The organism is Streptomyces sp. NBC_00028, from assembly GCF_045041065.1.
Classification (GTDB): domain Bacteria; phylum Actinomycetota; class Actinomycetes; order Streptomycetales; family Streptomycetaceae; genus Streptomyces.
Genome location: NZ_CP108293.1, coordinates 3673404 through 3785613 on the forward strand (window position 1 = coordinate 3673404; position 112210 = coordinate 3785613).

The 112210-nt window shown below is 70.5% G+C and carries 109 protein-coding genes (2 of these 109 only partly in view); 43 read left to right on the forward strand and 66 right to left on the reverse strand.

All coding sequences use genetic code 11. The features are described from left to right. Together OG885_RS16075 and OG885_RS16080 are read right to left on the reverse strand one after the other, a co-directional pair. Window positions 1-185: the 5' end (the start) of a DUF3152 domain-containing protein gene (locus OG885_RS16075; protein ID WP_405731510.1), read on the reverse strand. 1507 nt of this gene lie to the left of the window's left edge; the window shows 185 of its 1692 coding nt (coding positions 1-185); its start codon is at window positions 183-185; its stop codon lies off the left edge, out of view. Window positions 186-193: 8 nt separating this feature from the next. Next, window positions 194-1297, reverse strand: a complete 1104-nt coding sequence (locus OG885_RS16080; protein ID WP_405731513.1) for an alpha/beta fold hydrolase — start codon at window positions 1295-1297, stop codon at window positions 194-196. Between the two features lie 223 nt (window positions 1298-1520). Here OG885_RS16080 and OG885_RS16085 point away from each other — a divergent pair, with 223 nt between their 5' ends. The 4 genes from OG885_RS16085 to OG885_RS16100 all read left to right on the forward strand — a co-directional run bounded on the left by OG885_RS16085 (window position 1521) and on the right by OG885_RS16100 (window position 3421). Beyond that, window positions 1521-1736, forward strand: coding sequence for a hypothetical protein (locus OG885_RS16085; RefSeq protein WP_399948566.1), 216 nt, complete (start codon window positions 1521-1523; stop codon window positions 1734-1736). 201 nt (window positions 1737-1937) lie between these two features. Next, entirely contained in the window at window positions 1938-2579 is a 642-nt protein-coding gene (locus OG885_RS16090) for a TetR/AcrR family transcriptional regulator (protein WP_329334999.1), read from the forward strand. Window positions 2580-2726: 147 nt separating this feature from the next. After that, window positions 2727-2954, forward strand: coding sequence for a DUF3107 domain-containing protein (locus tag OG885_RS16095; protein ID WP_059192479.1), 228 nt, complete (start codon window positions 2727-2729; stop codon window positions 2952-2954). 197 nt (window positions 2955-3151) lie between these two features. Then, on the forward strand, window positions 3152-3421 hold the full coding sequence (locus tag OG885_RS16100; protein WP_405742751.1) for a hypothetical protein: 270 nt from the start codon (window positions 3152-3154) through the stop codon (window positions 3419-3421). Between the two features lie 135 nt (window positions 3422-3556). Here the strand turns inward: OG885_RS16100 and OG885_RS16105 are convergent, their stop codons facing one another. Beyond that, window positions 3557-4294: a ferritin-like fold-containing protein gene (locus OG885_RS16105; protein ID WP_399948568.1), complete on the reverse strand. Its 738-nt coding sequence runs from the start codon at window positions 4292-4294 to the stop codon at window positions 3557-3559. Window positions 4295-4764: 470 nt separating this feature from the next. Between OG885_RS16105 and OG885_RS16110 the strand changes: the two genes are divergently transcribed. Both OG885_RS16110 and OG885_RS16115 read left to right on the forward strand, forming a co-directional pair. After that, window positions 4765-7263 carry a DEAD/DEAH box helicase gene (locus OG885_RS16110; protein ID WP_405731518.1) on the forward strand — a complete coding sequence of 833 codons (2499 nt, stop codon included), beginning with the start codon at window positions 4765-4767 and terminating at the stop codon, window positions 7261-7263. A gap of 217 nt (window positions 7264-7480) precedes the next feature. After that, window positions 7481-8359 carry an alpha/beta fold hydrolase gene (locus OG885_RS16115; protein ID WP_405731521.1) on the forward strand — a complete coding sequence of 293 codons (879 nt, stop codon included), beginning with the start codon at window positions 7481-7483 and terminating at the stop codon, window positions 8357-8359. Between the two features lie 93 nt (window positions 8360-8452). On the opposite strand, the gene OG885_RS16120 is transcribed toward OG885_RS16115, so the two are convergent. Continuing rightward, window positions 8453-9346: an NYN domain-containing protein gene (locus OG885_RS16120; protein WP_405731524.1), complete on the reverse strand. Its 894-nt coding sequence runs from the start codon at window positions 9344-9346 to the stop codon at window positions 8453-8455. Between the two features lie 195 nt (window positions 9347-9541). On the opposite strand from OG885_RS16120, the gene OG885_RS16125 reads away from it, so the two are divergent. After that, window positions 9542-9694, forward strand: coding sequence for a hypothetical protein (locus OG885_RS16125; RefSeq protein ID WP_020136747.1), 153 nt, complete (start codon window positions 9542-9544; stop codon window positions 9692-9694). Window positions 9695-9753: 59 nt separating this feature from the next. Here the strand turns inward: OG885_RS16125 and OG885_RS16130 are convergent, their stop codons facing one another. From OG885_RS16130 to OG885_RS16140, 3 genes are all read right to left on the reverse strand, one after another. Beyond that, on the reverse strand, window positions 9754-10359 hold the full coding sequence (locus OG885_RS16130) for a MarC family protein (RefSeq protein WP_405731528.1): 606 nt from the start codon (window positions 10357-10359) through the stop codon (window positions 9754-9756). Between the two features lie 53 nt (window positions 10360-10412). After that, the gene (locus tag OG885_RS16135) at window positions 10413-11270 is read right to left on the reverse strand and encodes a PHP domain-containing protein (RefSeq protein ID WP_405731531.1); all 858 of its coding nucleotides are present in this window, start codon (window positions 11268-11270) and stop codon (window positions 10413-10415) included. A 218-nt stretch (window positions 11271-11488) separates the two neighbouring features. After that, entirely contained in the window at window positions 11489-12130 is a 642-nt protein-coding gene (locus OG885_RS16140) for a DUF6758 family protein (RefSeq protein WP_405731534.1), read from the reverse strand. 173 nt (window positions 12131-12303) lie between these two features. Between OG885_RS16140 and OG885_RS16145 the strand changes: the two genes are divergently transcribed. Beyond that, a complete protein-coding gene (locus tag OG885_RS16145) occupies window positions 12304-13527 on the forward strand; it encodes an MFS transporter (protein WP_405731536.1) in 1224 nt (407 codons plus the stop codon). A gap of 41 nt (window positions 13528-13568) precedes the next feature. On the opposite strand, the gene OG885_RS16150 is transcribed toward OG885_RS16145, so the two are convergent. Then, a complete protein-coding gene (locus tag OG885_RS16150; RefSeq protein WP_405731539.1) occupies window positions 13569-14153 on the reverse strand; it encodes a suppressor of fused domain protein in 585 nt (194 codons plus the stop codon). 508 nt (window positions 14154-14661) lie between these two features. Here OG885_RS16150 and OG885_RS16155 point away from each other — a divergent pair. Next, complete coding sequence (locus tag OG885_RS16155) at window positions 14662-15789, forward strand: magnesium and cobalt transport protein CorA (protein WP_405731542.1); 1128 nt, start codon at window positions 14662-14664, stop codon at window positions 15787-15789. Window positions 15790-15811: 22 nt separating this feature from the next. Continuing rightward, window positions 15812-16324: a hypothetical protein gene (locus OG885_RS16160; protein WP_405731545.1), complete on the forward strand. Its 513-nt coding sequence runs from the start codon at window positions 15812-15814 to the stop codon at window positions 16322-16324. 1 nt (window position 16325) lies between these two features. On the opposite strand, the gene OG885_RS16165 is transcribed toward OG885_RS16160, so the two are convergent. Then, the gene (locus OG885_RS16165) at window positions 16326-17084 is read right to left on the reverse strand and encodes a hypothetical protein (RefSeq protein WP_405731547.1); all 759 of its coding nucleotides are present in this window, start codon (window positions 17082-17084) and stop codon (window positions 16326-16328) included. 181 nt (window positions 17085-17265) lie between these two features. Between OG885_RS16165 and OG885_RS16170 the strand changes: the two genes are divergently transcribed. Genes OG885_RS16170 through OG885_RS16180 form a run of 3 tightly spaced genes read left to right on the forward strand, consistent with a single transcriptional unit; the run spans window position 17266 to window position 20351 of the window. After that, window positions 17266-18561 carry a magnesium transporter MgtE N-terminal domain-containing protein gene (locus OG885_RS16170; RefSeq protein WP_405731550.1) on the forward strand — a complete coding sequence of 432 codons (1296 nt, stop codon included), beginning with the start codon at window positions 17266-17268 and terminating at the stop codon, window positions 18559-18561. Continuing rightward, the gene (locus tag OG885_RS16175) at window positions 18551-19174 is read left to right on the forward strand and encodes a DUF1003 domain-containing protein (protein WP_405731553.1); all 624 of its coding nucleotides are present in this window, start codon (window positions 18551-18553) and stop codon (window positions 19172-19174) included. The genes OG885_RS16170 and OG885_RS16175 overlap by 11 nt, the downstream gene beginning before the upstream one ends. Before the next feature lie 43 nt (window positions 19175-19217). Next, entirely contained in the window at window positions 19218-20351 is a 1134-nt protein-coding gene (locus tag OG885_RS16180) for an Mrp/NBP35 family ATP-binding protein (protein WP_405731556.1), read from the forward strand. A 67-nt stretch (window positions 20352-20418) separates the two neighbouring features. On the opposite strand, the gene OG885_RS16185 is transcribed toward OG885_RS16180, so the two are convergent. The 5 genes from OG885_RS16185 to sigE all read right to left on the reverse strand — a co-directional run bounded on the left by OG885_RS16185 (window position 20419) and on the right by sigE (window position 25756). Next, entirely contained in the window at window positions 20419-21075 is a 657-nt protein-coding gene (locus OG885_RS16185) for a hypothetical protein (RefSeq protein ID WP_399948597.1), read from the reverse strand. Window positions 21076-21308: 233 nt separating this feature from the next. Further along, the gene (locus OG885_RS16190; protein WP_405731559.1) at window positions 21309-21755 is read right to left on the reverse strand and encodes a sec-independent translocase; all 447 of its coding nucleotides are present in this window, start codon (window positions 21753-21755) and stop codon (window positions 21309-21311) included. A 182-nt stretch (window positions 21756-21937) separates the two neighbouring features. Further along, complete coding sequence (locus tag OG885_RS16195) at window positions 21938-23833, reverse strand: trypsin-like peptidase domain-containing protein (protein WP_405731562.1); 1896 nt, start codon at window positions 23831-23833, stop codon at window positions 21938-21940. A 163-nt stretch (window positions 23834-23996) separates the two neighbouring features. Next, window positions 23997-24989: a zf-HC2 domain-containing protein gene (locus OG885_RS16200; protein WP_405731565.1), complete on the reverse strand. Its 993-nt coding sequence runs from the start codon at window positions 24987-24989 to the stop codon at window positions 23997-23999. Beyond that, on the reverse strand, window positions 24986-25756 hold the full coding sequence (sigE, locus tag OG885_RS16205) for an RNA polymerase sigma factor SigE (RefSeq protein WP_399948605.1): 771 nt from the start codon (window positions 25754-25756) through the stop codon (window positions 24986-24988). The genes OG885_RS16200 and sigE overlap by 4 nt, the downstream gene beginning before the upstream one ends. Window positions 25757-25985: 229 nt before the next feature. Here sigE and OG885_RS16210 point away from each other — a divergent pair, with 229 nt between their 5' ends. Then, complete coding sequence (locus tag OG885_RS16210; protein ID WP_405742753.1) at window positions 25986-26618, forward strand: O-methyltransferase; 633 nt, start codon at window positions 25986-25988, stop codon at window positions 26616-26618. A 149-nt stretch (window positions 26619-26767) separates the two neighbouring features. On the opposite strand, the gene OG885_RS16215 is transcribed toward OG885_RS16210, so the two are convergent. Then, window positions 26768-26935: a DUF3117 domain-containing protein gene (locus OG885_RS16215; RefSeq protein WP_003966491.1), complete on the reverse strand. Its 168-nt coding sequence runs from the start codon at window positions 26933-26935 to the stop codon at window positions 26768-26770. Window positions 26936-27298: 363 nt separating this feature from the next. Here OG885_RS16215 and OG885_RS16220 point away from each other — a divergent pair, with 363 nt between their 5' ends. After that, the gene (locus OG885_RS16220) at window positions 27299-28090 is read left to right on the forward strand and encodes an enoyl-CoA hydratase/isomerase family protein (RefSeq protein WP_405731569.1); all 792 of its coding nucleotides are present in this window, start codon (window positions 27299-27301) and stop codon (window positions 28088-28090) included. 86 nt (window positions 28091-28176) lie between these two features. On the opposite strand, the gene OG885_RS16225 is transcribed toward OG885_RS16220, so the two are convergent. Then, entirely contained in the window at window positions 28177-28758 is a 582-nt protein-coding gene (locus OG885_RS16225) for a DNA-3-methyladenine glycosylase I (RefSeq protein ID WP_405731572.1), read from the reverse strand. After that, entirely contained in the window at window positions 28755-29129 is a 375-nt protein-coding gene (locus tag OG885_RS16230) for a DivIVA domain-containing protein (RefSeq protein WP_405731575.1), read from the reverse strand. Before OG885_RS16230 ends, OG885_RS16225 begins: the two co-directional genes overlap by 4 nt. A 141-nt stretch (window positions 29130-29270) precedes the next feature. Between OG885_RS16230 and folP the strand changes: the two genes are divergently transcribed. After that, complete coding sequence (gene folP, locus OG885_RS16235) at window positions 29271-30131, forward strand: dihydropteroate synthase (protein ID WP_405731578.1); 861 nt, start codon at window positions 29271-29273, stop codon at window positions 30129-30131. Between the two features lie 4 nt (window positions 30132-30135). Here folP and OG885_RS16240 read toward each other — a convergent pair whose 3' ends face one another. After that, on the reverse strand, window positions 30136-30894 hold the full coding sequence (locus OG885_RS16240; RefSeq protein ID WP_399948614.1) for a TIGR00730 family Rossman fold protein: 759 nt from the start codon (window positions 30892-30894) through the stop codon (window positions 30136-30138). A gap of 98 nt (window positions 30895-30992) precedes the next feature. Next, entirely contained in the window at window positions 30993-32072 is a 1080-nt protein-coding gene (gene dapE, locus OG885_RS16245) for a succinyl-diaminopimelate desuccinylase (RefSeq protein ID WP_405731581.1), read from the reverse strand. 141 nt (window positions 32073-32213) lie between these two features. Here dapE and OG885_RS16250 point away from each other — a divergent pair, with 141 nt between their 5' ends. Further along, complete coding sequence (locus tag OG885_RS16250; protein WP_405731584.1) at window positions 32214-33131, forward strand: heavy metal transporter; 918 nt, start codon at window positions 32214-32216, stop codon at window positions 33129-33131. Window positions 33132-33441: 310 nt separating this feature from the next. Then, window positions 33442-33894 (forward strand): ATP-binding protein, encoded by a 453-nt coding sequence (locus OG885_RS16255; protein ID WP_399948620.1) that lies wholly within the window; start codon window positions 33442-33444, stop codon window positions 33892-33894. Window positions 33895-33954: 60 nt separating this feature from the next. On the opposite strand, the gene OG885_RS16260 is transcribed toward OG885_RS16255, so the two are convergent. Further along, window positions 33955-35046, reverse strand: coding sequence for a bifunctional succinyldiaminopimelate transaminase/glutamate-prephenate aminotransferase (locus tag OG885_RS16260; protein ID WP_405731587.1), 1092 nt, complete (start codon window positions 35044-35046; stop codon window positions 33955-33957). A gap of 116 nt (window positions 35047-35162) precedes the next feature. Further along, the gene (gene fdxA, locus OG885_RS16265; protein WP_010047804.1) at window positions 35163-35480 is read right to left on the reverse strand and encodes a ferredoxin; all 318 of its coding nucleotides are present in this window, start codon (window positions 35478-35480) and stop codon (window positions 35163-35165) included. Window positions 35481-35620: 140 nt separating this feature from the next. Between fdxA and OG885_RS16270 the strand changes: the two genes are divergently transcribed. Continuing rightward, window positions 35621-36643: a GNAT family N-acetyltransferase gene (locus OG885_RS16270; RefSeq protein ID WP_405731590.1), complete on the forward strand. Its 1023-nt coding sequence runs from the start codon at window positions 35621-35623 to the stop codon at window positions 36641-36643. A gap of 29 nt (window positions 36644-36672) precedes the next feature. After that, a complete protein-coding gene (locus OG885_RS16275; RefSeq protein WP_405731593.1) occupies window positions 36673-37524 on the forward strand; it encodes a transglutaminase-like domain-containing protein in 852 nt (283 codons plus the stop codon). A 104-nt stretch (window positions 37525-37628) separates the two neighbouring features. On the opposite strand, the gene OG885_RS16280 is transcribed toward OG885_RS16275, so the two are convergent. The 8 genes from OG885_RS16280 to OG885_RS16315 form a co-directional block, all read right to left on the reverse strand. Next, entirely contained in the window at window positions 37629-38243 is a 615-nt protein-coding gene (locus OG885_RS16280) for a response regulator (RefSeq protein WP_405731596.1), read from the reverse strand. Next, window positions 38240-39448: a sensor histidine kinase gene (locus OG885_RS16285; protein ID WP_405731599.1), complete on the reverse strand. Its 1209-nt coding sequence runs from the start codon at window positions 39446-39448 to the stop codon at window positions 38240-38242. Before OG885_RS16285 ends, OG885_RS16280 begins: the two co-directional genes overlap by 4 nt. Beyond that, window positions 39445-40203 carry an ABC transporter permease gene (locus tag OG885_RS16290; RefSeq protein ID WP_405731601.1) on the reverse strand — a complete coding sequence of 253 codons (759 nt, stop codon included), beginning with the start codon at window positions 40201-40203 and terminating at the stop codon, window positions 39445-39447. Before OG885_RS16290 ends, OG885_RS16285 begins: the two co-directional genes overlap by 4 nt. Further along, window positions 40197-41105, reverse strand: a complete 909-nt coding sequence (locus OG885_RS16295) for an ABC transporter ATP-binding protein (RefSeq protein WP_405731604.1) — start codon at window positions 41103-41105, stop codon at window positions 40197-40199. Before OG885_RS16295 ends, OG885_RS16290 begins: the two co-directional genes overlap by 7 nt. A 131-nt stretch (window positions 41106-41236) precedes the next feature. Beyond that, window positions 41237-43639 (reverse strand): peptidoglycan binding domain-containing protein, encoded by a 2403-nt coding sequence (locus OG885_RS16300; RefSeq protein WP_405731607.1) that lies wholly within the window; start codon window positions 43637-43639, stop codon window positions 41237-41239. A 160-nt stretch (window positions 43640-43799) separates the two neighbouring features. Beyond that, window positions 43800-44210: a DUF6113 family protein gene (locus OG885_RS16305; RefSeq protein WP_399948638.1), complete on the reverse strand. Its 411-nt coding sequence runs from the start codon at window positions 44208-44210 to the stop codon at window positions 43800-43802. Next, entirely contained in the window at window positions 44207-45067 is an 861-nt protein-coding gene (gene mshB, locus OG885_RS16310; RefSeq protein WP_405731611.1) for an N-acetyl-1-D-myo-inositol-2-amino-2-deoxy-alpha-D-glucopyranoside deacetylase, read from the reverse strand. Before mshB ends, OG885_RS16305 begins: the two co-directional genes overlap by 4 nt. Before the next feature lie 31 nt (window positions 45068-45098). Further along, the gene (locus OG885_RS16315; RefSeq protein ID WP_171142976.1) at window positions 45099-45293 is read right to left on the reverse strand and encodes a hypothetical protein; all 195 of its coding nucleotides are present in this window, start codon (window positions 45291-45293) and stop codon (window positions 45099-45101) included. 177 nt (window positions 45294-45470) lie between these two features. Between OG885_RS16315 and OG885_RS16320 the strand changes: the two genes are divergently transcribed. Then, window positions 45471-47588 (forward strand): prolyl oligopeptidase family serine peptidase, encoded by a 2118-nt coding sequence (locus tag OG885_RS16320; RefSeq protein ID WP_405731614.1) that lies wholly within the window; start codon window positions 45471-45473, stop codon window positions 47586-47588. A gap of 217 nt (window positions 47589-47805) precedes the next feature. Here OG885_RS16320 and OG885_RS16325 read toward each other — a convergent pair whose 3' ends face one another. The 6 genes from OG885_RS16325 to OG885_RS16350 all read right to left on the reverse strand — a co-directional run bounded on the left by OG885_RS16325 (window position 47806) and on the right by OG885_RS16350 (window position 53942). Then, the gene (locus OG885_RS16325; protein ID WP_405731617.1) at window positions 47806-48843 is read right to left on the reverse strand and encodes an ABC transporter ATP-binding protein; all 1038 of its coding nucleotides are present in this window, start codon (window positions 48841-48843) and stop codon (window positions 47806-47808) included. Continuing rightward, window positions 48836-49810, reverse strand: coding sequence for an ABC transporter ATP-binding protein (locus OG885_RS16330; RefSeq protein ID WP_405731620.1), 975 nt, complete (start codon window positions 49808-49810; stop codon window positions 48836-48838). The genes OG885_RS16325 and OG885_RS16330 overlap by 8 nt, the downstream gene beginning before the upstream one ends. After that, entirely contained in the window at window positions 49791-50249 is a 459-nt protein-coding gene (locus OG885_RS16335) for a hypothetical protein (RefSeq protein WP_405731623.1), read from the reverse strand. Before OG885_RS16335 ends, OG885_RS16330 begins: the two co-directional genes overlap by 20 nt. Window positions 50250-50407: 158 nt before the next feature. After that, window positions 50408-51379: an ABC transporter permease gene (locus tag OG885_RS16340; protein WP_399948648.1), complete on the reverse strand. Its 972-nt coding sequence runs from the start codon at window positions 51377-51379 to the stop codon at window positions 50408-50410. Continuing rightward, window positions 51372-52295, reverse strand: a complete 924-nt coding sequence (locus tag OG885_RS16345) for an ABC transporter permease (RefSeq protein WP_405731626.1) — start codon at window positions 52293-52295, stop codon at window positions 51372-51374. The genes OG885_RS16340 and OG885_RS16345 overlap by 8 nt, the downstream gene beginning before the upstream one ends. A gap of 6 nt (window positions 52296-52301) precedes the next feature. Continuing rightward, window positions 52302-53942: an ABC transporter substrate-binding protein gene (locus OG885_RS16350; protein ID WP_405731629.1), complete on the reverse strand. Its 1641-nt coding sequence runs from the start codon at window positions 53940-53942 to the stop codon at window positions 52302-52304. Between the two features lie 503 nt (window positions 53943-54445). Between OG885_RS16350 and OG885_RS16355 the strand changes: the two genes are divergently transcribed. From OG885_RS16355 to OG885_RS16375, 5 genes are all read left to right on the forward strand, one after another. Beyond that, the gene (locus OG885_RS16355; protein WP_399948654.1) at window positions 54446-55441 is read left to right on the forward strand and encodes an ABC transporter permease; all 996 of its coding nucleotides are present in this window, start codon (window positions 54446-54448) and stop codon (window positions 55439-55441) included. A gap of 81 nt (window positions 55442-55522) precedes the next feature. After that, window positions 55523-57280 carry an ABC transporter substrate-binding protein gene (locus OG885_RS16360; protein WP_405731632.1) on the forward strand — a complete coding sequence of 586 codons (1758 nt, stop codon included), beginning with the start codon at window positions 55523-55525 and terminating at the stop codon, window positions 57278-57280. 101 nt (window positions 57281-57381) lie between these two features. Continuing rightward, entirely contained in the window at window positions 57382-58362 is a 981-nt protein-coding gene (locus OG885_RS16365; RefSeq protein ID WP_405731635.1) for an ABC transporter permease, read from the forward strand. A gap of 49 nt (window positions 58363-58411) precedes the next feature. Beyond that, window positions 58412-59446 carry an ABC transporter ATP-binding protein gene (locus tag OG885_RS16370; protein WP_405731638.1) on the forward strand — a complete coding sequence of 345 codons (1035 nt, stop codon included), beginning with the start codon at window positions 58412-58414 and terminating at the stop codon, window positions 59444-59446. A gap of 26 nt (window positions 59447-59472) precedes the next feature. After that, window positions 59473-60519 carry an ABC transporter ATP-binding protein gene (locus tag OG885_RS16375; RefSeq protein WP_405731641.1) on the forward strand — a complete coding sequence of 349 codons (1047 nt, stop codon included), beginning with the start codon at window positions 59473-59475 and terminating at the stop codon, window positions 60517-60519. Window positions 60520-60694: 175 nt separating this feature from the next. Here the strand turns inward: OG885_RS16375 and OG885_RS16380 are convergent, their stop codons facing one another. Together OG885_RS16380 and OG885_RS16385 are read right to left on the reverse strand one after the other, a co-directional pair. Beyond that, on the reverse strand, window positions 60695-61198 hold the full coding sequence (locus OG885_RS16380; RefSeq protein WP_405731644.1) for a DinB family protein: 504 nt from the start codon (window positions 61196-61198) through the stop codon (window positions 60695-60697). A gap of 42 nt (window positions 61199-61240) precedes the next feature. Then, the gene (locus tag OG885_RS16385) at window positions 61241-61630 is read right to left on the reverse strand and encodes a VOC family protein (RefSeq protein WP_405731647.1); all 390 of its coding nucleotides are present in this window, start codon (window positions 61628-61630) and stop codon (window positions 61241-61243) included. Window positions 61631-61702: 72 nt separating this feature from the next. On the opposite strand from OG885_RS16385, the gene OG885_RS16390 reads away from it, so the two are divergent. After that, window positions 61703-62440 (forward strand): class I SAM-dependent methyltransferase, encoded by a 738-nt coding sequence (locus OG885_RS16390; protein ID WP_405731650.1) that lies wholly within the window; start codon window positions 61703-61705, stop codon window positions 62438-62440. 108 nt (window positions 62441-62548) lie between these two features. After that, window positions 62549-63337 (forward strand): BTAD domain-containing putative transcriptional regulator, encoded by a 789-nt coding sequence (locus OG885_RS16395; protein ID WP_405731653.1) that lies wholly within the window; start codon window positions 62549-62551, stop codon window positions 63335-63337. A gap of 47 nt (window positions 63338-63384) precedes the next feature. Here OG885_RS16395 and OG885_RS16400 read toward each other — a convergent pair whose 3' ends face one another. The 12 genes from OG885_RS16400 to OG885_RS16455 form a co-directional block, all read right to left on the reverse strand. Then, window positions 63385-66765, reverse strand: a complete 3381-nt coding sequence (locus OG885_RS16400) for an AfsR/SARP family transcriptional regulator (RefSeq protein ID WP_405731656.1) — start codon at window positions 66763-66765, stop codon at window positions 63385-63387. A gap of 47 nt (window positions 66766-66812) precedes the next feature. Next, window positions 66813-68033, reverse strand: coding sequence for a hypothetical protein (locus OG885_RS16405; RefSeq protein ID WP_405731659.1), 1221 nt, complete (start codon window positions 68031-68033; stop codon window positions 66813-66815). Continuing rightward, on the reverse strand, window positions 68021-69094 hold the full coding sequence (locus OG885_RS16410) for a HesA/MoeB/ThiF family protein (RefSeq protein WP_405731662.1): 1074 nt from the start codon (window positions 69092-69094) through the stop codon (window positions 68021-68023). Before OG885_RS16410 ends, OG885_RS16405 begins: the two co-directional genes overlap by 13 nt. 63 nt (window positions 69095-69157) lie before the next feature. Then, the gene (locus OG885_RS16415; RefSeq protein ID WP_405731665.1) at window positions 69158-69298 is read right to left on the reverse strand and encodes a hypothetical protein; all 141 of its coding nucleotides are present in this window, start codon (window positions 69296-69298) and stop codon (window positions 69158-69160) included. A gap of 125 nt (window positions 69299-69423) precedes the next feature. Then, complete coding sequence (locus OG885_RS16420; protein WP_405731668.1) at window positions 69424-70554, reverse strand: ABC transporter ATP-binding protein; 1131 nt, start codon at window positions 70552-70554, stop codon at window positions 69424-69426. Window positions 70555-70595: 41 nt separating this feature from the next. Then, window positions 70596-71657, reverse strand: coding sequence for an ABC transporter ATP-binding protein (locus tag OG885_RS16425; protein WP_405731671.1), 1062 nt, complete (start codon window positions 71655-71657; stop codon window positions 70596-70598). A 10-nt stretch (window positions 71658-71667) separates the two neighbouring features. Continuing rightward, window positions 71668-72648, reverse strand: coding sequence for an ABC transporter permease (locus tag OG885_RS16430; protein ID WP_405731674.1), 981 nt, complete (start codon window positions 72646-72648; stop codon window positions 71668-71670). A gap of 90 nt (window positions 72649-72738) precedes the next feature. Further along, on the reverse strand, window positions 72739-74547 hold the full coding sequence (locus OG885_RS16435; RefSeq protein ID WP_405731677.1) for an ABC transporter substrate-binding protein: 1809 nt from the start codon (window positions 74545-74547) through the stop codon (window positions 72739-72741). A 117-nt stretch (window positions 74548-74664) separates the two neighbouring features. Then, window positions 74665-75702, reverse strand: coding sequence for an ABC transporter permease (locus OG885_RS16440; protein ID WP_399948688.1), 1038 nt, complete (start codon window positions 75700-75702; stop codon window positions 74665-74667). 652 nt (window positions 75703-76354) lie between these two features. Beyond that, window positions 76355-78262 (reverse strand): translational GTPase TypA, encoded by a 1908-nt coding sequence (typA, locus tag OG885_RS16445; RefSeq protein ID WP_405731682.1) that lies wholly within the window; start codon window positions 78260-78262, stop codon window positions 76355-76357. Window positions 78263-78398: 136 nt separating this feature from the next. Further along, on the reverse strand, window positions 78399-79001 hold the full coding sequence (locus OG885_RS16450) for a hypothetical protein (RefSeq protein WP_405731685.1): 603 nt from the start codon (window positions 78999-79001) through the stop codon (window positions 78399-78401). A gap of 28 nt (window positions 79002-79029) precedes the next feature. Then, window positions 79030-81282, reverse strand: a complete 2253-nt coding sequence (locus OG885_RS16455) for an ABC transporter family substrate-binding protein (protein WP_405731688.1) — start codon at window positions 81280-81282, stop codon at window positions 79030-79032. A 284-nt stretch (window positions 81283-81566) separates the two neighbouring features. Between OG885_RS16455 and OG885_RS16460 the strand changes: the two genes are divergently transcribed. Genes OG885_RS16460 through OG885_RS16475 form a run of 4 tightly spaced genes read left to right on the forward strand, consistent with a single transcriptional unit; the run spans window position 81567 to window position 85408 of the window. Continuing rightward, the gene (locus OG885_RS16460; protein WP_329335119.1) at window positions 81567-81857 is read left to right on the forward strand and encodes a hypothetical protein; all 291 of its coding nucleotides are present in this window, start codon (window positions 81567-81569) and stop codon (window positions 81855-81857) included. A 19-nt stretch (window positions 81858-81876) separates the two neighbouring features. Beyond that, window positions 81877-82698 (forward strand): hypothetical protein, encoded by an 822-nt coding sequence (locus OG885_RS16465; RefSeq protein ID WP_405731691.1) that lies wholly within the window; start codon window positions 81877-81879, stop codon window positions 82696-82698. Further along, window positions 82698-84641 (forward strand): fumarate reductase/succinate dehydrogenase flavoprotein subunit, encoded by a 1944-nt coding sequence (locus tag OG885_RS16470; RefSeq protein WP_405731694.1) that lies wholly within the window; start codon window positions 82698-82700, stop codon window positions 84639-84641. Before OG885_RS16465 ends, OG885_RS16470 begins: the two co-directional genes overlap by 1 nt. Beyond that, window positions 84638-85408: a succinate dehydrogenase/fumarate reductase iron-sulfur subunit gene (locus tag OG885_RS16475; protein ID WP_405731697.1), complete on the forward strand. Its 771-nt coding sequence runs from the start codon at window positions 84638-84640 to the stop codon at window positions 85406-85408. Before OG885_RS16470 ends, OG885_RS16475 begins: the two co-directional genes overlap by 4 nt. Here OG885_RS16475 and OG885_RS16480 read toward each other — a convergent pair. The 3 genes from OG885_RS16480 to OG885_RS16490 all read right to left on the reverse strand — a co-directional run bounded on the left by OG885_RS16480 (window position 85389) and on the right by OG885_RS16490 (window position 87836). Then, window positions 85389-85682, reverse strand: a complete 294-nt coding sequence (locus OG885_RS16480) for a hypothetical protein (RefSeq protein WP_405731700.1) — start codon at window positions 85680-85682, stop codon at window positions 85389-85391. The two genes, OG885_RS16475 and OG885_RS16480, sit on opposite strands and share 20 nt — an antisense overlap. A gap of 5 nt (window positions 85683-85687) precedes the next feature. Further along, a complete protein-coding gene (locus tag OG885_RS16485) occupies window positions 85688-86650 on the reverse strand; it encodes a phosphotransferase family protein (protein WP_405731703.1) in 963 nt (320 codons plus the stop codon). A 79-nt stretch (window positions 86651-86729) separates the two neighbouring features. Further along, on the reverse strand, window positions 86730-87836 hold the full coding sequence (locus OG885_RS16490) for a hypothetical protein (RefSeq protein ID WP_405731706.1): 1107 nt from the start codon (window positions 87834-87836) through the stop codon (window positions 86730-86732). 59 nt (window positions 87837-87895) lie between these two features. On the opposite strand from OG885_RS16490, the gene OG885_RS16495 reads away from it, so the two are divergent. Further along, on the forward strand, window positions 87896-89440 hold the full coding sequence (locus OG885_RS16495; protein WP_405731709.1) for a hypothetical protein: 1545 nt from the start codon (window positions 87896-87898) through the stop codon (window positions 89438-89440). A gap of 56 nt (window positions 89441-89496) precedes the next feature. Here the strand turns inward: OG885_RS16495 and OG885_RS16500 are convergent, their stop codons facing one another. From OG885_RS16500 to OG885_RS16525, 6 genes are all read right to left on the reverse strand, one after another. Continuing rightward, entirely contained in the window at window positions 89497-92100 is a 2604-nt protein-coding gene (locus tag OG885_RS16500) for a SpoIIE family protein phosphatase (RefSeq protein ID WP_405731712.1), read from the reverse strand. Between the two features lie 273 nt (window positions 92101-92373). After that, the gene (locus OG885_RS16505; protein WP_405731714.1) at window positions 92374-92799 is read right to left on the reverse strand and encodes an ATP-binding protein; all 426 of its coding nucleotides are present in this window, start codon (window positions 92797-92799) and stop codon (window positions 92374-92376) included. Between the two features lie 198 nt (window positions 92800-92997). Continuing rightward, window positions 92998-93399 carry a (deoxy)nucleoside triphosphate pyrophosphohydrolase gene (locus OG885_RS16510; protein ID WP_405731717.1) on the reverse strand — a complete coding sequence of 134 codons (402 nt, stop codon included), beginning with the start codon at window positions 93397-93399 and terminating at the stop codon, window positions 92998-93000. A 9-nt stretch (window positions 93400-93408) separates the two neighbouring features. Next, window positions 93409-93603, reverse strand: coding sequence for an SPOR domain-containing protein (locus OG885_RS16515; RefSeq protein ID WP_059192548.1), 195 nt, complete (start codon window positions 93601-93603; stop codon window positions 93409-93411). 297 nt (window positions 93604-93900) lie between these two features. After that, window positions 93901-94653 carry a GntR family transcriptional regulator gene (locus tag OG885_RS16520; RefSeq protein WP_399948710.1) on the reverse strand — a complete coding sequence of 251 codons (753 nt, stop codon included), beginning with the start codon at window positions 94651-94653 and terminating at the stop codon, window positions 93901-93903. A gap of 147 nt (window positions 94654-94800) precedes the next feature. Then, entirely contained in the window at window positions 94801-95955 is a 1155-nt protein-coding gene (locus tag OG885_RS16525; RefSeq protein ID WP_405731721.1) for a DUF4190 domain-containing protein, read from the reverse strand. Window positions 95956-96042: 87 nt separating this feature from the next. Between OG885_RS16525 and OG885_RS16530 the strand changes: the two genes are divergently transcribed. Next, window positions 96043-97266: a serpin family protein gene (locus OG885_RS16530; RefSeq protein ID WP_405731724.1), complete on the forward strand. Its 1224-nt coding sequence runs from the start codon at window positions 96043-96045 to the stop codon at window positions 97264-97266. 448 nt (window positions 97267-97714) lie between these two features. Here OG885_RS16530 and OG885_RS16535 read toward each other — a convergent pair whose 3' ends face one another. Continuing rightward, window positions 97715-98545: an oxidoreductase gene (locus tag OG885_RS16535; RefSeq protein WP_405731727.1), complete on the reverse strand. Its 831-nt coding sequence runs from the start codon at window positions 98543-98545 to the stop codon at window positions 97715-97717. Window positions 98546-98637: 92 nt separating this feature from the next. Between OG885_RS16535 and OG885_RS16540 the strand changes: the two genes are divergently transcribed. Beyond that, entirely contained in the window at window positions 98638-99549 is a 912-nt protein-coding gene (locus tag OG885_RS16540; protein WP_405731730.1) for a LysR family transcriptional regulator, read from the forward strand. Between the two features lie 34 nt (window positions 99550-99583). Here OG885_RS16540 and OG885_RS16545 read toward each other — a convergent pair whose 3' ends face one another. Further along, window positions 99584-100474 carry a helix-turn-helix domain-containing protein gene (locus OG885_RS16545; RefSeq protein ID WP_405731733.1) on the reverse strand — a complete coding sequence of 297 codons (891 nt, stop codon included), beginning with the start codon at window positions 100472-100474 and terminating at the stop codon, window positions 99584-99586. A gap of 155 nt (window positions 100475-100629) precedes the next feature. On the opposite strand from OG885_RS16545, the gene OG885_RS16550 reads away from it, so the two are divergent. Further along, window positions 100630-101391, forward strand: a complete 762-nt coding sequence (locus OG885_RS16550; RefSeq protein WP_405731736.1) for a nuclear transport factor 2 family protein — start codon at window positions 100630-100632, stop codon at window positions 101389-101391. 31 nt (window positions 101392-101422) lie between these two features. Beyond that, window positions 101423-101803, forward strand: a complete 381-nt coding sequence (locus tag OG885_RS16555) for a nuclear transport factor 2 family protein (protein ID WP_405731739.1) — start codon at window positions 101423-101425, stop codon at window positions 101801-101803. A gap of 81 nt (window positions 101804-101884) precedes the next feature. Here the strand turns inward: OG885_RS16555 and ychF are convergent, their stop codons facing one another. Continuing rightward, the gene (gene ychF / locus OG885_RS16560) at window positions 101885-102973 is read right to left on the reverse strand and encodes a redox-regulated ATPase YchF (RefSeq protein WP_405731742.1); all 1089 of its coding nucleotides are present in this window, start codon (window positions 102971-102973) and stop codon (window positions 101885-101887) included. A 165-nt stretch (window positions 102974-103138) separates the two neighbouring features. On the opposite strand from ychF, the gene OG885_RS16565 reads away from it, so the two are divergent. Then, entirely contained in the window at window positions 103139-103678 is a 540-nt protein-coding gene (locus OG885_RS16565; RefSeq protein WP_405731745.1) for a DUF6542 domain-containing protein, read from the forward strand. A gap of 1 nt (window position 103679) precedes the next feature. On the opposite strand, the gene ppgK is transcribed toward OG885_RS16565, so the two are convergent. Together ppgK and OG885_RS16575 are read right to left on the reverse strand one after the other, a co-directional pair. Further along, on the reverse strand, window positions 103680-104423 hold the full coding sequence (ppgK, locus tag OG885_RS16570) for a polyphosphate--glucose phosphotransferase (protein WP_405731748.1): 744 nt from the start codon (window positions 104421-104423) through the stop codon (window positions 103680-103682). Between the two features lie 29 nt (window positions 104424-104452). Continuing rightward, a complete protein-coding gene (locus tag OG885_RS16575; protein WP_405731751.1) occupies window positions 104453-105463 on the reverse strand; it encodes a 4-hydroxy-3-methylbut-2-enyl diphosphate reductase in 1011 nt (336 codons plus the stop codon). Between the two features lie 105 nt (window positions 105464-105568). On the opposite strand from OG885_RS16575, the gene OG885_RS16580 reads away from it, so the two are divergent. From OG885_RS16580 to OG885_RS16595, 4 genes are all read left to right on the forward strand, one after another. Beyond that, complete coding sequence (locus OG885_RS16580) at window positions 105569-106927, forward strand: APC family permease (protein WP_405731754.1); 1359 nt, start codon at window positions 105569-105571, stop codon at window positions 106925-106927. An 80-nt stretch (window positions 106928-107007) separates the two neighbouring features. Continuing rightward, the gene (gene xseA, locus OG885_RS16585) at window positions 107008-108216 is read left to right on the forward strand and encodes an exodeoxyribonuclease VII large subunit (RefSeq protein WP_405731757.1); all 1209 of its coding nucleotides are present in this window, start codon (window positions 107008-107010) and stop codon (window positions 108214-108216) included. A gap of 9 nt (window positions 108217-108225) precedes the next feature. Beyond that, window positions 108226-108468, forward strand: coding sequence for an exodeoxyribonuclease VII small subunit (locus tag OG885_RS16590; protein WP_399948738.1), 243 nt, complete (start codon window positions 108226-108228; stop codon window positions 108466-108468). Window positions 108469-108679: 211 nt separating this feature from the next. Beyond that, entirely contained in the window at window positions 108680-109270 is a 591-nt protein-coding gene (locus OG885_RS16595; RefSeq protein ID WP_405731761.1) for a malonic semialdehyde reductase, read from the forward strand. Between the two features lie 58 nt (window positions 109271-109328). Here OG885_RS16595 and OG885_RS16600 read toward each other — a convergent pair whose 3' ends face one another. Next, window positions 109329-109862: a DUF4245 domain-containing protein gene (locus tag OG885_RS16600; protein ID WP_405731764.1), complete on the reverse strand. Its 534-nt coding sequence runs from the start codon at window positions 109860-109862 to the stop codon at window positions 109329-109331. A 126-nt stretch (window positions 109863-109988) separates the two neighbouring features. Between OG885_RS16600 and glpX the strand changes: the two genes are divergently transcribed. Next, window positions 109989-111023, forward strand: a complete 1035-nt coding sequence (gene glpX / locus OG885_RS16605; protein WP_329335160.1) for a class II fructose-bisphosphatase — start codon at window positions 109989-109991, stop codon at window positions 111021-111023. A gap of 170 nt (window positions 111024-111193) precedes the next feature. Here the strand turns inward: glpX and OG885_RS16610 are convergent, their stop codons facing one another. After that, complete coding sequence (locus OG885_RS16610; RefSeq protein WP_405731767.1) at window positions 111194-111571, reverse strand: WhiB family transcriptional regulator; 378 nt, start codon at window positions 111569-111571, stop codon at window positions 111194-111196. Window positions 111572-111745: 174 nt separating this feature from the next. Continuing rightward, on the reverse strand, window positions 111746-112210 hold the 3' portion of the coding sequence (locus OG885_RS16615) for a DUF1707 domain-containing protein (protein WP_405731769.1). The gene runs 225 nt beyond the window's last position; 465 of the gene's 690 nt are visible here — the last part of the coding sequence; its start codon lies beyond the right edge, outside the window; its stop codon occupies window positions 111746-111748.

Sequence of the window (112210 nt, forward strand, 5' to 3'; positions counted from 1 at the left end):
CGACCCGCACCCGCACCTTGCTGTCGCCCGGCGCCCGGCTGCCCCGCAGCCCCGCTCTGCGGCGACGAGACCTGCCCCTGTCCTCGCGGCCCCGGAGAACCCTCGTCCCCCCGGCCGCCTCCCCTTGCGGATATGTCCGCGGAGTCGCCCTTGGGGGCGGGTCCGCGGCGGCTGTGGCGTCCCACGTCGCCCCTCAGCCCCCCGCACCAGAAGACTCGACCACGTCATCGATGCCGTCACCCGCGCGCGCGGAGCCGACGTCACCGCCGGACACCGCCTCCGAGGCCAACGCTCCCTCGGCGCCACCCCTGTTGACTCCACCAGCACCCACGCCCGCCTCCAAGTCACCCTGGCTCGCGAGGAGTTCGGTGAACGCCCGGGCCACTGTCTCCGGGTATTCCATCATCGCCACATGCCCCGCGTCCGGCAGGGTGAGGAGTCGGGAGTCGCGGAACGCGCGGGCCGCCTTGCGGGCCATGCGGTAGCCGACCAGCTGGTCGCGGCCGCCGTAGACGAGGAGTGTGGGCGCGAGGACGCGCTCGGCCTGACGCCACAGCGCGTGCTGCCCGCCCAGCGTGTACGCGTTCACGATGCCGCGCGCGGAACGCGTCATCGCGTCCCAGAAGTACGGCAGTTGCTGCCGCCGCTCCATCTCCTCGACGGCATGCCGGAACCCTTCCGGCGTCACGCGCTCGGGATCGCCGTAGCAGAGCGCCATGACTCCGCGGACACGCTGCTCGGCCGTCCAGTCGCGGCTGAGCCGGGTGAAGAGCGCGGTCACCCCGGGCACCGCCAGCAGCGCCGTGGGCACCGCGCTGCGCTGCACGCGGATCTCCGGCAGCGCCGGCGAGACAAGGGTGAGCGTGCGGACGAGGTCGGGGCGCACCGCGGCTACCCGCGTGGATACCGCGCCGCCGAGGGAGTTGCCGAACAGGTGCACCGGCCCGCGCCCGGAGGCGTCGAGATAGCGGATCACCGCACGCGCGTGTGCGCTGATCGAGTAGTCGCCGTCGTCCGGTGGCGGCGAGTCCCCGAAGCCGGGCAGATCGACGGCCTCGCCGTCGACCACCGCGTCGAGCTCCTGCATCAGCGCCGACCAGTTCTGCGAGGAACCGCCGAGGCCATGGACGTAGAGCGCGGCCGGCAGCCCCTCACGCGCGGGCGGCCTCGACCGCACCGTCAGCGTGATCCCCGGCAGCCCGACCGAGCGCAGCCGCTCACCTTCCGCGACCCTGACGGCCGCCACCTTCGGGAGCACATTGGTGGCCGGCACGAACGGCACCTCGGTCGAAGACATGCGGCAATGTTACGAGACGATCACGCACTGGTTCATGTGTTCGCCGTCACAGGCTGCACCCAGATCCCAGCTCACGCCCCGCCTCATCTCCCGACCGGCCTCCCACCCCCTCCCCCGCCCCGGATCGCATAGCGCCGGAATCGTGTGTCTCCTAGGCTCGTACGCAGGGCACCCGCATGTGGCCCCCTGCTTCCCCAGGGACGTTCTAGGAAGGGAGCCCGCCATGGCCTACGACCCCAGCGACCCCGACACCTTCGAGGACGGCGACCGCGCCGAGCTCGATGTCGAGGCCCCCGAGAACGACGCCGCCGAACAGCGGACGGACGTCACCACGGACCGCGACGACCCGCTGACCGGCGTCGATCCCGGTCGGGCGAACGAGGCGGACCTCATCGAACAGGCCCGCGTCGTCCGGACCGACGAGGACGACTACCGCTGACCGCACCCACCGCGACGGTGAGCGGGCGAGGTCCGGAGAGGTCCGGCCATTGCCCGGTCGATCCCTCTTTGAAACCTTTGGGAGGCTTTCGTCATCGTCCGGTACGTGAAATTCTGCGCTCGCACCGCGCACACCACGGTTACCGAAAAGTACGATGGCGGCGCGGCGCACACCGCAAGTGGACGAGTTATGGGAGGCGGCGTGACAGCCATCGAGCAGACAGAGGCGGCGCGCCCGCGAGGCACGCGCCTGCCGCGCCGTGCCCGACGGAACCAGCTGCTGGGCGCCGCCCAGGAAGTCTTCGTGGCGCAGGGCTACCACTCGGCCGCGATGGACGACATCGCCGAGCGCGCCGGCGTCAGCAAGCCGGTGCTCTACCAGCACTTCCCGGGCAAGCTCGACCTCTATCTCGCGCTGCTGGACCAGCACTGCGAGTCGCTGATCGGCTCCGTACGGCAGGCGCTCGCCTCGACGACCGACAACAAGCAGCGCGTGCGGGCGACCATGGACGCCTACTTCGCGTACGTCGAGGACGACGGCGGTGCCTTCCGGCTGGTGTTCGAGTCGGACCTGACGAACGAGCCCGCGGTGCGCGAGCGCGTCGACAAGGTCACGAACGAGTGCGCCGAGGCGATCTGCGACGTCATCGCGGAGGACACCGGTCTGTCGCGGGCCGAGTCCATGCTGCTGGCCTCCGGGCTCGGCGGCCTCGCCCAGGTCGTGGCCCGTTCCTGGCTGCACAGCGACCGCAGCGTCCCGCGCGACCAGGCGGTCCAGCTGCTGACGTCGCTCGCCTGGCGAGGCATCGCCGGTTTCCCGCTGCACGGCATCGACCACCACTGACCGCGCGCGTGCGGGGACATTTGTTCCCGTCCGCTGTTCGCTCCTGGCGTTCTTGCGCGGAGCGTGTACGTCCCCTCACCGGGCTAATGTGTGCGGGGTACGGCGCGGAAGGACGCGCACTTCACTGACCGTCGGAGGGACATAGCCGTGGAGGTCAAGATCGGCGTGCAGCACGCGCCCCGCGAGATCGTTCTGGAGAGCGGTCAGAGTGCCGAGGAGGTCGAGCGCGTGGTGGCCGAGGCGCTCGCCGGAAAGTCGCAGCTGCTGAGCCTCACGGACGAGCACGGCCGCAAGGTCCTGGTCCCGGCCGACCGTCTCGCGTACGTCGAGCTCGGTGAGCCGGCGCCGCGCAAGGTGGGCTTCGGCGCGCTGTAGGCAGACGCATACGGAAGGGCCCGGCGACTTCACGGTCGCCGGGCCCTTCTCGTCGTACGAGCAGCGCTCCTCAAGATTCTTTTCTCCACATATGGAGCACAAGTCGCGCACAGAGGAGGATTGCATTCCGCAGGTCACGGGTATGACGGGCTACGACCGACATACGCAGCGTGGCCGTGTGGGAGGGACTCTCAATGATGTTGCTGGAAGCGCTCGGCTCCGCTCTGCTCGGTCTCGTCCTGGCGGCCGTCGCCGCCCACCGCCTGGCCCACCGTCTGCCCGCCCGATCCCTGGTCTTCGCAACGGGCGTGGCCGGTGCCCTCTTCGGCGCCTTCATCACCCACAGCGCCCTGGGGACGGGCAGCGTCCTGCTCACCCTGATCGGCGCGACAGTGGTCTCGATCGCGTCCCTGTCGCTCCTGCTCCGCCCGGCGGGCAGACTCCGCCGCCGATCAGTCGCGGCCTGACCTTTCCAACGCCCTTCAGGGGAGCGCCCCTCAGGGGCGCGGGGCTGTATTGACTTGCGACTACCGCCGCGTGGGCGCGATCAGCCACACGAAACCCGCAGCCGCCCTCACACAGAAGCCCCCGCCCCTTGGGCGCTACGCCGCCAACCCCAGCGCAGCCATCCGCTTCGTGTGCGCCTCGGTGATCCGCGAGAACATCCGCCCCACCTCGGCGAGATCGAACCCGTCGGCCACCCCACCGACGAGCATCGTCGACAGCGCGTCCCTGTCAGCGACAACCCGCTGCGACTGCGACAGCGCCTCACCCATGAGACGCCGAGCCCACAGAGCGAGACGCCCACCCACGCGCGGATCTGCGTCGATCGCGGCCCGCACCTTCTCGACGGCGAACCCGGCATGCCCGGTGTCATCGAGAACGGCGAGCACCAGCTCCCGCGTGTCCGCGTCCAGCCGAGCCGCGACCTCGCGGTAGAAGTCACTCGCGATCGAGTCCCCGACGTAGGCCTTGACGAGCCCCTCCAGCCAGTCCGAGGGCGCCGTCTGCCGGTGGAAGCCGTCCAGCGCGGCGACGAACGGCTCCATGGCCTGCGTCGGCTCCGCGCCGATCTCGGTCAGCCGGTCGCGCAGCTTCTCGTAGTGGTGGAACTCCGCCGACGCCATCTTCGCCAGCTCCGCCTTGTCCGCCAGCGTCGGCGCCAGCTTGGCGTCCTCCGCGAGCCGCTCGAACGCCGCGAGTTCGCCGTAGGCGAGTGCGCCGAGGAGGTCGACGACCGCGGCCCTGTACTGCGGCTCCGTGGAGGCCGTGGCCCAGTCCTGGGCCGCCACTCCGGTGGGCTCGGCGGGTGCGTCAGAGGTGTTGTCAGGCGTCGTCATGAAGCGCACAATAGTCCGCTCGCCGAGCCTTGGAAGGCCCTGGTCAATCAGTGTGACGACGACTACGTGACCAAATCGGCCATCGCATGTGCGTGATTCCGAGGTATGGTGGTAATGCGCCTGCCGAGTATTCGACGGGCTGCACGTATGAGGATGCCCGGTCGGTGGCCCGATCGGCTCCGACCTGACAGCTCTCCTCGCCCGTACGGCACTGTGCGTACGGCACCCGGAGGGACCCTCAGCGGTTCGAGCGCTAGAGCGTCGGCAGAGGTCCCGTGTCATTACGGACTGGTCCGTAAGGCAGTCGACGTCCCCAGCACGGTCTTCAAGAGACCCCCGAGCTCGCCTCGCACCGCGCACACAGAAGAGGCAGCACCCTGACTACGACGTTCAGAGATCTCGGAATCCTTCCCGAGACCGCCGAGGCCCTTGAGGCCGTCGGCATCATCACCCCCTTCCCCATCCAGGAGATGACCCTCCCCGTCGCCCTCTCCGGCACGGATGTCATCGGCCAGGCCAAGACCGGCACCGGCAAGACGCTGGGCTTCGGCCTCCCGCTCCTTGAGCGCGTCACCGTCCCCGCTGACGTCGAGGCCGGCCGCGCCGCCCCCGAGGCGCTCACCGACGCCCCGCAGGCCCTCGTCGTCGTCCCCACGCGCGAGCTGTGCCAGCAGGTCACCAACGACCTGCTGACCGCGGGCAAGGTCCGCAACGTACGCGTCCTCGCCATCTACGGCGGCCGGGCCTACGAGCCCCAGGTCGAAGCCCTCAAGAAGGGCGTCGACGTCATCGTCGGCACCCCGGGCCGCCTCCTGGACCTCGCGGGCCAGAAGAAGCTCAGCCTCAAGCACATCAAGGCACTCGTCCTCGACGAGGCCGACGAGATGCTCGACCTGGGCTTCCTGCCCGACGTCGAGAAGATCATCAACCTGCTGCCGGCCCGCCGTCAGACGATGCTGTTCTCGGCGACCATGCCGGGCGCGGTCATCGGTCTCGCGCGCCGCTACATGTCGCAGCCCACGCACATCCGCGCCACCGCGCCGGACGACGAGGGCAAGACGGTCGCGAACACCGCGCAGTTCGTCTACCGCGCGCACAACATGGACAAGCCCGAGATGGTCGCGCGCATCCTTCAGTCCGACGGCCGGGGACTGGCCATGGTCTTCTGCCGCACCAAGCGCACCGCGGCCGACCTCGCCGACCAGCTCAAGCAGCGTGGCTTCGCAGCCGGCGCGGTCCACGGCGACCTCGGCCAGGGGGCCCGCGAGCAGGCGCTGCGCGCCTTCCGTAACGGCAAGGTGGACGTCCTCGTCTGCACCGACGTCGCCGCCCGCGGTATCGACGTCGAGGGCGTCACCCACGTCATCAACTACCAGTCTCCCGAAGAGGAGAAGACGTACCTGCACCGCATCGGCCGTACCGGCCGCGCGGGCGCCAAGGGCATCGCGATCACCCTCGTCGACTGGGACGACATCCCGCGCTGGCAGCTGATCAACAAGGCGCTGGAGCTCAACTTCAACGACCCGCCGGAGACGTACTCCACCTCCCCGCACTTCTACGAGGAGCTGAACATCCCCGCGGGCACCAAGGGTGTCCTGCCACGTGCCGAGCGCACCCGCGCGGGCCTCGACGCGGAGGAGCTCGAGGACCTGGGCGAGACCGGCGGCCGTGGTGGCCGCGGTCGCGGCGACCGGAACGACCGGGGTGGTCGTGGCGGCCGGGACGAGTCCCGTTCCGCCGACCGCGAGCGCCCGTCCCGTACGCCGCGCCGTCGCCGTCGTACCCGCGGCGGAGCCAATCCGGACGGGGCCCCGGCGCCCACCGCCGAGGCGACCGCGCCGTCCGCGGACACCGCGCTGACCGAGGACGCCCCCGCGTCCCGCACCCCGCGCCGTCGTCGCCGCACCCGTAACGGTGCCGCGCCGGAGCAGGCGCAGGCCGTGGCCGTGACGCCCGAGGCCACTCCGTCGGAGGCCGCGGAGGCCGCCGTGGAGACGGCCGAGGTCACGGAGACGAAGCCGCGTCGACGCCGTACCCGCAAGACCGCGGAGCCGGTGGCCGCCGAGGTGACCGAGGTCGTCGAGGCCGCACCCGTCGCCGCGCCTGTGGCCGTCGCCGAGCCCGAGGCTCCCGTCGCCGCGCCGCGTCGTCGCACCCGCAAGGCCACGGCACCCGCCGAGACCGCGGTCGACACCGCCGAGGCGACCGAGGCCACGCCGCGCCGCCGCACCCGTAAGACGGCGGAGCCGGTCGCCACCGAGGTCGTCGAGGCCGCTCCTGTGGTCGCCGCCGAGCCCGAGGCTCCGGCCGCCGCGCCGCGTCGTCGTACGCGCAAGACGGCTGCCGCCGCCGAGGCCGTGGTCGACACGGCTGAGGCCGTCGAGGCGAAGCCGAAGGCACGGCGTACCCGCAAGGTCGCCGTCGCCTCGGAGGCCCCCGCCGAGGCCGCCCCGGAGGTCGCCGAGGCCAAGCCGCGCCGGACGCGGAAGACCGCCGCCGTTGCCACCACGGCTGCCGAGGCCGCCGTCGACACCGCCGAGGCCGTCGAGGCCAAGCCGCGTCGTACGCGGAAGAAGGCCGCTGCCGCCCCCGAGATCCCGGCCCAGGCCGCGGAGGCTCCCGCCGAGGCGGAGGCGAAGCCGCGCCGGACGCGCAAGACCGCGGCCACCCCGGCCGCCGAGGCCGCCGTCGACACGGCGGAGGGTGCGGAGGCCAAGCCGAAGGTACGGCGTACGCGCAAGGTCGCTGCCGCCGCGGAGGCTCCCGCCGAGGTTGCCGAAGCCGTCGAGGCGAAGCCGCGTCGTACGCGCAAGACGGCTGCCGCCGCGCCGGAGACGACCGAGGCGAAGCCTCGTCGGACCCGTAAGGCCGCTGCGTCCGCCGAGATCCCGGCGCAGGCCGCGGAAGAGGCGGAGGCCAAGCCGAAGGTACGGCGTACCCGTAAGGCTGCGGCCGCTTCGGAAGGCTGAGCGTTCGTTTGTCGCTGACGGCCCGGTCCACCGCGTGTGGGCCGGGCCGTCGGCGTTAGGGGCGCCTATGAGAGGGGGTGCAACGGTTCTTGTGCGACTGCGGGTCGTGGGGGTTGGTCGCGCCCACGCGGCGGAGCCGCAAATCGATACAGCCCCGCGCCCCTGAACGGCGCCACCCAACCCGGCACTCTCCCCTCCCGCCCTATAGCCTCACCCCATGAGCCGTCCCCCCACCTTCGCCCCACCCCCCGGCGCCCGCGCCTACTCCCTGCGCACCTCGCGTGGTGAGTTCGCCGTCGTGGACGCTCCGGTGGCGGACGGTGTCGCGGTTCGTGGGACGGCGCTGCTGCTGCCCGGGTTCACCGGCAGCAAGGAGGACTTCAACCCGCTGCACGAGCCGCTCGCCGCGCGCGGGTACCGGACCGTCGCCGTGGACGGGCGCGGGCAGTACGAGTCGGACGGGCCCGAGGCCGATGAATCCGCTTACGCCCAGGACGAGTTGGCGAAGGACGTGCTCGCGCAGGCCACGGCTGTCGGGACGCCCGTTCACCTTGTCGGGCACTCGCTCGGTGGGCAGATCGCCCGGGCCGCCGTACTCCTCGATCCCGGGCCGTTCCTCTCCCTGACCCTGATGGCCTCGGGCCCCGCCCAGATCTCCGGCTCCCAGCAGCAGCGCGTCAAGCTGCTGCGGGACGCCCTCGCGGTGATGAGCATGGCGGAGGTGTGGGCGGCGATCCAGGCCATGGAGCCGCCCGAGGAGACCGAGACCGGCGACCTGGACGAGGGGCTCGACGACCGGGACGATCTGCGGCGACGCTGGCTGGGCAACAAACCCGCCCAACTCATCGCCACCGGACGCCAGTTGTGCACCGAGCCGGACCGGGTCGGTGAACTGGCCGCCGTACCGCTGCCGTTCCATGTGCTGTCCGGGGCGCACGACGACACCTGGCCCGTCCCGCTCCTCGACGAGATGGCCGTACGGCTCGACGCGCACCGGACCGTCGTCGCCGGCGCCGAGCACTCCCCCAACACCGACCGCCCCCTGGAGACGGCCCGCGCCTTCGCCGACTTCTGGGACGGCATTCCCACGGGCTAGGGCCTGTCCGGCGGATCATGCCGCAGACGCGGGGGCTCACCGCACCACATGAGGCACCGCGGCTTTCCTGCGACCTGATCCGCCGGACAGGCCCTAGTACTGCGTCCGCAAGTGCTCCCAGAAGCCGTCCCGCAGCGCCCGCCGCAGGTCCGCCTGGCCGCGCAGGGAGTACTGGAGCAGCCCCTCCGCCTCCACCAGCAGGTCCTGGTCGACCGAGCCGGGCAGATACGGGTGGCCCGGCAGCAGCTCCACCAGGGCCTCGCGCCCCCGCGCCGCCAGCCACTTCGCCGCGATCTGGGCACCCACGAAACGAACGTCCTCGCGGGTGGGCCGGTTCACGGAGGCCTCGTACCCGGCGGCCGTGCGGCGGGCGACGTACGGCTTGAAGAACTCGAGGTCGAAGACGCGCTGGCTGTCCACCTCCCAGAGCAGGGGCTCGGCCTGGTTGCGACCCTCGGGCGCCTCGATGCCCCAGAGGTGGACACGGGCGCCGTAGCCCTGGGCGGCCTCCACCGCCGAGACCAGGTCCTCGTCGCCGCCGAGCAGGGCCGCGTCACTGATCGCGCGGTGCCGGGCGAGGGACTCCAGGTCGGAGCGGATCAGTGAGTCGACGCCCTTCTGCTGGTTGTTGGCGTTGAGATTGCCCAACCGCACCTTCACGTCCGGGAGTTCGGCGATCGACTGCTGCTCGGCGGTGTGGATACGGCGGCGGGCGCCGTCGTACCAGTAGACCCTGAGGAGTCTGCTGTCCGCGAAGATCGTGCGAGCCCGGTCGATGAGCGCCTCGATGAGTCCCTCGGCGTCGAGGTCGAAGGCGCGGCGGTCCTCCGTGCCGGCGACCAGACGTCCCGCGGCCGCGTACAGATACCCCGCGTCCACGAAGATCGCGTGGGTCGAGGGCGTCTTCGCCACCTCGGCGAGCATGCGCTGCAACAGCTCGTTGGTGTGGTCGATGCGGGCGCCCAGCGCCTCGTGGTCGTCGTTCATCGCCACCATTGTCCCGGCGGTCACGCTGCGAACACAACCGGTCCCGGTCAGTCTCGTACCGACCGCTTACCGGTCAGTAGTTAGTCGTTCGAAAAATTTCTTTAGCGTAGGGAATGTTTGTAACACGCAGCCCGTTAGATACAGACGTACGCAGATGTTCTCCTCAGGAGGATGACCAGACGAAGGGAGAAGCCCATGCGCTTCGAAATCATGCGACTCGACGATGTCGACGGTACCCCCGTGGACAGCACCGTCGTGGACGCCGCCTCCGTCAACCGGATCGTTCAGCAGGCCGCCGCCATCGGACAGCGTCTCTGGATTCGCCCGGCCGACACCACGGCCTCATAACCAACACAGCTTCAGAGCCCCCGTACGGCAACGATGTCGTACGGGGGCTCTGCGCTTTCTCAGCTGCCCCGGATCACCTGGGTGATCCCGTTGATGATCTGCTGCACGGCGATCGCGGAGAGCATCATGCCCGCGAGCCGGGTCACCAGGACGACGCCGCCGTCCTTGATGACCCGGATGATCAGCAGCGAGTACCGCATGACCAGCCACAGCACGACATGGATGGCGAGGATCGCCGTCCACACCGACACCTGCGTGGCGACGCTGTCGGCCTTCTGCACGGCGAGGATCACGGACACGATCGCGCCCGGCCCGGCCAGCAGCGGCATGCCCAGCGGCACCAGGGCGACGTTGACGTCCTTGGTCTGCTTGGGCTCGTCGGTCTTGCCGGTGAGCAGGTCCAGGGCGATCAGCAGAAGCAGCAGTCCGCCCGCGATCATCAGCGCGGGAACGGAGACATGCAGGTAGTCGAGGATCTGGTGGCCGAGGAGCCCGAAGACCGCGATCACTCCACCGGCCACGCAGACGGCCTGGAAGGCCATCCGCTTCTGCACCTTGCCGGGCCGGCCGGCGGTCAGGGCGAGGAAGATCGGGGTGATCCCGGGGGGATCCATGATGACGAACAGGGTCAGGAAGAGAGAGCCGAAAACGGCAGCGTCGAACACGAAAGAGCCTTGCGGAGAGAAAAGAGCAGATCAGATGGGCCGAGGACGATCCCTCAGGCCCCGCCGGTCCCCGGCACCGGGAACGCGCCCGTCGCCCGCCGGATGATCTCCCCGTACACCTCGGGGTCGGTCCGGTACTCGCCGAGCGTCACCGTCTTGCGGCTGCCGTGGTAGTCCGAGGAGCCCGTGACGAGCAGCCCCAGATCGGCGGCGAGGCCGCGCAGCCGGTCGCGCGTCTCGGCGTCGTGGTCCATGTGGTCGACCTCGATGCCGTCGAGCCCGGCCGCCGCCATCTTCGCGATCGCGTCCTCAGGGACCGTACGGCCACGCTTGCTGGCGCCCGGGTGCGCGAAGACGGTGACCCCGCCCGCGGCCTTGACCAGCCGGATCGCCTCGAAGGGGTCCGTCTCGTGCTTCTCCACATAGGCCCGGCCGCCGTCCGCCAGCCAGTCCTCGGTGAAGGCGTCGCTCACGGTCGGTACGACACCCAGTTCGACCAGCGCGGTCGCGACATGCGGGCGGCCGACCGAGCCGTCGCCCGCGATCCGCGCCACCTGCTCCCAGGTGACGGGCACGCCCAGCCCCTGGAGCTTGGCGACCATGCCCCGGGCCCGCGGCACCCGGTCGTCCCGCACGAGCTCACGCTCGGCGAACAGCGCCGGCTCCTCGGGGTCGAAGAGGTAGGCCAGCAGGTGCATGGAGACGCCGTCGATACGGCAGGACAGCTCGGCGCCGGTGACGAGGGTGAGCCCCTCCGGGAGCGCGGCGACGGCCTCGGCGTGACCGCGGGTGGTGTCGTGATCGGTCAGCGCGACGACGTCCAGCCCGGCAGCGGCGGCGTTGCGCACCAGCTCGGCCGGGGTGTCCGTGCCGTCGGACGCGGTGGAGTGGGTGTGCAGATCGATACGCACGACGCGAACTCCAGGCGGTGACGGTACGGGTGGGGACGCTCAAGGATAACCGGATTTTCGAGCACCACTGTCACACCCGAAACCTGTGAGCGACCTTTACACACACCCACCTAAGGGGCGCGGGGCCCCGCTGAATTTGCGGCTACCGCCGCGCGGGCGCGACCAGCCGGCCCGAACCCACAGCCGCCCACCGGGCAAACCCGGCACCCCAGTGGGCGCTACGGCTTGAGCAAGCGCGGCGACAACGCCCCGCAGGGCACCAACTCCAACTCCGCCCCCGCGTCCCGCAGATCCGTCAGCACCAGCTCGTCGTACATCAGCAGCCCCGACTGCTCGGGCCACACGACCGCCCACAGCCACAGCCCGAGCGCCTCGCCCGCGAACACGGCCCGGTCCTCGGGGGTGCCGGAGACATGCCACAGCGGTGTCGGCCGGCCGGCGGCCAGCACCTTGGCCTGGGGTGGCTTCTCGACGCTCATGTACGGTCCCGGGTCCGGCCCGTCGATACCCGCGTACCGCGCGCCGAGGCCGACGCCGAGCTCCTCGGCGACGAGGATCAGCTCGCCGAAACCGCCGAGCGGTCCGGGCCCCGAGCACGCCACAGCCGTCGCACGCCCGCCGCTGCGGTCGTCACCGGCACTGCCGACGCCCGTGAAGAGCCAGCCGACCGGCAGCGGCCACGGCATCCACACCGGCACCTGCGTGCGATGCACCACGACGCCGAGGGCCTCGACGCTGGGCGGGATCACGGGCTGCAGCGGGTGCACGGTCCCGTGCACATCGCACTGCCAGGAATCGGCGAAGAGTCCGGGAGCCCTGACCCGGCCACCACACTTCGGGCAACTGGGTTCGCCCCTCATAGGGCCCCACGGTCCTACCCCTGCCCCGCCACGTCAAGGACGATCACCCGTCCGGACGGAACCGCTCACCGTACGGAACTAGATGTAGCTTGCATTAATTAGCGTCCCTAACTTACTATGTGCATATACCAACCATCTCCGAACCTGACCTGAACATCGGAAAGGGAGAAACCATGGACGCCCTCGACGCGGGAGCGAACAGCCTCCTGCGACAGCCCAAGGCGGTCTGGGCCACGGCCGGCGCCTCCGTCGTCGCCTTCATGGGCATCGGACTGGTCGACCCGATCCTGCCGTCCATCGCCCAGGGCCTCGACGCCACCGCAGGGCAGGTCTCCCTGCTCTTCACCTCGTACTTCCTGATCACCGCGTTCGCGATGCTGGTCACCGGCTGGGTCTCCAGCCGGATCGGCGGCCGCAAGACCCTGCTGCTCGGCCTCGCCTTCGTGATCGTCTTCGCCGCCCTCGCCGGCACCTCGGGCTCGGTCGCCGAACTCGTCGGCTTCCGGGCGGGCTGGGGCCTCGGCAACGCCCTGTTCGTCTCGACAGCCCTCGCGGTCATCGTCGGCGCGGCGGCGGGCGGCAGTGCCGCGGCGATCCTGCTGTACGAGTCCGCGCTCGGCCTCGGCATGGCGTGCGGCCCGCTCCTCGGCGCGCTGCTCGGCGACGCCAGCTGGCGCTACCCGTTCTTCGGCACGGCCTTCCTGATGGCGGTCGGCTTCCTGTGCATCACGGTGTTCCTGAAGGAGCAGCCGAGGCCCGCCACGAAGACCTCGCTGCTCGACCCGCTGAAGGCGCTCGGCCACGGGGGTCTCGCCTCCGCCGCCGCCTCGGCGTTCTTCTACAACTACACGTTCTTCACCGTGCTGGCCTTCACCCCGTTCGTGCTGGACATGACCCCGTACAAGTCGGGTGCCGTGTTCTTCGCCTGGGGTGTGCTGCTCGCGGTGTTCTCGGTGATCGTGGCGCCGCGGCTCCAGGCGCGGTTCGGTTCGCTGAAGGTGCTCGGCGGCTCGCTGGTACTGCTCGCGGCGGACGTGCTGGTGCTCGGATACGGCAGTCACACCACGGCGATCGTCTGCACGATCCTGTCCGGCGCGTTCATCGGCGTGAACAACACCGTCTACACGGAGTTGGCCCTCGGTGTCTCCGACGCTCCGCGTCCGGTCGCCAGTGCCGGCTACAACTTCGTACGGTGGTTCGCGGCCGCGGCGGCGCCCTACTTCGCGCCGAAGATCGAGGAGTGGACCGACGTCCAAGTCCCGTTCGTGGTGGCGGCGGTGACCGCGCTCGTGGGCGCGCTCGTGGTCGTCGTACGGCGGACCGCGCTCACTCGACAGGCGGCGGAGCTGGAGTCGAGGCACGCCACCGAGGACGGTGTGGCCGTCTTCGCCAACTGACGGCTTCCGGACACCACTTGGTGACCTTGCTCACGCGGGGATCACTCCAGCGGGACGGACTTCCGGGACGGGTCCCTGAGGTCCGTCCCGTTCGTCAGCCACCGCTCCTGGAGGGCCTGGGCGCCGTGCACCCGCTTCCAGGCGGCCTCGTTCGGGGTCATGGGGAGCAGGGGGAGGAACTGGACCGGGTCCATGGGCTCGTCGAGCTCCAGGTCCTCGACCAGGCCGCCCGGTTCGGCGACCAGGACCGAGGTGAAGGGGGCGCCGGGCCACAGCGGCTCGCCCACGTCGAGGGAGGCGCCGGGGGCCACGATCACACCTTCGACCTGCGGGGACGCGCCGAGGACGGCGAGCGGGCGCAGCGCCTTGTCGGTGTCGGCGAGGCCCGCGCGGACCGAGAGGACGAGCTCGGCACGGGGCCCCTTGACCGGGTCGGCGAGCATCGCCGTGGGGTCGCCCATCGGGGCCGCCGACATGCCGAGGGTGGCGTAGCGGACGATGTCGCCCTCGTGGAAGCGGAGCACCTCGATGCGGTCCGTGCCCAGGAAGGTGACCGCCGCGCGGGCGTCCGGCTCGCCCAGCGCGGAACGCAACCGGGCCTCGACCAGAGGAAGAACATCAGCCATGTCGCGAGCATAGAACTCGTCAGTACCGGGCAAAGCAGCGCCTTGACACTTCAGTCGGCTGATACTCTTGCCCGGTCGTTCGGGGCAGCACGCAGAAGCGTCGCGATCGAGTCCCGACGCCATGAAAATCCCCTACGGGGGAACTCCCCTACGGGGAATGGACGTCCCTTACGAGGGACCGGCCGGAGGAGGTGGGGCTGTCATGGATCGAAGTCACCCGTGCAGTACCACTCGTTCTTCCGCCCGCTGATGTAGCTGATCCGGATTCCGGCTGACCGCCGCCTCTCTTCACGCTCGCGTCTTCATCGGAAGAGCACTTCGTCTCGTTTTGCCTGATCTGTCTGATTCGAATCAGCATCTGTATCAGCAGCGAAGCAGCCCGCTACCGCAATGGTGCGGTGCTCCCCGCTTTGTGGACGTGCCAAACATCCGCAGTCAGGACGTCCTCATTCCGGGCAGTTCCACCCGTTGAAGCGGCCTTTCGTTGCCTGTCGCGAAGGAGCCTGCCATGTCGATGATCCGCGACCTGCGAGCCGTCGTCCGCCCGTCCCGCCCCTCGCTCCGCAAGGGCGTGCGCATGGACAGCGGGGCGTACGACACCACCCGCGACCCCGGCACCCCCTCGGCCGTCGTCGACTGCGCCGTCTACCGCGACGGCGCCCGCGTCGAGACCCCGACGCCCCTGACGCCGCACGAGGCGATGCGTCAGGTGCGCCGCGACGGCGGCTTCGTCTGGATCGGCCTGCACGAGCCGACCGAGGCCGAATTCTCCGGTATCGCGGGCGAGTTCGGGCTGCACCCGCTGGCCGTCGAGGACGCCGTACAGGCCCATCAGCGGCCCAAGCTGGAGCGCTACGACGACTCCCTGTTCACCGTCTTCAAGACCATCCACTACGTCGAGCACGACCGCCTCACCGCCAACAGCGAGGTCGTCGAGACCGGCGAGGTCATGTGCTTCACCGGACGGGACTTCTTCATCACCGTCCGGCACGGCGGCCAGGGTTCGCTCCGCGCGCTGCGCCACCGCCTCCAGGACGACCCCGAGCTGCTCGCCAAGGGCCCCTCGGCGGTGCTGCACGCGATCGCCGACCACGTCGTCGACGGCTACATCGCGGTCGCCGACGCGGTGCAGGACGACATCGACGAGGTGGAGACGGACGTGTTCTCGCCGGGGCGCAAGGGCTCCCCGCGCGGTTCGGACGCGGGCCGGATCTACCAGCTCAAGCGTGAGGTACTGGAGTTCAAGCGCGCGGTGTCGCCGCTGCTGCGGCCCATGCAGCTGCTGAGCGAGCGGCCGATGCGGCTGATCGACCCGGACATCCAGAAGTACTTCCGGGACGTCGCCGACCACCTCGCGCGCGTGCAGGAGCAGGTCATCGGCTTCGACGAGCTGCTCAACTCGATCCTCCAGGCCAACCTCGCGCAGGCGTCCGTCGCGCAGAACGAGGACATGCGCAAGATCACCTCATGGGCCGCGATCATCGCCGTACCGACGATGGTGTGTGGCGTGTACGGCATGAACTTCGACTACATGCCCGAGACGCACTGGAAGTACGGCTACCCCGTGATCATGATGATCACCGGTGTCATCTGCCTCGGCATCCACCGCACCCTGAAGCGCAACGGCTGGCTGTAGACCGCCTGGATAGGCTGCCCCCATGACAAGCGAGCTGCTCGACCAGGCCCTCGTCGAGGAGGCCACGAAGAAGTCCGGTCTCATCTGGGTCAGGGGTCCCGAGGGTCCCGCCCGGGCGCTGTGGCACGTGTGGCACGAGGGTGCCGCGTGTCTGGTCGGGGACGGGCCGGGCGAGCAGCCGCTGCCAGGGCTGACGGACGGCGGTTCGGCCGAGGTCACGGTCCGCAGCAAGGACAAGGGCGGGCGGCTGGTCTCCTGGACGGCGAAGGTCGTGGAGCTGCCGTCGGGTTCGCAGGCCTGGGAGGCGGCCGTCGCCGAGCTCAAGGGCAAGCGCCTGAACGCGCCCGACGGAGAGGCGATGCCGGAGCGCTGGGGGCGTGAGTGCCGGGTGCTGCGGCTTGAGCCGACGGGGGCGATGGCGCCGCTGCCCGACGGTGACCTGGCCACGGCGCCGGTGCCGACGTCCGCCACGACCCGGCAGCCGATCCCGGCGGGGCTGCCGAAGCTGCTGTTGAAGCGGCGCCGCCGGAAGTAGGTCAGGACGTCGGCAGCTGCTTGCCGTAGTCCACCGTCTCGCCCTTGGCCGGTGCCGTCAGCTCGAAGGACTTGCCCCAGCCGGAGAAGGTCAGCGTGCCCGCGCCGCCGGCGCGTTCCAGGCGGAGCGGGTAGGGCGTGCCCTCCAGGGAGACGTCCAGGGTGCCGCCGGAGCCGTCGTCGCCGGTGATGCGGATGGTGCGGGTGCCGGACTGCTCGTGGTGGCCGTCGGTGGCGAGGTCGCCGTGCAGGGTGAGCAGCCCGGCGAGCAGGACGTCCTTGTCGGTGAAGCCGCTGAACTTCTTGTACGAGGGGTCGCCCTGAGGCACCTTCACGAACTTGCCGTCGAGCTTGTCGGCGGCGGCCGTGTCCGTGCCCTGGTCGTCGGCCTTGCCGTCCTCGTGGGTCCAGAACTCCGCGTCGGCCTTGAGGAACAGCTTCTTCCCGACCCGCAGCAGCCGGAACGTGGCCCCCTCCGCGGTGACCGAGCCGGTGCCGCCGTCGGCCTTGAGACGCATGTCGAGTTTGTAAGTGCGCCCACTGGTCACCACGGTTCCGGAGAGACGCACCGCGTCCGCGGCGTCCGCGGCCGCCCGGGTCTTCGTCTGGATCTGGTCGGCCGGCAGCTTGCCGACACCGTTGGTGCCCGCGTCGGGGTCGTCGCTACTGCACCCCGTCAGGCCCGTTCCCGTCACGACCAGGGCGCACATCGCGCCCAGCAGTCCCATCCGGCGGGTACGGCCCTGGGGAATCGCAGTCACAGGTGGGGCGCCTTTCCGACGAGGGTTCATCAAGCGGCGTACCGCAGAGTACCGGGGCTCCGCGGGCCGAGCGGAGCCAGACCGTCCGGACCCCTCACCAGGGCGTACCGGATCGGGACGGGCTAGCCTGAAGCCCACCTGGACGGACAATTCAAGCGGAGAGCGGAAAGGAGTCGTGGCGATGGCAGGGGGCGCCCCCAGGATTTTCGTCTCGCACCTTTCCGGTGTCGCCGTGTTCGACCCGAACGGCGACCAGGTGGGCCGGGTGCGCGACCTGGTCGTCATGCTGCGCGTGGGCCGCAAGCCGCCGCGCGTGCTCGGGCTGGTCGTCGAACTGTCCACGCGGCGCCGCATCTTCCTGCCCATGACCCGGGTGACCAGCATCGAGTCCGGCCAGGTCATCACCACCGGTGTGCTCAACGTCCGCCGCTTCGAGCAACGGCCCACCGAGCGCCTCGTCTTCGGCGAACTGCTCGACCGACGCGTCACCCTCGTCGAGACGAGCGAGGAGGTGACCGTCCTGGACGTGTCCGTGCAGCAGCTGCCGGCCCGCCGGGACTGGGAGATCGACAAGGTCTTCGTCCGTAAGGGCGGCAAGGGCGGCGCGTTCCGGCGCAAGGGCGAGTCCCTGACCGTGGAGTGGTCGGCGGTCACCGGCTTCTCCCTGGAGGAGCACGGACAGGGCGCCGAGAGCCTGCTGGCCACCTTCGAGCAGCTGCGCCCCGCCGACCTCGCCAACGTCCTGCACCACCTCTCCCCCAAGCGGCGCGCAGAGGTCGCCGCCGCCCTCGACGACGACCGCCTGGCCGACGTACTCGAAGAGCTGCCGGAGGACGACCAGATCGAGATCCTCGGCAAGCTGAAGGAGGAGCGGGCGGCCGACGTGCTGGAGGCCATGGACCCGGACGACGCGGCCGACCTGCTGGGTGAGCTGCCCGAGGAGGACCAGGAGCGGCTGCTGAGCCTGATGCAGCCGTCCGACGCGGCCGACATGCGGCGCCTGATGTCGTACGAGGAGCACACGGCCGGCGGTCTGATGACGACCGAGCCCATCGTCCTGCGGCCCGACGCGACCGTCGCCGACGCCCTCGCGCGCGTGCGCAACGCCGACCTCTCCCCCGCGCTCGCCGCCCAGGTCTACGTCTGCCGTCCGCCCGACGAGACGCCGACCGGCAAGTACCTGGGAACCGTCCACTTCCAGCGGCTGCTGCGGGACCCGCCGTACACGCTGGTCAGCGCGATCATCGACGACGACCTGCAGCCGCTGGACCCGGACGCGGCGCTGCCGGTCGTCGCCGGGTTCTTCGCGACGTACGACATGGTCGCGGCGCCGGTCGTGGACGACTCCGGGTCGCTGCTGGGCGCGGTCACCGTGGACGACGTGCTGGACCACATGCTGCCGGAGGACTGGCGGGAGACGGAGTTCCACCTCGACGAGGAGCTCGGCGAGGGCGAGGTGGCCCCTCATGGTTCCTGAGCGCGAGACGACCACCCGCGAACGCGCCCCGAGCGGTGCCACCGCCACCACCCGCCCGCGCACCCGCCTGGACCAGCCCCGCCCGCCGCGGCGCCGGCTGCTGCCCGAGTGGGACCCGGAGGCCTTCGGACGGCTCTCGGAGCGCATCGCGCGGTTCCTCGGCACGGGACGCTTCATCGTCTGGATGACGGTCGTCATCATCGCGTGGGTGCTGTGGAACGTCTTCGCGCCGGGCGCCCTGCGCTTCGACAACTACCCCTTCATCTTCCTGACCCTGATGCTGTCCCTCCAGGCCTCCTACGCGGCTCCCCTCATCCTGCTCGCGCAGAACCGGCAGGACGACCGCGACCGGGTCAACCTCGAACAGGACCGCAAGCAGAACGAGCGGTCGATCGCGGACACCGAGTACCTGACCCGCGAGATCGCCTCCCTGCGCATCGGCCTGGGTGAGGTCGCCACCCGGGACTGGATCCGCTCCGAGCTTCAGGACCTGGTGAAGGAGCTGGAGGAGCGCCAGAACGGCCACGGGAGCGGCCACGGGAACGGCCAGGGCAACGAGCACGGAGTATTCCCGGCAGAACGGTCGCCCGGACGTGACGTAGAAGACCGCTGACGGGCATCCCTGGCGCAGGCTACCGAGCCGTACCATCGTCCTTATGGCTAGCGAAGACGCGGTGCGCGAGGCACTGGCGACGGTGAACGACCCCGAGATCAACCGACCCATCACCGAACTGGGGATGGTCAAGTCGGTGGACATCGGCGCGGACGGAGCGGTCGCGGTCACCGTCTATCTGACGGTCTCCGGCTGCCCGATGCGCGAGACGATCACGCAGCGCGTGACGGACGCGGTCGCGGCCGTGGAGGGCGTCACCCGTGTCGACGTCACGCTCGACGTGATGAGCGACGAGCAGCGCAAGGAGCTGGCGACGGCCCTGCGCGGCGGCCAGACCGAGCGCGAGGTCCCCTTCGCCAAGCCCGGCTCCCTCACCCGCGTCTACGCGGTCGCCTCCGGCAAGGGCGGCGTCGGCAAGTCCTCGGTGACGGTGAACCTGGCGGCGGCGATGGCGGCCGACGGCCTGAAGGTCGGTGTCGTCGACGCCGACATCTACGGCCACTCCGTACCGCGCATGCTGGGCGCCGACGGCAGTCCCACCCAGGTCGAGAACATGATCATGCCGCCGACGGCGAACGGCGTGAAGGTCATCTCCATCGGCATGTTCACCCCGGGCAACGCCCCGGTGGTGTGGCGCGGCCCGATGCTGCACCGCGCGCTCCAGCAGTTCCTCGCGGACGTGTACTGGGGCGACCTCGACGTCCTCCTCCTCGACCTGCCGCCGGGCACCGGTGACATCGCGATCTCGGTGGCCCAGCTGGTGCCGAACGCCGAGATCCTGGTCGTGACGACCCCGCAGCAGGCGGCGGCCGAGGTGGCCGAGCGGGCCGGCTCCATCGCCGTCCAGACCCACCAGAAGATCGTCGGCGTGGTCGAGAACATGTCGGGCCTGCCGTGCCCGCACTGCGACGAGATGGTCGACGTCTTCGGCACGGGCGGCGGCCAAATGGTCGCCGACGGTCTGACCCGCACCACGGGTGCCACGGTCCCCGTCCTCGGCGCCATCCCGATCGACGTCCGCCTGCGCGAGGGCGGCGACGAGGGCAAGCCGGTCGTGCTGAGCGACCCGGACTCCCCGGCGGGCAAGGCCCTGCGCGACATCGCGGGCAAGCTCGGCGGCCGCCAGCGCGGCCTCTCGGGCCTGTCCCTGGGGATCACCCCGAGGAACAAGTTCTAGCTCATCTCTTACGACGAGGGGGGCGCCGTCCGCTGCGGACGGCGCCCCCCTCGTCGTATCGCACCGTCTACGCGTAGACGCTGATGTCCTTGATCATGGCGAAGCCGAGGCCGTAGGCGCTCATGCCTCTGCCGTACGCCCCGACGTGCACGCCCTCCTGGGTCGAACCGGCGAGCACCCAGCCGAACTCGGACTCGCGGTAGTGGAAGGACGTCGGCACCCCGTCCACGGGGAGCGAAAGGGTCGACCAGTCCGGGCCGTCCAGGTCGTCGGCCAGCGCCCACGCCGTCTCGGTCTGCTGGTCCAGCCAGTCGTCGCGCAGCGAGTGGTCCATCGAGCCGGGCCAGGTGAAGGAGAGCAGCCCCACGCCCGCGAGCCAGGCGGCGGAGGAGACGGACGTGGCCTCAAGGAGCCCCGTGCCGTCCGCGCTCCTGCGGGACGGATTCGCCGCGACGGTGACCACCACCGCGAACTTCTCCTTGTCCTCCGAGGCCTCGTTGCGTACGGAGGGCTCGTCACCGTGCCCGATCGAACCGTGCTCGACGGCACCGTCGGCCGCCGTTCCGACCTGCATCAGCCACCGCGGCCCCGTGAAGGCCTCGTCGAGGCCGTACCACGGGAAGGGCGCCTGCAGGTAGCCGTCGACCGTACGCCGGGCGGAGGGGACCTGCTGTCCGCCCTCCGCGGCCGGCGCCTGCGCGACTGCCTGACTCGTCGTCTCCATGTGCCCGGACGCCTCCTCGTTCCTCGTCGGACCGGAACGGCCCGCCCCCCTTCGGGCGACTCGTCCGGTCCGCACAACAACTCGGCAGCATAGCCACCTCACTGGGACGGGAACGGAAACCGCCCGCCGCGTGGGTCGCGCGACGGGCGGGTTCAGGCCGTACGGGGCTCGGGTGGCGTATGAAACGCGTCACGTACGAGGGTCGTACTCGGTCGTTCTCGTTCGTGCGAGGGTCAGGTGGCGTCCGCGTCGAAGACCGGGCGGTCGTCCTTGCCGTCGTCGTCGGGCTTCTTGGTCATGTCGATCCGGCCGCCGGACGAGGAGGGGGAAGAAGAAGACGAGGCGGACGAGTCCGAGTCGCGGCCGTGGACCGCGTCCGTGACCTCCGCCATCTCCTTCTTGATGTCGAAGCCGTTGCGGATCTCCTTGAGCCCCAGCTCGTCGTTGTCCAGCTGCTTGCGGATGAACGTCTTGGGGTTCAGGTCCTCGAACTCGAAGTCCTTGAACTCGGGGCCGAGCTCGGAGCGGATGTCCTGCTTGGCGGTCTCCGAGAACTCGCGGATCTTCTTCACGGTCCGCATGACGTCCTGGATGACCTTCGGGAGCTTGTCCGGACCGAAGACGAGCACGGCGAGGACAACGAGCGTCACCAGCTCGAGCGGTCCTATGTCATTGAACACCTGAAGCTCCTTGCCATGTCCGGGCCGGGTCCACGGTACCCGGCGATCCGGTACGACCGGTACTGTCCCGAGCCCCCGGAGTGCGCGCGCATGGGCGGTTTTGAGGGTTGTTTGCCATGTGGGACGGGGTTTCGGGGCGCGGCTATGAGGTTTCTGTCAATCGGTCCGCTGTGTCCGTTCCCTCAGTCACCGTCCGAGGATCCGAGCACCAGGGAGATGGTCATCTCCTTGCCGTCCCGCTCCACGGTGAGTTCGAGGCGGTCGCCCGGGCGGTGGGCGCGGGTCTTGACGATCAGCTCCTCGCCGGAGTGGACGCGCTGGCCGTCGACCTCGGTGATGACGTCGCCCGCCTTGATGCCGGCCTTGTCGCCGGGGCCGCCCGCGTTGACCGCGGCGCCGCCGTCGTTGCCCTTGGTGCCCACGCGGGCGCCGTCGCCCAGGTAGTCCATGTCGAGCGTGACACCGATGACCGGGTGGGTGGCCTTGCCGGTGTTGATCAGCTCCTCGGCGACGCGCTTGGCCTGGTTGACGGGGATCGCGAAGCCGAGGCCTATGGAGCCGGCCTGGCCACCGCTCTCCTCCGAGCCGCTGTCGGCGGAGCGGATGGCGGAGTTGATGCCGATCACCCGGGCCTGGGAGTCGAGCAGCGGTCCGCCGGAGTTGCCGGGGTTGATGGGCGCGTCGGTCTGGAGCGCGTCCACGTACGACACATCGCTTCCGTCGCCGCTCTCGCCGCCGGCCGTGATGGGCCGCTCCTTGGCGCTGATGATGCCGGAGGTGACGGTGCCCTCCAGGTCGTAGGGGGCGCCGATGGCGACCACCGGATCACCGACCTGGACGCTGTCGGAGTTGCCGAGGGTCATGGGCTTGAGCCCGCTGACTCCGCTGACCTTGACCACGGCGAGGTCATAGCCGCTGTCCCGGCCGACGACCGTGGCCTTGGCGGTGTCCCCGCTGTGGAACGTCACCGATATCTCGCCGTCCGCGCCGGCGGGTTCGACGACGTGGTTGTTGGTGAGGATGTGGCCCCGGTCGTCGAGCACGAAGCCGGTTCCGGTGCCGGATTCCTCGGAGCCGGTGACATGCAGCGTCACGACACTGGGCAGCGCCCGCGCCGCGATCCCGGCCACGCTGTCCGGAGCCCGCCCCGCGGGCTCCGCGGCGGCCTGCGGCAGCTCGATGTCCCCCACCCCTCCGTTGCGCTCCAGATAAGCCCCTACGACCCCGCCGACGCCCCCTGACACGAGCGCGAGCAGCAGCGCGGCCACGACGAGCGCCTTCTTGGCCCGCTTACGCCGCTGGTCCTGGGTGGCTACTGCGGCACCGTTCTGCTGGAACGGGGTGTGGGGGTGCGGGTAGAGGGGCGTCTGGAGGGAGGTGGGGGTGGCGGAGGCGGCCGGGGCGGCGGCCCAGGGGTCGTAGTTCTGCCAGGGGTTGGCGGGGGGTGGGGTTGTGGCGTCGGGTACCTGGGGTGTGGTGGCAGGGGGCTGGGTGGCGCCGGGCGGTACGGGGTTCTGGGGCGGGGTGGCGCCGTGATGCGGGGCCGGTGTGGCGGTCGCGTGCGGCGGGGCCGGCGCGGGGGCAGGGAGCGGCGCCGGGAGGGTGTCGTGCGGCGGGGCCGACGCGGCGGCGCCGGCCGGCGGGGTCGCCGCGGGCGTCCCGTGGGCCGGGGTCGTCACCGGGTGCTGGACCGGCGGGGCGGGGGCCCAGGGACCGGGCTCACCGTACGGCGGGGTGCTGTAGGGGTCGGGGTCGTGCAGGGGCTTGGGGCGCTCTGCCACGGCCGTGGGTGCCTCCGCCGGGTGGTCCAGCTCGAAGTCGCCGGAGCTGCCGGAGTCGCGGGAGTCGCGGGAGTTGCCGGAGTCGCCGGGCCCGTTCTCGCTCGGTGAGTCACTCCGGGTCGGCACGTCCTGGGGTGAGCGCAGCTCGAAATCGCCCTCGGGCAGGGCCGGTTCGGGGCCGTCGACGGCTGAGGCGTCCTGGGGGCGCCTCAGCTCGTAGTCTCCCCCGGGCGGGGCCGCGTCACCTCCGCCCGCACGGCTCCACCACTTCGCCTTCGTGGGCTTCCCCTCGTTCATGCTCTCCCCACAGCCAGGGCCTGCCTGTCCGGCACCTCAGACCCCGCTCACCTACACCTATCAGGCGCGTCACCTTCGATGACACGGCCTGAGCTGCCGGACAGGCCACGGCATGGCTCTCCCTGGATTCAACCAGGTTCACCGGCCGGTGCGCAGACGCCGGTCAGCCGGTGGGGCCGGAGAAGGTGGAAGGAGAAGAGGTCGCGTCGGGGACGGGTGCGGCGAGAAGGGCGGGCGGGGTGAGGTCCGGGGGCGTGGACCACGAGGTGAGCGTCAGCTGCGGGGTGGTGCTGAGCGGGCGTATCAGAGGGGACATGGCAGCCGCGCCGGCCACGACGGGCGTGGTCAGCGTGTGCGCGTCCGCCTGGACCGGCACTCCGGGCAGGAGCGGGGCGGACACCTCGGTCGGGGCGACCGGGGTGTCGCCGACCCGGGACTGACCGGCGGCGAGCAGCGGGCCCACGGCACGGCGGCGCTGGCTGTCGGGCGTGGCCGCGGCCCCGGCACCCTGGGAGCGGGCCGGGGTCACATTGCTGCCGCCCGAGCCACCACGCGCGTCGGTGTCGGCCGGGACTCCGGAGGTGACACCGCCCAGCGCGATCGCGGCCAGCGACACGGCACCGGCGGCGACGAACGCGAAGCGCATGCCCCGCGACGCCGTCCGCTCGGCCTCATGCCGGCTGACGTCGTGGATACGGAAGCCACCGCGGTCCATGCCGGGCGGCAGGACGGAGCCGTGCGCACGGGCGGGGACGTAGTCGAACTCGAAGCGTTCGCCGCGCTTCAGTCCGAAGACCCCCGAGACCCCCGAGATTCCGGTGGTTCGGTCGGCTCCTGATCGGTCGGAGAAGGCGTCGGGGAAGCCTCCCCCGAACGGCGAGCCACCGCCGTCGTCCGTGCCACCTCCTCCGGGCAGCCCCTGCAGGCGCGCGAGGAAGCTCTCGGACGGGGGCGGCGGTGCCGCCTCCGCGAAGACGTTCTTCAGTCGGCGCTGGGCGTCGGCCTCGGCCTTGCACCGGGTGCAGGTGGCAAGGTGAGCGAGGACGCGCTCGCGCGTCTCATGACCGAGCTCGCCGTCCACCAGCGCGGCGAGTCGGTCTCCCAGATGCTGCTCCGCGAGATGCCCTTTGGCGGGATTGGGCCGGGATCCACTCACGCGGTCGCGCCCCCTCCTCCCAGTGCGGCGACGCGGGGCACGAAGGAGCGGCGCTCCTTGCGGGCCTCCGGCGAACGGTGCGCGAGGGCCTTGCGCAGCTGGGAACGGCCGCGGTGGATACGGGAGCGGACGGTGCCGAGCTTGACGCCGAGGGTCGCGGCGATCTCCTCGTACGACAGTCCTTCGATGTCGCACAGGACGACCGCGGCGCGGAACTCGGGCGCGAGGGTGTCGAGGGCCTGCTGGACGTCCGCGTCGAAGTGGGCGTCGTTGAAGGCCTGTTGCGGGTTCGGCTCACGGCTGGGCAGGCGCTCGGCCGCGTCCTCGCCGAGGGCGTCGAAGCGGATGCGCTGCTTGCGGCGCACCATGTCCAGGAAGAGGTTGGTGGTGATGCGGTGCAGCCAGCCCTCGAAGGTGCCGGGCGTGTAGGTCGACAAGGAGCGGAAGACGCGGACGAAGACCTCCTGAGTGAGGTCCTCCGCGTCGTGCTGGTTGCCCGTCAGACGGTAGGCGAGCCGGTAGACCCGGCCGCTGTGCGTGCTGACGATGTCCTCCCAGGTCGGAGGAGTCCACGCCTGCCCGTCCGCGTCGGTGGAGAAGGTCGCGGTCTGGCTGTACTCGTCGTGGCGGTGGTCAGCAGCGGTGTCGTTCACGGATTTCGGCTTGCCCGCCGATCCGAGGAAGCGCCGCAGCGCCCCTCCGCGATCCACAGGCGCGGCCGCACCTCCCCTGTCGGCTCTGGTGGTGTCCAGTGGAGCCCCTACCATAGCCACCTCGCCCGTTAGCTCCGGATAAGCGGTTTTACGAGAATTTGATCTGGGCTGATACCGCTCGTGCGGCTGCGTCACCGCCCGCCCGAGTGCCTGCCCGTCGTCGTGATCCAACTGTGTCCCCCCGTGTGCGTCTCCACCCCTCTAAACGCCCGGTCCCATCAGCAGGTTCCCGCCCCCAACGGATACAGTCACGCCCAGGCAACCACGGGGACAGGAGAGGGTCATTACCGGCAACCGGCAGACGAGCTGGGCGTTCGCCGACGCCTACGTCGCCGAGGACGAAGTGCTGCTCTGGGCCCGTGACCGGGCCCGCGAGGCGGGGCTGCGCTCGGTGTCGCCCGGCGCGGGCGCGGCGCTGCGGTTGCTGGCGGCCTCGGTGGACGCCAAGGCCGTCGCCGAGATCGGTACCGGTACGGGAGTCTCCGGCATCCATCTGCTGCACGGCATGCGCCCGGACGGCGTGCTCACCACGGTCGACCCCGAGCCGGAGCACCAGCAGTTCGCCCGGCAGGCGTTCCGCGCCTCCGGCTTCGCCAGCAACCGGGCCCGCTTCATCCCCGGCCGCGCCCTGGACGTCCTCCCCCGCCTCGCCGACGCCGGCTACGACCTCGTCTTCTGCGACGGCGACCGGCAGGAGGTCATGGACTACCTCGCTGAATCGTTGCGCCTGCTGCGACCGGGTGGCCTGGTGGTCTTCGAGGGCGTCTTCGCGCACGGCCGGACGGTGGACTCCGGCCCGCAGCCGACCGAGGTGCTGCGACTGCGCGAGCTGCTGCGCGCGGTACGGGAGAGTCCGGACCTGGTGCCGTCGTTGCTGCCGGTGGGTGACGGGCTGCTCTGCGCGGTCAAGCGTTAGGACGGGTCCGGCGGTCAGGCGTCAGGGCGGGTCCGCGGTCGGCGGACGGCCACTTCTGTGGACACCTCTGCGGACACCTCTGCGGACAACGACAACCCCGGCACCGCGTGCGATGCCGGGGTTGTCGAAAAGGTATGGTCGCTTCCGCGTCAGCCGACGACCTTCTTGAGGGCGTCACCGAGCGCGTCGGCCTCGTCAGGGGTCAGCTCGACGACGAGCCGACCGCCGCCTTCGAGCGGAACGCGCATGACAATGCCCCGCCCCTCCTTGGTCACCTCGAGCGGGCCATCGCCCGTCCGCGGCTTCATGGCCGCCATGCTCGTTCCCCTTCCTGAAACCAGCTCATCGTCTAAGCCGACGGCCCCTGGGAGGGCACGCGTGTCGTGCGTGAGCACGCGACACCGGCATCGAACACATTGCTTCCAGGCCATTATCCCGCATCTCAGGACCCGATGACCAACATCAGTCGGCATCGCTTGGGCAACGCGCGCGAGCAAAACCACTCAATTCGGCGATGTGACTGCGATACTGCGCGGCCGCGCACACGTTCGGCGACGGATTTCGGCCGCGGATTCTTTGACGCAGGTCACACGTCCGTTCCGGTCTCCCGGCGGTGATCTCCGCCATGCTGTCCCTGGTAACCCGCAAGTAACCCGCAAGGACGCAGGAGGGGACGCACCATGGCCGACACCGTGCTCTACGAGGTGAGCGACGGACTCGCGACGATCACGATCAACCGGCCCGAGGCGATGAACGCGCTGAACATCGCGACGAAGGTCGCGCTGCGCGAGGCGGTGGAGTCCGCGGCCGGTGACGACGCCGTGCGGGCGGTGCTGCTGACCGCCGCCGGGGAGCGGGCGTTCTGCGTGGGGCAGGACCTCAAGGAGCACATCGGGCTGCTCGCCGAGGGCTCCACACAGGTGATGAGCACGGTCGCGGAGCACTACAACCCTGTCGTACGGGCGCTGACCCAGATGCCGAAGCCGGTGGTGGCCGGGGTGAACGGTGTCGCGGCCGGGGCCGGCTTCGGGCTCGCGCTCGCTGCGGACTACCGAGTGGTGGCGGACACGGCTGGCTTCAACACGTCGTTCGCGGGGGTCGCGCTGACGGCGGACTCCGGCATCTCCTGGACGCTGCCGCGGGTGGTGGGCCCGGGGCGGGCCGCCGATCTGCTGCTCTTCCCTCGGACGATCAAGGCCCAGGAAGCCTACGAGCTGGGGATCGTGAACCGGCTGGTGCCATCGACCGAGCTGCCGGGTGAGGCGGAGAAGGTGGCGCGTGCTCTGGCCGAGGGCCCGACCGTGGCATACGCGGCGATCAAGGAAGCCGTGGCTTACGGGTTCTCGCACTCTCTGGCGGAGACGTTGGAGAAGGAGGACGAGCTGCAGACGCGGGCGGGGGCGTCGGAGGACCATGCGATCGCTGTGCGGGCGTTTGTGAACAAGGAAGTGCCCAAGTATTTGGGGCGCTGAGGCTCGTTGGCGGGTGCGGGTGCGGGTGCGTCCTGGCTGGTCGCGCCCGCGCGGCGGAGCCGCAAGTCGATACAGCCCCGCGCCCCTCAGGTGCGTCTGGTCACGCATGTTTCCAAGTGATCGTTCACCAATCCGCACGCCTGCATCAGGGCGTACGCCGTCGTCGGGCCTACGAAGCGCAGGCCCTTCTTCTTCAGGGCCTTTGACAGGGCCGTCGACTCGGGCGTGATCGCCGGGACGTCGCTCACCGCCTTCGGAGCCGGGCCCGGCGTTTCCGGGGCGTGGGACCAGATCAAGGTGTCCAAGTCACCCGGCGCCCAATCCGCCAGTACGCGCGCGTTGGCGAGCGTCGCCTCGATCTTGGACCTGTTGCGGATGATGCCCTCGTCGAGCAGCAGGCGGTCGCGGTCGGCGTCCGTGAACGTCGCCACCTTGGCGATCTCGAAGCCGGCGAAGGCCGCGCGGAAGCCCTCTCGGCGGCGGAGGATCGTGATCCAGGAGAGGCCGGACTGGAAGGCCTCCAGGCTGAGACGTTCGTAAAGGGCGTCGTCGCCGTGGACCGGGCGGCCCCACTCCTCGTCGTGGTAGGCGAGGTAGTCCTCGGTGGAGACGCCCCAGGGGCAGCGCAGGCGGCCGTCCGGGCCGGCGAGAGCCGTGCCGTCGCTCACTGGTCCTCCTGCGCGGGCTTCTCCATGGAGACATGGGGAGCGTGCGAGGCGTGCGCGCCATGGGCGGCGGCCTGGGCGCCGGCCAGCGCGGACTCCAGGTCGGTGATGCGGGCGTCGCGCTCGGCGAGCTCGGCGCCGAGGCGGCCGAGGGCGTCGTCCACGTCAGCCATGCGGTAGCCGCGCGCGGCGAGCGGGAAGCGGAGGGACTCGACGTCGGCGCGGTTGACCGGGCGGTCGTACGGCAGGGGGTCCTGGAGGCGCTCCGGGGCGGCCTCCGGCAGCGGGCCCGTCTCACCGCCGCCCACGACGGCGAGCGTCACCGCGGCGATCACGACGGCGAGCGCGACGACGAGGAACAAGAACATAACCATCGCTGTGGGCCCCCACGCTCGGTGAATGTGTCGGAGTCGAATGTGTCAGAGTCCGATCGTGCCATGCGAGTCTGACAGTTAGGGTCGCAGGCGGCCGTAGGCCGACGACTTGCCAGGACGTACTAGGAGAGGTCACAGGGGATGCTCAGGCTGGGCAGGCGGGAATTCGGGCCGCACGAGCCGGTGATCATGGCGATCGTGAACCGGACCCCGGACTCCTTCTACGACCAGGGCGCGACGTTCCGCGACGAGCCCGCCCTCGCGCGCGTGGAGCAGGCGGTGGCCGAGGGTGCCGCGATCATCGACATCGGCGGGGTCAAGGCCGGGCCGGGCGAGGAGGTGTCCGCCGAGGAGGAGGCGCGGCGGACGGTCGGGTTCGTGGCGGAGGTGCGGCGGCGGTTTCCGGATGTCGTCATCAGCGTGGACACCTGGCGGGCCTCGGTCGGCGAGGCCGTGTGCGAGGCCGGGGCGGACCTGCTGAACGACGCGTGGGGCGGCGTCGATCCAGGGCTCGCGGAGGTGGCCGCGCGGTACGGGGTCGGGCTGGTGTGCACGCACGCGGGGGGTGCCGAGCCCCGTACGCGGCCGCATCGGGTGACGTACGACGATGTCGTGGCCGATGTGCTGCGGGTGACGCTGGGGCTGGCCGAGCGGGCCGTGGCGCTGGGGGTGCCCCGGGAGTCGGTGATGATCGATCCCGGGCACGACTTCGGGAAGAACACACGGCACAGCCTTGAGGCGACGCGGCGGCTCGGCGAGATGGTCGAGACCGGGTGGCCGGTGCTGGTGTCGTTGTCCAACAAGGACTTCGTGGGCGAGACCCTGGACAAGCCGGTGAAGGAGCGCGTGATCGGGACGCTGGCGACGACCGCTGTGTCGGCGTGGCTGGGGGCGCAGGTGTACCGGGTGCACGAGGTCGCCGAGACCCGGCAGGTGCTGGACATGGTGGCGTCGATCGCGGGCCACCGGCCCCCGGCGGTCGCCCGCCGGGGACTCGCCTGACGGCCTAGCGGCCCGCCTCCTTCGACACCAGGGCCACCGCCTCGTCCACGTCGTCCGTGACGTGGAAGAGGAGGAGGTCCTTCTCGGAGGCCTTGCCCTGGGCGATCAGGGTGTTCTTGATCCAGTCCACCAGGCCGCCCCAGTAGGCGCTGCCGAAGAGGACGATCGGGAAGCGGGTGACCTTCTGGGTCTGGACGAGGGTCAGGGCCTCGAAGAGCTCGTCCAGGGTGCCGAGGCCGCCGGGGAGGACGACGAAGCCCTGCGCGTACTTCACGAACATCATCTTGCGGACGAAGAAGTACCGGAAGTTCAGGCCGATGTCGACGTAGGGGTTGAGGCCCTGCTCGAAGGGGAGCTCGATGCCGAGGCCCACCGAGATGCCCTTGGCCTCGCAGGCGCCCTTGTTGGCCGCCTCCATCGCCCCTGGACCGCCGCCCGTGATCACCGCGAAGCCGGCCTCGACCAGGCCTCGACCGAGCTGCACGCCCGCCTCGTACTCCGGGGAGTCCGCCGGTGTCCGCGCCGAGCCGAACACGCTGATCGCGGGCGGCAGTTCGGCGAGCGTGCCGAAGCCCTCGATGAACTCCGACTGGATGCGCAGGACCCGCCAGGGGTCGGTGTGGACCCAGTCGGAGGGGCCGCCCGCGTCGAGGAGCCGCTGGTCGGTCGTGCTGGCCGTCACCTGCTCACGCCTTCGGAGGACCGGTCCCAGGCGCTGCTCCGACGGTGGCTGCTTCTTCCCCTCGGGGTTGCCGGTAGCCATGTGCGCTCCCTCCACTAGCGGGTAGTTCCGCTTCAGCGTAGATCCACGCCGGTTACGGAGGGGGGACATGTGCGTGTCCGCCGTGAAGCCTTACGGCCTCAGGCCGTCAGCCACGCCCTCAGCCGCTCCTCCGCCACCGGGATCAGGGACGCCTTCACGCGCTCGTCGACCTTGTGGGCCAGCAGCGGGTTGCCGGGGCTGTAGTTGACGGCCGGGACGCCGAGGCGGCTGAAGCGGGCCACGTCCGTCCAGCCGTACTTGGGGTGCACCTCGCCGCCCACGGCCTTCACGAACGCCGCCGCCGACGGGTCGTTCAGGCCCGGCCGCGCACCGCCCGTGTGGTCGTCGACGACGAACTCGTCCACGCCGCAGTCCGCGAAGTAGTCGCGGACGAAGGCCTCGGCCTCCTCCTCGCTGCGGTCGGGCGCGTAGCGGAAGTTGACGGTGACCGTGCAGGCGTCGGGGATGACGTTCGTGGCGACGCCGCCTTCGATGCGGACCGCGTTGAGGCTCTCGTGGTACTTCAGCCCGTCCACCACCGGCTGCCGCGGCTCGTACTCCGCCAGCTTGGCCAGCACGCGCGCGGAGGCGTGGATCGCGTTGGAGCCCATCCACGCGCGCGCGGAGTGCGCCCGCTCCCCTGTGAACCGGAGCAGCATCCTGAGCGTGCCCTGGCAGCCACCCTCCACCTGGCCGTCGGTGGGTTCGAGGAGCACCGCGAAGTCGCCCGCCAGCCAGTCGGGGTGGGCCTCGGCGACATGACCCAGTCCGTTCAGGTGGGCGGCGACCTCTTCGTTGTCGTAGAAGACGAAGGTGAGGTCGCGGTTGGGGGCCGGGACGGTCGCCGCGATGCGCAGCTGGACGGCGACGCCGGACTTCATGTCGCAGGTGCCGCAGCCCCAGAGGTAGCCGTCCTCGTCGAGGCGGGAGGGGACGTTGTCGGCGATCGGGACGGTGTCGATGTGGCCGGCGAGGATGACCCGCTCCGCGCGGCCCAGGTTCGTGCGGGCCACCACGTTGTTGCCGAACCGGTCGACCGTCAGGTGCGGCAGGGCGCGCAGCGCGGTCTCGATGGCGTCCGCGAGGGGCTTCTCGGTACCGCTCACCGAGGGGAAGTCGACGAGCCGCGCGGTCAGCTCCGCGGCGTCCAGCGTGAGGTCAAGCGGGGTATCGGCCATGGCCCCGACCCTAACGCCCGGGCGCTCGCGGTCGCTGTCCACACCCGGCTCGGGGGCCACAGAGGCCTCCAGTACCTTGTACGGATGCCAGAGCCGTCACCCTCTTCACGACGCCGTCGTCGTGGCCGCTTCCTCCGTTTCATGGGGGCCCTCGTGGTCCTGTGTGCCGTCGCGGGCTATCTCGTGGTGCAGTACGTCACCGGGGGCGCGGGGAAGCCGGGCTGCACGGTGGTCTCGGGCAAGGACGACGGGACGGCGTACGACTTCACGCCGGAGCAGGCGGTGAACGCGGCGACCATCACGGCCGTCGGCACCGGGCGCGGGCTGCCCGACCGGGCGGTGGCGATCGCGCTGGCGACCTCGATCCAGGAGTCGGGGCTGCGCAACATCACCCACGGCGACCGGGACTCGCTCGGCCTGTTCCAGCAGCGGCCCTCGCAGGGCTGGGGCACGGAGAAGCAGATCATGGACCCGGCGTACGCGGCGGGGAAGTTCTACGAGCATCTGGTCAAGGTCTCCGGCTATACGAAGATGCCGCTCACCGAGGCCGCCCAGCGCGTGCAGCGCAGCGGCTACCCGGAGGCGTACGCCAAGCACGAGCCGGACGCGACGCTGCTCGCCGCCGCGCTCACCGGATCCTCACCGGCCACGCTGACCTGCGACGGCCGGCCGGCGGCCACCCTGGCCGCCGGACCGGCCGGGGTGCGGGACGCGCTGGTGAAGGACTTCGGGCGGGACGCGCTGGACACGGCCGCCGAGGACGTGGCCGAGGACGCGTCCTCGTCCCCCGCCGCCGAGGCGACGGCCGCGGAGCGGACGCTGACCGTGCCCGTCACCGCCGACGACTCGGCGGCCAAGCGCTCGGCGCGGCAGCGGGGCTGGCAGCTCGCGCACTGGGCCGTGGCCAACGCCGCCACGCTGCACATCGAGAGCGTCCGCTACGCCGGGCGGCAGTGGACCGCAGGGAACACCCAGAGCGAGTGGCGGGCCGTGGCGGCCGAGGGCGCGGGCGGGGCGGAGCAGGGCACCGGGTCCGTGCGGATCGTGACTGGTCAGTAGTACGGGCCGTCACCCGCAGGGGTTACGCGGGCCCGCCGCGGACGCGGGTGTGCGCAGGTTTTCGTGGTCTCACCCTCGTATCCGCCGAATCCCTTGCGAACACAGGGCTGTAAGGATTCGGCGGACTTTCGGATCGGGCGCCTTTTGCCCGTTTTTATCCGCAGCCGATAATGCGACGCATTGCCAACTCTTTACGTTGGGCGTCCGCAACCTTCGCGGGCTTCGAGCGGTAGTCACTGCGTCCGAGCCCGGTGATCAACTGCCGGGATCGGCTGGACACTTCCTCGTTCTCTCCCGTCAAAGGAGCATCATGTCCCTCCCCCTGACCCGCAGGATCGCCCGTGCCGCGCTGCTCGTCGCTGCGGGAGCGGCAGCCGGGGTCGGTGCGGCCGGCTCCGCCAGTGCGGCCCCCGCCGAGCTCCCCGCCACTCCGAACCTGAGCGGTCTGACCGCTCTGGACGCGGCGAGCGTCGGCAACAACGTCGACGGTGCCACGCAGAACGTCACCAAGCTCGCGGGCAACACCGGTGGCAACGCGGTCAAGAAGGCCGTGCCGACGGCGGGCAAGACCAGCGGCAAGGTCGCGAAGAAGGCGGCGCCCGCCGCCCAGCAGACGGCCGGTGACGCGGCGGGCTCCGCCGGCGACATCCTGGGCGACACCACGTCCACCGCGACGAAGGGCGGCCTGCCGACGGACGCCCTCACCAAGGGCGGCCTGCCCGCGGCCGACTCGCTGCCGGTGAAGTCGCTGCCGCTCGGCTGAACAGCCTGAACGCCGATGGGGCCCGGGGTTCTCCCCGGGCCCCATCGCTGTGCCTTGGCGCTACAGGCGCTCCACGGCCGCCCGCACCCGCTCGTCCGTCGCCGTGAACGCCACGCGGACGTACGTCTCGCCCGCCTCGCCGTAGAAGTCGCCCGGCGCCACCAGGATGCCCAGCTCGGCCAGGTGGGCGACGGTGTCCCAGCAGGACTCGTCGCGGGTGGCCCAGAGGTAGAGGCTGGCCTCGCTGTGCTCGATGCGGAAGCCGTGCCTCACCAGCGCCTCGCGCAGCGCCTCGCGGCGAGCGGCGTACCGCTCGCGCTGTTCCTGTACGTGGGTGTCGTCGCCCAGTGCCGCGACGACCGCCGCCTGCGTCGGCGCCGACGTCATCATGCCGCCGTGCTTGCGGATCTCCAGCAGGGGGCCGAGGACGGCCGGGTCGCCGGCCAGGAAGGCCGCCCGGTACCCGGCGAGGTTGGAGCGCTTGGAGAGGGAGTGGACGGCCACGATGCCCTCGTACGAGCCGCCGTTGACGTCCGGGTGCAGGACCGAGACCGGGTCGGCCTCCCAGCCGAGCTCCAGGTAGCACTCGTCGGAGAACAGCAGCACCCCGTGCTCGCGGGCCCAGGCGACGATCCGGGTCAGTTCCGCCTTCGACAGGACCTTGCCGGTCGGGTTCGACGGGGAGTTGAGCCACAGGAGCTTCAGGCCGGCCGGGTCGAGCGTCGTCGGGTCGTCGTAGACCTCGTACTCGGCGCGGGCCAGACGGGCGCCGACCTCGTACGTCGGGTAGGCGAGGCGCGGGTAGGCGACGCGGTCGCCGGGGCCCAGGCCCAGCTGGGTGGGGAGCCAGGCGACGAGCTCCTTGGAGCCGACGATCGGCAGCACGTGCCGGTGGGTGACCTCGCGGGCGCCGAGGCGGCGCTCCAGCCAGCCCGTGATCGCGTCGCGCAGCGCCGGGGTGCCCCAGACCGTCGGGTAGCCCGGGGAGTCCGCCGCGTCGATCAGGGCCTTCTGGATCAGGTCGGGAACCGGGTCGACCGGGGTGCCGACGGAGAGGTCGACGATGCCACCGGGGTGGGCCGCGGCCGTCTTCTTGTACGGCTCCAGCTTGTCCCAGGGGAAGGTGGGGAGGCGGTCGGAGACTGCGGACACGGGGACTGGCTCACTTTCTGGTACGTACGGCAAACGCCTCGGTCCCGTACGGCGATCAGAGCTGATCCGGCCGTACGGGACCGAGGCGGCACGAAGACTGCGGGCCGCTTACGCGCTTACGCCTGGGGCGGCAGCGCGGCGATGAAGGGGTGGTCCCGCTCGATCAGACCCAGCTTGCTGGCGCCGCCGGGGGAGCCGAGCTCGTCGAAGAACTCGACGTTCGCCTTGTAGTAGTCCTTCCACTCCTCCGGAGTGTCGTCCTCGTAGAAGATCGCCTCGACCGGGCAGACCGGCTCACAGGCACCACAGTCGACGCATTCGTCCGGGTGGATGTACAAGGACCGGGAGCCCTCGTAGATGCAGTCGACCGGGCACTCCTCGATGCACGCCTTGTCCTTCACGTCGACACAAGGCTGCGCGATGACGTAGGTCACGCTGTCGTTCCTCCTCGATAGGGCGCTGGCGGGCCTCCTCAGGCCCTGCCGCCTGGCGCGCGGGAGCGCGGCGTCGTCGATGCCCGCCCCTAGTATCTCCGTTCTTGGGCATGATCCGAACAGGAGGGGTGAACTGACCTGTGGAAATCTCTGCGACAGGGCGCCTTGAGGTCCGCATCACCGCTGCTGACGTGGGTAAACGGGTCTCTGTACGCCGCATGAACGATCCTGCGGTTCCGGGTGAGAAGTTCACCGACACGGTGGGTGTTCTCGCATCATGGGACAACGGTGTGCTGCTGATCACACGGAAGGGCGGCGAGACCGTCCACATCGCGGAATCCTCGCTGGTCGCGGGCAAGGTGGTGCCGAGCGCCCCGGCCCGCCGCCGGGGGCCCTCCGCCTCGTACGCCGAACTCGCCCATGTCTCCACACGCGCGTGGCGGCCGGTGGAGAGCGAGCGGCTCGGCGAGTGGGAGCTGCGGGCCGCGTCGGGGTTCACCCGGCGGGCCAACTCGGTGCTGCCGGTCGGCGACCCGGGCCTGCCGCTGGACGACGCCCTGGACGCCGTACGGCGCTGGTACGGCGCTCGCGGGCTGCCCGCCTACGTCCAGACCGCGACCGGCGCCGAGGGCACGCAGGAGCTGCTGTGCGCGGAGCTGGAGCGGCGCGGGTGGGTGCGCGAGGTGACGGCCGAGCTGTGGATCGGGGCGCTGGCGCCGATCGCCGACCGGGCCGAGGGCACCGGGGTGGAGCTCTCCCGGGACGTGGACGAGGCGTGGCTCGCGCGGTACCAGCGCAAGGGGGTGAGCGAGGTGGCGCTGAAGGTGCTGTCGAGCGGGCCCTCGGTGTGGTTCGCGCAGGTGCCGGGAAACGGTGGCGTGCCTGCCGCCATCGGGCGGTGTGTCGTGGACGGGCGGTGGGCGTCCTTCGCCGCGGTCGAGGTCGGTCCTGAGCATCGGCGGCGGGGCCTCGCCACCGAGGTGATGGCCGCGCTGGCCCGGCGGGCGCTCGACGAGGGCGCGTCGGCGGCCTGGCTCCAGGTCGAGACGGAGAACGCGGGGGCGCGGGCGCTCTACGCCGGGATGGGCTTCGCGGCGCATCACGCGTACCACCACTACCGCGAACCGGCGGCCGGACCGGCGGGCGCCGGAATCAGCCGGTAGCGATCGCTGTGAGAGGGCACGAGCCAGCTATGCGTCTGCCGCATCCACCGTCCCCCGAACGCTCCGCCGAGCTGCGCGAGCGGTTCGCCGAAGAGGCCCGCTCCGAGCGGCCCGACCTGGCCGCGCTCTGTCTGCTGCTGGGCGCGCAGGCGGACGCGGGCCTGGACGAGGCGGGCATCGACGCGGCGCAGATCGAACTGGACGAGCTGGCCGGACGCTTGCCGTTCCGGCCGGGCGGGCCGCGGTCATGGGCGGTGGCGCTGCGCGAGCTGCTCGGCGAGCGGTGCGGGTTCCGCGGCTCCGCCGCGGACTATCAGCGGCTGGAGTCGTCGTTGCTGCACGAGGTGCTCCGACGGCGGCGCGGGCTGCCGATCCTGCTGTCCGTGGTGTGGATGGAGGTGGCGCGGCGGGCGGGGGCGCATGTGTACGGGGTCGCGCTGCCGGGGCACTTCGTGGTCGGGTTCGGCGCCGCGGAGGAGCAGGTGCTGGCCGATCCCTTCGAGGGGGGCCGGGTGCTGACCGGGTCCGACGCGGAGTTGCTGGTCGTGGGGGCCACGGGGGCGCCGTTGCAGCCGTCCATGCTGGCGCCGGCCGATCCGTTGGAGGTGGTGGTGCGGATTCTCAACAACGTGCGGGCGTGGGCGGCGGCTCGGCCGGAGCGGTCGGATGTGGCGCTGTGGGGTGTGGAGCTGTCGCTGCTGTTGCCCTCTCATCCGGCTCGGTTGCGGTACGAGCGGGCTCAGTTGCTGGTCAAGCGGGGGGATTTTCTGGCGGGGGCCTCGGAGTTGGAGGCTTATGCGGAGGTGGTGGGGGCGGTGGACGAGGGGGCGGCTGAGCGGGTGCGGGGGCAGGCTCGGTCGGCTCGGGCGATGTTGAACTGAGTTCGCCGTAGGGGCCTGTGATGGTGGGCGGGTGCGGGCTTCGCTGTGGCTGGTCGCGCAGTTCCCCGCGCCCCTAAAAGACAAAAGACAAAAGACAAAAGCCCCTACAGCCAGCCCTTCTCCCTTGCCAGGCGGGCTGCCTCTGCCCTGTTGCGTACCGCCAACTTCTGGATCGCCGTCGACAGGTAGTTGCGGACTGTGCCCTGTGACAGGTGCAGCTTCGTTGCCAACTCCGCGTTGGTCGAGCCGTCCTCCGCTGCCCTCAGGACCTCGCGCTCCCGGTCCGTCAGGGGGTTCGCGCCCTCTGCCAGTGCCGCTGCCGCCAGCGTCGGGTCGATGACGCGCTCGCCCGCGAGCACCTTGCGTACCGCCGCCGCCAGTTGGGCCGCCGGGGCGTCCTTGACCAGGAACGCGTCGGCGCCCGCCTCCATGGCGCTGCGGAGGTAGCCGGGGCGGCCGAAGGTCGTCAGGACGACCAGCTTCACGCCGGGCAGGGTTTTGTGGACCTGGGCCGCCGCCTGGATGCCGGTCATGCCGGGCATCTCGATGTCGAGGAGGGCCACGTCCACCGCGTGGGTCTGAGCGGCGGCCAACACCTCGTCGCCCCGAGCCACTTGGGCGACCACCTCGATGTCGTCCTCCAGGCCGAGGAGAGCGGCGAGGGCCTCGCGGACCATCGACTGGTCCTCGGCGAGGAGGACCTTGATCGTAGGGCTCATGCCCCGGATCCTACGGGCGCCGGGGTGCCCGCGGGGACGCGGGCGACCAGCCGGAAGCCTTGCTTGGTGCGGTCCGCCTCCAGGGTGCCGCCCGCCTTCTCCAGGCGCTCGGTGAGGCCCGTGAGACCGTTGCCTGGGCCCTTGCCGGAGCCGCCCGAGCCGTTGTCCTCGACGGAGAGTTCCAGCACCGGTCCGTCGAGGGTCTGGCGGTGCAGCACCTCGACCGTGCAGCGGGTCGCGCCGCTGTGCCGTACGACGTTGGTGACCGCCTCGCGCAGCGCCCAGGCGAGGGCGCTCTCGCTCTCCTCGGGGATGTCCCTGAGGTCTGGTTCGGCGGGTACGTCGGCGGTGACCGAGGCGGCCGTCAACGCGACCTGGGCGCCCGCGAGTTCCTCGGACAGCCGGGGTCGGCGATAGCCCGTGACGGCCTCGCGGACGTCCACCAGGGCCTGGCGGCTGACCTGTTCGATGTCGGCGACCTGCTGGGCGGCCTTGTCGGGGTGGTCGGGGAGCATCCGGCCGGCGAGTTCGCTCTTCAGCGTGATCAGGGACAGGGAGTGGCCGAGGAGGTCGTGCAGGTCACGGGCGAGGCGCAGCCGCTCCTCGTTGGCGGCGAGCTGGGCGACGGTGGCGCGGGCCTTGCGCAACTCGACGGTGGTGGCGACGAGTTGCCGGATGCCGGTCATGGAGTAGCCGACCAGGAGCACCACCAGGAACAGGCCCCAGGCCTCGTCCAGGTTGTGGGCGTGCCAGCCCGCCAGCATCATCGCGGCGGTGGTGAGCGGGATCGTCCAGTAGGCGGTCCGCAGTGGGAAGGCGACCCCGCAGGTGACCGAGACGTACACGAACAGACCGAGCCATTCGCTGCCGAAGCCGAAGGCCAGGGCGAGTCCGAGCGCCCAGAAGGTGGCAGCCAGGACGGTGATGATCCCGCCGCGGAAGGGCCGGCCCATGGTGCGGAAGACCAGGGTCAGATAGAGCGCGACGAAGGCCACGAGACCCGTCCAGCCGGCCGCCGTGGCCGCGGTGGTGTGGTCACCGGAGTTCAGGTCCCGCACCGGGGAGGCGAGGAAGACCAGCCAGGGCAGGACCCACACCAGTTTCCGGATCGCCTCGCCGCGGTTGCGGGGTGGCCGGCCGATCCGGATCAGCCGTTCCGCCCGCGCTTCGTCGTCGGGCCGCAGATCATCCGTCATCGCGCTCACGCCTTCAGCGTGTCCTTCCGGTAGAGCCAGGCCGCGCCGCCGGTGAACAGGGCGAAGAAGACGGCGAGGACGGCGATGTCCTTGGCATGCGGGGCCTGGCTCTGTTCGATCGCCTGTCCCAGGGCAGCGTACGCGTGCGTCGGCACCCACTTGGCGATGTCCTGGAGCCAGTCCGGGAAGGTCGTCGTCGGCATCCACAGACCGCCGAGGATGGACAGCCCGAAGTAGGTGATCATCGTGATCGGCCGGACCGCGTCCCCGCTCGCCAGATAGCCGATGGCCACGCCGAGCGCGGCGAAGACGAGGCTGCCGGCCCAGATCACGCCGGTGAGCGCGAGCCACTGCCAGGCGTCAAGGCGTACGTCCTTCACGGCCGCGGCGACGACGAAGACGACGACTATGGAGGGCAGGCTCACCACGGCCGCGCTCGCCGTCTTCGCGAGGACATAGCCGTGCCCGGGCAGGGTCGTCAGCCGCAACTGCCGTACCCAGCCGCTCTCCCGTTCCTTGGCGATGCGCTCGCTGTTGCCCATCAGGACGGCCGTGAGGGCGCCGAAGGAGGCCATGGAGACCATCATGTAGGTCGGCAGGGTCAGGCCCGTGCCGTCGATCCGGTCCGTGCCGTCGGCGCTGCCCGCGATGAGCAGGAAGAGCAGGGACGGGTAGAGGACGGAGAAGAACAGGAACTTGCGGTTGCGCAGGGCGCGGCTGAGTTCCAGCTTGACGAGGCTTCGCGAGGCAAGGGTGTTCAGCATGACGAACGGGCCTCCTCGGCCTCGGTGATGGCGACGAAGGCCTGCTCCAGGCCGAGCCCGGCGACCTCCAGGTTGCGGGGGTAGAGGCCGAGGCCGTAGACGGCGTGCACGGTGGCGTCGGCGTCGGCGGACTGGATGCAGACGGTGCTGCCGGAGACGGACAGGTGGGCGAGGAAGGGCAGATCGCGCAGCGTGTCCGGGTCGATCGGGCCCTCCAGGTCGAAGGAGATCCTCCGCGCCCCCGCCTTCGCCTTGATCTCGGCGGCCGTGCCGTCGGCCAGCAGCCGGCCGCGGTGCAGGACGAGCACCCGGTCGGCGATGACGTCGGCCTCTTCGAGGTAGTGGGTGGCGAACAGCACCGTCCGTCCCTGGTCGGCCTGTTCGCGCATGGTGGCCCAGAAGGCCTGGCGGGTGGTGACGTCCATGCCGGTGGTCGGCTCGTCCAGGACGATCAGATCGCTGTCGCCCGAGGTGGCGAGCGCGAAGCGGACCCGCTGGGCCTGGCCGCCGGAGAGCTTGTTGACCTTCCGGTCGGCGATCTGGGTGATACCGGCCCGGGCGAGGACGTCCTTCGCCTTGTACGGCTTCGGATGCAGGTCGCAGGCGAGTCGCACCAGCTCGGCGACGGTCACCTCGTCCATCAGCCCGCCGCTCTGCAGCATCGCGCCCACCCGCCCGGCGACGATCGCCTCACGCGGGCTGGTGCCGAACAGGCGGACGCTTCCGCTGTCCGCCTGCTTGAGTCCGAGCAGCAGGTCGAGCGTGGTCGACTTGCCGGCGCCGTTGGGTCCCAGCAGGGCCACGGTCTCCCCGGGATGAAGGCTCAGTGTCAGACCGTCGACGGCCCGCACCTCGCCGTACGCCTTGCTCACCTGGTCGAACGCGACCACTGTCGTTGTCATGTGATCCAGAGTGGCCGCCGAGGCCCCCTGCCCGGCAGTGTCGGCGGTCCTGACTGCCGGATGACAGATGTCATACGACGACCAGGGGCACCCGGCGAGTGCCGGGTGCCCCTGGTCAGAGCCTGGTGCGGCTAGCTCGGGTCGGTGTCGATGGTGACGACGCGTTCCGCCGTCGTCTTGCCGCGCAGGGCCTTGCGGAGGGCCGAGGCGACGTCCTCGGGCAGGACATCCCGCTTGCCGCTCGCGCCGTTGATCTGCACGCCGTCGAAGGTGGTGCCGTACGCCGCCTTGAGCGCCTTGAGGTCGTAGTAGTCGACGAGCTTTCCGTCGACGGCCTTGAAGCTCAGGATGTCCGGCAGCGACAGCTGGCCGAACTTGATGAAGTGCGCCGCGTCGGTCTGCACCTGGACGGTCTGGGCCATCGCGGGCTCCGCGATGGACTTCATCATCGCGTCGACCTCGGCGTTCGAGATCGTCGGCTGCTTGGTCGTCGTCGGGAGCGTGACCGCGCCGGCCGAGCCGGTCTCCACCTGGGTGCGGTACGCCTGCTGGACCGCCGTCGTCGACTTGGCGACGTCGATGCCCTTGCCGGTCTTGCCGTAGACGGCGACGGCCTTGCCGTTCTTGAACTTGATCGTGCCGTCGGTCGCCGAACCGGAGCTGCCGGAGGCGTCCTCCAGGGCCGCGGTGAGCTTCTCCTCGTCGACCGGCATCTCCGGCTCGATCACGCGCTGGCCGCCGAAGAGCGAGCCGATCACGGAGACCGGGTTGTAGTCGCTGGTCGCGGCCTTGCTGACGGTGGCCTGCATATCGAACTGGAGGCCGGCCTGGTCGGGCTGGAGCTGGACGGTCTTGCCGTCCACCGACAGCTTCAGCGGCTCGTTGACCTTCTTGTCGAAGGCCGCGTCGAGCTTCTTGACCGCGTCGTCGCGAGTGCCGCCGCCGATGTCGACGCCGAGGACCGTGGTGCCCTTGGGCACGTCGGAGTGGTTCATCAGCAGACCGGCGCCGTACGCGCCGCCGGCGACGACGACCACACCCACGCCGACCAGGGTCAGCTTGCTGCGGCCCTTCTTCTTCGGCTTCTTCTTCGAGGACGCCGGCACGTTCTGCGCGACGGGCTCGGGCAGCTTCGGGGGCGTGTGCGGCAGCGGTCCGTCGGTGCCGGGGCCCGGCCCGAACGGGGAGTTCTGGCCGGTGGACGGCACGACCGGGATGCCGCTGGTGACGGTGTGTCCGGAGACGTTGTCCGGCGGGGTGCCGTAGCCGGGGGTGCCCGGTTCGGGGGCCGGCTTCTGCGGGGTGAGGATCGCGGTGTCGTCGCTCAGACCACCACCGGGACCGCGGCCGGGGCCACCCTGCGGACCGGCGCCGGGGGCGCCGGGCGGGGCGGTGACGCCGGGTCCGGCGAAACCGGTGGAGGCGGAGGCCGCGCCGGGAAGACCGGGGCCGCCCTGGCGGCGCTGACCGCCGGGGGCGCCGGGTCCGCCCGGTCCGCCCCGCGGGCCGCCGACCGGCGGTACGACGGGACCGTCGCCGGTGACCGGGCCGCCGGTCGGGCCTGCGGGGCCCTGCGGGCCGCCGTAGCCGGCCGGGCCGCCGAAGTCGTTCGGCCCGTTGAAGTCGTTGGCGGGCGGGAAGCGGTGCGAGCCGGTCGAGCTGTTGAAGTCGTCCGCACCACCGGGGAGGCCGCCCTGGGCGCCGTAACCGTTCTGCCCCATAGGGCCATTCTGACCGCTGTGGGCGTTCTGGGCGTTCTGGGCGCCCTCGTTCTCCGAGAAGTACGGCAGGTCGTCGCGCCGCGGCTCGCCGCCGGGGCGTGAGCCGCCGCCCAGCGGGCCCGCCGCCAGCGCCTCGGTCACATCGAAGGAGCCCGTGCCGCCGCCGTGCCCCGGGGCCACGGGACCGCCGGTCGCGCCGGGCAGGCCCGCGCCGTTGGTGGAGCCCGAGCGGGAAGCGCCCGGCACGCTCATGGAGCCGACCACCCCACCGGGGCGCCCGGCACCGGGCCGCGCACCGCCGGGAGCGGCACCGGCCGGGGCGCCCGGCGCGGCGCCGGAAGCGGCCGGTGCGGGCGCCGAACCCCCGGGCAGACCCGCCCCGTTGGTGGCGCCTCCGCCCTGACCGCCCTTGGCGGGGCCGGACTTGCGCGGGGCGAACCAGTCGCTCGTCTTCTCCTCGGCGGACGGAGCCGGCTCGGCGGGAGCTTCGACGGTGCCGTGGGCCGCGCTGTCGGCGACGGGGGCGCTCGGCGCCGGCGTCTCGGCCGTGGTGTCCCCCGCGGTGCCCTCGGCGTCCGCGACGGGCGTCCGGACGACGACCGGCGGGATGGGCCGCGACCCGGGGATGTTGATCCGGATCCGGGTCGTCAGCGTGGTCTCGGTCTTGCGCTCCTCGGACTGCGAGGCCGAACGGCCCGCGTCCGCACCGTCGTCGGAAGCCATGGGGGTCCCGTAGGGCGGCGTGCCCGAAGGGTATGCGGCTCCGCCGCGCCCGTTGGGCCCGGAGGACGGACTGTCAGTTTCACGACTCAAGGCAGGTTCTCCCGGTTGGCTCCACCGACCGTGTCGGCCCCAGTGCTTCGGGCGGCTCGGCGGCGCGCACCACCATACTGGCCACTTCTGGCCCGTATCCCACGACCGCTGGGGAAACCCACACGGGACTCGCACGTCCCTGTCGCGGCGAAGTGGTACGTCACTTGCCAAGTCGGACGGCGTCGCCGTCCGGTTGCCGCCCCGCCCCGAGCGTGGCGCAGATCACAGCCGTAGCCATGCCACCGAGCAGGAAGAGGTAGGAGCCCGCTCCCGCGCCGAAGAGGAAGTCGCCTTCGGGGCGGGTGGCGGTGAGCAGGATGACGGCGAGCATCCAGCCGGCCGCCGGTGCGACGGCCCCGCCCCGGCCGCCGACGGCACGCGCACCGCCGAGGCAGAGCCCGGCCTCGCCGGCGAGCGCGAGCAGCAGGCCGCCCGGGAACCAGCCGGACTGCACGAGGGACCCGGCGGCGCCGACGAGCGCGCCGAGCACGAAGAGGCCCAGGTAGAGGAGGGCTCGTGCGGCGGAGGGGGCCTTGAGGGGCTGGGCGAGCAGGGATCCGTGGTCGTTCATGAGAGGCCCCCGGTGCCGGCGAAGAGGTCGGTCTCCCGATTCCCGGGTGCCCGGTCCCCTCGTACCAACTCGTAGTACTCGGTGGTGAAGAGGGGCTGCGCGAGGTCGTTGGAGAGGACGAAGTACGGTGCGGCGACCGTGATCTGGGTGGCGTGCGCGGCCATCGCGGCGGCCTTGGCGGCGGCAAAGGCGGTTCCGTCGATCTCCGTCGTGACCCGCTTGTCGTCTACGACACCCGGTACGTCGTCGAGGACGCCCGGCTTGTCGAAGGGCAGCCCCGGCAGCGCCTCGGCCAGCCGCTCGAAGGCCTGTTCGCCGACCGTGCGCGGGACGCGGTTCCAGTAGACCTTGGGGATCGTCCAGCCCGCTTCGGCCGCCAGGTCCGCGGCGCGCATGGCGACGCGGTGGGCCTGGATGTGGTCGGGGTGGCCGTAGCCGCCGTTCTCGTCGTACGTCACGAGGACATGCGGCCGTACCTCCAGGATCACCCGGACGAGAGCGGCGGCGGCCTCGTCGACGTCCGCCTGCCAGAAGCAGGCGGGGTCGCCGTTGTCGGCGAGGCCCATCATCCCGGAGTCCCGGTAGCGGCCCGGGCCGCCGAGGAGACGGAAGTCCTCGACGCCGAGTGCGCGCATCGCGGCGGTGAGCTCGCCCAGGCGGTACTCGCCCAGGGCGGTGCCCGACAGGTGCCGGAGCTCCGGCGGAATGACCTCGCCGCGTTCACCGAGCGTGCAGGTGACCAGGGTCACCCGGGCACCCTCGGCCGCATAGCGAGCCATCGTCGCGCCGTTGTTGATCGACTCGTCGTCCGGGTGCGCGTGCACCAGGAGGAGGCGTCGGGCCGGTGGTTCCGTCATGGGACCACCCTAAAGGCGACCTCGGGACGGGTCAGAACTTGATACTGCCGATCATCCCCGCGATGTTCGTCGTCAGCTCACTGATGGTGGGCGCGACGGTCGAAGAGGCCAGGTAGAACCCGAGCAGCATGCAGACCACCGCATGCCCGGCCTTCAGTCCTGACTTCTTGACCAGAAGGAAGACGATGATCGCCAGCAGCACTACCGCCGAAATCGAGAGCGCCACGGCGGCTCACCTCCAAAGATCCCAAGAGCGCGGGGGTTCGGACCAGGGGGGCAGATAAATCCATACGACAGCCAGCAGGTTCATACCCACTATGCGCTAGTGATCATAACTATCCGTACTCGCGCATCGGTCGGCGCACGGACGCACAAGGGGGCGTATGGCCAATATGGTCGGGGCATGACGACGACGTCCGACTCCTTTCCTCGCCGGCACGCCCGCACCCAGCGCTTCACGCTCGGCGCGCCGCGTGCGTTCACCGTGGCTCCCGACGGTTCCCGTGTCGTGTTCCTGCGCTCGTCCTCCGGTACGGACCGGGCCAGTTCGCTGTGGGTGCTCGACCCCGCGGACGGCGGGGAGCGCGTGGCGGCCGACCCGCGCGCCCTCCTCGGCGGCTCCACGGAGAACCTCTCGCCGCAGGAGCGGGCGCGACGCGAACGCAGCCGGGAGGGCGGCGCCGGGATCGTCGGCTACGCCACCGACGCGGCCGTGGAGTTGGCGTCTTTCGCCTTGTCAGGGCGGCTTTTCACGGCCGAGCTGCGGGCCGGTACGGCACGTGAACTCCGGGTCCCGGGACCGGTGATCGACCCTCGCCCCTCCCCCGACGGCCGCTTCGTCGCGTACGTCGCCCAGGGCGCCCTGCGGGTGGTCGGCGCCGAGGGCGAGGGGGACCGGGCCCTGGCGGAGCCGGAGTCGGATCACGTCACCTATGGTCTCGCCGAGTTCATCGCGGCCGAGGAGATGGGCCGGTCACGGGGGTTCTGGTGGTCCCCGGAGGCGGACCGGCTGCTGGTGGCGCGCGCGGACGACACGCCGGTGGGGCGCTGGTGGATCTCCGACCCGGCCCATCCGGAACGTGATCCACAGCACGTCGCGTATCCGAGGGCCGGGACGGCCAACGCGGAGGTACGGCTGTTCGTGGTCGGCCTCGACGGGGGCCGCACGGAGGTCTCCTGGGACCGGGCCCGCTACCCGTATCTGGCGCATGTGCACTGGTCAGCGGCGGGTGCCCCGCTCCTCCTCGTACAGGCGCGCGACCAGCGCAGTCAGCTGTTCCTGGCCGTGGATCCGGCCTCGGGGACGACCCGGATGGTGCATGCCGACGAAGATCCAACTTGGCTTGATCTTTTCCCAGGGGTGCCCTGCTGGAGCCCGTCCGGGCGGCTGGTGCGGATCGCGGACGAGGGCGGCGCGCGGGTCCTCGCGGTGGGCGACCGCCCGCTGACGGGGCCGCAGTTGCACGTCCGCGCGGTGCTGGACGTGTCCGACGACGACGTGCTGGTCTCGGCGTCGGCCGGGGAGCGGGCGGCGGCGCCCGAGACCGGCGAGGTGCATGTGTACCGGGTCAACGAGCTCGGGGTGGAGCGGGTCTCGCAGGAGCCGGGGGTGCACTCGGCGGTGCGGGCCGGGAGCGTGGGCGTGCTGGTCTCGGCGGTGCCGGGGCGGGCCGGGTCCGTGGCGCAGGTGCTGCGGGACGGGAAGCCGACGGCGACGATCACCTCGTACGCCGAAGATCCTGGTATGTCCCCGCGCGTGACCCTGACCGAGGGGGGCGCACGGCGGATCCCGTGCGCCGTGCTGTTGCCTCGGGACCACCAAGGGGATGAGCGTCTTCCGGTTTTGCTGGATCCGTACGGGGGACCGCACGGTCCGCGCGTCCTCGCGGCCCACAACGCGCACCTCACCAGTCAGTGGTTCGCGGACCAGGGTTTCGCGGTCGTGGTCGCGGACGGGCGGGGCACCCCGGGCCGCTCGCCGGCCTGGGAGAAGGCGATCCGCGACGACTTCACGGTGTCCCTGGACGACCAGGTGGAGGCGTTGCACGAGCTGGCGGAGCGCTACCCGCTGGACCTGGACCGGGTGGCGATCCGGGGCTGGTCGTACGGCGGCTGGCTGGCGGGGCTCGCGGTCCTGCGCCGCCCCGACGTCTTCCACGCCGGGATCGCGGGCGCCCCGGTGACGGACTGGCGGCTCTACGACACCCACTACACGGAGCGGTACCTGGGCGATCCCGGTACGGCGCCGGAGGTGTACGCGAAGAGCTCCCTGGTGACGGACGAGGGCCTGTCCGCCCCCGCCGAGCCGCACCGCCCGCTGATGATCGTGCACGGCACCGCCGACGACAACGTGGTCTTCGCCCACGCCCTGCGGCTGTCCTCGGCCCTCCTCGCCGCGGGCCGCCCGCACGAGGTGCTGCCGCTGTCCGGGGTGACCCACATGACCCCGCAGGAGGAGGTCGCGGAGAACCTGCTGCTGCTCCAGGTGGACTTCCTACGGCGCGCTCTCAGGCTGGGCTGAGCCGGGACCCTCCACAGAGCACCGCAACCAATAATTGAGGAACCACGACGAAACACCGGCCAGGTCCGCGAGAGCGGCGCCGGCTTAGGCGCAAAAAGGGGCAACGGGCCGGGACGACATGGCGCGTCCCGGCCCGTTTACGGCACCCGCACGGCCGTACGTTGTTCAGCCTGACGCGTCCGTATATCGGAACCGGGTCAGCCAAGTTGCCTCCGTGTTACTCCGGCGCCTCGGGTGGCACCACCTGCATCTCCTCCGCGAAATGGCAGGCCGAGTCATGGGCCGCGGGGCCCGGCAGGAGGCGGAACTCGCTCGGGACCGCCAGGGCCGGGACCTCCATGGCACAGCGTTCCCGGGCCTTCCAGCAGCGGGTGCGGAAGCGGCAGCCGGAGGGGATGTTCGTCGGGGAGGGGACGTCGCCGGACAGGATGATGCGTTCGCGGTGCTCGCGGGCCTCGGGGTCGGGCACGGGGACGGCGGAGAGCAGCGCCTGGGTGTAGGGGTGCGTGGGGTGGTCGTAGATCTCCGCGTCCCTGCCGATCTCCACGATCCGCCCGAGGTACATCACGCCGACGCGGTCGGAGATGTGGCGGACGATGGAGAGGTCGTGGGCGATGAAGACGTAGGAGAGGTCGAACTCGTTCTGGAGGCGGTCCATCAGGTTGATGACCTGCGCCTGGACGGAGACGTCGAGCGCGGAGACGGGTTCGTCGGCGACGATGACCTCCGGGCGCAGCGCCAAGCCCCGTGCGATGCCGATGCGTTGGCGCTGGCCGCCGGAGAACTGGTGCGGATAGCGGTTGATGTACTCGGGGTTGAGGCCGACCACGTCCAGGAGGTCCTGGACCTTCCGGCGGCGGTCGCCCTTGGGTGCGACCTCGGGATGGATGTCGTAGGGCTCGCCGATGATGTCGCCCACCGTCATACGGGGGTTGAGGGAGGTGTACGGGTCCTGGAACACCATCTGGATGTTGCGGCGCACCGACTTGAGCGCCTTGCCGGACAGCTTGGTGATGTCCTCGCCCTTGTACCTGATCGAACCGGCGGTCGGCTGCTCGAGGTTGACCAGCATCTTGGCGACGGTCGACTTGCCGCAGCCCGATTCCCCGACGATCCCGAGCGTCTCTCCACTGCCCAGCGTGAAGTCCACACCGTCGACCGCCTTGACGGCACCGACCTGCTTCTTGAACAGCACGCCCTGGGTCAACGGGTAGTGCTTGACCAGTCCGCTCACCTCGATGATCGGCTCAGCCATTGAGGCACTCCCTCCAGAAGTGACAGGCGCTCGTGCGGTCCTGCGACACCTCGTACAGCGGGGGTTCGTCCGTCCTGCACACGTCCTGGGCCATCGGACACCGCGGGTGGAACGCGCAACCCGGTGGGATGTCCATCAGGTTGGGCGGCAGCCCCTTGATCGCGTACAGCTCCTGGCCCTTCTGGTCCAGGCGCGGGATGGAGTCCAGCAGGCCGCGCGTGTACGGGTGTGCCGGGGCCTTGTAGATGTCGTGGACCGGCGCCTGCTCGACGATGCGGCCCGCGTACATCACCGCGATCCGGTCGGCGACGTCGGCGACCACGCCGAGGTCGTGGGTGATGAGGATGAGCCCCATGTTGTACTCGCGCTGCAACTCCGCGAGCAGGTCCATCACCTGCGCCTGGACGGTGACGTCGAGGGCCGTGGTCGGTTCGTCGGCGATGATCAGGGCCGGTTCCAGGGCCATCGCCATGGCGATCATGATGCGTTGGCGCATGCCGCCGGAGAACTGGTGCGGGTACTGCTTGACCCGCTCCTTCGCCGCCGGGATGCGCACCCGGTCCATCAGCTCGATCGCCTTGGCCCGCGCGTCCTTCTTCGACATGCCCCGGTGCACCACGAACATCTCACCGAGCTGATCGCCCACGGACAGCACCGGGTTCAGCGACGACAGCGCGTCCTGGAAGATCATCGCCATCTCGGCGCCACGGACCTTGCGCCGCTCCTCCTCCTTGAGCTTCAGCAGGTCCTTGCCCTGGAAGAGGATCTCGCCGCCCGCGATCCGCCCCGGCGGCATGTCGAGGATGCCCATGATCGCCTGCGCGGTCACGGACTTCCCGGACCCGGACTCCCCCAGCACGGCCAGGGTCTCCCCCGAGTCCACGGCGTAGTCGACCCCGTTGACCGCCTTGGCGACCCCGTCCCGGGTCTTGAACTCCACGTGCAGATCACGCACTTCCAGGAGCACGACTCACCTCAGCTTCGGGTCGGGGGGCGTCACGGACGAGGTCCACGCGGACAACGAACGCCGATACGGCAACCGACCGGGCGGCGGCATCGCCACCGGGTCGGTCGAGGAGAGCAGGCAGACCATGCCCCTCCGGCACCCTCACGGCTTCCCACACCCGCACGCCCCTCACCTCCGGGTCGAGGGCGTCACGGGCGAGGCCCATGCGGACAACGAACGCCGATACGGCGACCGACCGGGCGGCGGCATCGCCACCGGGTCGGTCGAGGAGAGCAGGCAGACCATGCCCCTCCTGCACCCTCACGGCTTCCAACACCCGCACGCCCCTCACCTCCGGGTCGAGGGCGTCGCGGACGAGGCCCATGCGGACAACGAACGCCGATACGGCAACCGACCGGGCGACGACATCGCCACTGGGTCGGTCGAGGGGAGCCGGCACGCCACGACGCCCTTCAGGCGCGCCCGTGACGCCGGACGGCCTCAGGGCGCGGGGCGCCGTAACGACGCCCGGCACCCTCACGACTCGCGGCGCCCTCACGACGCCCCGTGCCCCAACGGCTCGCGGCAGCCTCGCGGCTTCCAGTACGCGCACGGCCCTCACCTCAGCTTCGGGTCGAGGGCGTCGCGGACCGCGTCGCCGAGCATGATGAACGCGAGGACGGTGAGGGCGAGGGCGCCGGCGGGCCAGAGGAGCATGTGGGGGGCCTGGCGGATGTAGGCGGAGGCCGCGGAGATGTCGATGCCCCAGCTGACGGTCGGCGGCTTCAGGCCCACGCCGAGGTAGGAGAGCGTCGCCTCCAGCGCGATGTACGTGCCGAGCGCGATGGTCGCGACCACGATCACCGGGGCCACCGCGTTCGGCGCGATGTGGCGGAGCAGCTGGCGGGAGTGGGACGCGCCCAGCGCCTTCGCGGCCTGGACGTAGTCGTTCTGCTTCGCCGTGATGACCGAGCCCCTCGCGATGCGGGAGATCTGCGGCCAGCCCAGCAGCACCATGAAGCCGATCACCGGCCAGACCGTGTTGCTGGTGACCACGGACAGCAGGACCAGGCCGCCCAGGACCACGGGGATCGCGAAGAACACGTCGGTGATGCGGGACAGGATCGAGTCCCAGAAGCCGCCGAAGAAGCCGGCCAGGCCGCCGAGGACCGAGCCCAGGATCGCGACCCCGAGCGTGGCGCAGACGCCGACCGTGACGGACGTACGGGCGCCGTAGACGGTACGGGTGTAGACGTCGCAGCCCTGGCCGTCGAAGCCGAAGGGATGGCCTGGCTGGGAGCCTTCCTGGGCCTTGGCCAGGTCGCACTTGAGCGGGTTGCCGGAGGCGATCAGCGACGGCCAGAGGGAGATGACGACCAGGAAGAGGATGACCAGGCCCGAGATGATGAAGACCGGGTTGCGGCGCAGGTCCCGCCAGGCGTCCGACCAGAGCGAGCGGGGCTTGCCCTGGGGGCCGCCCGACGGGCCGGGCCCCTTCTCCAGCGTGGTCGCCTCGCTGACCGCGAGGTCCATGGCCCCGCCCATGCCGGTCCCGGCGATCGCGCCCTCGGGCTCCTGGGGTTCAGGCATAGCGGATCCTCGGGTCGAGTACGGCGTACAGGAGGTCGACGAGCAGGTTGGCGACCAGGAAGACCAGCACGAGGACGGTGACGAAGCCGACCACCGTCTGGGTGTTCTGGCGCAGGATGCCCTGGTAGAGCTGGTAGCCGACGCCGTGGATGTTGAAGATGCGCTCGGTGACGATCGCGCCGCCCATCAGGGCGCCGATGTCGGTGCCGATGAAGGTGATGACCGGGATGAGGGAGTTGCGCAGGAGGTGGCGGATGACGACCCGCCGTCTCGGCAGCCCCTTCGCCACCGCCGTACGGACGTAGTCGCTGCGGCGGTTCTCCGCGATCGACGTACGGGTCAGCCGGGTCACGTAGGCCAGCGACACCGACGCCAGCACCAGGCCCGGCACGATCAGTTCGCTGAACGTGGCGTCCGTGGACACCGACGGTTTGATCCAGCCCCACTCGACGCCGAGGAGGAGCTGGAGCAGCAGGCCGGTGACGAAGGTCGGGACCGAGATCACGACGAGCGTCAGCATCAGGACCGAGGTGTCGACGGGCTTGCCGCGGCGCAGGCCCGTGACGACACCCAGGGTGATGCCGATGACGATCTCGAAGAGGATCGCGACGATCGTCAGGCGGATCGTGACGGGGAACGCCGTCGCCATCAGCTCGGTGACCTTCTGCCCGTTGAACGCGGTGCCGAAGTCGCCGGTGAAGACGTTCCCCATGTAGGTCAGGTACTGCTGCCAGACCGGCTTGTCGAGGCCGAACTCCTTCTTCAGCTGGGCGGCGGTGGCGGCGTCGCACTGCCGGTCGCCGCACAGGCCCGCGATGGGGTCGCCCATCACGTTGACCATGAGGAAGATGAGGAGCGTGGCGCCGATGAACACCGGGATCATCTGGAGCAGACGCCGGACGACGTAGCGTCCCATGGCGGGTCAGCTGACCTTGATCTCGTTGTAGACCGGGACGCTGAACGGGTTGAGCTTGACGTTGGAGAGCCGCTCCGAGTAGCCGGCGCTGCCGTTCTGGTACCAGAGCGGGATCGCGCCCATGTTGTCCCGCAGCACCTTCTCGGCGTCCTGGAACTTCGAGACGGCCTTGGCGGTGTCGGTCTCGGCGTTGGCCTCGTCGACGAGCTTGTCGAAGTCCTTGTTGGACCACTTGCCGTCGTTGGAGGAGGCGTTGGTGTAGTAGAGCGGCTGGAGGAAGTTCTGGATGAGCGGGTAGTCCATCTGCCAGCCGGCCCGGAAGGGACCGCTCATCTTCTTCGCGGTGATCTGGTTGCGGTAGTCGGCGAAGGTGCCGACCGGGTTGCCGACGCAGGCCTTGTCGTTGTCGAGCGCGTTGTTGATCGAGTTGCAGACCGCGTCGACCCACTGCTTGTGCGAGCCCGTGTCCGCGTTGTACGTGATCTTGACCTGGCCGCCGGGGAGGCCGCCGCCCTCCTCGATCAGCTTCTTCGCCGCGGCGGCGTCGTATTCACAGGCGTCCCCGCACAGACCTTCCTTGAAGCCGCCGGCCTCGCCGAGGACCGGGGAGGTCCAGTCGCTGGCCGGGGTGCGGGTGTCGTTGAAGATGGTCTTGGTGATCTGGTCCCGGTTGATCGCCCGGGACAGTCCGGTGCGGACCTTCTCCATGCCCGCCTTGTTCCACTTCTTGTCGTAGAACGGGAAGGCGAGGGTCTGGATGATGCCGGCCGGGGTGTTGAGGTAGCGGTCGCCCAGGTCGGCCTGGACGTTCTTGAGCTGGGCGGCGGGGACGTCGTCGACGAGGTCGAGGTTGCCGGCCATGAGGTCGGTGTAGGCGGTGTTGTTGTCGGTGTAGACCTTGAGGGTCACGCCGCCGTTCTGCGCCTTGTCCTCGCCGGGGTAGCCGTCCCACTTCTTCAGGCTCATCTGCGAGCCCTTGGTGTACGACGCGATGGTGTACGGGCCGTTGCCGACCGGCTTCTTCAGCCAGCCGTCGTGGTCGGTGAAGAAGGCCTGCGGGAGCGGGGCGTAGGCCGGGTAGCCGAGCGTGTCGGGGAAGGTCGAGAACTTCTGGTTGAGCTTGACCGTGAAGGTCAGGTCGCCGGTGACCTTCAGACCGGAGAGCGTCTGCGCGGTCTGCTTGCTGCCGTCCTCGGGGTGGACCTTGTCGTAGCCGTCGATGTACCCGAAGAAGTACGCGTTCTTCTGGTTGTTCTTGAGGCTGGCCCCGTAGTTCCAGGCGTCGACGAAGGACTTGGCGGTGACCTTCTCGCCGTTGGAGAAGGTCCAGCCGTTCTTGACGGTGACGGTGAAGTTCTGCGAGTCGCTCGTGTCGATCTTGTCGGCGAGCATGTCCTCGGCCTTGCCGGTCTCCGGGTTGTACCTCTTCAGGGACCGGAAGATCATGTCGAGCACCTTGCCGCCCTGCACCTCGTTGGTGTTGGCCGGCTCCAACGGGTTCTGCGGGTCGCCCCAGGAGGCGCTGAGCGTCGCGCTGCTGTCGCCACTGCCGCCGCCGCTGTCGCTGTCCCCACCTCCGCAGGCCGTCGCCGCGAGGGCTACCGCCGCCGCGCATGCGGCCCACTTGGCGTGCGTGGCTCCACGCATGGAGTGCCTCCTGATTGACTGCGCTGATCCGTTACCGGCAAATATCGACGTAAATCAGGCAAACCGCACACGTATTGAGCCCTTTAGGGGAACGGGTGGAGACCTCCCGGGAAGGTCCGACCTCTCCGTCAGTGGATCTTGCGTGTAGGACGCAATGGATCTTCACGTTCCGATACAGAACCGTTGGATTGCGACCCGCCTATGTACGGATTTCGACACGCCACAGTCCGCATATCGAACTCATTGCCCGATTAGGGCAGTTGGCCCGATGTAAAACACGGATCGATCACGAGGCGCTACACGCGTAGCTACAGATTGGTCAAGTCCAGGCAAAGAAAGTAAAGAGAAACCCAAGTCGACCGAGAATTTATTGACCTTGAATGAATTGCGTTGAAAAAGTCCGGCGTAGCCCGTAGGGGAGTGCCCTGCGGAGTCATCAGACCCTCCCTTGGGCCAGGAGCACCATGACCCCCCCAACTCCATCGGCGGCTGCCCCGCTTGAGGTGACCGAAGAGAGCGCCGAGAAGTCGATCACTTCTCCCTCTCCGAAGGCCAACGAAAGCCGCTCACCCGGGCAGCTCGCCTGGCGCCGGTTCAAGCGTGACCGTACGGGCGTCATATCGGCGTACATCGTGATCTTCTTCTTCACGATCGCCGTCGCCGCTCCGCTCATAGCCAAGCTGTACGGGAAGAACCCGTACGACCAGTACGGCCAGGACGCGCCGATCGGCACGCTGCTGAACGACGCCGGCTACCCCATCAAACCCAACGGCGGTATCGACGCGAACTTCTGGTTCGGCATCGAGCCGGCCATGGGACGCGACGTGTTCACGTTCCTGCTCTACGGCATCCGGACCTCGCTGATGATCGCCACGATCACCACGGTCCTGGTCACGGTCCTCGGTGTGATCGTCGGCGTCTCCGCCGGCTACCTGGGCGGAAAGACGGACTATCTCGTCAGCCGGGTCATCGACATCGTGCTGTCGTTCCCCTCCACCCTGTTCTTCATCGCCTTCACGCCCGTCGTGTACGGCCTCTTCTGGGCCGCCGACGAGGAGATCCCCGCCTGGGGACGCGGCGTCTGCCTGGTCGTGCTGCTCACGGCCTTCGGCTGGGCCTCCATCGCCCGCCTGCTGCGCGGTCAGGTGCTGGCCCTGCGTGAGCGCGAGTTCGTCGAGGCCGCCAAGGTGACCGGAGCCTCCCCCGGCCGGATCATCTTCAAGGAACTGCTGCCCAACCTGTGGACTCCGATCCTCATCCAGTCCACCCTCGCCCTCCCGGCGTTCGTGACCGCGGAGGCGGGCCTCGCCTTCCTCGGCGTCGGCATCCAGGACCCGACCCCGGACTGGGGCGTGATGATCCAGCGTGGAGCGCAGTACTACACGGACGACATCACCTTCATGATCTTCCCGGGCGTCTCGATGATCATCTTCGTCCTGGCGTTCAACCTTCTCGGCGACTCGGTCCGCGACGCACTCGACCCGAAGTCCAAGCGCTGAGTTCCCCGGCCCGGACACAGTCGTCCACCGGCCGTCAGCGGCAGCACGTCTCTCTCATCCATCACGTCTAGGCAGGTAGCCATGTCCTTTTCCCGCAGAAACTTCCTGATCGCCACCGGTGTGGCGGCGGGTGCCAGCACCGTCCTGAGCGCCTGCAGCAGCGGCGACGCCGGTGGTTCGAGCAGCAAGACCCCGTCGGTCGAGAAGGGCAAGGCCGCCGAGATCGCCGTCGGCACCGCCACCGACTCCAAGGGCCCCGCCCCGGAGATGCCGGGCGCGCGCAAGGGCGGCACGATCTACACGCTCGACCAGATCGACTTCGACCACCTGGACCCGGCGCAGATCTACTCCTCGTACACGGGCGCCGGTTCGGTCCTGTTCCTGCGTGGTCTGACCGGCTACCGCGTCGACTCCAAGGGCAACACCACCCTGGTCGGCGACCTCGCCACCGACGCCGGCACCGTCAAGGACGGCGGCAAGACCTGGTCCTTCACGCTGAAGGACGGCATCAAGTGGGAGGACGGCAAGGCCGTCACCATCGACGACGTCCGTCACACCTTCGAGCGCCTCTTCGCCGACTTCGTCACCGAGGGCCCCCGCTACCCGCAGAACTGGCTCGAGGGCGCCGACAAGTACAAGGGCCCCTACGACGGCAAGCACCTCTCCTCCATCGAGACGGACGGCAACACCGTCACCTTCCGTCTGAAGGAGGCGCACGCCGACTTCCCGTTCATGCTCGCCATGCGCGGCTACTCGATCGTGCCCAAGGCCAAGGACACGAAGAAGAAGTACGACCAGCGTCCGTTCTCCTGCGGTCCGTACAAGATCGAGTCCCGCAGCATCGACAAGTCCCTGACCCTGGTGCGCAACGAGAACTGGGACGCCAGCCTCGACCCGTGCCGCAACGGTTACCCGGACAAGATCGTCATGCAGTTCGGCTTCCAGGGCCTGGCCTCCACGGACCGCTACATCGCCGACTCGGGCAACGACCAGTACGCGCTGTCCCTGCTGAACGAGGTCGCCTCCGAGCGCATCACCAAGGTGCTCGGCGACGCCACGCTCAAGCAGCGGGTGCTGACCCAGGTCGACACGACCTGCTACTACTTCCCGATCAACATGACGCGCATCAAGGACGTCAAGGTCCGTCAGGCGATCAACTGGGCGTGGCCGGCGCAGCAGCTGAAGCAGCAGCGTGGTGGCTCGCAGGTCACCGCGACCGCGACCACGATCATCTCCCCGCTGACCCCGGGTCACGAGGACTTCGACCTGTACGGCAAGAAGACCAAGCCGACCGGTGACCCGGAGAAGGCCAAGGCGCTGCTGAAGGAAGCCGGCAAGGAGGGCCAGAAGCTGGTCATCGCCTTCCAGCAGTCCGACAAGGCCGTCAAGGAAGCCGTCACCATCAAGAACGCCCTCACCAAGGCGGGCTTCGACGTGGTGACCAAGCAGGTCGACAAGACCACCTTCTACTCCGAGATCGGTCAGCTGGACAACGGCTTCGACCTGTTCGCCGCGGGCTGGGGCCCGGACTGGCCGGCCGGTTACGCCGTCATCCAGCCCTGCTGGGACGGCAGCCAGATCGCCGACGGTGGCGTCAACTGGTCGCAGCTGAACGACACCAGCGTCAACAAGGCGATCGCCGCCGCCACCACGATCACCGACGCGGACAAGGCCAACGCGGCCTGGGGCGCGATCGACAAGCAGATCATGACGCTCGCCGCCTGCGTCCCCGACTACAACCCGATCCGTAACTACTTCTACGGTTCGAAGGTCGGCGGCGTGGTCTACAACGCCGGTGACACCTGCGTCGCCATCGGCAAGGTCTTCGCGAAGGCCTGACGCTTTCCCGGGGCGGCGGTCCGACCGACCGCCGCCCCGGCCCCGTCCAAGCCCGCTCCCCACACCCCGGCGACGGCGCCCCGTCCGGAAAGTCTCACCCCATGTTCCGTTTCCTGGTCCGCCGAGTGCTCGGCGCACTCGTGATTCTGCTGATCATCAGCGCCGTCACCTTCTTCCTCTTCTACGCCATCCCGCGTGACCCGGCACGGATGGCCTGCGGCAAGGTCTGTGACGACCAACTGCTCGCACAGGTACGGCAGAACCTCGGGATCGCCGACCCGATGCCGGTGCAGTACTGGCACTGGCTCCAGGCCATCTTCGTGGGCCGGGACTACGTGGGCGTCGGGCACTGCGACGCGCCCTGCTTCGGCTACTCGTTCAGCAACAACGTGAACGTGTTCGACACGATCATGGAGCGGCTGCCCACCACCATCTCGCTCGCCATCGGCGGCGCCTTCTTCTTCCTGATCATCGGTGTGGGCACCGGCATGCTGGCCGCACTCAAGCAGGGCAAGTTCCTCGACAAGGCCGCGAGCTCGTTCTCGCTCATCGGCTCGTCGATGCAGATCTACTTCGTCGGCTACATCGCGATGTTCCTCCTGGTGACCCAGCTCCACCTGCTGGACCAGCCCTCGTACACGCCGTTCACCGACAACCCCGGCGCCTGGGCCTCCGGCCTGCTGCTGCCGTGGCTGGTGCTGTCGATCATCTTCACGGCCAACTACACGCGTATGACCCGCTCGCAGCTCGTGGAACAGCTCAGCGAGGACTACGTGCGCACGGCCCGGGCGAAGGGCCTGTCCCGCAGCTCCGTCTTCTTCCGCTTCGCCTGGCGCGGTGCGATGGGCCCGATCGTGACGATCTTCGGCATCGACATGGGCACCCTGGTCGGCGGCGCGATCATCACCGAGTCGGTCTTCAGCATCCAGGGCCTCGGCACCCTGGCCGTCCGCTCGGTCGACGACAGCGACCTGCCCATGCTGCTCGGCGTCACCATGATCGCGGCGGCCGGCATCGTCTTCGCCAACATCATCGTGGACGCCGTCTACGCCCTCATCGACCCGCGCATCCGGCTCGCCTGATCCGGTCCCCCTCCAGCTACCCCCCGGCATGACCCCCAGGAGCGTCCCCGTGACGAGCACCGATCAGCAGGCCTTCCTCTCCGTCAGGGACCTGAAAGTCCACTTCTCCACCGAGGACGGCGTCGTCAAGGCCGTCGACGGTCTCTCGTTCGACCTCGAAAAGGGCAAGACCCTCGGCATCGTGGGCGAGTCCGGCTCAGGCAAGTCCGTCACCAACCTGACGATCCTCGGCCTGCACGACCGGCACCGCACCGCCGTCGACGGCGAGATCCTGCTCGACGGCAAGGAGCTGACCACGGCTCGCGAGTCCGAGCTGGAGAAGCTGCGCGGCAACAAGATGGCGATGATCTTCCAGGACGCCCTGGCCTCGCTGTCGCCGTACCACACCATCGGCAAGCAGATCGGTGAGACGTACCGCAAGCACACCGGTGCCTCCAGGGCGGAGGCCCGCAAGCGGGCGATCGAGATGCTGCGGCGTGTCGGCATCCCCCAGCCGGACATGCGGGTGGACGACTATCCGCACCAGTTCTCCGGCGGTATGCGCCAGCGCGCGATGATCGCCATGGCCCTGGTCTGCGACCCCGAGCTGCTGATCGCCGACGAGCCGACCACCGCGCTCGACGTGACGGTCCAGGCCCAGATCATGGACCTGCTCAAGGACCTCCAGCAGGAGTTCGGCACCGCGATCATCTTCATCACCCACGACCTCGGTGTCATCGCCGACATCGCGGACGACGTGCTGGTGATGTACGGCGGCCGGTGTGTGGAGCGGGGTACGAAGGAGGAGGTGCTGCGCACGCCGCAGCACCCCTACACGGTCGGCCTGCTGAGCTCCATGCCGAGCCTGGACGGTCCGGTGGACGTGCCGCTGTCGCCGATCCCCGGTTCGCCGCCCTCGCTGCTGAACCCCCCGTCCGGCTGCCGCTTCCACCCGCGCTGCTCCTTCGCCGAGAAGGTCCCGGGCGGGCGATGCTCCACCGAGCGCCCGCTGCTGAAGGTCGAGGACGGCCGGGGTTCCGCCTGCCACCTCACGCTGGACCAGCGCCAGGAATTCTTCGCCGACCTCGCCGCGACCCGGCACTGACGTAACCGAGACGGGACTTGACCATCATGAGCAACACCAAACCCCTCCTGGACGTCACCGGTCTGACGAAGCACTTCCCGGTCAAGGGCGGCTTCCCGATCCGCCGTACGGTCGGCGCGGTGCAGGCCGTCGACGGCCTCGACTTCCAGGTCAACGAGGGCGAGGCCCTCGGCCTGGTGGGCGAGTCGGGCTGCGGCAAGTCCACGACGGGCCGCCTCATCACGCGCCTCCTGGAACCCACCGGCGGCAAGATCTCCTACCGCGGGCAGGACATCACGCACGCGGGCCGCAAGGCGCTGGCGCCGATCCGCTCCGAGATCCAGATGATTTTCCAGGACCCGTACGCCTCGCTGAACCCGCGGCAGACGGTCGGCAAGATCATCGCGGGCCCGATGGAGATCAACGACATCAACCCGGCGGGCGGTCGCGAGAAGCGCGTCCGTGAGCTGCTGGAGATCGTCGGCCTCAACCCCGAGCACTACAACCGCTTCCCGCACGAGTTCTCCGGCGGTCAGCGTCAGCGCATCGGTGTGGCCCGCGCGCTGGCCCTGGAGCCGAAGCTGATCGTGGCGGACGAGCCGGTCTCGGCCCTCGACGTCTCCATCCAGGCGCAGGTGGTGAACCTGCTCCAGAAGGTCCAGCAGGAGCTGGGCATCGCGTTCGTCTTCATCGCCCACGACCTCGCCGTCGTACGCCACTTCTCGCAGCGCGTGGCCGTGATGTACCTCGGCAAGATCGTCGAGATCGCCGACCGCGACGACCTGTACGACAACCCGCGCCACCCCTACACCCGGGCCCTGCTGTCCGCGGTGCCGGAGGCGACGGTGGACGAGACGCCGGCCCGCGAGCGCATCCGCCTCCAGGGCGACGTCCCCTCCCCGCTGAACCCGCCGTCGGGCTGCCGCTTCCGCACCCGCTGCTGGAAGGCGACGGAGAAGTGCGCGACCGAGGCGCCCCCGCTGGTCCAGGTCGAGGGCAACAAGCCGGGCCACCTGACGGCGTGCCACTACCCGGAGACGGAGGGAACCATTCCGGCCCCGCGTCTCTCCAAGGACCCCCAGGCGGCGAGCTGACACACCCCTTTCCGTCAGCCGTCTCCTTCAGGGAACGGACTCTCAAGGCCCATTGACCCGAGCCCGAGATCGTCCGCTTCCAGGGGAAAACAAAGGCCCGCACCCACCCAGGCGCGGGCCTTTGTGCTGCCGAGAGTGAGGTCGACGTCGTCCGCCGTCCGCACTCCCCCGAAGCTCACACCCCGGTCGTCCCGTCCACCAGTTCGCGGACGATGTCCAGGTGGCCGTTGTGGCGGGACGTTTCCTCGATGAGGTGGAGGAGGACCCAGCGGAGGTCGGGGTGACGGCCGTCGCGGATGGGGCGCTTCGACGGGGTGTCGAGGTCGTGGGAGGTGACCAGCTCGCGGTAGCGGGCGGACTGTTCCTCGTAGTCGCGCAGGACGTCCGCGAGGGGCATGTCGACGGCGATGCGCATCTCGCGGTCGGGGTCCTCGTCGGTCCAGGGGCCGTTCTCCTCCTCGCCGAGGAAGACGACCTGGAACCACCAGTACTCCACCCAGCGGAGGTGGTTGACCAGGCCGGCCAGGGTCATGAGCGGCGAGTCCGGGAGCGGCGCCTTCACCGCGTTCTCCGCGGAGACGTCCTCGCACTTGGCCACGGCGGTGGCCCGGGCGTAGTCGAGGAAGGTGGTGAGCTGGGTGCGTTCGTCCCAGGCGGCGGGGGTGTCAGTTCTTGTCATCGGGTGGGATCATGCCCGCCCGGCACCACCGTGTCGAACCTTTTAGCGAGCGTCCGCGGCGACCAGCTCCACCTCGAACCCGTCCGCGTTCTCCAGATACGCCGCGTAGTGTCCCGGCCCGCCGGCGAACGGGTGCCGGTCGGGGAAGAGCAGGGTCCAGCCGTGGGCGGGGGCCGACGTCACCAGCTCGTCGAGCGTCGCGCGATCCCGTACGTGGAACGCGAGGTGGTTCAGGCCGGGGCGCAGCCGGTCGTGGCGGTCGCCCGTCAGCGCCGGGGACTGTTCCAGGACGACGTACGTCTCCCCCGTGTGCCAGCTGCGGCCCGCCGGCCAGTCCTGGTACGGCTCCCAGCCCAGCCGCTCGAACAGCCAGCCCCAGGACGTCACCGCCCGCTCCAGATCCGGTACCCACAGCTCGACGTGGTGCAGCAACTCCCGCTCCCTCCAGGGTCGTGGAGGCCTGATCCTGTCACGCCGTTCAGTAGGGTGTGGCACACTGCCGCGATGGTCGATCGCTCGTTCGCGGATCTCTCGCTCGCCGCGCTGTACGACTCCCTCAACCCCTGGGGCCCGTGCGACGACTTCTACGTCGGTCTCATGCGGGGCGCCGCCACCGTCCTCGACGTCGGCTGCGGCACCGGACGGCTGCTCGCCCGGGCCCGGGCCACGGGGCATCACGGGCGGCTGGTGGGGGTCGATCCGGCCGCCGCCATGCTGGTCCAGGCGCGGCGCCGGGAACCGGGCGTGGAGTGGGTGCTCGGCGATCTGCGATCGCGGGTCTGGCACGGGGAGTTCGACCTCGTCGTGATGACCGGGCACGCCTTCCAGACGCTCGTCGCCGACGAGGACGTACGGCAGACCCTGCGCGCCGTCCGGGACGCGCTGCGCGCCGGAGGGCGGTTCGTGTTCGAGACCCGCAACCCGGCCGCCCGGGCGTGGGAGGGCTGGGGCCCCGAGCACATCCGCGAGTGCGCCGACGCCGAGGGATCGGTCGCCTGGATGTGGCAGCAGGTCACCCGCCCCGTCCTCGGCGACCGGGTCACCTTCACCGAGACCTACGAGGGCGCCCACTGGGACCGTCCCCGGATCAGCACGACCACGCTCCGCTTCCTCGACGGGCACGGCATCGAGCGGTTCCTGGCCGAGGCGGGCCTGACGGTGACGGAGCAGTACGGGGACTGGGGGCGGGGGCCGCTGACCGCCGCGAGCCCCGAGATCATCACCGTCGCCGGACACCGCTGACGCCCCTGCGCCGGCCCACCGCCCGGGCGGCCGTGCGGGATCCGTGCGGAAGCCGAACAGCGGCCCGGCACAGTGGTGGTCTCAGTGGTTCCGGATACGGGGGACGCCATGGACGTACAGCTGCTCGGATGCGTGGAGGCACGCGTCCGCACCGGCGAAAGGGTGCCGCTCCCGCACGGCACAAAGCTCCTGCTGGCTGCCCTGGCCTGGACTCCGGGCACCTTCGTGGCCGACGAGGTACTGGCGGAGCGTGTGTGGTCCGAGCGGCTGCCCCAGCATCCGCGCGAGGCGCTCTACATCCAGGCCACGCGGCTGCGCAAGGCGCTGGGTGGCGCCGGCCGGGCGGGCGAGGCCTTCGAACTGTCCCGCAGACGCGGCGGATACGTCCTCGTCATCGACGAACGGAGCGTGGACACCGTGCGGTTCCGCACGCTGGTACGGCAGGCCCGGCTCAGCGCCCGGGACGGCGGCACCGAGCGCGCGCTCGACCTGTACGCCCAGGCCCTGGAACTGTGGCGCGGCGAACCGCTGTCCGATGTGCCCACTCCCTGGGCGGAGACGGCACGGGTGGCGCTGCGGCGCGAGCACCGGGAGGCTCTGGTCGGCAGCGCCGAACTCGGTCTGCGGTCCGGGCGGGTCGAGGAGAGCCTGCGGCGGCTGAGCCGGCTGGCGGACATGCATCCCTTCGACGAGAAGGTCACCGGTCTGCTCATGCTCGCTCTCCACCAGGCCGGCCGGCAGGCGGACGCGCTGGACTGCTTCCACCTGCTGCGCCTGCGGATGACCGACCTGCTGGGCTGCGAGCCGGGTCCCGAACTGCGTGCCCTGCACGGGCGGATCCTGGCCCGGGACCCGGATCTGCTCCCGGCCGCCGTCCACACGGCGGCACCGCGCTGACCTCCCCCTCGCCCCGGACAGCCCCCGGTCCACGCCACACTCCGCTCTCATCCGTCGTCGCCGGGCTCGGTGAAGTGCTCGGTCAGATACAGGTCGAGCCGGGACTCCGCGTCCATCGGCAGCTCACGGTGCGGGGCCGCCGGCCGGGGCCGTACCTGGCCGGGGGGTGGTCCGTGCAGCGCCGTGCGGGCGTGTTGCGGGGTGCCGGTCGCGTCGAACAGGGCGGCGGCCCGCGCCCGCGCCGCCGTGGCCGACTCCGGGTCGCCCTGTGCCTCCTGAGCGGCGGCCAGGGCCAGCACGGCGCGGGCGTGGATCAGTCGCTGGCCTGAGTCCCGGGCCAGCGCGACCGCCTCCTCGGCCGCGTCCAGCGCTCCGGCCGGGTCGCCGTTCTCCCGCCGGATCACGGCGGCGGCCACCTGGACCCGGGGAAGCGTGAGCGGGCTGCCGTCGGCGGCCAGGCGTGCGGCGCGCTCCAGGTGGTCAAGGGCCACGCCGGGGAGGCCGGCCGCGCGGGCGACGGCCGCGCGTTCCACGAGGATCTCGACGTGGCCCGCGCGATGCCCGGTGCGTTCGGCGATCTCGAAGGCGGCATCCAGGTGGCCGGCCGCCTCGTCCGCCCACCCGGCCCGTAGGTTCAGTGCCGCCAGCCCCACCAGGGAGTCGACCTGGCAGTTGCGGTTCTCCGCCCGCAGCGAGACGGCGAGCGCGTCCTCGTAGACCGGCAGCGCGCGTTCGTCCTGGCCCGCGTCGGCCCGTACCCGGCCCAGGGTCTCCAGGGCGACCGCCTCGGCGTAGGTGGACCCGGAGTCACGGCAGACCAGGAACGAGGTGCGCAGCGCGGCCTCCGCCTCGGCGAACCGGGCCTGTTTCTGCCGGGTCAGGGCGAGGTTGACCAGGGCCATCGCCCGGTGGTGGTGTGCGGTGCCGCCGATCAGGGCGAGCGCGGCGGTGGCCGCCTCCTCGGCCGCGTCGGTCCGGCCCAGGGCCAGGTTCAGCGAGGCCGTGTTGATCAGCATGATCTCCTCGCTCTTGACGTCTCCCAGGGCGCGGTACAGGGCGAGGGCGCGCCGGTAGCAGGGCAGGGCCCGCAGCGGTTCGCCCAGCAGCTTCAGGGTGACGGCCCGGCCCTGGAGGGCCACGGCCTCGCCGTGGGTCCAGTCGGCCCTGCGCGCCCGTTCCTCCGCCTGCTCGTACTCGGTGAGGGCGCCGCGCAGGTCCCCGTTGCGCCAGCGGGCGTGGCCCACCGACACATACATCGCGACCTGGCCGCGCAGGTCTCCGTCGCGTTCGGCGGCGGCCCGGGCCAGCAGGGCCAGCCGCATCCAGTCGGCGAGCGGGCGCCGGTGGTGGAAGAGGTCCTGAAGGGCGTCGACCAGTCCCCACGCGAACCGGGCGGGGCCGTGCTCGGCGGCATGGCCGATGGCCGCCGCGATGTCGTCCCACTCGGCGTCGAACCAGTCGTACGCCTCCTCCGTCGTGCGGAACTCCCGCGGCAGCGAGCCGTCGACGGCGTCGGGGCGGTCCCGCATGAGGTACAGCCCCGCCGTCCTGGCCGCGTTGACGACGCTCTGCACATAGTGGTCGAGGACCCGCTCGACGCCCGCGGCGCGTTCGGCGGCCGTGTCCTCGGCGGCCGTGCGGTCGCGGGCGTACTCGTGTACGAGGTCGTGCCAGGAGGTGCGGCCGTGCCCGGCGTCGTGCAGCAGGTGCACGCGCTGGGCCAGTCGCAGCAGGTCGCTCGCCGCGGCCTCGTCGGTGTGCGCGGCCGCGGCGGCCGCACGGAGCGAGCGGCCGGTGCCGGGGACCAGGCCCAGCTGCCGGAAGACGCGTCGGGCGCCGTCCGGGAGGGCGCCGTACGACAGGTCGAGGGCGGCGCGTACGGCGATGCTCTCCTCGCCCTCGACATGCAGCCGGGCGAGCCGGCCGCGGTCGGCGAGGTCGCGGACGTAGGTCCGGATGCTGCCGGGTCTGCCGCCGATCCATGATCCGGCCACGCACAGGGCGAGCGGCAGCCGGTCGCAGAGCTCGACCAGTTCTGCGGCGGCCTCCGGATCGGCGTCGACGGCCTCGGCGCCGACCACGGAGCTGATCAGCTCCAGGGCACCGGTGGGGTCCAGGACGTCGCACGCCACCCGGTACGCGCCGTCCAGGGTGACCAGTCCGCTGAGCTTGTCACGGCTGGTCACGAGGGTCAGCGACCCGGGGGACGCGGGCCGCAGCAGCCGTACGGTCGCGGGGTCCGCCGCGTCGTCCAGGACGACGAGGACCCGGCGGTCCGCCAGCAGGGTCCGGTACAGGGCGGTCTGCGCCTCGGTGCCCAGCGGGATGTCCCGCGGGCCGCAGCCCAGTCCCTGCAACAGCAGGGGCAACGCCTCCTCGGGGCCCATGGGTTCGGCGTCGTCGAAACCCCGCAGGTCCAAAAAGAGCTGTCCGTCGGGGAAGCGGTCGGCGACCTGGTGGGCCCAGCGCAGGGCCAGGGCACTCTTGCCGACGCCGGCCGGGCCGACGAGCAGGGCGAGCGGTTCGGCACTGTGCAGACCGGAGTCCAGGCGCCGCAGTTCGGCGTCGCGGCCGACGAAGCGCCGGGGCGGGGGCGGGAGCTGGCGTGGCACCCGGCGCGCGGACCGTTTTGGGGTGGCGGGCGCGGGCGGGCGGCGTATGGGTGGCGCGGTTGGCGGAGGGCTGCCGGCCAGCAGCCGTCGGTGCAGGGTCCGCAGGTCGTCCGAGGGCTCCAGGGCGAGCTCGTCGACCATGCGGCGGCGCAGCTCGGCGTACACCTGGAGGGCCTCGGCGGGCCGTCCGTCCGCCTGGAGGGCACGCATCAGCAGGGCGTGCGGGTGTTCGCGCAGGGGGTGGGCGGTGGTGAGGCGCAGGAGTTCGGCGACGGCCTGCCGGTGCCGGCCGGTCTCCAGGTCCGCCTCGGCCGCGCTCTCCCGGGCCGCGAGGTGCAGTTCGCCGAGCCGTCGCCGTTCCGCTTCCCGGACGGCCGCTTCCGGGAGGTCGGACAGCGGCTCGCCCCGCCACAGGCCGAGGGCCCGCTCGGCGTGGTGTCGCACGGTGTCCCAGTCGCCGTCCGCCGCGGCGCGCGAACCGTCCTCGACCAGCTGCTCGAAGGTGAGCAGGTCGAGTTCGCCGGGGCGGGCGTGCATGACGTAGCCGGGCCGGCGGGTGGTCAGCAGGCTGGGGCCGAGCGGGCCGAGGACCCGTCGGACCTCCGCGACGAGGGCGCGCACGCGTGCGGCGCCCGCTCCGGGTGGGCGGCTGTCCCACAGGAAGTCGATCAGCCGGTCGACGGAGACCACGTGGTTGGCGTGGAGCAGAAGCGCGGTGCACAGCGCGCGTTGCCGTCCGGTGAGTGCGGCGGGCTGCCCTTCGATCTCGACTTCCAGGGGGCCGAGCACACGAAAGCAAAGCCGGGGGGTGAGCATTCACAGAACGTAATCCAGGGCTGACGGGCAAGCAACGCCCGCCCGGCTCACAGGAATTGGCGTGCGGCGCGCACAGCCGCGCGCACCCGCGGCCCGTGCCGGCGCCACCACAACCGTGCCCACAGCAGCTGGAGTCCCGTCAGAAGCAGCAGTGTGACCAGGGAGTCGAGCCGCAGCAGCGGGCCGGTGTCGGTCAGCAGGCGGTGGCCGGAGCGGGCCAGCAGCGGCCAGGTGACGTCCAGCAGCAGGCGCAGCCCCACGAAGACACAGCCGATCGAGCCCGCCACCGCGCCCGCCGCGTACGCCTTCAGCATCCGCCGCTCGGCGGGGCGCCGCCCGGCCAGCGGGTCGCGGCTCGCCCGGCCAAGGAGCCGGGCCCCGAGGTGGCGCAGCCAGGCGCCGGCGTCGCCGTAGAGGTTGCGGCACCCGGTCAGGTCCTGGGCGACGAAGTACAGGTCGGTGCGCATGAAGACCAGGCACTGGTTGGCGAAGGAGGTGACCAGGGTCATCGCGACGACCGGCAGCAGGGGCGAGTCGGCACCGGCCGCGAGGGCGAGCAGACAGCCGCCCCAGACGGCGCCGTCCACGGCGAGCCCGGACAGATACACGGTGAGCCGCGCACGGCGGCCCTTGAGCCAGATCCCGGACACCTCGGTCTGCGCCACCAGGAACTGAAGCCGGGTGCCCAGCCGCACCCGCCCGGCCACTCCGGCGGCCCGCGCGGTCACCAGGTGCGCCAGTTCGTGCAGGCCGATCAGACACCAGGCGGCGAGCGACTGCACGAGGAGGTTGACGGTGCCGAGCCGCGCCCACACCAGGTCGTCCCAGGAGGGCAGGCCGCTCCCCCGCACCATGACGGCCACGAGCCCGGCCACGGGGACGGCGAGGACGGCGGCGTGGAGAGCGGGAGCGAGCACCCAGCGGACGTGGCGTTGCCGCAGTCGCGGCAGGGAGACCGGGACCGGCACGGTCTCGAAGCGCCGGGCCCCGATCGCGGCGACCAGACCGGCGGTCGCCAGCGATTCGGCGAACGCCTCGACATCGAGGTCACGGCCGGTGTCCTGGCGCAGCGTGCCGCGGGCCTGGCCGACGGTGCGTCCCTCGGCGAGCAGCCGGAGCGCGGCCATGCCGATCTCGGGGAGGGCGACGACCTGCTCGTTGCCCTGCCGGCCGACGATCCACTCGTCCCGGTCCTGGCGTACCTCCAGCGGGTGCAGGACGACCGTGGGGTCGGGCTCCGGGGGCGCGGCGGCCGTCACGTCCCGCACAGCGGGCAGTCGGGCCGGGCCGGGTGCCGTACGAAGACATGCTGGTCGGGCGCGATCAGGTTCACCCCGCGCACATAGCCGGGCGGGGTGGCGCCGATGCCGGTGAGCAGGGTGACGACCTCGTGGGCGATGAGCTGCCCGGAGATACCGGCGGCCGGGGCCAGGGCGCCGGCGGTGCCCAGGTGCGGGGTCCACCCGGGTTTGAGCTTGGCCTCCTCGCCCGCGCCGACACACTCGAAGCAGGGGCCTTCGGGTGCGTACACCCCGACCGTCGCCAGGGGGCCGCTGTAGCCGGCGGACACCCACGGCACACCCAGGGAGGCGCAGACCCGGTTCGTCATCTTCCGGATGAGGTCGCCGCGGGGCTCGTCGGCGCACAGGACGAAGACGTCCCGGTCCCGCACGAGTTCGGTGAGCGCTGCCTCGGTGTCGGCGCGCAGGGTCTCGTGGGTGTAGCGGCCCGAGGAGTTCACGGCCGCGAGCCGGCGGGCCGCGACCTCCGCCTTGGGGCGGCCGAGGTCGGCCTCGGTGTAGAGGACCTGCCGACTGAGGTTGGACTCCTCGACCACGTCGGGGTCCACCAGGTGCAGGGTGCCCACGCCCACGGCGGCCAGCGCCCACGCGGCGTGGCTGCCCGAGCCGCCCACGCCCAGCACGGTCACGCGGGCCTGTTTGAGGCGCAGTTGGGAGGACCAGGCGTCGACGCCGGGGCGCAGGTCGATGTACCGGAAGTAGGTGTGGTTCCTGCTGTAACGCTCGCGCTCGCGGTCGGTGAGGCCGTCCGGAGGAGTGACGGCGGCGTCCTCGACATAGCCGGTGTCCAGCAGTTCGGCGAGCAGCTTGCGGGCGCCTTCGGGGCCCAGCGCGGGGTAGCTGTCCGCGAGGGCGCGTTCGATCCGGTCCGGCGGTGTGGTGCCGTCGAGCAGGGTGAGCGCGTCCCAGACCCAGCCGTGCGGATCGGCGATCTCCGCCGCGACTCCGTAGACCCCGCCGCCGAGCCGGAGGGTTCCGTCGTCGAAGCGGTGCGGGGTGTGCTCCGCCTTGATCCGGGGCAGCTGCACGATCGTCTCCTTCGAAGAACGACCCCGGCGGCGGTTCGGGGCCGCCGCCGGGGTCTGCCGTTGTCAGGTGTCGATCTGCTTGTTCTGGATCGTCTCGATCTTGTCCAGCAGCCGGACCTCGATGAACTCGGGCTGCTGCGGCGCCTCGGAGGTGCCGGGCGTGCCCTGGTCACCGAAGGTCTCGGCGTGCGTGGTGTGTTCCACGGTGCTCTCCCTTTCCGATGGATCGGATGCGGCGGGCGGCCGTCCAACAACGACCGTCCCGCGCCTGCGTCCCAGCCTCGGGCAGGGGTCTTTCCCCGGTCTTTCACCGGTCTTTCGCCGGTCTTTCACCGGTCGTCGTTCAGGTCCTCCTCCAGCGCCGCCAGCGCCGGGTCCAGCACGATGTCCTCGTCGCGCCCCTCGATCGTCGGGTCCTCCGGGAAGTGGCAGGCCGTCAGATGGCCGTCATGGTTCCCGGAGATCCGGACCAGCTGCGGCTCCTCGGCCGCGCACTTGTCCTGCGCCTTCCAGCACCGGGTCCGGAAGCGGCAGCCCGACGGCGGCGAGATCGGCGACGGCACGTCCCCGGCGAGCCGGATGCGCTCCCGCCCGCCCGCGTCCGCCTCCCCCGTGAGGCTCACCTCGGGCACCGCGGAGAGCAGGGCGTGGGTGTAGGGGTGCCGGGGGCGGGTGTAGATGGACTCGCGGTCGCCGACCTCGATGATCTTGCCGAGGTACATCACGGCCACGCGCTGCGAGAAGTGCCGTACGACGGCGAGGTCGTGGGCGATGAACAGGAACGCGATGCCCAGCTCCTGCTGGACCTTCTGGAGCAGGTTCACCACCTGCGCCTGGATGGAGACGTCGAGGGCCGAGACCGGCTCGTCCGCCACGATCAGCTTGGGTTCGAGCGCCAATGCCCTTGCCACGCCGATGCGTTGGCGCTGTCCGCCGGAGAACTCGTGCGGGAAGCGGTTGTAGTGCTCGGGGTTGAGGCCGACGATCTCCAGCAGCTCACGGACCCGCCGCTCCCGGCCGCCCTCCGGCTCGATCTCGTTGATCTCCATCGGGCCCGAGATGATCTTGCCGACCGTCTGCCGCGGGTTCAGCGACGAGTACGGGTCCTGGAAGATCATCTGGATCTCGGAGCGGATCGGCGCCAGTTCCCTGCGGCTGGCGTGCGTGATGTCCTTGCCGCGGTACGAGATCGTCCCGGCCGTCGGTTCCAGCAGCCGGGTGATCAGCCGGCCCGTGGTCGACTTGCCGCAGCCCGACTCCCCCACCAGGCCGAAGCTCTCGCCGACGTGGACCGACAGGTCGATGCCGTCCACCGCCTGGACCGCGCCGACCGTACGGCGGATCGGGAAGCCGCCCTTGACCGGGAAGTGCTTGGTGAGCCCCTCGACCACGAGGAGCGGGTCGCCGGACGATTCGCCGACTGCCTCGCGCGGGGCCGGGAGGACGAGGTCCTCTTTCATGACGTGTCCTCCTAGGACTGGGACTACGACTGGGACAGGCCCTAGCCCAGACTGGGCTTGATCTCTTCGATGAAGATGGTCCGCTTCTGGTCCGCCGTGAGATGGCAGGCGGAAGCGCGGTCCGGGGCCAGCAAGGGGCGTTCGTCGACGCACCGGGTGCCGTCGACCCGGCCCTGGAAGGTGCAGCGGGGGTGGAAACGGCAGCCGGACGGGGGGTTCAGCAGGGACGGCGGCTGACCCGGGATCGGCGCCAGCGGGGCGTCGAGGTCGGAGTCGATGCGCGGCATCGAGTTCAACAGGCCCCAGGTGTAGGGGTGCTGGGGTGAGCGCAGGACCTCGTTCGTGGTGCCGCGTTCGATCGCGCCGCCCGCGTACATCACCATGATGTCGTCGGCCATGTCGGCGATGACGCCGAGGTCATGGGTGATGAAGATGATCGCGGAGCCGAACTCCTGCTGGAGGTCCTTGAGGAGGTCGAGGATCTGGGCCTGGACCGTGACGTCGAGGGCCGTGGTGGGCTCGTCGGCGATCAGCAGGTCCGGGTCGCACACCAGGGCCATGGCGATCATCGCGCGCTGGCGCATACCGCCGGAGAACTGGTGGGGGTAGTCCTTCGCCCGTTCCCTGGGGTTGGGGATGCCGACCTTGCCGAGCATCTCCACCGCGCGGTCCCAGGCGGCCTTCTTGGAGGCGCCCCGGTGCTTCATGTACGGCTCGGCGATCTGCCGGCCCACCGTGTAGTACGGCGACAGCGCGGTGAGCGGGTCCTGGAAGATCATGGCGACCTTGTTGCCGCGCAGCTTCTCCAGCTCGTGCTCCCGGGCGGTGGTCAACTCCCGCCCCTCCAGCAGGATCTCGCCCTCGACGGTGGTGAACTTCGGGTTGTGCAGCCCGAGGATCGTCAGATTGGTCACGGACTTGCCGGAGCCCGACTCGCCGACGATGCCGAGGGTCTTGCCGCGCTCCAGGTCGAAGGAGAGCCCGTCGACGGCGCGGACGGCGCCGTCCTCGGTGCGGAAGCTGACGTGCAGGTCGCGCACGGAGAGGAAGGCGCCCGCGTCGGACGGGACGGGCGCCCCGTCCTCCTTGGTCACAGTGGTCACGACAGAGCTCCTAGGACAGCCGCACGCGCGGGTCGATGAAGGCGTAGCAGGCGTCGACGACGATGTTGCACAGCAGGATCACGGCGGCCGAGAACAGCATCACGCCGAGCAGCAGCGGCAGATCGCTGAACTGCACCGACTCCACCGCGAGCCGTCCGAGGCCGGGCAGTCCGAAGGTGAACTCGGTGATGATCGCGCCGCCGAGCAGCGAGCTGAGGTCGATGCCGAGGATGGTGATGATGGGGATCAGCGAACCGCGCCAGGCGTAGCGGAAGAAGACGTAGCGGCCGCTCATGCCCTTGGCGCGGGCGGTGCGGACGTGTTCCTCCTGGAGCTGCTCGATCATCGAGGAGCGCGCCATACGCGTGTACTGCGCGGCGAAGATGGTGGACAGCACCGCCCAGGGGATGATCAGCCCGGTGAACCAGGCGGCGGGGTTGTCGGTGATCGGGGTGTAGTCCGGCTCGTCGAAGATATGGGTCTGGTAGACGAGGATCGCCAGCGCCAGCGGGCCCAGGAAGTAGATCTGCATCGAGCTGATCACCATGGACCCGGCGGTGAAGGACTTGTCCACGAGGGTGCCGCGCTTCCAGGCGGCGAGCAGTCCGGTGCCGAGCCCGACGAACAGGAAGACGACGGTGGCGCCGGCCGCGAGCGATAGCGTCAGCGGCAGCCGGTCCATCAGGGTCGACCAGACCTGCTCGTTGGTGTGGTACGAGTACCCGAAGCACGGGGCGGGGCAGGGCCCCTGCTCGAAGTCGTTGCGTCCGGTGACCAGCCCGGACAGGAAGATCCAGAACTGCTCCGGGATCGACTTGTCGAGCCCCAGCGTGTGGTGGATGTTCGCCAGGGAGTCCGGCGTGCAGGTCTTGCCGCACATCAGCAGCGCCGGATCGCGGGGCATGCCGAAGAAGAGCAGGAAGGCGACCACGGTCAGCAGGACCAGGATCACGAGTGAGCCGAGGATCCGGCGGAGGAGGAAGCGCAGCATCTCAGTGGCAGCTTTCGGGCGAAGCCTGGGCGGCGCGGTGCGCCCCACCACAGGAACGGGGCGGGACGCACCGGACGCCGCTTGGACGGGTTACTTCACGAAGAGCCTGCGCGGGTCGACGCCACCGATGACGTCGTCGTACGCGAGGCCACCGATCTTGGACCCGGCGATCTGGGTCTGCTTGTAGTACGCCGTCGGGATGTTGGAGACGACGTCCTTCACGATGTACTCGTTGATCTTGTTCCAGGCCTCGGCGGCCTTGATCGGGTCGGTGATGGTGTTCGCCTTGTCGATGTCGGCGTTCACCTTCGGGTCGTTGATGTGCGAGTAGTTCGAGGAGCCGTCCTGGATCTGGCGGCCGTCGTAGAGCGGCGGGATCACGGTCGACGCGCTCGGCCAGTCGGCACCCCACGCGGTGTGGTAGATGTCGTAGTTGTTCTTGACCTTGCTGACGTTGTCGTAGTACGTCTCGGCCGGGATCTCCTGGCGCTGCACGTCGAAGCCGGCCTTCTCCAGGCCCGCCGCCATGGCGGTGGAGTACTGCTGGCCCTCAGGGGTGTTGATGTAGCCGAAGGTCAGCTTCAGGCCCACCTTGCCGGCCTTCTCCAGGAGCTGCTTGGCCTTGGCCGGGTCACCGGCGGGCTTGGCCTTCTTGCCGAAGGGGTCGAACTTGGGGTCGTAGCCGGAGACGGTCGGGCTGATCAGACCGCCGGCGACCTCCATCGCGTCGGTGCCGCCGAAGGCACGCACGAACGGCGTGATCGGCAGGGCGTAGGCGATGGCCTCGCGGACCTCCTTGGACTGCATCTCCGGCTGGGACAGGTTGATGTTCATCTGTCCCACGTACGGCTGGTAGCCGGAGACCGTACGGTTCTTCATCGCGGCGTCGTTGAGGACCTTGGTCAGGTTGCCCGCGTCGACCTGGTTGCTGAGGCTGATCGCCGTCGCGTTGGCGCCCGAGTCGTCGAGGATGGCCTTGGTCGAGTCCTCGAACTGCTTGTTGAACTCGATGTTGAACTGGTCGACGTACTGGTGCCGGACCGCGTCGGTCTTCGGGTCCCAGTTGGTGTTCTTGACCAGCGTCATCGTCTTGCCCGACTTGAACTCCGAGATCTTGTAAGGACCGGAGGTCATCGGGGACTTGTCGTACTTGACCTTGGTGTCCTTCTCGGCGGACACGACGGAGTAGCCGGCCATGGCGAGCGCGTACGGCAGGTCGGGCTTGGGCGACTTGAACTTGAAGACGATCGTCTTGTCGTCGGGCGTCTCCAGGACGGTGTCCGGGAGGTGCTTGCCCTTGTACGGGCCGTCCGGGAGAAGCTTGCGGTACTCCGTGCCCGGGGTGTCGGCCAGCCACTGCTGGATGTAGGTCGGGCCATTGGAGATGAACGGCGCGAAGAGCCGCTCGAAGGTCTGGCGCACGTCCTTGGCGGTGATCGCGGAGCCGTCGGCCCACTTGACCCCGTCCTTGAGCGTGTACTTCCAGGTCTTGCCGCCGTCGCTGGTGGTACCGCTGTCGGTGGCGAGGTCGCCGACGACCTGGTGCTTCTTGCCGTCGTCGCTGGTGGCCTTGTAGGCGGTCAGACCGCGGTGGATGAGCTGCGAGAGGGCCATCTCGTCGGAGACGTAGATCTGGCCCGGGTCCAGGTGCGCGAAGCTGTCCCGCTGGAGCACCGTGATGGTGCCGCCCGCCTTGGCGCCGGCGATCTCGGCGGCCGGTCCGGTCGACTCCTTGGCGTTGCCGAAGGAGATGCCGGCCTGCTGCCGCTGGGCGTTCTCCTTGTCCTGCTTGTCGTTGTCGCTGCCTTTGCTGCCGCCCTCGCTGCAGCCGGTGAGCACGAGAGCCCCCGCCGCCAGCAGTGAGAGCGCGGCGTACGCGTGGCGTCCACCCTTACCCATCACTCAGATTCCACCCATCTTGTGTCACCGGTGCGACCTGCGCCAGTGCGGTTTGAAGTGCGGACCGGCAACGTGCCGTCCGGTCGGTGTCGGGCGAGGACGCCCACAACTCGTCGGTCAGCGCGCCGTCTTGGGATCGAAGGCGTCCCTGACCGAGTCCCCGAGCAGGTTGAACGCCACGATGAAGATGATCATCGAGATGCCCGGGAAGAACATGTAGGTGATGTCGTTCTGCATCACGAGTTCGGTCGACGCCTTGGAGAACATCTGCCCCCAGTCCGGCGTCGGTTCGACGATCCCGACGCCGAGGAAGCTCAGACCGGCCTCGGCGGTCACGAAGTTGGGCAGCATGTACGTCGACTGCACCAGGATCGGGGTGACCACGTTGGGCAGGATCTCCTTGCGGATGATCCGGGTGGGAGACGCTCCGCTGACCTTGGCCGCCTCGATGAACTCCCGTTCTCGCAGCGAGAGTGTGGTGCCGCGCAGGATGCGGCCGAGGCTCATCCAGCCGAGGAACCACTGCACCGCGATGAGGGCGACGACCCGGACGTACACCGGCGTCTCGTCGCGCGGGCTGACGAACAGCGAGACCACGACCGGCATGCTCGCGATGAAGAACAGCTGGGCCGGGAAGGCGAGCAGGAAGTCGATGACCCGGCTGATCAACTGGTCGGTCCTGCCGCCGAGATAGCCGGCCGCGACCCCGAGGATGATGCCGGTCAGCACGGTCGCGACGGTGACCGCGAGCGAGATCATCAGGGAGTTGCGGATGCCGTAGAGCAGCTTGGTGAAGACGTCGTAGCCGTTGCCGGGCTCCAGGCCGAACCAGAACTCGCCGCTGATACCGCCGTTGGGCTGCAACGGGACGCCCGCGCTGTCGAAGAGTTCGGGGCGTTCGTCCGCGAACACCGTGTAGGGGTCCTTGCCGTACAGCTTGGAGATCAGCGGGGCCGCGAGGCCGACCACGAAGAAGAAGATCACGACGTATGCCGAGATCACTCCGGTGCGGTCGCGCTTGAAGCGGATCCACATCAACTGGCCCGGAGAGCGGCCCTCAAGCTGCTTGGCCTCCTCCGGCTTCGTCTTCGGCTGCTGGTCGCCGTCGACGACGACCGGGGTCCCGCCGCCTTCGATGTCGATAGGACTGGTCACAGTTCGTCCGTTTCGCAGGTGTGGGTGTGCCGAACCGGCGACCGGCACGGGTGTGCGCGATCGCGGGTCGGATCATGAAGAAGCGTCGGCGCATGCTCCGGCCCGCGGAAGAACCCGCAGCCGGACGCGCGTAGTGGTAGGAGCGAAGCCCCTCAGAGCCGATCGCCGTACGCCGGCGCGGAGTTGACGCAGTTTGCGGACGCTGTGACCCACCTGGTGCTTGTGACACCGCGCATGGGACTCCTCCTCATGACTCCACGTGTTCACCAACAGGAGGGGGTACTGCCCGTCCTCCGACACCCCTGACGGAGGGTCAGGCACCCCCTGGTGCTCGTGAGTCGGCGCCGTCCCCACGGCGCGAGACCCATTGACCCGAGCGCTACGCGGCTAACTATCTGCCATGAGCCAAGTACCGACCACTGTTCTTAAATCTCAATTCAGTCACAGCTGGCCCGTACATCTTCCAAAATCTGGACAAACTGTCTGGTGCGAGAAGGGCGCGAAACGGACGTGTTACATGTGTATCGGGCGAGGATCTCCGCATTACGGACATGACTCACCGCTGATCCACAGGGACCTGACGGAAAACGGGTTGCAAAAAGCCCGGGCACCCCCCTTGATGGGGGTGCCCGGGCTCAGAACCGATCGGCGATCAGCCGTGCTTGGCGCGGCTCGCGGCGCGGGCGCGCTCGCGGGCGTCCAGGTTCACCTTGCGGATGCGGACCGCCTCCGGGGTGACCTCCACGCACTCGTCGTCACGGCAGAACTCCAGGGACTGCTCCAGGGAGAGCTTGCGGGGCGGCACGATCGCCTCGAACGAGTCGGCCGACGACGACCGCATGTTCGTGAGCTTCTTCTCCTTGGTGATGTTCACGTCCATGTCGTCGGAGCGCGAGTTCTCGCCGACGATCATGCCCTCGTACACCTCGGTGCCGGGGTCGGTGAACAGCACACCGCGCTCCTGGAGGTTCGTCATCGCGAAGGCGGTGACGGCACCGGAGCGGTCGGCGACCAGGGAGCCGTTGTTACGGGTCTGGAGAGTGCCGAACCAGGGCTCGAAGCCCTCGTGGATGGAGTGCCCGATGCCCGTACCGCGGGTCTGGGTCAGGAACTCGGTCCGGAAGCCGATGAGACCGCGCGACGGCACGACGAACTCCATGCGCACCCAGCCCGAGCCGTGGTTGGACATGTTGTCCATGCGGCCCTTGCGGACGCCCATGAGCTGCGTGACCGCGCCCATGTGCTCCTCGGGCACGTCGATCGTCATGCGCTCGACGGGCTCGTACGTCTTGCCGTCGACCTCCTTGGTGACGACCTGCGGCTTGCCGATGGTCAGCTCGAAGCCCTCGCGGCGCATCTGCTCGACCAGGATGGCGAGCGCGAGCTCACCACGGCCCTGGACCTCCCAGGCGTCGGGACGCTCGGTGTCGAGGACGCGCAGCGAGACGTTACCGATCAGCTCGCGGTCCAGGCGGTCCTTGACCTGGCGGGCGGTGACCTTGCGGTCCTTGACGGCCGCCTTGTTGTCGGCGCCCTTGCCGGTGCCGCCCCGGCCGACCAGCGGCGAGGTGTTGGTGCCGATGGTCATGGAGATCGCGGGCTCGTCGACCGTGATCAGCGGCAGCGGGATCGGGTTCTCCGGGTCGGCGAGGGTCTCGCCGATCATGATGTCCGAGATACCGGCGACGGCACAGATGTCACCGGGGCCCGCCACCTCGGCGGGCTTGCGGGTGAGCGCCTCGGTCATCAGCAGCTCGGTGATGCGCACGTTGGACATGGAGCCGTCGCGCTTGATCCACGTGACGGTCTGGCCCTTGCGCAGCTCGCCCTGCTCGACGCGGAGCAGCGCGATACGGCCGAGGAAGTTGTCGGCGTCCAGGTTGGTGACGTGGGCCTGGAGCGGCGCGTCCTCGTCGTAGGTCGGGGCCGGGATGTGCTGGAGGATCGTCGAGAAGAACGGCTCCAGGCTGTTGGAGTCGGCCGGGACCGTGCCGTTCTCCGGCTTGGTCAGCGAGGCGATGCCGTCACGGCCGCAGGCGTAGACGATCGGGAACTCGATCTGCTCCTCGTCCGCGTCCAGGTCGAGGAAGAGGTCGTACGTCTCGTTGACGACCTCGTCGATCCGGGAGTCCGGACGGTCCGTCTTGTTGATGCACAGGATGACGGGGAGGCGCTGCTGGAGCGCCTTGCGCAGCACGAAGCGGGTCTGCGGCAGCGGGCCCTCGGAGGCGTCGACCAGCAGCACCACACCGTCGACCATGGACAGACCACGCTCGACCTCGCCACCGAAGTCGGCGTGGCCGGGGGTGTCGATGATGTTGATGGTGATGACGTCGCCGCCATCCTTCGGGTGGTACTTCACGGCCGTGTTCTTGGCCAGGATCGTGATGCCCTTCTCACGCTCCAGGTCGTTCGAGTCCATCATGCGGTCGTCGACGCCTTCGAGCTGGTGCGCGGCGAAGGCGCCGGCCTGCTTCAGCATGCCGTCGACGATGGTGGTCTTGCCGTGGTCGACGTGGGCGACGATGGCTACATTGCGGATGTCGTGGCGCGTGGCCATAGTGCGGCGTACTCCCGGAGTGGTGTGGAAGGGGCCTGCGCGTACGTCTCTGCTACGCGGACCCTGCCGGGCTGTACATGCCACGGCCTCACCCCATGGTACGTGGCATTGGCAGCGGCGGCCTCCGGGGGCGGTTTCAGGCCTCCTGCGCGGCCCTTGAGCCGGTCGGGCAGCGGCGGGCGGCGGCCTCCCGGCCGCTGTCGCTCGGCGCGGCCTCGGCACAGGAACGGAAGTCGGAGCCGGTCTTGTCCCAGCTGCGGACATGGCCCTTGGCGGGCTCGCCGTCCCCGCAGGTGTACGTGAAGTCGGCATCGACCAGATTGACGTAGCCCCAGGCGTAGTACGAGCCCTTCTCCAGCCCGGTCCCCTCCTCGTACCCGGCACCGATCGAGGTGTTGATCCGCCCGCTGGAGCCTCCGGCCGGTCCGTCGAGCTTCAGATACGTGCCGAGTGACGCGAGCACGTCCGAACTGCTCGCGCCCTTTGGCCGGGGACTGATCGTCTGGTGGTAGACGACGGTGTCGATGACGTTGAGCTGGGCTTTGTAGGACGCCGTCGGCTTCTCGATCGTGATGGGCTCGGCGAGGTAGGTCACCTTCTCCGTGTGCCGTACACCGGACCAGGCGTACGTCCCGTCCGCGCAGGCTCCCGCCCGCGCGTCCGAGTCACCACTGCACCCCGTCAGCCCCGCCCCGAGGGCCACCAGCGCGGCCCCCACCACCCACGTCCGCATGTACATGCAGACGATGATCCCCTACCGCGCTCCCCTACTTCTCCTTGGGGCTCGCCGAGGGGTGGGCCCCCTTCTTCAGGAAGCCCATGTCCTCGTACACCGGCGTCTGGAAGCCGAAGGCACCGGCGTTGGCGATGTTCTTCCTCGCCGCCGTGAGCTGGGGGCGCTGATACAGCGGGATCGAGCCGGCGGCGGCCCAGATCCGGGAGTCGGCCTTGCGGATCAGGCCCCGGCTCTCGCCCTCGTCCAGCGTGGAGACGGCCTGGTCGAAGAGCTGGTCCACCTGGTCGGTGCCGACGCGGGTGTAGTTCTGCTCGACGTTCAGGGAGCCGTCGGCGGCCGGGACCGGCTTGGCGTAGATCGGGCGGGCGTCGGTGGCGGGGAAGGCGGAGGCGGGCCAGGAGTACAGGGCGAGGTCGAACTGGCCGGACGCGATGTGGTCCTTGAAGTAGCTCTCGTCGGCGACCTTGCTGATCTCGGTGCGGATGCCGACCTTCTGGAGCATCCCGGAGATCCGGTCGGCCACCGTGCGCAGGGTCTGCGAGCCCGGTCCCGACGGCAGGACGAAGCGGAGCGTGAGCGGCTTGCCGTCCTTGGCGAGCATCCCGGCCGCGGCACCGGCGGGCGCGGCGGTGCCCCGGGGGGCGTAGGCGCCGGGGGCGCCGCCCTGCTTCAGCTTGTTCGCGTACTGCTTGCCGTCCTGCGCGAGGTGCTGGGAGCCGTCCCCGCTCTTCCCGTGCTTCTTGGGGTCCTGCTTCTTCTCCCGGTCGGCCTCACGCAGGACCTTGTCCGCCTCGCGCGGCGCCTTGTCGTCCTCGCCGACGATGTACGTACTGTCGTCACCGTCCTCGGAGTCCTCCTGGGAGGCCTTCTCGGAAGTCTTCTCGCCCTTGGACCCGGCGGCCTTCTCGCCCTTCTTCTTCTCCTCCTTCAACGGCCCGCCCGGCACCCAGCCGGCGTCCGCGAGGAGGGCCTCGGCCTCAGTGGTGTCCTGGCCGCCGAGGGCGCCGCTGCTGTCGGCGTAGGCGGCCTGCCCGGCCAGCGCGAGGTGGCTGCCGACCGGCTCGGCGGGCAGGCCGAGTGGGCTGAGCACGACCGAGGCCAGGGCGTCCCGGTCCAGGGCGCGGGCCACGGCACGGCGGACCCGCTCGTCGGCGAGGGGGCCCTCGGCGCCGTTGAGGGCGAGCTGGGTGTACGCGGGCTCCAGGGAGCGGCGCACCTCGAAGCCGCGCAGGGCCTGCTGCTGGCGGGCGTACGCGGAGATCTCCTGGCGCTGCTGCTCGCGGGCGCTGATCTCGTCGTCGGCGGCGTCCTCGTCGGTGCCCTTGGCGACGGCCCAGGAGCGCAGGGAGTCGGCGGCGGTGAGATTGCTGCCGGGGCCCATGAGCGGGGTGGCGCTCGCCCGGCCCTTGGCCGCCACGGTGATCCGCTTGACCGACTCGGGGTCGATCTCGGCCAGGTCCAGGGTGCCCGCGGCGAGTGCGGCGGCCCGCTTGTCGCGGGGTACGGCGCGCAGCACGATCTCGTCGAGCTTGGCGGGTCTGCCCCACCAGCGCGGGTTGCGGGCGAGGGTGACCTCGTCGTCCTTGCGGTCGACCTTCTTCAGCGCGAAGGGACCGGCAGTGACCTTGAGCTTCTTGCGGGCGCTGTCGTTGAAGGAGTCCGGGGTGCCCATGACGTCCTTCGGGTACAGCGGGGAGAACAGCGACTTCCAGTCGGCGTACGGCCGCGCGAAGGTGACCTTGACCTCCAGGTCGTTCTTGCCGCGCTCGATCTTCTCGATGCGGTCGTAGCCGGCGTTGCGGGCCGTCCAGTACGCGGTGTCCTTGCCGGACAGGGCGCGCCACTGGGCGGCGAAATCGGCGGCGCCGATCTCGCGGCCGTCGCTCCAGACGGCCTGCTGGTTCAGCTTGTACAGCACGACCTGGCGGGGCTCGGTCTCGACGACCTCGGCCTTCTCCAGGTAGTCGGCGTCGACCTGGGGGCGGCCGTTCGCGTCGAGCCGGTACATCGCCGGCAGGACGGCCTGGGCGACCCGGGTGGTGGTGGCGTCGGCGTCCGACTGGAACGTGTTGAGGGTGTCCGGCACCGAGTCCACCGCCCAGCGCAGGGTGCCGCCGTCGGCGACCAGGGAACGCTCGGCGATCCCGATGTCCTGCCCGGCGAGCGGCTTTCCGGCCGGATCCTCGGAGCTGCATCCGGAGAGCAGCGGGACCGCGAGCGCGCCCGCGCTCAGGAAGGCGACCGAGCGCATCACCGCGCGCAGTGCGACGCCGTGTGGGGACATGCCGTCTACCTCCGGGGGTGCGCCGCCTGGTTTGGATCACGTTTGGCGGTATATGGAGCTGATCAGATGTATGCGGCCACTGAAGAGGAAAGGGTTCGGCAGTCGGTGGCGACACGGCGGGGGCGGCGCGGAAGCCCACCCGTGCGGCGCAATGGACGGCGCACGAGGGGCGCGCACGGAGGCTCACGATCCGCCAATCCATGCACGTCCCTTCACATGGGCCGGTGTGACGCGCAACACTCGCAGGCGCACATGAACGTTGCCGCCCTAAGTGAGGTCACGTCATGGCCCTGCACGACGAACTGGCGTCAGCCCAGCGCTGCCTCGACGAGCTGCACCGGTATGTGAAACGCCTGGAGCAGCAACTCGGCAGCGGCGGCCTGGAGATGCGCCGTGTCCGCGTGGACACCGACCGCCTGCGCGAGAGCCTCGCCCTGCTCAAGGAGGCCGATCCCGCGCTCGCCCAGTCGAAGCGGACCGACCTCGTCTCCATCCCCGACACCCCGTACGACAACAGCCTGTGGACGGACTCGGACGACGAGGGTCTCGGCGCCCGCGACCGCCACGCCCCCTGAACCCGACCGGAGTCATGAGTTGGCCACTGGTACGGAACCCCAACAGAACAGCGGCGGCGTACGGTCCGGTACGCGCGCCGCGATCGCCGCTCCTCATCTGCGGACCGACCGCTGGTGGCTGGCGCCCGCCGCCACCGCCGCCGGGCTGCTCGCCTTCGTCGTCTACTCGGCGTGGAGGGCCTTCACGAACGCGGACTACTACGCGGCGCCGTACGTCTCGCCGTTCTACTCCCCCTGTCTCGCGGAGAAGTGCGAGACCATGCGCTCGGGCCCCAACTGGGAGATCTTCGGCGGCTGGTGGCCGCTGTCCCCGGCGATCCTCATCCTGATCTTCCCGCTCGGCTTCCGCCTGACCTGCTACTACTACCGCAAGGCCTACTACCGGGGCTTCTGGGCGTCCCCGCCGGCCTGCGCGGTGGCCGAGCCGCACAAGAAGTACTCGGGCGAGACCCGCTTCCCGCTCGTCCTGCAGAACCTGCACCGGTACTTCTTCTACGCCGCGATCGTGGTCGCCGGCATCCTCACGTACGACACCGTGCTCGCCTTCCGCGACGAGCACTACGCGTGGGGCCACATGGGTCTGGGCACCCTCGTGTTCCTGGTCAACATCGTGCTGATCTGGGCGTACACCGTCTCCTGCCACTCCTGTCGGCACATCGTCGGCGGCCAGCTCAAGCACTTCTCCAAGCATCCCGTGCGCTACCGGGCATGGAAGTTCGTCGGGAAGCTGAACGCCCGTCACATGCTGTTGGCGTGGGCGTCGCTGGTGAGCGTGGCGCTCGCCGACTTCTACGTCTACCTGGTCGCTTCCGGCGCCTTCGACGATCCGAGGTTGTTCTGATGTCCGTGGTGGAACGCCAGGAGTGGGACGTGGTCGTGGTCGGTGCCGGTGGCGCCGGACTGCGCGCCGCCATCGAGGCACGGGAGCGAGGCGCCCGTACGGCGGTCATCTGCAAGTCGCTGTTCGGCAAGGCGCACACCGTGATGGCCGAGGGCGGCATCGCCGCGGCGATGGCGAACGCCAACGAGCACGACAGCTGGCAGGTGCACTTCCGCGACACCATGCGCGGCGGGAAGTTCCTCAACCAGTGGCGGATGGCCGAACTGCACGCCCAGGAGGCCCCGGAGCGGGTGTGGGAGCTGGAGACCTGGGGCGCCCTGTTCGACCGCACCAAGGACGGCCGGATCTCCCAGCGCAACTTCGGCGGCCACGAGTACCCGCGCCTCGCGCACGTCGGCGACCGCACGGGCCTGGAACTCATCCGGACCCTCCAGCAGAAGATCGTCTCGCTGCAACAGCAGGACCATCGCGAGACGGGCGACTACGAGTCCCGGCTGAAGGTCTTCCAGGAGTGCACGGTCACCCGGATCCTCAAAGACGGCAGCCGGGTCTCCGGAGTCTTCGCGTACGAGCGCGAGTCCGGCCGTTTCTTCGTCCTCGAAGCGCCGTCCGTGGTCATCGCGACCGGCGGCATCGGCAAGTCCTTCAAGGTGACGTCGAACTCGTGGGAGTACACCGGCGACGGTCACGCCCTCGCCCTGCTCGCGGGGGCGCCGCTGCTGAACATGGAGTTCGTGCAGTTCCATCCCACGGGCATGGTCTGGCCGCCGTCGGTGAAGGGCATCCTCGTCACCGAGTCGGTCCGCGGCGACGGCGGAGTGCTGCGCAACTCGGACGGCAAGCGGTTCATGTTCGACTACGTCCCCGACGTCTTCAAGGAGAAGTACGCCGAGTCGGAGGAGGAGGGCGACCGCTGGTACGAGGACCCGGACCACAACCGCCGGCCACCGGAGCTCCTCCCCCGCGACGAGGTCGCCCGCGCCATCAACGCCGAGGTCAAGGCGGGCCGCGGCTCCCCGCACGGCGGCGTCTTCCTGGACGTGTCGACGCGGATGCCCGCCGAGACGATCAAGCGCCGGCTGCCGTCCATGTACCACCAGTTCAAGGAGCTGGCGGACGTCGACATCACCGCCGAGGCGATGGAGGTCGGGCCGACCTGTCACTACGTGATGGGCGGCATCGCGGTCGATTCGGACACGGCGGCGGCCCGCGGGGTGCCGGGGCTGTTCGCGGCCGGTGAGGTCGCGGGCGGTATGCACGGCTCCAACCGGCTCGGCGGCAACTCGCTCTCCGACCTGCTGGTGTTCGGCCGCAGGGCGGGCCTGCACGCCGCCGAGTACGCGGCGGCCCTCGCCTTCGAGCGCCCCGCGGTGGACGAGACCCAGGTCGACACGGCGGCGGCCGAGGCGCTGCGCCCGTTCTCCGCGGAGGGCCCGGCGCCGGGCGAGGAGGACGGCCGCCCGCCGGAGAACCCGTACACCCTGCACCAGGAGCTCCAGCAGGCCATGAACGACCTCGTCGGCATCATCCGCCGCGAGGCCGAGATGGAGCAGGCCCTGGAGAAGCTGGCGGAGCTGCGGGTACGGGCCCGGCGCGCCGGAGTGGAGGGCCACCGCCAGTTCAACCCCGGCTGGCATCTCGCACTCGACCTGCGCAACATGCTGCTGGTCAGTGAGTGCGTGGCCCGGGCGGCGCTGGAGCGCACCGAGTCGCGCGGCGGCCACACCCGCGAGGACCACCCGGCGATGGAACGCACCTGGCGCAACGTCAACCTGCTGTGCGCGCTCACCGACCCCACGGGCGGCCTGGCCGCCACGGACCCGGTCCGCGGCCAGATCGCCCTCACCCGCGAGACGACCGACCCCATCCGCCCCGACCTGCTCGCCCTCTTCGACAAGGAGGAGCTGGTCAAGTACCTCGCCGAAGAGGAGCTGTACGAGTGAGCAGCTACAAGGCCCAGTTCAAGGTGTGGCGGGGCGATGTGGGGGGCGGCGGCCTGGAGGACTTCACGGTCGAGGTCAACGACGGTGAGGTGGTCCTCGACATCATCCACCGCCTCCAGGCCACCCAGGCCCCCGATCTCGCCGTCCGCTGGAACTGCAAGGCGGGCAAGTGCGGTTCGTGCTCGGCGGAGGTCAACGGGCGGCCCCGGCTGATGTGCATGACCCGGATGTCGGTGTTCACGAAGGAGGAGACGATCACCGTCACCCCCCTGCGCGCGTTCCCGGTGGTCCGCGACCTGGTGACCGACGTCGGCTTCAACTACGAGAAGGCGCGTGAGGTCCCGGCGTTCGTGCCGCCCGCGGACCTGGGCCCCGGCGAGTACCGGATGATGCAGGAGGACGTGGACCGCTCGCAGGAGTTCCGCAAGTGCATCGAGTGCTTCCTGTGCCAGGACACCTGCCATGTGGTGCGCGACCACGAGGAGAACAAGCAGGCGTTCGCGGGCCCGCGCTTCCTGATGCGGGTGGCCGAGCTGGACATGCATCCGCTGGACGCGGCGGCGGAGACGGGCCTGGACCGCAAGACCACCGCCCAGGACGAACACGGTCTCGGCTACTGCAACATCACCAAGTGCTGCACCGAGGTCTGCCCCGAGGGCATCAAGATCACGGACAACGCGCTGATCCCACTGAAGGAACGGGCCGTGGACCGCAAGTACGACCCGCTGGTGTGGCTCGGTTCGAAGATCAGGAGGAGGTCTTCATAGCCTGGCGCTGCACAGCGAGCCCGAGCACGAACACCACCATGCCGGCCATCGCGTACGGCATGCCCTCCGCGGTCGGCCCGCGCAGCGGCCCGACGAAGAGGAAGGTGCCCATCCCGGCCGTTCCGGTCAGCGTGCCGTACCCCCACAGCTTGGGCCGCGCCACCTTGGCCCGCCCGCGCCCCGGGGGCAGCCATCCGGTGATGACCGCGGCGCCCCCGATCACCAGCCCGGCCGTCAGCACCGCGACTGCCGTGATCACCAATATCCCGTGCACGCCGATCATCGTCCCACCAGCTCCAGGACGCGCACCAGGTTGTGCTCGGCAATGGCACGCATGGGTTCGGTAAAGGGAAAGTCCCCGTCGAGCAGCCGCAACGGCCCGGCGACCAGGGACAGATGCATGGCGAGCCGGTAGAGCGCGAGCCGGTCCTCGTCGAGGCCGGGGCAGCGCAGGACGTCGTACCGCTCCCCGAACCGGAGTTCCAGGAAGACGTGCTCCCACTCCACGTCGAAGTAGAGCAGCCCTTCGACGTCGATGAGAGCGAGGTCGCCGTCCCGGGTCAACAGCACATGATCCGGGCCGAGTTCACCATGGATGAGGGCGTGCCGATCACGCGGACGAACCCTCTCCGCCAACGCCCGCAGCCGATCGGCGAGTTGCTCCCGTACGTCGGCGATACGCGGCTCCCGCCCGGCGGCCTCCTCGATGTCCCGCAGGGCACCCTCCAGGACCCGCCGCTCGCAGGAAGGCCCGTACGAGGAGCCGCCGTTGTCGACGAGAGCGACCTTGCCGAAGCGTGGCCCCGGGTGGGCGTGCAGGGTGTCGAGGAGGGCGGCCAACCGGTCCATGAGGGCAGGTTCGCGGGGCAGCGCGGCTTCCAGACTGCCCCCGGGGAGGTCCTCGACGACCGCCTGACGGTTCTCGGTGTCGGCATGCAGCAGTCGCGGCGTACGCACACCCGCGGCGGCCAGGCGGTCGTGCGCGGCGAGGAACAGGTCGAGGGAGTTGCCGTGGGAGAAGGGGTCGCGGAGGTCGGAGGGGCCCGCGTCCCAGTAGTCCTCGTCCGGCGACCAGACATACGCGACCGCGCTGAAGCCGTCGTCGAAGGTGAGCCGGTAGACGCCCTTCTTGGTGCCGCCGCGCAGCCGCGTGGCGTCGGCGAGGACCCGGCCACCGCCGACGGCGGCACGGGCGAGCGGGACGAGGTCTTCGCGGGTGAGGGCCCTGCGGGTGGCGGTCATCCGCCCGATCCTGGCATCCGGCGCCACCGACCGCAGCCGTATTTCAGCGCACCCGGCCCCGCTGGTCGCCACCGTACTTTCAGCGCACCCAGGCCTTCCGGTACGCCGTCCAGTCGCCCTCCGTCGCCGCGAAGTCGACGTACAGGGCGACCCCGAAGCGGGCGCGGTCGGCGTCGGTGCGGGACAGGCCGAGCCGTACGCCACGGACGGCCGCCGCGACGGTCTCGGCGCCGGCGTGGTGGCCGATGTCGTTCTCGTGGAAGAAGGGCAGGCCCATGAGGAGGTCGGTGGTGGGCGGGGTGACCTCCAGGGCGAGCGAGGTCTGCTGGGCGACGTAACCGCCGTACAGGCTCTCCAGCGGCATGGCGGTGTCGTACGACATCACCGCGATCTGGTCGACCCGCCGCGCGACCTGCCCGAAGTACTCCTGCGACCACCACTTGGGGTGCCCGGTGAGCGCGCCCGCGACGGAGTGCAGGGCCGGCAGCGGGTCGATCTGGTGGGCGGCGACGGAGAGCGGAACGCCCTGGGCCCGCGTGACCTCGTGCAGGCGGTCGAGGAGGCCGAGATAGTCCTGGTCGCCGGAGTGGAGGGGCTCCAGGTCGAAGTGGGCGCCGTCGAACCCGGTGGCGAGGATCTCGCGGGTGGAGCGGACCACGGCCGCCCTGGTCGCCGCGCGCTCCAGGTGCAGTCCGTCGGGTTCCTCGCTCGCCAGCTTGTCGCCGAGCCAGGCCTGGACGCGGACGCCGGGGGCCGCCCGGTGGACGGCTTCGAGGAAGGCGCGGGCTCTCGGGTACGACGATGCCGGCAGCGTTCCGTCATGTTCCAGCGGTCCCGCGTGGACGTAGAGGTCACGGATGCCGGTGGTCTTCAGGCGGGCGGCGAGCGCGGTGACATCCGCGTCGGTCTTGCGGCCGTCCACCCAGGCGTGACCGAGCCACAGGGCGTCGCGGTTCCTGGTGCGGGTGCCCTCCGCGAGGTCGCCGGTGTAGTTGAGGCGGAGGGCGAGGGCGGCGGCGAGAACGGGGACGAGGAAGGCGCAGACGAGCCCGACGACCGTCCACCGGAACCAGCGGCGGCGGAACCACCGGGGCCGAGACGGCTCCCTCGCAGGCCCCTTCTCAGGCTCCCCCTCAGGCCCCTTCTCAGCCTCCCGCTCGGGCTCGTTCTCGGCGCTCACTGCCATGCCGTCCTCGCTCCCCCTCCCGGTCGCGTCCCCGCATTCCTGCTCATACGCTCCGAAATGTGACGTCATCCTTGATCCGGGGCCGGCCGCGGCGCGCGGCCTCGCACATATCCGCGCGCGTGCTGCACACCTTGCTGGGTGCGCTGATCGGCGTGATGTGGCTGGTGCTGCCGGGGATGACGATCGACGACCGTGCTCCGGTTGCGGACAAGCGCGCACAGGCCGCCGTCCGGTCCGGCGCACCGGACGCGGACGGGTCGTCGGCCGCCGACCTCGTGCTGCCGCTCGTGGCGGTGGGCGCCACGGTCCTGGTCGCGGGGTACGCGTACGTACGGCGCACCCGGCGGGCCCGCACCCGGACCACCCCCGGCGGCGTCCCCACCCCGCTCTCGGCACCGCCTCCGCCCACCGAACGGGACGAGCGGGCCCGGGCCCTGCTGGTGGCCGCCGACGACAGCGTCCGCACCAGCCGGGAGGAGCTCGGCTTCGTCGAGGCCCGGTTCGGACAGAGCGCGGTGGAGCCCTGGGTGCTCGCCGTGCGGGACGCCGAGGCCGAGCTGGCGGCCGCCTTCCGGATGCGGCAGCAATACGACGACGGCGTACCGGAGGAGGCCGCGGCCCGGCAGCACGCGCTCGCCGGGATCGTCGGCCGCTGCGAGGAGGCCGGGCGACGGCTGGACGAGGCCGCCGCCGGCGTCGACCAGCTGCGCGGCCTGGAACAGGGCGCGGGCGACGCGCTGGGGCTCGCGGAGACCCGGTTCCGGGCGCTCACCGGACGCACCCAGGCCGTCGACGCCCTGCTCACCGGGCCGGCCGCCCGGTACGGCTCCGCCGCCGTCGGCGCGGTCACCGGGTACGTCGAGCAGGCCAAGGACCGGCTCGTCTTCGCCACCCTCCGGCTCAACCAGGCCCGCCAGGCCACCGACCTCGCCGCTCATGACCGCGCCGCCGTGCATCTGCGCGCCGCCGAGGGCGCGATCGCCCAGGCCGCCGTCTTCCTCCACGCGGTCGAACGCCTCGACACGGAGCTGTCCGGGGCCGCCGCCCTGCTGCCGGCCGCGCTGACCGGTGCGGAGACGGAACTCGCCCGGTTGCGGAACAGCGGTGCCGAGACGCCCGTCGGCGAGCTGCGGGCGCGGATCCTGCACGCCGACAACGTGCTGGCCTTCGTACGGGACGAGGTGGCGGGCAGCGCTCCGTACGATCCGCTCGACGCCCTGCGCCGGATCGTGCGGGCGGTCGCGCCGCTCGCCGCGGAGCCGACGGCCGGGGTGCTGGGGGCCGCCGCGGCGCTGGTCGGGCGGGCCTCGGTCGCGGGTGCGGACGACTTCGTCGCCACGCACCGGGGCGCGGTGGGTGCCACGGCCCGCACCCGGCTGGCGGAGGCGGCTCGGCTGCTCGCCGCGGACCCGGTGGCCGCCGACGCGCTCGCCGTGGCGGCCCGTGAGCTGGCCGAGCAGGACGTCCGCATGCACGGCAACCCCGTCGCCGGGGCAACCGAGCACGAGAGCGGGGGCGCCGGGGCGGTGCTCGGCGGCATCCTGCTGGACGGCGGAGCGGCGGCCAGCTTCGGCGGCCCACGCGGCCGGGGGCGCCGCGCCTAAAACCGACTCCTGGGGCGGGCGTCTGGAACGGACTTCTGGCGCAGGCGCGCAGGCCTCTAGAACAGGCTCAGCAACGCCTCCGCCGGGTCCGTCAGCCCCGTCTCGCCGTCCGGCAGCGGCAGTTCGAACCACACCGTCTTCCCGCGCGGCGTACGGCGTGAGCCCCAGGCCGCGCTGAGCAGGCCGACCAGTTGCAGGCCCCGGCCGCCCTCGTCGGTGTCGCGGGCGCGGCGGCGGCGCGGCTGGACCAGGCCGGAGTCCCAGACCTCGCAGACCAGGGTGCGGTCGAGGAGGAGCCGCAACCGGATCTCGCCCTCGCCGTATCTGAGGGCATTGGTCACCAGCTCGCTGACCAGCAGCTCCGTGGTGTCGACCAGGGGCTCCAGGTCCCAGCTGAGCAGCCGCCCGCGCGCGTACTCCCGCGCCCGGCCCACGCTGCGCGGCTCGCGCGGCAGGGTCCAGTCGCCTACGGAGTCGGCGGGCAGGCCCTGGACGCGGGCCATCAGCAGGGCGATGTCGTCCTCGCCGTGATGGGTGTCGAGGGTGTTGAGGACGTGGTCGCAGACGTCCTCCAGGGGGAGGGTCGGGTCGGTCAGCGCGCCCACGAAGGCTTGCAGACCCTCGTCGAGGGGGTGATCGCGGCTTTCGACCAGTCCATCCGTGTAGAGCGCGAGCAGGGCGCCTTCGGGCAGTTCGACCTCGACCTCCTCGAAGGGCTCCCCGCCGACGCCGAGCGGCATGCCGGGCGGCACGTCGAGCATCAGCGCCGCCTCACCGGGTTCCACCAGGACGGGCGGCAGATGACCGGCGTTGGCGAAGGTGCACCTGCGTGTCACCGAGTCGTAGACGGCGTACACACAGGTCGCCAGGTACACCTCCGACAGGTCGGCCTCACGGGGCCGGCGGGCGGCCCGGGTGGCCTGCTGGACGCCGCCGGGCGCGCCGAGCCCCCGCGCGATCTCGTCCAACGCGCTGAGCACTTCCGCCGGTTCGAGGTCGAGAAGGGCCAGGGTGCGGACGGCGGAGCGGAGTTCCCCCATCGCCACGGCGGCGCGCAGCCCGCGCCCCATGACGTCCCCGACCACCAACGCCGTACGGTGCCCGGGCAGTTCGATGACGTCGAACCAGTCGCCACCGACCTCGCTGGGCCGGTCGGAGGAGGAGTTGCCCGGCCGGTAGCGGCAGGCGATGTCGAGGCCGGAGGCGACCGGGTCGCCGGGCGGCAGCAGGGACCGCTGGAGCATCAACGCGCGTTCGTGCTCCCGCCGGTACAGCCGCGCGTTGTCGATACAGACCGCGGCCCGCGCCGCCAGCTCGACCGCCAGCTCCCGGTCCCGGTCCCCGAACGGCTCGCTGCCCTTGGTCCGCGCGAACTGCGCGAGGCCTACGACGGTGTCGTGGGCGACCATCGGCACGGCGAGCGTGGACTGCACGAGGCCGCCCTCCTCGGCCGGGATGTACTGCGGGCGGGCGGTGCGCAGGGCGTCCGCGCAGGGCGAGTTGAAGGGGTAGTGGTGGACGGCGCCGACCGCTATGGGCGGGCCCGCGCCGATGAAGGGTGCGTCGGAGACGGCGCTGGCGAAGGCGACCCGGCGCAGTTGCGCGCTGCCGTCGGCCAGGCCCGGCGGGGTCTCGTCGCCGGCCAGGAGGCCCTGGTAGAGGTCGACGGTCGCCAGGTCGCAGAAGCCGGGGACGACGACGTCGAGGAGTTCGCGGGCCGTGGTCTCCAGGTCGAGGGAGTTGCCGATCCGCGCGCCGGCCTCGTTCAGGAGGGCGAGATTGCGCCGGGCGGCGGCGGCTTCCCGGGCGGCCTGCCGGCGGGCCGTGATGTCGATGGCGAGCCAGGCGATGCCGATGGGGCGGCCGGAGCCGCTGTGCACCCGGTAGAGGTTGACCGACCAGTGCCGGCGCTCCTCGGAGCCCGGTACGAAGCCGGTGACGTGCATGTCCGTGATGGAGTCGCCGGTCTCCAGGACACGGCGGAGGGTGGCCGTGACCCGCTCGGCCTCGGGGCGCGGGAGATAGTCGTGCACCCCCCTGCCCCGGTGGTCGTCCGGTGTCCCGCCGAACACGGTGGCGAACCGCTGGTTGGCGCGGCGCACCCGCAGATCGAGGTCGATCAGCAGGAAGCCGAAGGGAGATTGACCGAAAATCGACTGCGAGGCGGCGAGGTCGGTCTCGATGCTGCGCAGGGTGCGGACGTCGACCACGATGCAGACGGCGGCCTTCTCGCCGTCCTCGGTCCGGGTCGGCATGACATAGACCTCGGCGAGGCCCTCCGCCCCCGGGGTGCCGTCCTCGGTGTCCGGGGCGCGGAAGGGGACGACGCCGGTCCACTCACGGCCGTCGAGGATCTCGGCCATCTTGCGCTGGCCGAGCTCGCGCCGGTCCGGGTCGATGAACGCCTCGATGGGGTCCATGCCGACCGCCTGCGCGGCGGCGATGCCGAAGACCTGCTCGGCCCGCAGGCTCCACTGGTCGACCAGCCCGTCGGGACCGATGGAGAACGAGGCGACCTTGATGTAGTCGTAGATCGAGCCGGGCGGACTGCTCTGCCACATGGCGTCACCCTGCGGGGCCACGGCGTCAGCCGCGGCCTGTGACCTCGCGCCGTCCGACGGGTCCTCGGACTCCGTGGCCTTCGCTGGTATCTCGCTCACGCGAACCGTCCCCTCCAGCTCACCGCGTCCGGCACCGGTCACCGGCAGCGGCTGCCCGCAGTATCCAGCACTACGGCGCCGCACAACACGGTGTTCACGATCACAGCACGGTCCCAGCGTTTTTTGGACCGCACCGCGACAACACTTCCAGTCTTCTAACCAGCCAACACACAGTCGAATCACGTACTCCGACAACCGTCAGTGGCCTGAACCTGTCGGTGGACAGCGCGGGCGCACGCGTACAGCCCGTACGCCCCCGATGCACCGCCGCGTTCACGGCGGCACCGCGAGCTCGAACCACACCGTCTTTCCGGCCACGCCGGGGCGGGTACCCCAGCGACGCGAGGAGAGGGCGACCAGCTGAAGACCCCGTCCGCTCTCGTCCTCAGGACGCGCGACGCGCTCGCGGGGCGGGTCGGGGAGCGGGTCGGAGACCTCCACCAGCAGGACGTCATCGAGGCCGGTGGGGCGGACGAGGCGTACACCGATCGGGCCGGTGGCGTGCCGCAGGGAGTTCGTCACCAGTTCGCTCACCAGCAGGGCCGTGATGTCGGCCAGACTGTCGAGGCCCCACTCGCGCAGTCGCCCGCGGACGGCTCCGCGGGCGGCGCGCACGGCGCCGGGGTCCGCGGGGAACGACCACTCGGCGCAGTCGCCTTCGGTGTCGATCACGCCGATCACTTCCCAGGCCACACCCATGTCCGGTTTCGTGGGGTTAATGGGCACATACCCGATATCCGGTGGGGATTACCGTGTGGTGGGGCGCGCTGTGGTGCGAACGGGGGTATGGGGGGCGCCTAGGAGCTCGGGGGGCTCGGGTTGTGGGGCGGGTGCGGGTGTGTGGGGGCTGATCGCGCCCACGCGGCGGTAGCCGCGTATCGACACAGCCCCGCGCCCCTAGGTGAGCAACCTGGTCGCCACTTCCCGAACCGCCGGGATGTCCTGGTCCAGCCACGGCACGTCCCACAGCTCGGCGGGGCTCAGCCAGCGGAGTTCGTCGTGGTCCTGTAGGGGCTTGGGGTCGGGAGAGCCAGGGAGCAAGTGGGCCGTCCAGACCTGGAGGACGTAGGGAGCTCGAAGGGGCCACTCCCCCGGCACGCGGTCCTCGACCTCGACCTCCACCCCCAGTTCCTCGCGGAGCTCTCGCGCCAGGGCCGCTTCCGGAGTCTCGCCCGGTTCCACCTTGCCGCCCGGGAGTTCCCAGCGGCCCGCCAGGTCGGGCGGGGCGCTGCGGCGGGCGGCGAGGAGGCGGCCGGTGTCGAGGAGGGCGGCTCCTACCACCACCGTGCGTTCGCTCATGCGGGGAGCCTACGCGTTGCGGGTGGCCTCGCCGTTCTGGCCGATGCGCTCGACCCAGTACAGCTGCTTGTGTCCGCGGTCGTCGAGGCTGTCGGCGATCTTCTGGGCCTCGGCTCGGGTGGCGTAGCGGCCCACGCGGTAGCGGTTGCCGTTGTCGTCCTGTCGTATGACGAGCCAGGGAAGAGTGATCGTGCTGTCGTTCATCGCCCCCCACTGCTCCTTCCCGACAACGCTCCGCCCGCTAAGGAAACCGCAATCCGCATATGCCCGAGCCTACGCCTAACCTTTACGCAGCGAATACGCCTTTTCACAAAGAGGTACGCAACCGGCCAGAACGAGGGGGGCGTGCGGCATCGAACGCGCCGTGCGCGGGCGTTGATGCGTCCGGTCAGAGGCGTGTCCGCGCGCACGGGGCCACCTGCGAGAACGGCCAGAATCCAACGCCGTTCGAAAGGGCGGCCGTTGACCCGGCGTCCGGGGCAACGGCCGTAAAGGTGTGCGCTACTTCACCGGAAGGTGGTACGCGACCCGGTAGCGGTCGGCCGGGATGACCACGTCGGCCGTCTCGACCGGGCGGCCGGAGGCGTAGAACGTCCGGTGGACGACCACGACGACATGGCCGGGGACGCCACCCAGGGCGAGGAGTTCCTCGGCGAGGCCGGGGCGGGCGCCGACCTCCTCGGTGACGTTGTCCACGATCACGTCGATGGCCGCCATGCGCTCGACGACACCCATGCCGCCGAGCGGGCCCTCCTCGGGCAGCATCACGGGGGTGCGGCCGGTGACGGCGAGGGGCTCCCAGGAGGTGGAGAGCATCATCGGCTCGCCGTTGTCCCGGTAGACGTACTTGGTGCACATCACGCGGTCGCCGGGGCGGATCGCGAGCCGCTCGGCGACGGCGACACTGGCCTCGGCCTGCCGGCTGCTGGACTCCCAGGTGCCGCGCGCCTCGCCGTCGGCCTGCTCCTGGCGGAACGGTGTGGCCAGGCCGTCCGGACGGAACCCGGAGCGGGCCACCCGGCGGGGCACGGGCCGCTCGCGGACATAGGTCCCGGAGCCGGAACGCCCCTCCACCAGCCCCTCGGCCATCAGCACCTTGCGGGCCTCCAGGGCGACGGTGTCCGAGACGCCGTACTCCTCGCGGATTCTGGCCTGGGAGGGCAGCCGTGTGTGCGGGGGCAGCGAACCGTCGACGATCTTCTTGCGGAGATCACCCGCGACACGCAGATACGCCGGCTGCTCACCGAAAGTCACTGGCCGCTCCCATCAGGTTGTACAGACAGCAACAGCGTGGCAACCGTGGGTTGAGCCGTGCAAGCAAAGGCCAGAGAATCACTCGATGTAGTGACATGTGCCCGCCTCAGGCTTTACGCAGGCACTTTCTCCCCGCTATAGCGGCGATCACACATCGAGGTTGCCCGCGTCCCCGCCGCCGCCTCCGCCCTCGTAGTCCTCGTCGTACGAGGGCACCGTGGTGGCCAGGCCCAGAGCCTTGCGTGCGGTGACCGTGGTGTCTCCGTCCACGAACTCGTACCCGGCGTCGTAGTGGACGTAGTACGAGTCGACGTTCTTCGCGGCGGCGGCCTTCGCCCACTCCTTGCGCGCGGCCTCCATGTCGGCGGCGAGGTCGGCGACGGCCTTCTCGTCGGCGCCGGTCCAGGAGTGGCCGCGCAGCGCCTTCGCCTGCTCACCGAGGGCCTTGTCGACGTCGGCGGCCCACGCGCGGTTCGCCGGGAGGTCGTCCTCGGCGTAGTCCTCGGGCTCCTCGTACAGCACCCGGTCAAGGGCGTTGGCCGACTCCAGGAAGGCGATCTGGTCCGCGTCGAGGGTCGTGGCGTCGTTGCGCAGCGAGCCCGTCAGGCTCTTCTTCTCGTCGACGTCACCGAAGACACAGGTGATCTCACGGTCGCCGAAGGTCCAGCTGTCCTCGGACGGCACCAGGTAGTACACGTCCACGTTCTCCGGTACGGCCCACGCGTCCATCGCGTAGTCCTCCTGGAGCGCGTAGCACTTGTCGTCCGCGAGATCGGTGACCTCGTCGTCGCCGGGGAACGAACCCGAGGGCAGCGTGACGACGGCGAACACCTCTCCGTGGTGGGCGCGGGAGCAGGGCACCTCGTCGACGTCGTACGCGTCGCCCTGGAGGGATCCGGTGCCCGAGTCGAAGCAGTCGCCCTTGGCGAGCGCGTAGGCGGTGCCCTCACCCCGCGCGGCGTCCTTGAAGCCGTCGACGACGTCGGAGGCGACGCCGGTCGACAGCGACACCGTCCACAGCACGAGCCCGACGGTGGACAGCACGGCCCCGGCGATCGCCATGCCCTTGCCGCGCTCACCCTTCCGCTTGATCTGCGCGAGCGCGATCAGGCCGAGGACCAGACCGACGGCCGGCAGGAAGCAGAGGATGCCGAGCACCAGGGCGGCGATGGCGACGCCGTTGACCGGCACCGGCTGCGCGTAACCGCCGTAGCCGTAGCCCCAGGGTCCGGGCGGGGTGAAGGGACCCGGCGGGTAGGGCCCCTGGGGCTGGTGGGGGCCGGGAGGCGGAGGTATGGACACGGGTACCGTGCTCCTGGTTCGGACTGGGGTGGCGAACTGTCGTACGACTGGGCGCATGGTAAGCGCAGGGTGAGCGGGGGCGGAACGGTGGTCACGAATGCCACGATTCAGGCGGTCAACGGGCTGACCGCGCGGTGGGCCGGGGTCTCGGACGGCGGGACGGTCTTCTCGGCGGCGGGAGTCTGGCCGCTGCTGGCGTTTCTGGCGGACGGGGCGGCGGGCGCGGCCCGGGCGGAGCTGGCCGAGGCCGTCGGGATGCCGGCGGCGGAATCGGCGGGCGCCGCGCGGGAGTTGCTGGGTGCCATGGGGCGGATGCGGGGCCTCGACTCGGCCCTCGGGCTGTGGACCGGGCGGACGCTGGAGCTGCGGGAGCGGTGGGAGGCGGGGCTGCCGGCGGCGGCGCACGGCGTGCTGACGGGGGACGAGGCCGCCGACCAGGCGGCGCTGGACGCGTGGGCGGCGAAGCGGACGGACGGGCTGATCGAGAAGATGCCCGTGCGGGTGACCCGGGACACCGAAATGGTGCTCGCGAGTGCGCTGGCGCTGCGGACGCAGTGGCTGAGCCGGTTCGAGGACTGGCCGATGTGGCCGCGGACGGGACCGTGGGCGGACCGGAAGCTGGCCGGGCTGCACCGCAGCAGCGCCCTGCTCGACCGGATCGGCGTCGCGGACACTCCGGCCGGGCATGTCACCGAGCTGAAGGTCCACGGCGACAACGCGATCGACGTACGTCTGCTGCTCGGGGAGGAGGGGATGACGCCGGGTCAGGTCCTGGGGGCCGGGGTGGACGTCCTCGCGCGGAGGGTGAGCGTCCTGCCGGGCCCGCGGCTGCCCTACGGAGAGGTGGGGCCGGGGCTGAGCGTGGTGAAGGTGCGGGCGGCGCGGCCCGAGCCGCCGACACTGCACGTGGCGACGGTGGGCTTCGACGTCGACGCCCTGCACGACCTCCTCGAACTTCACCGGCTGTTCGGTCTCACGACGGCCATGGACACGGGCAGGGGCCACTTCCCCGGCATCAGCGCCGGCACTCCCCTGGCCGTCGAGTCGGCCAAGCAGACCGCCATGGCCCGGTTCACCGCCCTGGGGTTCCGCGCCGGCGCGGTGACGGCGTTCGGCGCGGCCGGGGCCGGCATCCCCGAACTCCGCTGGATCACCACCCGGGTCGACGCCCGCTTCGACCGCCCCTTCGGCTTCCTCGCCGTCCACCGCCACTCACGGCTCGTGCTGTCGGCGGGCTGGGTCACGGAGCCGGCGGAGTATCCCGAAGAGCCCGAATACCCCGCATACGACGAGGACGACGAGGACTTCTGAGGGTGATCGACGCGGTCAACGCGGGGCGACGGGCGCGGCCCGGGACTGGGAACCCGAGCCGGGCCACGAGTCGAAGCGGGCCTGTGCCACCTCCCCTTCGGCTTCCTCGCCGTCCACCGCGCGTCCCGGCTGGCCCTCGCGGCGGGCTGGATCACCGACCCGACGCCTTTCCGCGAGGACACGAACCTCGGCCAGGGCCTGTCCGGCGGATCAGGTCGCAGGAAAGCCGCGGCGCCTCATCGACTCAGGTGAGCGGGGGCGATGGGGGTGCCCCCGCGCGAGGTTGTTCGAGCGTGGGGGAGCGTCGGAATGCAAGGCGGAGGAGGGCGGCGACGCGATGGGGCCCTCCCGCTCGAGCGCAGCCGAGAGCGGGGGAGTCGGCAACGGACGACAACGCCGCAGGCCCGTGCCAGACCCCGCGTCTGCGGCATGATCCGCCGGACAGACCCTAGGCGTCGAACGCCGTCGCCCGTGCGTCCTTCTCCCACGGCGTGATGTCCTCGCGGACCTGGTCGAGGTGGCCGAGGACCGCGGTGACACCGTCGTCGCCGAGCGGGAGGCGGAGCGGAGTGCGGTCGGAGCGGAGGGCGGCCAGGATCAGGGCGGCCGCCTTGGCCGGGTCGCCTGGCTGGGTGCCGCCGCCGTCGGCGACGAAGCCGCGGGTGGCGCTGACCTTGGGGTAGACGCCGCTGTCGGTGCTGACGCCCGCCCGGTCCTTCTCGAACAGCCCGGTCCGGAACGCCCCCGGCTCGACGATCAGCACCTTGATCCCGAACTCGGCGACCTCGTCCGCGAGCGCCTCGGACATCCCCTCCAGCGCGAACTTCGTACCGCTGTACGCCGAGAAGCCCGCGAAGGACATCTGCCCGCCCATGCTGCTCAGCTGCACGATCGCGCCCGAGCGGCGCTCCCGCATGGCCGGCAGGACGGCCCGCACCAGGGCCGCAGGCCCGAAGACATGCACGTCGAACAACGCCCGCAGCTCGTCCTCGCCGGTCTCCTCGAAGGCACCGACGTGAGTGCGGCCCGCGTTGTTGACCAGGACGTCGATCCGGCCGTGCCGGGCCACCACGTCCCGTACCGCCGCCTCGGCCGCCGCCGTGTCGGCGACGTCCAGGCGCAGCGCCTCCACCTGGTCGGGGTGGGCGGCCACCAGGTCGTCCAGCGCCTCGGGTCGACGGGCGGCGCCCACGACCACGTCACCGTCGGCGAGGGCCGCCTCGGCGATCGCCCGCCCGAATCCGCTGCTCGCGCCGGTGATGAGCCACACCTTGTTCATGACCGCTCCCGTCACACTCTTGTGGGTCCGTCTTCCGTGCACCAGCTTGCTGCGGTGGACGGTTGCCCGTCCAAGACCCGTGGTGATAACCGATGGGCATGACGACCGATGTGCATCTGCGGGACCTGCGCTACTTCCTCACGGTGGCCGAGGAGCTGCACTTCACCCGGGCCGCCGAGCGGCTGTACGTGTCCCAGCCCGCGCTGAGCAAGCAAGTGCGGTCCCTTGAGCGGCAGTTGGACGCCGAACTGTTCCGGCGCGACCGGCACGGCGTGGCGCTCACCGCGGCGGGCGAGGCGCTGTTGCCGTATGCCCGGAGGGTGTTGGACGGATGGGCGGAGGGGGCGGCGGCGCTGGACGCGGTCCGCACGGCGGGGCGGAGCACGCTCACCGTCGGGATGAGCACCAGCCCCGGGCGCGGCGGGCTGTTGCCGGCGATCCGCTCCCGTTTCACCGCCGCCCATCCGGAGGCGACGGTACGGCTGCGGCAGGTGAGCTGGGAGGACCCGACGGCGGGGCTGGCCGCCGGAGACGTCGATGTCGCCTTCGTCTGGCTGCCGTTGCCGGACGCGGAGCGCTACGCGTGGACGGTGGTCGCCGAGGAACCCCGGCTGATCGCCCTCCCGGAGAGCCATCCGCTGGCCTCCCGCACGGAGATCGACTTCGCCGACCTGGCCGACGAACCGTTCCTCGCCCTGCCCGAGAGCGCCGGCCCGCTGCGCGACCACTGGCTCGCCCTCGACTCCCGCGCCGGCCGCCCGGCCCGCGTCGGCGCGGAGATCGCCGGTACGGAGGAGACGTACGAGGCCCTGGTGGCCGGCCTCGGCATCTGCCTCGTGGCCACGGGCAACGCGCCCCTGATCACCCTGGGCGGGGTGGTGACCCGGCCGGTGCGCGGCGTGTCACCCAGCCGGTACGCGCTGGCGTGGCGGAGGGGCGAGCGGAGGGCGCTGGTACGGGCCTATGCGGAGGCGGGGCGGGGGGTGGCGGAGCGCTCTGGGTGACATGGCAGACATGGGCAGGCAGACCCGGTCGGTCTCAGCCCGGGTTCCGGACGGTATCCCGGAAGGCGATCGGGGTCTGTCCGGTGCGTTGGTGGAAGTACTTGCTGAAGTGGGTCGCGCTGGCGAAGCCGAGGTGGCCGGCGATGCTCGTCGCGGTCCGGTCGCCGTGCGCCAGCAGGCGTTTGGCCTCAAGCACGACACGGCGGTCGATGAACTCCTTGGCGCCGAGTCCCGCGGCGGCGAGGGTGGCGCGGGAGAGGGTGCGGGTCGAGTAGCCGAGCGCGCGGGCGTAGTCCTCGACGCGTCGGGTGCGGGTGAAGTCCTGTTCCACGGCGTCACGGAAGCGCAGGTAGGTGGCGTCGGGTTCGGGTGCGGGGCGGCCGGCGGGCTCGGTGAGGTGGGCCAGGCGCAGCACGAGGACCGCGAGCAGATGGCGCAGGGCCGCGGTGTGGATCTCCAGGGGCAGCCGGCCGAGGGCGTGGAACTCGGTGGTGAGGTGGTCGGCGGCGAGCCGCAGGGCCGCCTCGTCGTCGGGCAGCGGGCGGCGCAGGACCATGGCGTGCCGGTCCTCCGTACGGGCACCGGCGGCGGTGGCCGGGTCGAGGAACTCCTGCCGGAACAGGATCAGGGTGCCGTCGGCGTGGGTGAGGTCGCCCCACTGGTGGACCTGGCCGGGGCGGACCCACAGCCAGGCGCCGGGTTCGAGGGCGTACGCGGTGAAGTCGACCGTGTGCCGCAGGGTGCCGGACGAGAGGGTGACCAGGTGGTGGAAGTCGGGTCGCCGGGGAGCCGTGAGCCGCTCGACGGGCATTCGGTGGCGCAGGTCGGCGAGGCGCAGCACTTCCACGCCGGCGGGGGTTCCGGCGGGCGCGGCGAAGGAGATCTCCGGGATACCGCGATCGGCGTCGTGTCGCATTCTGACCATAGCGAGTCACGAGCGTATCCGATTGGGCCTGGTAATCGCCTCTAGCTTGGAGATGTCAGCCCGTCCGGCGCGGAGCCGGTGTCAGAAAGCAGACATCCGGCTCTCCGTGTGCCCCCGACCCTCACACCCTCCCCACCCCGCAAGGAGTACCCGCCATGAGCAACGCCAAGCACACCGTCCTGACCGCCGCCGGCGAGCTGTTCGGCAAGCGGGATCCGAGCGCGGTGGACCGCTGGGTCGCCGCCGGCTACCGCCAGCACAGCGCCCTCGCCGCCGACGGGCCCGAGGCACTGCGCGGGCTGGTCGCCGGTCTGCCGGAGGGCTTCCGTTACGAGGGCGCCCGGGTGATCGCCGACGGCGACCTGGTCGCCCTGCACGGCACGTACCACGGCTTCGGCCCGGATCCGCTGGTCGGCTTCGACATCTTCCGTGTCGACGGCGACGGCAGGCTCGCCGAGCACTGGGACGCGCTGACCCCGCTGATCGCGGACACCGTCTCCGGGCGCTCCCAGACCGACGGCCCCACCGACCCGGCCGACCTGGACCGGACCGAGGCCAACCGCGCGCTGGTCCTGGAGTTCGCCGAGAAGGTCCTCAAGGGCGCCGACTACTCGGTGCTGACCGACTACATCTCCACCGAGACCTACCACCAGCACAACCCGGAGGCGGCCGACGGCCTCGACGGCTTCGGCGCCGCCGCCGCGCGGTGGGCCGAGCAGGGCAGGAACCTCGTCTACAGGACCGTCCACCGGGTCGTCGCCGAGGGTGATCTCGTCCTGCTCCAGTCCGAGGGCGAGTTCGGTGTCCCCGTCGCCTACTACGACCTCTTCCGCGTCCAGGACGGCAGGATCGTGGAGCACTGGGACGTCATCACCCCGGTCCCGGCCGAGCTCCCGCACCCCAACGGCCTGTTCTGACCCGGCCCCTTCGCGAAAGTACGGTGACAGCATGAGCGACCCGGAGAAGAACAAAGCCACGGCCCAGGCGTTCTACGACCTGATGTTCAACCAGTGCCGCCCCGCCGAGGCCATCGCGCGCTACGCCGGCGACACCTACACCCAGCACAACCCGCACGTCGCCGACGGCAAGCAGGCGTTCGTCGACTACTTCGACCGCATGGCCGCCGAGTACCCGGGCAAACGCGTCGAGTTCAGGCGCGCCTTCGCCGAGGGCGACCACGTCGTCCTGCACTGCCACCAGGTCTGGCCCGACGAGGAGTACGCGGGCATCGACATCTTCCGCTTCGACGCCACCGGCAGGATCGTCGAACACTGGGACGTCCTCCAGGTCATCCCGCCGACCTCCCAGAACGACAACACCATGTTCTGAGCCCGGGAACGACCAGGGGCCCGACTCCGAAGAGCCGGGCCCTTGTCGGCCTGTCGGTGTCCGTGTCCGTGTCCGTGTCCGCTAGACGTTGAAGCGGAACTCCACCACGTCCCCGTCCTGCATGACGTACTCCTTGCCCTCCATGCGCGCCTTGCCCTTGGCGCGGGCCTCGGCGACCGAGCCGGTCTCGACCAGGTCGGCGAAGGAGATGACCTCCGCCTTGATGAAGCCCTTCTGGAAGTCGGTGTGGATCACACCGGCGGCCTCGGGGGCCGTGGCGCCCTTCTTGATGGTCCAGGCGCGGGATTCCTTCGGGCCGGCCGTGAGGTAGGTCTGCAGGCCGAGGGTGTTGAAGCCGACGCGGGCGAGGGTGGCCAGGCCCGGCTCCTCGGCGCCCACCGACTCCAGCAGCTCCATCGCGTCCTCCTCGTCGAGCTCGGCGAGGTCCTGCTCCAGCTTGGCGTTGAGGAAGATCGCCTCGGCGGGGGCGACCAGGGCGCGCTGCTCGTCCTTGAAGGAGTCGTCGGTCAGCTCGTCCTCGTCGACGTTGAAGACGTAGAGGAAGGGCTTGGCGGTGAGCAGGTGCAGGTCGTGGAGGAGCTCCGCGCGCTCGCCGCCCTGGACGATGCCCTGCGAGAACAGCGTGTCGCCCTTCTCCAGGATCTCCTTGGCCGCCTCGACCGCCGCCACCTTCGGAGCGATGTCCTTCTTGATCCGCGACTCCTTCTGGAGGCGCGGCAGGACCTTCTCGATGGTCTGGAGGTCGGCGAGGATCAGCTCGGTGTTGATCGTCTCGATGTCGTCCTTGGGCGAGACCTTGCCGTCCACGTGCACGACGTTCTCGTCCTTGAAGGCACGGATGACCTGGCAGATCGCGTCCGACTCACGGATGTTCGCGAGGAACTTGTTGCCCAGGCCCTCGCCCTCGGAGGCGCCGCGCACGATGCCCGCGATGTCGACGAAGTCGACGGTCGCCGGAAGGATCTTCTGGGAGGAGAAGATCTCGGCCAGTTTCGTGAGGCGCGGGTCCGGGACGCCGACCACGCCGACGTTCGGCTCGATCGTGGCGAACGGGTAGTTGGCCGCGAGCACGTCGTTCTTGGTCAGGGCGTTGAACAGGGTCGACTTGCCGACATTCGGCAGACCGACGATTCCGATCGTGAGCGACACGTTGCGACTTCCCGTATATGAGAGGAGGGGGACTTCAGAGGGCCGATCCACCAGTCTACGGCGTGCCCGGCGCCGCCCTCGCGACGCGTCGAACACTTGGCCAAGGACGATCCCTCGGCGTGTCTGAGGGGCGATTCTGCATATAAACCGTCCTAAGTTGGTCCAGTGGAGCAACACAGGACGCGACCCCCGCACATCCGAGCACGGCGCGAGACGGCTTCCCTGCCCCCGCAGGCGGCCCGCGGCGGGCGTCCCCCGGCCCGTCCGGCGGCCGTACGGCGGCCCGCTCCCCCGGCCGTGCAGTCCGTACGACGCTTTCCCAACCCGCGGCTCACCGGACTCGGCGGCGGTCTGTTCTGCATCGCGACGATGCTGCTGCTCGGCTGCCTGGACGCCCTGACCTTCGGGTCGCTGACGGCGTACGGCGTGCTGTTCCTGCCGGTGTGCGTGCTGACCGCCGTCTGGGTGCGGCGGGGCGACCTGGTCACCGCGCCCGTGGTGGTCCCGATCGCCTTCGCCGTGGGCGTCGTACCCGTCACCGAGGGCGGGGACGGGCTCGGCGCCCGGCTGATGGGCCTGGTGACGGCGCTCGCCACCGAGGCCGGATGGCTGTACGGCGGGACGCTCGTCGCCGGTCTGATCGTGACCGTACGCAAGGTCCGGCTGATGAACCGCCGGCGCCGGGCGAGCCGCCGTCCCGGGTGAGCTACTGCTTCGCCGCCCGCATCGCCGCTCCCACGATCCCCGCGTTGTTCTGCAGCTGCGCCGGGACGATCTCCGCCTTGATGCCCTCGATGTGGGGCAGGAACTTCTCCGCCTTGCGGCTGACGCCGCCGCCGATGACGAACAGCTCGGGCGAGAAGAGCATCTCGACATGGGCGAGGTACTTCTGGACGCGGCGCGCCCAGTGCTCCCACGTCAGCTCGCCGTCCTCGCGAGCCTTGCTGGAAGCGCGCTTCTCCGCGTCGTGGCCGTGCAGTTCGAGGTGGCCCAGCTCGGTGTTGGGGACGAGGACGCCGTCGACGAAGAGGGCGCTGCCGATGCCGGTGCCGAAGGTCAGCAGGATGACGGTGCCCCCGCGTCCGTGACCGGCGCCGAACTCCATCTCGGCGACGCCCGCCGCGTCCGCGTCGTTGACCACCGTCACCGGCAGCCCGCCGAGCCGCTCGCTGAACAACGCGCGCGCGTCCGTGTCGATCCAGCCCTTGTCGACATTGGCCGCCGTACGGATCGTGGCACCGCCGGTGACCACGCCCGGGAAGGTCAGCCCGACCGGTCCCGTCCACCCGAAGTGGTCGACGACCTCCTTCACGCCGTCCGCCACCGCGTCCGGCGTCGCCGGATGCGGGGTGAGCACCTTGCACCGCTCCTGGGCGAGGTCGCCCCTGGCCAAGTCGACAGGGGCGCCCTTGATCCCGGATCCGCCGATGTCCACACCGAAGATCTGCATGGCCCTACGTTACGACGGACGACGGACAGTCACTCCCCCGAGGTGCCCTTGCGCTCCGCGACCAGGGCCGCGGCCTCCTCGCGCAGATCGCGGCGCAGTTCCTTGGGGAGCGAGAAGGTGATGGACTCCTCGGCCGCCTTGACCAGCTCGACGTCGCCGTAGCCACGCTGGGCGAGGTACTCCAGGACCTCTTCGACGAGGACCTCGGGCACGGACGCGCCGGAGGTGACACCGACCGTCGTCACGCCCTCCAGCCAAGCCTCGTCGATCTCGCTCGCGAAGTCGACCAGGTACGCCTCGCGGGCGCCCGCCAGCTTGGCGACCTCGACGAGCCGCACGGAGTTGGAGGAGTTGCGGGAGCCGACCACGATGACCAGCTCGGCCTCCGCGCCCATCTGCTTCACCGCGAGCTGACGGTTCTGCGTGGCGTAGCAGATGTCGTCGCTGGGCGGGGAGATGAGCTGCGGGAACTTCTCCTTGAGGGCGTCGACCGTCTCCATCGTCTCGTCGACGGACAGGGTCGTCTGGGAGAGCCAGACGATCTTCGACTCGTCGCGGACCTCGACCTTGGCGACGTCTTCCGGGCCGTCGACGATCGTGATGTGGTCGGGGGCCTCGCCGGAGGTGCCGATGACCTCTTCGTGGCCCTCGTGGCCGATGAGGAGGATGTCGTAGTCCTCGTTGGCGAAGCGGACGGCTTCCTTGTGGACCTTGGTGACCAGCGGGCAGGTCGCGTCGATGGTGGCGAGCTGTCCGCGCGCGGCCTCTTCGTGGACGACGGGGGCGACGCCGTGCGCCGAGAACATGACGATGTTGCCCGGCGGGACCTCCTCCGTCCGCTCGACGAAGACGGCACCCTTCTTCTCCAGGGTCTGCACGACGTACTTGTTGTGGACGATCTCGTGCCGGACGTACACCGGAGCGCCGTACTGCTCCAGGGCTTTCTCGACGGCGATCACGGCGCGGTCCACACCCGCGCAGTAGCCCCGGGGGGCGGCGAGCAGGACACGGCGGCCAGGCGAAGCAGTCATGCGTCCCATCGTAAGGCCGCGCCCGACGGGTCAAAGATCGCGTGGACCGCGAGACTGGCCGGGAAGTGTGAAGGGCGGGGCCCGCGCGACGACAGGCGACTGGCGGAGGCATCGATGTCCGAGACCGGCACGGCGAACCGAGCGCCCGAGGCGGGCGACGACCTGCGGCGCAGTCTCGGTTTCCGGGATCTGGTGGTCTACGGCCTGCTTTTCATCGCCCCCATGGCGCCCGTCGGCGTGTTCGGCACGCTCGACGCCAGGTCGCACGGGGCGGTCGCGCTGGTCTACCTCGTGGCCACGGTGGCGATGGCGTTCACCGCCTTCAGTTATGCGCAGATGGTGCGGGTGGTCCCCCGCGCGGGCTCGGTGTACGCCTACGCGCGCGTGGCGCTCGGCAAGGAGGTCGGGTTCATCGCCGGGTGGATGGCGATGCTGGACTATCTGCTGATCCCCGCGGTCGCCTACCTGTTCTCCGGGATCGCGATGAACGCGCTGGTCCCGGAGGTCTCGCGCTGGGTGTGGACGGCCCTCGCCGTCGTCGTCACGACCCTGCTGAACCTGTGGGGCGTACGGGCCGCGGCCCGGGTCGGCTTCCTGGTGCTGGCGCTGGAGATCGTGGTCCTGCTGGTCTTCGTGGTCTCCGCGGCCGTCGTCCTCTCGCGCGACGGCGCGGAACGGGGCTGGCTGTCACCGCTGTCCGGGGACGGCACGCAAGGGGCGTTCGCGCTGACGGCGGTGATCGGCGCCGTGTCGGTGGCGGTCCTCTCGTATCTGGGCTTCGACGCGATCGCGACCTTCGCGGAGGAGGTCACGGGCGGCTCGGAGAAGGTCGCGCGGGCGGTGCTGTTCTGTCTGGCGCTGGCGGGTGTGCTGTTCGTGGCGCAGACGTATCTGGTGGCGCTCCTGGAGCCGGTCAGCTCCGCCGAACTGGCCGCCGACCCGGGCAGGCAGGGGTCCGCGTTCTACGACGCCGTCGACGTGTCGGTGGGGACCTGGCTGCACGACCTGGTGGCCGTCAGCAAGGCCGTCGGCGCCGCGTTCGCGGCGCTGGCGGGGCAGGCGGCGGCGGGACGGCTGCTGTTCGCGATGGGCCGGGACCGGCGGTTGCCGCGGGCGCTGGCGCGGACGGAGTCCGGCGTACCGCGCGTGGCTCTCCTCTGCGCGGCCCTGATCACGCTGGTCGCGGCCGTGTGGGCGGCCCGCCGGGACGACGGGATGGACCACCTGGTCTCGGTGGTCGACATCGGCGCGCTGGTGGCGTTCACATTGCTGCACGCGAGCGTGGTGGGCTGGTTCGCGGTGCGGCGGGCCGGGGGCCCGGTGAGCTGGTGGCGCCATGTGCTGATGCCCGTGGTGGGCGCGGTGATCACGGTCGCGGTGATCGTGGAGGCGTCGGGGGCGGCGCAGGTGGTGGGGGCGGTGTGGTTCGTGGTGGGGGTGGCGGTGTTGGTGGGGCAGCGAGGACGGGCGTGACGGGGGCGGCGGAACACGCGATCCGTTGAGACACTCTGCGCGCCGCATCGATGTCGGTGCCTGCGGTTACGCTCACCGGCATGGCTGTGAACACGTCCGCGGAATCCCCCATCCCCGTCGGTGAGGTGTCGCGGCTCATCGGGGGCTGGATCGACCGGCTCGGGGCCGTGTGGGTGGAGGGCCAGATCACCCAGCTGTCCCGCCGCCCCGGCGCCGGTGTCGTCTTCCTGACGTTGCGCGACCCGTCGTACGACATCTCCGTGAGCGTCACCTGCTACCGGCAGGTGTTCGACGCGGTCGCCGACGTGGTGAGCGAGGGCGCGCGGGTCGTCGTCCTGGCGAAGCCGGAGTGGTACGCGCCGCGGGGGCAGCTGTCGCTGCGGGCCGCCGAGATAAGGCCCGTGGGCGTCGGTGAACTGCTCGCGCGCCTTGAGCAGTTGAAGAAGACGCTGGCCGCCGAGGGGCTGTTCGCCACCGACCGGAAGAAACCGCTGCCGTTCCTGCCGCAGCTCATCGGGCTGGTGTGCGGGCGGGCGTCGGCCGCCGAGCGGGACGTGCTGGAGAACGCCCGCCATCGGTGGCCCGCCGTCCGCTTCGAGGTGCGCAACGTGCCCGTGCAGGGCGTGCACGCGGTGCCGCAGGTGGTGCAGGCCGTCAAGGAGCTCGACGCGCTCGACTCCGTGGACGTGATCATCGTGGCCCGGGGCGGAGGCAGCGTCGAGGATCTGCTGCCGTTCTCCGACGAGCAGTTGATCAGGACCGTCGCCGACTGCCGTACCCCCGTCGTGTCCGCGATCGGGCACGAGCCGGACACCCCGCTCCTCGACTACGTGGCCGACCTGCGGGCCTCCACGCCCACCGACGCCGCCAAGAAGGTCGTACCGGACGTGGGCGAGGAGTTCGAGCGGGTGCGGATGCTGCGGGACCGCGCGCGGCGGTGTGTCGTGGGGATCGTCGAGCGCGAAGAGCGCGGGCTCGCGCACGCGCTCGCCCGGCCGGCGATGGAGGACCCGCACCGGATGATCGACGAGCGCGCCGACCAGGTGGCCTCCCTGGTCGACCGGACCCGGCGCTGCCTCGGGCACCACCTCGACCGTGCCGAGTCCGAGCTGACGCACACGCACGCGCGGGTGGTGGCCCTCTCCCCCGCGGCGACCCTGAAGCGGGGGTACGCGGTGCTGCAGAGGGCCGACGGGCACGTCGTGCGCGACCCGGAGGAGGTCACGGGCGACGAGGTGCTGCGGGCGCGGGTGTCCGAGGGTGAGTTCACTGTCCGAGTCGACTCTTAGGGTGGGCGCATGACCAGCAGCAAGGTGGATGAGGCGCTCGGCTACGAGCAGGCGCGGGACGAGCTGATCGACGTCGTGCGACGGCTGGAGGCTGGCGGTACGACGCTGGAGGAGTCCCTCGCGCTCTGGGAGCGCGGCGAGGAGCTGGCCAAGGTGTGCCGGCGGTGGCTGGAAGGGGCGCGGGCGCGGCTGGACGCGGCGCTGGCCGAGGAGGAGGAAGCCGGCTCCGGGGACGACGAGGACTCCGACTGAGGTTTCCTGTTGCGATCTGCGTGATCGGGTGTGATCTACGTGATCGGGTGCGTTCTGCGTGATCGGGTGCGTTCTGCGTGATCTGCGTGATCTGTGAAGCGGATCACCACGCCCCGCTTTTTGTTGAAGCTTCAACCTAAATCGCGTAGAGTCATATGTGTCAGCCGGTCCGGCACCCCGGGCCCGACGTCGCCACGAGAAGGTTCCCCGCATGTCTCTCGTTCTTGACCCCACTGCCCAGGACCTGCTGTTCCGCGAGGCCCACACCGCGAACGCCTTCACCGCCGAGCCGGTGACGGACGAGCAGATCCAGGCGATCTACGACCTGGTCAAGTTCGGCCCGACCGCCTTCAACCAGACCCCGCTGCGCATCACCCTGGTCCGCTCGGCCGAGGCCCGCGAGCGCCTGGTGCAGCACATGGCCGAGGGCAACCAGCCCAAGACCGCCACCGCGCCCCTGGTCGCGATCCTCTCCGCGGACAACGAGTTCCACGAGGAGCTGCCGACCCTGTTCCCGGCCTTCCCGCAGGCCAAGGACGTCTTCTTCAGCGAGCGTCCGGCCCGTGAGTCCGCCGCCAGGATGAACGCCGCCCTCCAGGCCGCGTACTTCATCGTCGGCGTCCGCGCCGCCGGTCTCGCCGCCGGCCCGATGACCGGCTTCGACCACGAGGGCGTCCGCAAGGAGTTCCTCGACGACGACCACACCCCGCTGATGGTCGTCAACATCGGCAAGCCGGGCGAGAACGCCTCCTACCCGCGCTCGCCGCGCCTCGGCTACAACGAGGTCGTCACCACGGTCTGACCCGCCTGAACAGCAGAAAGGCCCCCGGCTTCCGGGGGCCTTTCTCGTGCGCGTGGGGTCACTTCGCCTGGAGCGCCTTCGCCATCTGCGCCAGCTGGTCATAGCCGCCGGTGCCCGCGACGACGGTGGTGGCGCCGTCGCCCTGGTACACGAGCGCGTCGTAGCGGCCGCCGTCGTAGCGGGTCCAGGTGCGGCCGCCGATCTCCGCGGTGGTCTCCGTCTCCTCGCCGCCCTGGCTGGCGCTGTCGATGAACGCCCCCGCCTTCCGCGTCGCCGACTGCTCGACCTGCGCGTACTCCCCGCCCGGGGTGGCGAAGCCCAGGTGCCAGGTCTCCGAATCGGCGCCGTCGTAGCGGACCGAGGTCGCCTTCCAGTCGGCCGACAGGCCCTCGGGCGCGAGCACCGGGTACGAGGCCGCGCGGCGCGCCGTCAGCAGTTCGACGCGGTAGTCGACCCGCTTCACGTCGGGCTCGGAGTCGTCGTGCGGGATGAACAGGTAGATGACACCTGCCATGAGACCGATCAGGGCCAGGGAGAGCACCATGTCCCGGACCGTCTTCTGCTTGCCGCTCTTGCCATTCGAACCTGCCACGCCCCCATCGTCGCAGGTGCCCGGGCCGCTCATCCGTGGGGTCCCCTGCTCATTTTGTCGGACTGACGATAGAGTCGAGGATCGAACCCTCATCCGGCCGTCGTCGTATCAGAAAGGTGCGCTCCGATGACCGAGCATCATCATCTTCCGTCCGAACTCGAAGTACCCTCCGAGGCCCCCGACCGCAACCTCGCCCTGGAACTCGTCCGGGTGACCGAAGCCGCCGCGATGGCCGCGGGCCGCTGGGTCGGGCGCGGGGACAAGAACGGCGCCGACGGTGTCGCCGTGCGCGCCATGCGGACCCTCGTCTCCACCGTGTCGATGAACGGCGTGGTCGTCATCGGCGAGGGCGAGAAGGACGAGGCGCCGATGCTCTTCAACGGAGAGCGGGTCGGTGACGGCACCGGGCCCGAGTGCGACATCGCCGTCGACCCGATCGACGGCACGACGCTGACCGCCAAGGGCATGCCGAACGCGATCTCCGTGCTGGCCGCCGCGGACCGGGGGTCGATGTTCGACCCGTCCGCCGTGTTCTACATGGACAAGCTGGTCACCGGCCCCGAGGCCGCCGACTTCGTCGACATCAACGCGCCGGTGTCCGTGAACATCCGGCGGGTCGCCAAGGCGAAGCGGTCCACGCCCGAGGACGTGACGGTCGTCATCCTCGACCGGCCCCGGCACGAGGGGATCATCAAGGAGATCCGGGAGGCCGGCGCGCGGATCAAGCTGATCTCCGACGGTGACGTGGCGGGCTCCATCTACGCGCTGCGCGAGGGCACCGGCGTCGACATGCTGCTCGGCATCGGCGGCACGCCCGAGGGCATCATCTCGGCCTGCGCCGTGAAGTGCCTGGGCGGCACGATCCAGGGCAAGCTGTGGCCGAAGGACGACGAGGAGCGGGCTCGGGCGATCGACGCCGGGCACGATCTGGACCGGGTGCTGATGACCGACGACCTGGTCGCCGGGGACAACGTGTTCTTCGTCGCGACCGGGATCACGGACGGGGAGTTGCTGCGGGGTGTGCGGTACCGGTCGGAGACCGCGACGACCGACTCGATCGTGATGCGGTCGAAGTCGGGGACGGTGCGGAGGATCGATTCCGAGCACCGGCTCAGCAAGCTGCGGGCTTACAGCGCGATTGACTTTGATCGGGCCAAGTAGGGAGACGGCGCCTACGGGTTCGGGGGGTTCTGTGGTTCGGCGGCCGCGGGTTCGCTGTGGCCGGTCGCGCAGTTCCCCGCGCCCCTTAACAGCATGAACACTCCGTAAGTAGAAAAGCGAGGGGCGCTCCCGGTGCGGAGGGAGCGCCCCTTTTTACGTGCGGGCTGTCTTCAGCCTGCCTGCGCTATGTGGTCCGGTGTCCTGGCCGTCTTCTTGAGTTCCATGTCGCGGCGGCGCCTCCTGGCGAGGACCACTCGGCGTTCTGCTGCGGTCAGGCCGCCCCAGACGCCGTAGGGCTCTGGTTGCAGGAGGGCGTGCTCTCGGCACTCGACCATGACGGGACAGCGGGCACAGACCCGTTTCGCGGCCTCTTCACGGGAGAGCCGGGCCGCGGTGGGTTCCTTGGAGGGGGCGAAGAACAGGCCGGCCTCGTCGCGGCGGCACACCGCCTCGGTGTGCCATGGTGCGTCTTGGTCCCTGTCTCGCACTGGCACCCGCTGAGCCGGAACAGCAGCTACCTGCAGGGACGAATGCGGCGGTTGCAGCACGGTCTACTCCTGACGACGGCTTCGCGAGCGAGAGACGATGCAGCAAGGCCTACCCGCTGTGCGCGTGCCTATGCACTGAGTTCCGAACCGCTGGATTCCTGGTGGACCGCGGACGCCCCCGGAGCGGTCCGCGAGCGGACCAACCCCCTCCGGTCGGGGGTGGATTCACAACCGTCAACGATCCAGGTGTTTGCGCAAACTCCGGTCGACCTTGTGCTGCACGCGATCGAGAATGTCCGCGACGAGCCTGCCGCGCCGGGCCCTGCCCTCGATGTTGCCGAGGACGGCCCAGCCGTCCACGTAGACCACCGGGGCCTCGGGGTCGGCCGCGTCGAGCGTGTGCACCTCGAAGTTGCCGAGGACGCCGCCGCCGGTGCCGCGCAGCGACACGTTCTCCGGGACGCGGACCTCGATGGTGCCGAACACCGAGATCGCCTTGACGACGACCTGCCGGTACTCGAAGAGGGCCTCGCTCAGATCGATCTCGACGCTGCCGAAGACCGCGTACGCGTGGATACGGCGGCCCGCGCGCCAGCGGCCCTTGCGGACGGCGCTGCTGAACACCGCCACCACGTTCTCGTCGGGGTCGACCGGGATGGCGCCCGTGGTCGGGCGGTTGGGGGCCACGGAGTACGTCGC

Coding starts and splice junctions, on each gene's coding strand:
- OG885_RS16080 (WP_405731513.1), bottom strand. CDS start 1,297: ATGTCTTCGACCGAGGTGCCGTTCGTGCCGGCCACCAATGTGCTCCCG.
- OG885_RS16085 (WP_399948566.1), top strand. CDS start 1,521: ATGGCCTACGACCCCAGCGACCCCGACACCTTCGAGGACGGCGACCGC.
- OG885_RS16100 (WP_405742751.1), top strand. CDS start 3,152: ATGTTGCTGGAAGCGCTCGGCTCCGCTCTGCTCGGTCTCGTCCTGGCG.
- OG885_RS16105 (WP_399948568.1), bottom strand. CDS start 4,294: ATGACGACGCCTGACAACACCTCTGACGCACCCGCCGAGCCCACCGGA.
- OG885_RS16110 (WP_405731518.1), top strand. CDS start 4,765: ATGACCCTCCCCGTCGCCCTCTCCGGCACGGATGTCATCGGCCAGGCC.
- OG885_RS16115 (WP_405731521.1), top strand. CDS start 7,481: ATGAGCCGTCCCCCCACCTTCGCCCCACCCCCCGGCGCCCGCGCCTAC.
- OG885_RS16120 (WP_405731524.1), bottom strand. CDS start 9,346: ATGAACGACGACCACGAGGCGCTGGGCGCCCGCATCGACCACACCAAC.
- OG885_RS16125 (WP_020136747.1), top strand. CDS start 9,542: ATGCGCTTCGAAATCATGCGACTCGACGATGTCGACGGTACCCCCGTG.
- OG885_RS16140 (WP_405731534.1), bottom strand. CDS start 12,130: ATGAGGGGCGAACCCAGTTGCCCGAAGTGTGGTGGCCGGGTCAGGGCT.
- OG885_RS16145 (WP_405731536.1), top strand. CDS start 12,304: ATGGACGCCCTCGACGCGGGAGCGAACAGCCTCCTGCGACAGCCCAAG.
- OG885_RS16150 (WP_405731539.1), bottom strand. CDS start 14,153: ATGGCTGATGTTCTTCCTCTGGTCGAGGCCCGGTTGCGTTCCGCGCTG.
- OG885_RS16155 (WP_405731542.1), top strand. CDS start 14,662: ATGTCGATGATCCGCGACCTGCGAGCCGTCGTCCGCCCGTCCCGCCCC.
- OG885_RS16160 (WP_405731545.1), top strand. CDS start 15,812: ATGACAAGCGAGCTGCTCGACCAGGCCCTCGTCGAGGAGGCCACGAAG.
- OG885_RS16170 (WP_405731550.1), top strand. CDS start 17,266: ATGGCAGGGGGCGCCCCCAGGATTTTCGTCTCGCACCTTTCCGGTGTC.
- OG885_RS16175 (WP_405731553.1), top strand. CDS start 18,551: ATGGTTCCTGAGCGCGAGACGACCACCCGCGAACGCGCCCCGAGCGGT.
- OG885_RS16180 (WP_405731556.1), top strand. CDS start 19,218: ATGGCTAGCGAAGACGCGGTGCGCGAGGCACTGGCGACGGTGAACGAC.
- OG885_RS16185 (WP_399948597.1), bottom strand. CDS start 21,075: ATGGAGACGACGAGTCAGGCAGTCGCGCAGGCGCCGGCCGCGGAGGGC.
- OG885_RS16195 (WP_405731562.1), bottom strand. CDS start 23,833: ATGAACGAGGGGAAGCCCACGAAGGCGAAGTGGTGGAGCCGTGCGGGC.
- sigE (WP_399948605.1), bottom strand. CDS start 25,756: ATGGTAGGGGCTCCACTGGACACCACCAGAGCCGACAGGGGAGGTGCG.
- OG885_RS16215 (WP_003966491.1), bottom strand. CDS start 26,935: ATGGCGGCCATGAAGCCGCGGACGGGCGATGGCCCGCTCGAGGTGACC.
- OG885_RS16220 (WP_405731569.1), top strand. CDS start 27,299: ATGGCCGACACCGTGCTCTACGAGGTGAGCGACGGACTCGCGACGATC.
- OG885_RS16230 (WP_405731575.1), bottom strand. CDS start 29,129: ATGGTTATGTTCTTGTTCCTCGTCGTCGCGCTCGCCGTCGTGATCGCC.
- folP (WP_405731578.1), top strand. CDS start 29,271: ATGCTCAGGCTGGGCAGGCGGGAATTCGGGCCGCACGAGCCGGTGATC.
- OG885_RS16240 (WP_399948614.1), bottom strand. CDS start 30,894: ATGGCTACCGGCAACCCCGAGGGGAAGAAGCAGCCACCGTCGGAGCAG.
- dapE (WP_405731581.1), bottom strand. CDS start 32,072: ATGGCCGATACCCCGCTTGACCTCACGCTGGACGCCGCGGAGCTGACC.
- OG885_RS16250 (WP_405731584.1), top strand. CDS start 32,214: ATGGGGGCCCTCGTGGTCCTGTGTGCCGTCGCGGGCTATCTCGTGGTG.
- OG885_RS16255 (WP_399948620.1), top strand. CDS start 33,442: ATGTCCCTCCCCCTGACCCGCAGGATCGCCCGTGCCGCGCTGCTCGTC.
- OG885_RS16275 (WP_405731593.1), top strand. CDS start 36,673: ATGCGTCTGCCGCATCCACCGTCCCCCGAACGCTCCGCCGAGCTGCGC.
- OG885_RS16280 (WP_405731596.1), bottom strand. CDS start 38,243: ATGAGCCCTACGATCAAGGTCCTCCTCGCCGAGGACCAGTCGATGGTC.
- OG885_RS16290 (WP_405731601.1), bottom strand. CDS start 40,203: ATGCTGAACACCCTTGCCTCGCGAAGCCTCGTCAAGCTGGAACTCAGC.
- OG885_RS16295 (WP_405731604.1), bottom strand. CDS start 41,105: ATGACAACGACAGTGGTCGCGTTCGACCAGGTGAGCAAGGCGTACGGC.
- OG885_RS16305 (WP_399948638.1), bottom strand. CDS start 44,210: ATGAACGACCACGGATCCCTGCTCGCCCAGCCCCTCAAGGCCCCCTCC.
- mshB (WP_405731611.1), bottom strand. CDS start 45,067: ATGACGGAACCACCGGCCCGACGCCTCCTCCTGGTGCACGCGCACCCG.
- OG885_RS16320 (WP_405731614.1), top strand. CDS start 45,471: ATGACGACGACGTCCGACTCCTTTCCTCGCCGGCACGCCCGCACCCAG.
- OG885_RS16325 (WP_405731617.1), bottom strand. CDS start 48,843: ATGGCTGAGCCGATCATCGAGGTGAGCGGACTGGTCAAGCACTACCCG.
- OG885_RS16340 (WP_399948648.1), bottom strand. CDS start 51,379: ATGCCTGAACCCCAGGAGCCCGAGGGCGCGATCGCCGGGACCGGCATG.
- OG885_RS16345 (WP_405731626.1), bottom strand. CDS start 52,295: ATGGGACGCTACGTCGTCCGGCGTCTGCTCCAGATGATCCCGGTGTTC.
- OG885_RS16350 (WP_405731629.1), bottom strand. CDS start 53,942: ATGCGTGGAGCCACGCACGCCAAGTGGGCCGCATGCGCGGCGGCGGTA.
- OG885_RS16360 (WP_405731632.1), top strand. CDS start 55,523: ATGTCCTTTTCCCGCAGAAACTTCCTGATCGCCACCGGTGTGGCGGCG.
- OG885_RS16365 (WP_405731635.1), top strand. CDS start 57,382: ATGTTCCGTTTCCTGGTCCGCCGAGTGCTCGGCGCACTCGTGATTCTG.
- OG885_RS16375 (WP_405731641.1), top strand. CDS start 59,473: ATGAGCAACACCAAACCCCTCCTGGACGTCACCGGTCTGACGAAGCAC.
- OG885_RS16380 (WP_405731644.1), bottom strand. CDS start 61,198: ATGACAAGAACTGACACCCCCGCCGCCTGGGACGAACGCACCCAGCTC.
- OG885_RS16390 (WP_405731650.1), top strand. CDS start 61,703: ATGGTCGATCGCTCGTTCGCGGATCTCTCGCTCGCCGCGCTGTACGAC.
- OG885_RS16395 (WP_405731653.1), top strand. CDS start 62,549: ATGGACGTACAGCTGCTCGGATGCGTGGAGGCACGCGTCCGCACCGGC.
- OG885_RS16400 (WP_405731656.1), bottom strand. CDS start 66,765: ATGCTCACCCCCCGGCTTTGCTTTCGTGTGCTCGGCCCCCTGGAAGTC.
- OG885_RS16420 (WP_405731668.1), bottom strand. CDS start 70,554: ATGAAAGAGGACCTCGTCCTCCCGGCCCCGCGCGAGGCAGTCGGCGAA.
- OG885_RS16430 (WP_405731674.1), bottom strand. CDS start 72,648: ATGCTGCGCTTCCTCCTCCGCCGGATCCTCGGCTCACTCGTGATCCTG.
- OG885_RS16435 (WP_405731677.1), bottom strand. CDS start 74,547: ATGGGTAAGGGTGGACGCCACGCGTACGCCGCGCTCTCACTGCTGGCG.
- typA (WP_405731682.1), bottom strand. CDS start 78,262: ATGGCCACGCGCCACGACATCCGCAATGTAGCCATCGTCGCCCACGTC.
- OG885_RS16450 (WP_405731685.1), bottom strand. CDS start 79,001: ATGTACATGCGGACGTGGGTGGTGGGGGCCGCGCTGGTGGCCCTCGGG.
- OG885_RS16455 (WP_405731688.1), bottom strand. CDS start 81,282: ATGTCCCCACACGGCGTCGCACTGCGCGCGGTGATGCGCTCGGTCGCC.
- OG885_RS16460 (WP_329335119.1), top strand. CDS start 81,567: ATGGCCCTGCACGACGAACTGGCGTCAGCCCAGCGCTGCCTCGACGAG.
- OG885_RS16470 (WP_405731694.1), top strand. CDS start 82,698: ATGTCCGTGGTGGAACGCCAGGAGTGGGACGTGGTCGTGGTCGGTGCC.
- OG885_RS16485 (WP_405731703.1), bottom strand. CDS start 86,650: ATGACCGCCACCCGCAGGGCCCTCACCCGCGAAGACCTCGTCCCGCTC.
- OG885_RS16490 (WP_405731706.1), bottom strand. CDS start 87,836: ATGGCAGTGAGCGCCGAGAACGAGCCCGAGCGGGAGGCTGAGAAGGGG.
- OG885_RS16505 (WP_405731714.1), bottom strand. CDS start 92,799: ATGGGTGTGGCCTGGGAAGTGATCGGCGTGATCGACACCGAAGGCGAC.
- OG885_RS16510 (WP_405731717.1), bottom strand. CDS start 93,399: ATGAGCGAACGCACGGTGGTGGTAGGAGCCGCCCTCCTCGACACCGGC.
- OG885_RS16515 (WP_059192548.1), bottom strand. CDS start 93,603: ATGAACGACAGCACGATCACTCTTCCCTGGCTCGTCATACGACAGGAC.
- OG885_RS16535 (WP_405731727.1), bottom strand. CDS start 98,545: ATGAACAAGGTGTGGCTCATCACCGGCGCGAGCAGCGGATTCGGGCGG.
- OG885_RS16540 (WP_405731730.1), top strand. CDS start 98,638: ATGGGCATGACGACCGATGTGCATCTGCGGGACCTGCGCTACTTCCTC.
- OG885_RS16545 (WP_405731733.1), bottom strand. CDS start 100,474: ATGGTCAGAATGCGACACGACGCCGATCGCGGTATCCCGGAGATCTCC.
- OG885_RS16550 (WP_405731736.1), top strand. CDS start 100,630: ATGAGCAACGCCAAGCACACCGTCCTGACCGCCGCCGGCGAGCTGTTC.
- OG885_RS16555 (WP_405731739.1), top strand. CDS start 101,423: ATGAGCGACCCGGAGAAGAACAAAGCCACGGCCCAGGCGTTCTACGAC.
- ppgK (WP_405731748.1), bottom strand. CDS start 104,423: ATGCAGATCTTCGGTGTGGACATCGGCGGATCCGGGATCAAGGGCGCC.
- OG885_RS16575 (WP_405731751.1), bottom strand. CDS start 105,463: ATGGGACGCATGACTGCTTCGCCTGGCCGCCGTGTCCTGCTCGCCGCC.
- OG885_RS16580 (WP_405731754.1), top strand. CDS start 105,569: ATGTCCGAGACCGGCACGGCGAACCGAGCGCCCGAGGCGGGCGACGAC.
- xseA (WP_405731757.1), top strand. CDS start 107,008: ATGGCTGTGAACACGTCCGCGGAATCCCCCATCCCCGTCGGTGAGGTG.
- OG885_RS16590 (WP_399948738.1), top strand. CDS start 108,226: ATGACCAGCAGCAAGGTGGATGAGGCGCTCGGCTACGAGCAGGCGCGG.
- OG885_RS16595 (WP_405731761.1), top strand. CDS start 108,680: ATGTCTCTCGTTCTTGACCCCACTGCCCAGGACCTGCTGTTCCGCGAG.
- glpX (WP_329335160.1), top strand. CDS start 109,989: ATGACCGAGCATCATCATCTTCCGTCCGAACTCGAAGTACCCTCCGAG.